Here is a 115,343-nt window from a genome sequence, read left to right as displayed (position 1 = left end):
TTTATTTATTAGTTGTCAGTTGAAATTTATTAACCCCACTGCTAATTAAGATTAATTAATTGAGCGGCAATCCACCCAGTTGTACCAGAGTTAGGATGATAGACTTGATACCATTGATAATTATCCTGATCATAACTACTGCCTAAAATTTTAACCGGATCACCAGTATCTGCAGTTCCTAGTACCTTGTAAGTGGTTCCCGGGCCTGATCGGATATTTTTATAGCCTGGCTGTCCTACAACTGTCGCATCTGTTTGTGATGTTTGAGAGGAATTTATTGAAAGTCTTCTTTCTGCGGCTAGTCTTCGGCGTTCTAATCTGGCTTGTCGCGACTCAGCCGCTAATCGCCTCCTTTCTTCTTGTGCTTGTCTTTTCTCGACTGCTAATCTTTCCTGTTCTGCTGTTTGTCTGAGATTCTCTGCTTCTAGTGCTTTTTGTTGAGCTCGTAGTCTTTCTTTTTCTGCTATTTCTTTTTTCTCCTCTGCTTCCTTTTTTTCCCTTTCTAATTGCGCCGCCCTTTCCTGTGCTTCCAACATTTGTTGTGTTACAAAAAAACCTCCTGCTAAGCCTAAAATACTTAATACAATTACTGCGACTCTGGTGTAGTCAACGGGAACTTTTGTGTCCTTGTTTTGGGACTTTACTTTATTAAATACTACACTGGTTAAACTGGAAATCAGATTTTTACTTTCGCCACCTGGTGATACAACTAGTGTATCTTCCTGACTTTTGGGTGTTAGTACGGTAGACAGTGGTATGCCGGAGGAAGTATGTAAATCAGAATACATTGCTTCCGCTGTCAAATATCTGCTCCCTAAATCTATCTTAATAGACTTATTCAATACTTGTACTAGCTTTGAATCTAAATTAGGCACATAACTTGTCCAATCTATTTCTCCTGTTAGTTGACTAACGCTAAATTCGATGGGTAGCTTTTGAGTTAAAGCATAAATAATTGTTAACCCCAAGGCATATAAATCCGTACTAAAAACAGGTCTTCCTGCGGTTTGTTCGGGAGCCATAAATCCTCTGGTTCCCACTACCACTGAACTAACTGTGGAACCGGACCCCAAGGTAACAACGCCCATAGTTTCCTTGACAGCACCAAAATCAATTAATACAGGTAGTCTATCACTATCTCGAAGAATAATATTTTCTGGTTTAATATCCCTGTGGATAATATTTTTGCTGTGGACATATTTCAGGGTATTCAACAAAGAAGACAAAATGACTGTAGCCTGTTCTGGTTTAATTTGTCCTACCTGGGACAAGTTTTTGCCCTCTATATATTCTTGAACTAGATAAAACTCTCCCTCTTCTGAAAAATAGCTGTAAAGTTGAGGAATTTGAGAACAATGGTTTCCTAACTCTTCTAATACTGCTGCCTCTTTTTGAAAAAGGTTTTCAATTAATTCAGTAGAACTATGACTATTTTGAAGAGCGGGCTTGAGATGTTTAATGACAACTAGACGTTGTGAGGGCATTTGAGTATCGCGAGCTAAGAAGGTTTCTCCAAATCCTCCAGATCCTAGGGGATTTATAATTTCATAGCGGTTAATGAGTAAACTAATCATCTGCAACTCCTGACTTTTTTAAATGTTTTACTTGATAGTTTCACTAAGAGTAGCGAATTCAAATCCCCTACTCTTTAGTTTGACAATTATTTGTTCTAGAGCATCAACTGTGTTTTGACGACTAGAGCTTTCTTGGGGATGAATTCGGTTAGGATTAGTCATAAAACCATCATGCATTAAAACCACACCCGGTTTTTTGACCTTAATTACTGAATCGCTAATGGAGGCGACTGTACTAGTTTTTCGCCAATCATTAGTGTCAACAACCCACTGGGCATTATTTAACCCTAATTGCGCAATAGTTTCTACTACCTGTGCATTTTGATGTCCATAGGGAGCACGGAACCATTGAGTAGGATATTCTAAACCCAAACACTTGTTTATACTTTCTTGAGTATCAATAATTTCTTTACGTTGTTGTGGTTGGGAAATTTGGGTAAATACTGGATGAGTATAGCTATGATTCGCAATTTCATGACCATTTTGATAAATCATTTTCAGAATTTCACAGTTTTTTGCTACTCTTTTACCGACCACAAAAAAAGTTGCTTTTACTTGATGTTTTTGCAATATAGCAACAATTTTTGGCGTGTACTCCAGGGTTGGCCCATCATCAAATGTCAAAGAAATAAATTTTGTTTTTACAGCTCCAAGAAAATTGGTTTTATTTTGAAGAGAAAGGTTAATAAATGATCTTTTTTTATTCGGTTTAAATGGTTGATTGGATTGAATGACCTGATTTGATAATTGCCGTTTGCTCAGAAAATAGTACTGCCATTTAATAACCATTTCCTGGTAAGTTTTGATAGTATCTAAATGTTGATTAATTGATGATTCAGGATAGTTCTTTTTGGCTGTTTCTATTAATCTTTCAGACTTTCTCAAATCATTTATTAGCTTGGTTGTGAGTTCTAATCCCTGTTCAGGATCTTGTATTTCCTTAATATTTTTTAACTTTTCTATTGTACCTTCTAACCCTTCTAGTCCATTGATAAGATTAACATCTTTAGGAGCTAATGTGTTGTCTGGCAATGGAGAACTACTAAATCCATTAGAAATGGGGGGTGTGGTTAATTGCGCTGGAGTAGGAGAATTAACCGGTGGTGAATTGATTGAGGATTTTAACAATGAATCCTCTTTCCTAATTTGACCAGTTGGTAGCGTAGTAGGGAATTTTTTGACTGGTTTAATAGTCATGAAAAACCAACCGGTAATTGCTCCCACCACTATACTATTTAGTAGGATAAGTATTAAATACTTGGCATCGGTTACGCTATTATTTTTTGCTCGCTTAACTCGGTAGTTAGTTGATTTTTGTGCAATTTTACCCAAGCTAGACTCTCCTTTTTAGTATCAACGAGTATTAATAGAAAAAAATTATTGCATAAACCCTCACCTCTTTTACGGACAATCTACCCTTACTTTATTTATAGTAAGATACTTTTGTCAAGTAAGCATACATTTCTAATAAGCACAAAACTCCACATTACTATAGGAATTCACTGACCTAAGATAGACACTATAGTCCCCGGAAACGGGAATGTAGTAACTAAGAGTATTCGTGGCTTCTCTCCTTGGCGTAATGCGTCCTTTTGGTCCAATTACGTATATATGATGAATAGACCCCTGTCCTGTATTCTTACTTGTAAATAGTTGTCCACCCGCCAGTTTAAGTACAAATTCTTTACCTTGACTGATATTTCCAGAATAAAAACCACAAAGACTACCCTTAGCAAATCTGATTCTGGTTTTTTTATTTTGAGCTATCAATTGACTGATAATCTGTCCGGAGCTGATTTTACCTTGCATCTCCTGGTTTTTTACGTACTCACTAGGAGAACAGTATTCCGCAACATTTGAAATCATCAAGTTCGTCGGAAGAAGAAAAGCGTTGATGAGAAATTGACACATACTTTTGGCTCACTAATATGAGAAGGAAGATCTACTTTTCAAAGTTCAGTGTCTTTTTTAGTAATTTTTGGTCAATAATGAATAAATACTCATTTGAACCATATTTAAATTCGATTTGCCTAATGTTAGTTAACTCATCTAAAATTTGACCAAGATGAACCATGACCACCTCGGCAAAAATGCTATACTGAGTTATCTCTTGTCCTAGGGTGGAAGCCTTCAATTTCAATCTGGATGTTGTGTTATCATTATAGGTAATTATGGTATTTATATCATCTAAAAATGTTGGTTTTCCGTTGTCGGTGATATCCCAATCATCCGAGCTTGTACCTACAGCTATCACTGGGTAAACTCCTCCTTCGTTTGGATCCTCGTAGGAAAAACTACAATATCTCAGTTCTCCCTTTTTAGAAACAAGTAATTTACACTCGCTGCCAATATTTGCCTGGAAAGTAGCTTTCTTAGAATCACTAAATCTATCATACTCAAACTCATAATTATAACCACCAAGTGCTGGATTAAATATCCCTATGGAAAGAAGGAAGGTAGAAATTAACAAGACTCTCACAATAACATTTCCTTTTTTAATGGTAATACATGTTGTTTCTTGGTACTTTTTAGGTAAAAGAGTCAAGGTATTCTCAGCTAGTGGAAGGAATTATAGCCTTAGACAAAACCCTTACATAAAATGTAAACAAAAGCACTATAATACATCAAAATTTATCTCCGCATCTATCCTAGGGTAGATCTTCAGTTTTAAATATTGAAACAAAGGCGATCATCTTTTCAGTCGTTCCATCTATAATTGTTTTACTAATACTCATGTGAGTAATTATGACTACAGTGACCTATACCTGGACTAATAGCATCCTGCACGCGAGTGCAAGTGCTTCACAATCGCCTGTTTACAATCCAATCGATAAACTGCGTTACATTTCATTAATTCACCTTATGGTGTATATCTTATACATCCTATGCCACACTTGTCAATACTCCATGAATCCTTTCAAATTTATTAAATTTGGTGTTCACTCTCTACAACCCTGTATTGTTATTGTATTTTTTGATAATTTCTGTTATAGTTGGTGCGAGTGGCCACACAGCTTGGGATTTCTCTAGCCAAGGTGGGACAATAGCTCACGCGGGAAAACCATAAAGAGAGGATTTGAAAAAATGGCATTTACACAGCTTCCTTTACCATACGACTTTAACGCTTTAGAAAGTTACGGCATGAAAGCTGAAACCTTTGAATACCATTATGGTAAGCATCACAAAGCATACGTGGATAACCTAAACAAGCTCACTGAAGGTACAGATTTGGCGGATAAGTCTCTTGAAGAAGTAATTCAAATTTCCTTCAAAGATGCATCTAAAGCTGGGGTTTTCAACAATGCAGCACAGGTTTGGAACCATACTTTCTTTTGGAATTCGCTTAAGCCTGCAGGTGGCGGTGTCCCTACCGGAGTATTAGCAGACAGAATTAGTCAAGACTTTGGTAGCTTTGACAAATTCAAAGAAGAATTTTCCACAGCAGCAGCAACTCAATTCGGCAGTGGTTGGGCTTGGTTAGTTGATGATGGTGGTACACTCAAGGTAATCAAAACACCTAATGCCGAAAACCCTTTAGTACACGGTAAAAAGCCACTCTTAACCATTGATGTATGGGAACACGCTTACTATATAGATTTTAGAAATGCGCGTCCAGCATTCATCAAGAACTTCTTGGACAATTTAGCCAACTGGGAATTTGCTGCTGCAAATTTAGGCTAAGTCTGATAAGACATTAATAATAAAAAGTTCGAGCTTTTAAGCGTTCATCTTATAGCTACAGCTATAAGATGAATATGAATGTAGGTTGAAGTATGAAACCCAACGCCCGCATGGGTTTAACCCATCCTACAAATAATTGAGAGGAGAATTTAACCCTGAAGCAGATTAGCTATGCCATCTTCTGTTGAACGTCCTTCAATCAACTCCTGAAAATAGTGATTTAATGGTCTTTCAGAACTAATTGTTTTCAAAATAATCCTATCATTTTGAAATTTGTCAATAACTCTCAAGGCTAGGTGAAATTCTGCTGAATTTGGGCGGCAGAAATTTGCATCATAAGCGCAAAAAGTTAGCAAGTAAATAAGAGATAAAAAAGCATTCTGTTTGTATTGGAACTCAAAATCTTTATAATGTCTAGTTAGTAAATAGTTGATAATTTTTGTAAAATGTTCCAGGTATAGACGAGAAGTTAATAAGGTGTTAGAAGGATTATTAAAATCATAATACCAAAGTAAAATTCTGCCATACCCCCACAAGTATTGACTTGTTTCAGATGTATATTGTAAGTCAAATAATTGAAAATATCTTTGTTGTAGTTGTTCAGTTACAGCAATTCTTGATAAACACTGTAAATACTCATTTGACACTTTTTTGTCCCTTCCACTATTGTCAATAATTAATTTCACCTGGGAGTCAGAAAATAAACTATCTGACATATCTCGTGAACATATAAATTGTGAGAATTGATATAATTTACCAGTAAGAATTATTGCATTAATCAGCAAATTTTTCTGGTGATAAATTACAGGTCTATTCTGTCTTAGATATTGATTAGTCGTGGTAATCATAAAATCAATTACTGTGTCAAATTGAGAATTTGTTAATTTTCGTTTCAACCCTGTAACAATCTCCTCATCCTCAATGGATGAAACCTCGATAAATTGTAGCAAATCAGGATTCGGTTTCTGTCCTAAGTGTTGATAAGCTTGTCTGAAACTTGTACTTAGTTGTTCGTAAGTTCGACTATTAATGACATTTACTTGAGAGATTTGATTTAAAGAATTCATAAAATTTCCAAGAGCTACACTTGCGCTCAAACGTCTAATTTGAGACAGAGATCTTTGTTGACGATTTTCACTGATTCTGGAGGGGGGGATGTAGCTATAAGAGACATTAACCCTGTTGACCAAACTAGTTTTAATAGTATATTGGTTTTGCAAGTCTTTAACTTCCAGTCTAGGAAAAGATCCTGGTTGTAGATAAAACAGAATTTGTACTAAGACTTCTTGATCATTTTGGTTGCTGTGATGATTGTGATAGTTTTCAATATCAATTCTGTAATCTTGGGGAACACCATTGATAGAGTAATCAGAACCATTGACTCTAATTGGTAAATTAGCACTATTTCTACCACGGGGAATTCTCACAAAGTCTTGATCTCTACTAGCTATTCTTCCTGTTAAGACTGTAAGCTTACCTTCATAAGAAATAGCATCTTTTTCATCAGATAACTCAATCCATACTTCCTGGTTATCAATAGCTATAGCGAACTCAATTCGATCTAAATAAATTCCAAACAAGGGAAACCCTAGCTGATTTTTTTGGATCCATATCTCTGAAAACCTTTGGATTTGAGGTGTGAAACAAATAAAGTTAGATAAATGTAGGTAGGAAATTTTCTCAAAAATGTTATATTGACTGATTAAGACAAACTGGTATTGGGGATACTGGATAGCAAGTTGATTGACAAGGTTAATATCCGGTTGAATTTGCTGATAAACAATATTAGCAATATCGAGTGTAAGTACAGTGATTCGTTTATAAAAAATTTGGTGGTCATGGTCTACTTCGATAATCAAACTTATAGACTCTTGAGCAATTTGAGATTGAACAAATCTGAAAAAATTAATCTTGCGTAAATAATCACCCAGGTGGTTAATGCTTTCCTGATTTGTAGATAATTGAGGGAATTGCTGCTGTAATAAAAACTCAGCTATGGAATAACATACCCGTAAATATGTTGCTTGAGAATTGCATACACTAGGTAAAGATATCTGATGTCTAGTATCAAGAATAGGAATTTGGTAGGGACTATTTTCTGGTTGTATAAAGGTAACTGGAAGTAAACTAGAAATATCAAAACTATCGAAATCAATAAATACTAGTGGTTTAAATGGTTTGGGGGAGGGGTTATATAGGTGTCTTTCAACTATTGCTTCCCGGTGACTCCAATAATGATAAGCACTGCTATATAAATAACCGTCCGTAGATCCCAGACCATACCTCATACTCAGGGTCATTAAATCTAAAGTATCACTAATGATAAATAAACGCTCCCTATCTCCTCCCCTTAGTTCAGTTCCCATAGATAGGAAATTTAACTCCTGGGAATTAATAGTTAACTCAGAAGCAAGAAAATTATTACCTATTGGTGCAGTTAAATAAGGATAATTAGAATATTTATCCAGAAACGATTTGTAGTCTCTACTCGATTGAGGAACTATATCAGATTCCTCCTTCACTAAAAAAGTATACTCACAAGCATCAAAATAAGATTGTAAATTAAATAATCTAGGCATATTTTCCTGTTCCTTACTGATTTTAAATTTTTGTGTTTTTTTGAACCTGGTCTAAATTATGTGGGGAGGCATAATTATTTGTAGGATGGGTTAAACCCATGCGGGCGTTGGGTTTCATACTTCAACCCAACCTACGTTCCTCTCATATTTAATTCCATCCACCCACTTACTCTCTAAATTACTTTAATAAATTTAGATTTTTAAATTTAGATTTTCTAGTCTATCAATGATTTCGTTAATTTCCATTTTATTGGTAGTTTTATACATCAAATCATGTAAATTTGAATGATTCAAGTTAGGATTATTATGGAAAATAAAATCAATATTGAAATTAAAATTAATTCCCCCAATGTAAGCTATTTTATCCCCTAAGATAGTAATCTTAGCATGGAGATTATCAATCTTGCGAATATTCTGAACATTAAAGCTCTTCCTATAGAAGTTTTCATATCTCATAGACGCACTCGAATCAATAAAAACCCTCGTATTTAATGCACCGAGATAACCTGCTATTTCCCTAGATGGTTGAAAACTACGAGTATAAATTCTGATCTGTTCATTTTGGGGAAAATTGCGCAGGTTTTCTATCAAATCTTGCTGATATTGTGCTGATGTCAAAAAGTTGTCATGATTTTTTCTATATTTTCTTTGATGAGGATAAATAACGGAGCGCAACCTAAACCCATCACTATTAGCATCAGGTATAACCTCATTTTTACTGTGATTATACCAAAAGTTTTGGAAATAACTAATTAGGTGTTCATGCTGAGAATTATTACTAACCACTATTCCAGCTTCTGTATTAAAGTCCAAACTGCGACGAGTCAGATTACAGGATCCCAGATAAGCAGCTTTTTCCGAAATATAGGTTTTTAAATGAAAAGCACCACTGCGAATAGGTATATTCTCACTCAGCACCATTCTCAAACAAGATTTTTTACGTTCATCGGTTATTTGATATTGTTCGGGTATGACCATAGAATCTGATATTTGTTCATCAATGCGGTCTAAAAGTTCATTGTTTAAATCTGTTAATATATAAACAGGTAATTTTGCGGACTTGTGACAAATTAATTCCGTTAAGTTCTCATCCTCAATAATATAACTAGAAACTAGTAAAAACTCACTTGCTTGGTCAATAATTTGGTGGATAGTTCTCCGATTTTTACCACTATCGATTACAAAACTAATTTGAGACCCATGTGAGGGATTTGGTTGTATTTCATCAGGTAACCCTATGGGTTGATGTTGGTATGTTGACACATATTGATCAACTAGTAACTGAACATCTGTAGTTAAGTTTGATATATAATCTTCCTGTATTTTACTACTAAATCCTAGGAATGTAATAGCAGATCTTAATCTCAGGGGTAATTCCTCTATGGAAATCCAAATTTTTACTTGTTGAAAATTATTATTAGATAGGTGACAGTCAAAATTAAGAAAGAAATTATTTAAATCATGAGATTTCAAAGCATAATTAATTTTTTCCAAATCAGGTAAATTGTGCCAATAATCTTCAGATGTATTCCATAGTAGTTGGATAAAATCTGAGTTTAACCCTGGGTAATCAGATTCTTGTAAGGTCAGGAGGTAATTTCCCATTTGTTCACAAACAGCACCAGAAAAAATAGGAATTTGTGTATCTTCTGCTGTTAAACTAATGCTTCCTTCCTCGCAGACAAAATTATAAGCATATTCCTGAATATCTCGATCATTTAATTGAGAGTCTATATGTTTGAGCAATTTCAGAGCTGGTACTTGGTAAATATCACTTGCTCTCATAGCACCACGACTTTGTTTGCACAAATTAATTAAAACCGATTCTGGGATAAAATCTAATCCGAAAGAGTGACGTAACAATTCAGGTGTTCTTCTCTGATATTTGGTAGATATCGCTTGTACTTCTTGAATTAAATAATTCAAGGATACGGATGTAGTTTGTGTTGCATTTAATAGCAATCTTTCAAATTTTCCCGATAATCTAACTTGTATTTTCATAATTCACGGTTGATTTAGATGACAACTTGACGTTCTTGAGAGACAGCAGGATGATACAATAATGCTTTAAGGGGAGAATTATATCTTAGCCATACATCACAGTCACCAAATAAAAATAGATAATCTTTTGCTCTTGTTAGGGCTATATTAATATCCTCTACTGAAATATCCTTAGGATTACCTGAACAATTAACCATAATGATTTTCCTTTCCTTTCCACTCCATTCTCCTGCTGTACCAACAAATAGTTGATTCTGATATATGGATGAGATTGTAGGTAAAATTTCCTTAATAGCATCTGTCTGGGTTGGAGAAAATGTAATCATCCCTATTTCGGACATAACTTGTCCATCGTGATTTCTGATTAATTTCTCTAAAAATCTAATCATATTTTCTGCTATGGGTTTATCCCCTACCATTGTGTCAGATACATCTTGCCAAACAACTCTTCTATTAATTTGCGATAGGTTGACTCCAGATAGGCTATTATCAATATAATGTGATTGACTATATACCCAATGATTACAAATAGAAGGGTAGACAATTTTAGCCATAGCTGAATGTAGCCTAAACTGTTCCTTTAATGTATAAACATAAGCCGGTGATAAATGACTTTGCAGCCATTGAAAGCAATTAAATTGCAAACAGTTATAAGGATATGGGATGGATTTTTTAGGTTGTCCATATCTTGGAGGGATATCTTCACCAAATAAAACCAGTTTTTTGCATAATCCTGCCAAAAATAATAGCTGTATCCAATGAAGACGATTTGCTTCTTCTACGATGATTATATCAAAACTAGTTTCCCATAAAAGCCTATTTTCCACCTGCATGAACTCAGCAACAGTACCAGTAATAGTGATTTGTGGATTGGCTAAAAGTTGACGGGCAATTTCTTCAATTCCTGCTTGTGAGAGGTGATTATAAATTTGGTTTAATCTTAATTGCTCTTGTAAAAAAGGCAATAGTTGTTTCAACCGATAAGCTAATAAGTGTAGTCTTGCTTGAGTTAAGTTTTGAAATTCTGACTCTAACTTTAGTATATCTGCTAATTGTTGATAGCTGTTATTTTCAATAATTGGCAACCATCTTTCTAATTTTGCTGGTGTTCTTAATTTTGATAACTCTACATCTGGTAGCAAATGTAATGGCAAATAATCCATTTTAGCTTGAGCTAAATTATCATAACGTAAGCGATTGATCACCTTTTGATAATAATCTCCCTGTTGGGAAAGTACCAGCGGATAATTTGTTAGATTATAATAGGGTGACAAAGATGCCAAATTATGAGCTAAAATCAACACCTTATGAGAAGAATCAATAGCCACTTGAGCAAGATTCTTAGCAATGGAGGTTTTTCCTGTTGCTCCTGTTCCAGAAATCACAGTAATAGGACTATTTGAAAGTGCCATTTCCAATGCTATTTGTTGATTTGCACTCAGGGGAATCCTAGGACTAATGGAAGGAAAATTTAAGGATAATCGCTCCTGAGAGTAAAATGCGTTGTTCCTACAGATCGTTTGTATGATTAATTCTATGGATAATGAGGCAAAATTGTAAATCTCTAATAGTTTTTCCCATTGTGCTTGGCTAACAGGTGAAATTTCAGCTGCTGTATATATTAATTTTTTTAATTGTCTTTTAAATCCGCCTCTATCAAGTTCCTCAGTTTTATTTTCTTCCGTTTCATTAGGTTCATTAAAGTTCATACTAAAGTCCATGTTGTAATTCTCATTATAAGTCATATTATGTTAATTGCCTTTAAGCAAATTGGTAATCATTCTGTTAATTATTTCAACGGTTGGATCAAATCCCTGCTCCGTCAAATTTTCTGGTAACTTCATTAACCTGATATTTGGAGATAAAATTTGTAGATTATGATTTTCTCCATAACTCGAATTATAAGTTGATGGATTTTCTTGTAAATATAATACAATTGCCTGTGAAAATGAATCAAAACTTCTACTCCTTTTTTGCATTTCACTAATTATATCCTGACTGGGAACATACCAAAATACCCAAATGGGAAATTCTAACTTTGTGGAATTTAGTTCCCTAGAATCTAACTGATGAATTTGTAAGGTTAACACCCAATCACCTCTAGAAATTTCAGCTGGTTTCTGCAAGCCAAATACATAAACTTGGTTCTGTAAAAATACTCTAACTGTAACATTTTGATTTCTAGTTAAATAACATCCTTGATCAGCAATTAAGTTAGATTTAACCAGCGAACCAGCATTTATATTTACATGATTAAATTTGAGTAACGCCGCTGTGAAGTAAATATAAACCACATCCGCCAATAAGGAATTTCTAAAACTCCATAACTTCTCTTTTTCATACCTCTTGCGTACATATTCTAAATATGCCTGATAAAAACTCTTATATGTAGCATTTTGCTGTAGCACATAATTTGGTTTTGTGAACTGATAGTTTTTATTTTGAATGGTATTAACTATTGGCTGACTTTGAAACAAATCAATTACTAATCTAATTTTTCTAACTTCTCCCCTAAACTGAACTGCTCCACTTCTTTCATATTGAAAACAACTCAAGTGTAAATATCGAGTAAAATAAACCAGAAATTTATTTTCAGGAGTGTTAAAATCTTGATATCTTTGAATCCCCATTAGTTCTTGTTTTGAACCAGCTTTTTCTACAGCAGTTAATCCAGGTCTACGAATATAATCTCGTAAACAATAACTATCCATTTCTTGAATTTTTCCTACTGGCATTGATTCTGCTTGTCTTCTGAGTTGATGACGTAGCTTGTCACCAATTAATTCTAACTTTCGGCGCAATTGATATTTTTTATCTAAGCTGATTACAATTGGTAAATTGGCATCTTTAAGGTTCACAGACTGTAACTTTTGTGGTACTCGACTGAGCAAAATATGAGATTCCATATTAAATCTTACGGTATTCTCTCCACTAAATATGTCTGTAAACATGCCAATAAATAATCGGATTAATTCGGATACTGTTTTATCCAAACGATTTCCTAATCTATTTTCCCATTCTTCGATTTCTGCTTCCTCTTTGATAGTTTCTAGATCCATAACTTGACCCATGATAGGTAACTTATAAGATTTTTTAGAAACTTCTAAATTCAATACAGACCTTAAATCCTGCCAATTATGTTCATCAGAATAGGATAAATTAGCTGGTTGTAAATAGGGAAAACCGATTTGATAAACTCCCGGAACGATAGTGATAAACCAAGACGATAAAGATAAATCTTCATGTGGTTCCAAAACAATAATTGGACGATCGCTGGCACTCAATTCAGTCGAATTTGAAATCGGTTCAGACTGATTCAGATAGGCAAATAAATTGGAATATATTTTCATTATACCTCTTCATCTTCATATACTAAACCCTGCCAAGTAAACTGTCCGTAACGCCCCTTTCTTGCTTTATCAAAGGCTGTAATTAATGGTTGATCATTGATATCATCAATAATTCTGCCCATTTCTTCTAGTTGCTCATGAGCTTCGTCAACCATGACTCCTCGTAATTTGGGCAACAGTTTCTGTCCAAATTGATCAGCGAGGGCAAATTTAAAAGCTGGGGATTCAATACTCTCCACTTGTGGATAGTTAACCACATATTGAGTAATAGCTTGGTAAACACGATGGGCAAAAGGGTGTCCCATTTTTTCCATTACCTCATTAGCTTGGTTCAGGAAATATTTGACGCTCCTAACTATTTCAGAATTGGGATTGGGCAATTTCACCCACGATTGAAAATGAGAATAGGGTAGATAACTGGAATCGTGATGTTGAACTGCTGCTCCTTGATTCTCCTGACGCAATTTTAAATTTTGGGGTCTACCAAAGGTTAAGACATTAGCTCTATCTAGCACTTTGTCAGATAGGGTCTGCGTAGTTTCATCTTCATTCATCGTTCCCACAAATAAAAAGGAGTTGGGAATTTGTAAACGACGTTCATTTTCACGAATTCGTAAACTACCCACATCAAGTTCCAAGTAAGTCGCATGATTACGGCGACTTTCCAATTTAGATAAAAACTCACTAAAGTAATATTCTACTCTGGCTAAATTCATTTCATCCAGTAACACAATGACTATTCTATCCTGCATGTCTGGCTGTCCATATTGATATAGTCCTCTCATTAAGTCAGTTGGTTTAAATTTCTTTTCTACATAGTTATAAAAACCCTGCAAATCCTGGGGAGAATCCCATCGTGGTTGTACAGCTAATGTTAGTAATTGGGCACCAAGATAATTGGCATATCTTTGCGGTAGTTCACTTTTACCCGTCCCACTAATCCCTGCTAAAATTACTAAGGCAGAAATGTCTTGTACTTTTAAAGATGTGTGGAAAGCATTAACTGTTCTAGTTGAAAAAGTTAATCCTTGGGACCTAATTCTAGTAATAAAATCAGCTATAAATTCTGATTCTTGCTTTCTTGGTTTAATTATTTGTGGTAGATTATTCCAAAGCTTTTCTTTCAAAGGCTGTAAGGCTAATTCCGCACTATTTTCTATTTCTACAATTTCATGTTTGTATCTACTAATTGTTCTTTCAAGTTCCTGTTTTTGTTCTTGTAAATGACCATTGCTCTCTTCTAAAGCTGCTTTCTTACCCTGCCAAGTCTGTGTTTCTGTTTCTACCTCTCTTAACCTTGAGCTTTCGTCTGCAATACTCAGTCTTAAACTATGTAATTTTTCTCTTAATTCTTGGACTTTTTGGTATTCGTTTTGATTTTCTTGGATTGAATGTAAAATTTGTTGTTTTTCTAATTCTAATCTTTGTATTTCTGGTCTTAACTGATTAACTTTTACCTCATAATCTTGGTTTTGTTTAATAATATTATCATAGGTAAAACGCAACAATTCTAAATCAGCTGCACGTTGTTCTAGTTCCTGAGACTGATTTTTCAGATTTTCAACTTGTGTGGTCAACTTCTCTAAATCAATTTCTTTAGCCCGTAATTCCAATTCAATAGAAACAGTTTCTTGTCTGCGGGAATCTAAGGATTCCAGTTGAGAGGTGAGCCCACTGATTTTTCCTTCTAAAGCACTTTTCTCAATTCTAGATTGTTCAATTGCTCGTCTGAGTTCTTCCAATTCCAATAAACGAGGATTCTCTTGATTAATCACACTGATGCGATTTTCCAATTCCTGTTTTTGTGCTGTCAGATTGGCAACTGTTTGGGTAATATCTTCCAATCTAGACTGATTTTGCTCCCATTCTCTTCTAATGAATTCTAACTCAGCTTGCTGATTACCTAATTTCCCTCTCAGGACTACTAGATTTTCTTCTTCCCTTTCTCGGTCTTGTTGTAACTGCTTTACAGTTGGCCTAAGAGTTTCTATTTGTTGGATTAGGTTTGTTGATTCTTGTCTTGTCAGTTCCCGATTTTTTAGTTCCTCAAGCTTAACTAATGTGACCCGATTTCTATCATCTTCCAACTTGCGAACTACAGAAGCTCCCATAATAGCACCAGCAGTGCTACTTAATACTCCTATACTAGCTTGTCCGTTAGCTATACCCGTCAAGATAACACCAATACCCACACCCGCACTAAGCCCACTAACTATAATCAGATCCTTCATGCTAACCCAATACCCCCTTTTATACAACACAGACACTGTAAACAAGCGGAAAGCCACTTAGCATCTATCAAAAGATAGATATTTTTCCACTTAGCTTCTCACAAGAAAATCGCCGAAAGGCACGGAAGCCACTTGGCTTTAGACAGGAAGTGCCAACGGCGAATTTATTCGCCTTGATATTTAACCGTGATGCGGATCTTCAATATTCGGCGTTGCATAATAGAGGTATGAATTGAGGTAATCTACTGTGCATTGTCCAAACTGCGGGTCTTCCAAAATCAGAAAGAATGGCAAACGTCGAGGTAAACAAAATCACATTTGTGTTGATTGTGGTCGTCAATTTATCGATGTCTATAGTCCACCTAAAGGCTATTCAGAAGAAGTTAAACAAAGTTGCCTGCGCTCTTATGTTAACGGTATGGGATTTAGAGCAATTGAACGCGATAAAGGCGTTCATCATACAACTATTATTTACTGGCTAAAACAAATTGGTTCCATACTTCCAGATGCTCCACCAGTTGAGGAAACACCCTTGGTAGGTGAGCTTGATGAGTTGGAGACCTTTGTGGGATCAAAAAAAAACAAAATATGGTTGTGGACAGCAGTAAATCACTTCCGTAAAAATATCCTGGCTTGGGTTGTGGGAGACCACAGCTCACAAGCATTTCAACCTTTGTGGGACATCGTTAAACTCTGGCAATGCTTTTTTTATGTTACTGATGGGTGGAGGGTTTATCCGAGTTTTATTCAGCCAGAGGATCATATTGTGAGCAAAACATATATGACTAGGGTAGAGGGTGAAAATACACGTTTACGTCACTACTTAGCGCGACTACATAGAAAAACGCTATGCTATTCAAAATCTGTAGATATGCTTAGGTATTCAATTAAATTATTACTTCACTATTTAAAGTATGAAGTAATACCCGCGTTTAGTTGATTCATCCCGCAAATATGCAACGCCTTCCAGTGTTGTCTTTATGTTATTTTGTGGCTGCTATTGACAAGTAAGTCTTATCTGAGCTATACTTTCGAAATCAACTTAAAGTAGCGGTGATGCTAAGAATTAATTTTAGCAGAATCAGTAGAGGCTGTTTAAGCCAGCCTCAGAAAGTTCGTTTATGGACTCTTCAGAAATCTCCGTGTCTTTAGACCGGAGAAGCTTAAATGGATTACCATGGTGGGCATGATACGTGAGGGCTATTTAGCACAATGAAAGCATTTGAATATATACCACCACTACAGCCTGAAAAACCATCTTCAACTGTACGCCGTCAGTTGAAAAGACACCTTCGCCAGCGATCGCATTTAATTATGGGACTGGAAGTTTTTGGCAAAATTATAGTAAATTTACTTATTATTTCAGTATCAATATCCGCACTGACACGGTTGTTCCCCCATTACTTGTTACAGCAAGACAAGTTAGAAAATATAGAGACACAAGTTAAGATTATGAAAAACCGCGTTGGCACCTTAAGAGAAGAATTTACCCGTAATTTTGATCCTAGTCAAGCTCAAAGCATTATGAGAGAACACTCCTACCGCTTACAACCTAACCAGCGGCAAATTATACTGGTTAATCCGGACAGAAAAACTGTCGAACCCCCAGATTCCACGCAGTAAGTGGGGAGGCACAATTTACATTTAATTCCGCCCACCCACTTATATATTTAGTTCATTTATATGTGGAAAAACCTAATTCTCCTAACCAATTTTCCACTTGTAGCCTTAGCCTATAGGTGATTATATCCTCTATCTTATCTAAAGACATTGTATGGGATAAGACCCTACGGTAATCTGCGATCGCACAGTTCCAATCACCCCACAGGTGGTAACTCCTACCCCGTTCTGACCAAATGTGAATCTCGAGTTGACCAAACAGCAGGGCAACTTCAAGATCATCAATGGCATCTTTGTACTCTCCTAATTCTCGTAAGGTAATACCTCGATTAATCCAGGCGCGTACGTAGCGGGGATTTAAATCCAAGGCTTGGTCATAGTCAGACAGTGCCTTAACTAAATCACCACGAGCAGCATAGTAGTTAGCTCGGTTATTATAAACGCTGGCCAACCTGGGGTTCAGCTGCATGGCAGTATTGTAGTCCAGAAGTGCTTTTTGAGCATGACCGCTTTGAAAGTAGATTAATCCCCTGTTATTATAGTCAATAGCATTTTCAGGATGACTATCAATTATTCGGTCCAGCAAGGCGATCGCCTTTGTGTACTCTCCTTGATGAGCTAACTTTAAAGCGTAGGATCGCATATACTTTTCATCCTTTAAAGTGCCTATATCTGAATCTGCTAATTCTTTTTGGTTATAAGAGTTGTAAGAACTTTGCCAATTGTTTCTTTTATATAAAGGGTTATTGTGAGTGTGAGAATTTAAAAAAGAGTAACTATCCATATATTTCTGCTCAAGCTAATTGCCCTATGAAATCAAACGATAAAATTTTTCTTGCTGGTAGTTCAATTATACTACTGTATTACTGCCATCTGTGTGCCATTTAGAAATTAAGGAGTAAACAGGTGAGAATCAATTCAAACTACCTATACAATTAGGCCATAGACCCAGAAACATATACATCACTCCCAAGACTAATTCCAGACAGAATTTGGATGTGTGTCAAAATTGAGGAAGTAAGGAGTTATAATCAAGCAAAAAGCTGATTAATACTCTGTGTGGTCAGCTCCTAGTGTCACCCCCTACTATTGCATAAACCAAAAAATTCACGAAAAATTCACATTCCGAGTAAACTCCATGACAACGGCAATTTCCCATCCCAATGGTTTAGACCTGAGAACCGATGATTATATAGTTATTGGTTTAGCGACTTGTTTTTATAAGGAAGATGGAGAGGTGCATGAACTTGAAATTATTGAACCAATTCCTTCAGCAGCATTAGAAGCGATAATAAAAGGGATACCTACATCATACAAACTAGCTTATGCAACCACTTTAGGATCCATACTAGATGGAGAAAACCTGTTATTACCCTCTGGATTTCCTGAAACTGCCCAATTTAGCGAAGAGTTTTTGCCAAGAACATTTTCTGCGACGCGCACTTATAAACGACGGGAATCAGCTCAAAGCTTAATTCCCCTTGGCACAACTAAAAGTGATTTTAATTATTCTACGGAGCGTAAACGAGTATTAAACGCTGCTAGAATTGTTACCAAAGAAGACAATATTAAACAACATTCCCACACCCACAAGGTGCTTTAAAGATAAATTACCACTTGAAAAACTTGGAGTAATGATTAGTCAAATATGTTGAAACTATACGGTAGCCTTTTTAGTCGAGCATCAATTATTAAGTGGTATTTAGAGGAGCTAAATGTTCCATACGAGTTTGTGAATCTGGATATGAAAGCAGGAGAGCATCTAAAACCAGATTTCTTAGCAATTAATCCTATTGGAAAAGTGCCAGCAATTGTAGATGGTGAGTTAAAACTTTGGGAATCGGGAGCAATTTTGTTATACTTGGCCCAAAAGTACAGTCAGGTATCCTCATCTTTAGAGACCCAAGCAACCTTTTACCAGTGGGTACTATTTGCTAATTCGACCTTAGCCACAGGTATATTCATAGAAACCAACCGAGAAAAAGAAATGCCGCGTTTATTAGGTCCCTTAAATGATATTTTTTCTCAACAACCATTTCTACTAGGGGATCAGTTTACCGTTGCTGATGTAGCTGTAGGATCTATACTCAGCTATATCCCCATTATGCTGAAGCTGGACTTAAGTAACTACCCAGCAGTCTTAAACTACATGCATAACATCTCCCTTCGTCCAGCATTTCAAAACACCATAGGTGCAAGAAGTAACTAGTTGAAAGAGGAATTCCTCGTTTTAACGGTAGTTAGTGAATTGTAAAGCTACAGGAAAATCCTCTTCTTTTAAGCTTTGGATTACAGCTTGTAAGTCATCCTTGGCTTTGGCTGTAACCCTTACTGCATCCCCTTGAATAGAAGCCTGTACCTTCTTAAAATTGTCACGAATTAGTTTAGATATTTGTTTAGCAATATCCTGATTAATGCCCTTTTTCAGGGTAATTTCTTGACGGACACGATTACCGCTAGCAGACTCAACCTGACCAAAATCAAAGATCTTTTGTGATAGATTACGTTTAGCAGCCTTTTCCCGCAGTATACCATGCACTGACTCCAAAGTCATATTGCTGTCAGTATTAATAGTAACAGTTTTTTCCCCCAACTCCACGGTGGTTTGGGTATCTTTGAGATCATAACGGCTTTTGATGTCTCGTATCACCTGATCAACCGCATTGACCAATTCTTGACGGTCAAAATCGCTGACAATATCGAAAGAAAAACTAGATGCCATAGGAAAAATATAATACCTTTAGTGTTATCTTAAATGAATAATGATGAATACTGAGTAATCATAGTTATTACCCAGTACTCACTGGTAATTAGTCATTCGTATCAGTAGGCGTTTTGGCCCTACTCCACCCCTTGTAAGTGGTTGGGGCCATGATCTCATTTTAATCGAAATAGAACAAGGTTACCACTTTTCTTTGTTCTTCCGCTTCTTTACAAGTTTCCAAGAGAGTACGACTATCATGGAAGGCAAAGCACACCAATTGCTGACAGCGAGAAACAATTTCTCTATTGCACAACTGGCTAGCCTCACTCAGGGAAAGATTATCATTACTAGGATTTTCTACTAGATGCATCACCTGCTCTAGTTGTTGGCGGGATTCAGAGGGTTGGCGTTCCAAACTTTGGGGTAGAATTACCGTCAGTAAATTCGGATCCGCACGGGTCGCACCTCTGATAGCAGCGGAGTTAGTACCTGTAGCACCGGAAGTAATAATGCGATTGCCCGACAAAACCAGGGCATAAGTCATCATTTCAATAAGATTTTGATGAGTAATTGGTACGTGACGGGAACCTAACAGAGCGATTCTTTTGGAACCAGTTTGTTGGATTGTCGCCAGTTCCTGTGCTAAAGTATCTAGGTTAATCAGTTCTGTTGACTGGCTCAAAGATAGAGATTATCGGATTAAACAACCCAACTATTGTACCAAATGGCCTGCAGGTAATCGGCCAAATGAAGTTACAGATTTCTATCTTTTTTCTTAATCTCCTAGTTGTGACAAGAGACGGTTGGTATCGAAGTGTTCGGACATTAGTTTATTTATGCACTCCACTTTAAGAGGTTCATGGAACCGAACATGACCAAAGGCTCGATCAACAATCTCTACTGTGGTCAAGGTGTCAAGATCCACTGATAAAATAGGAATTTCCAGTTCTTCGGCCCGGTGCAGGATGAAAGGTGGAGGAGGTAATTGTCCCGTGAGGATTAGACATTGAGTAGATGTTTCTAAAGCTGCTTGTTGAATTTCTACCCGATCCCCTCCTGTAACCACTGCCTTGTTACGACGTTTGCGGAAATATTTAACTGCGGCATTGACATTCATGGCCCCAATAGCCAGACTTTCGACTAATAAGTCTAAGCGATCTTCACGACATAAAATATCAGCTTTCAACTGTTTGACTAGCTCCCGTACACTAACGCTACGGAGTAAGGCGTTCTTTGGCAGTATGGCTAATACAGGAATTCCCCGTTCTTCCAAAAATGGGCGCAGGAGATCATTGGCAGTGTTCAACTGTTCTGGGGGGACTTCATTGATTATTACACCAAGCAAGCGTGAGCTGATTCCTTCTAATCTAGAACCTATAATTGTTTGGGCTGATAAAATTGTCTCTACTGAGAGGAGAGACTGATAACGGTGGACTAAAATTACACCACCATCTAAGATATTAGCAACTTCTGGTAAGGATAAACCAAATAAATTTCCCTCGTTCAAATTACCTGGCCCTTCCAAGAGCATCAAATCTCCCCGTGGGACTTGTAAATAATGCTCTACCAGTAGTTCCTGGTAATTAGTTTTATCCTCACCCGTTAATCGTTTTTGCACACTAACCTCATTTAAGCCCAACAGAGTCGGTGCAACCAGATTTTCACCCAGTTTCAAGCTTTCGATCATAAATTGCACATCTTCTTCCATCGGATTGATCTTGGGATTGAATGCACTATTACCCAGCGGTTTGCCATAGGCTATACCTAATCCCTTTTGTCTTAGTTGGTAAGATAACCCCAGCAGGGTTGCAGATTTGCCGCTGTAAGCCTCTATTGAGCCAATTAGCAAATACTTAAAATTTTTAACAGATGTTGCCACGCCCTGCGCTCCTAATTTGAACTGTCCGATATTTTTATCGGGTTTGCCTACTCCACAAGTAATCTCGGTAGAGCTTACCGTTTGCTCTGAAATTAAAGCTATAATTTCCAAAAACCATTATTCCGGACACAGGAGTTTACGGTAAAAGGCTTTGGAAAAATCAACAATTCTATTTCTCTTATAATTTTCTATGACTTGAATTAGAAAGTCTACAAATTCAAAGCCAGTCATAGTTACTTCATAGGCAAACTCCCCAGGAGCATGAAAGTGTACACTACAACAAGTTAAATCCGTAGGTAGGGTACTAATATTCCATTTGGCCGTGAAGGGAATATTGTCACTACCTTCTATTTTCCGCTCCCCATCAATACAACCCTTTTGATAGAGGGTGATAGCCCAGGGTAATAAATTACGCTTATTACCCTGAATATATGGCAAGTAAGCATTGATTTCGTGTGTAGCAGCGGGCGATATTTGATCCATAGACAATTGAATAGATTAAGAAATAAACTAAAAAATTATTGTGGTTGATGGCTAACCACTAAAACTTAATGCCTGACCGCGAATCTGTGGGTTTACTTTCCCTTCGGCATAGACAATTTGACCACCTACTATGGTTTGTACGGGCCAACCTGTTAAGTTCCAACCCTCAAATGGACTCCAACCACATTTGCTTAATAAATCTTCCCTTTTTACAGGTTTATAATTATTTAAGTCCACTAAGACCAAATCCGCATCGTAACCAGGAGTAATTTCTCCCTTATTGGGAATTCCATACCCCACAGCTACTGCTTTAGACATCCAATTTGCTACTTGGGAGACAGTACATTTACCATCCATTGCTGCCGTTAACATTAATGGAAGAGAAGTCTCTACACCTGGCATACCAGAAGGTGTGTTAGGGTAAATCTGGGCTTTCTCTTCTAGGGTGTGGGGAGCATGATCTGTAGCAATGAAATCAATTACACCATCTCGCAAAGCCTGCCATAGCACTTGATTATCCTCGGGCGATCGCAAGGGAGGATTCATTTGTGCTAGGGTGCCTATGGTGCTATAAGCCTCAGTATTTAACAACAGGTGTTGTGGCGTGACCTCTGCCGTTACCCAGCTAGGTTTGTACTGACGCAGTAATTCTGCTTCCACTCCTGTAGATAAGTGTAAAATATGTAGACGTCTATGATACTTTTGAGAAAGTTTTAGTGCTAACTGGGTTGCATTTAAAGCGGCCTGGGAGTCTTGAATTTGAGAGTGAATGGCTGGGTCGTGAATATCGGCAAATTGTTGACGACGTTGACGAATTCTGGACTGGTCTTCAGCGTGAACAGCTATTAAGCGACTACCCTGGGAAAATATTCTGTCTAGAATGGCTTCTTCATCAATTAATAGGTCGCCATGCATAGAACCCATAAAAATTTTAATTCCCGGTGTGGGATTAACCGTCAGTAACTCTGTTAAGTTATCTGCTGTTGCTCCAATAAAAAAGCCATAATTAACCAAAGACTTTTGAGATGCCCTATGAAGTTTGTCGTCTAAAGCTGACTGATTAGTAGTTAAAGGTTTTGTATTTGGCATTTCCAAAAAGGAAGTGACACCACCTTTAGCACAAGCACAACTGGCAGTAAATAGGTCTTCCTTGTATTCTAAACCGGGTTCACGGAAATGCACTTGGGGATCAATTACCCCGGGAAGTAAAGTTAATCCTTGAGCATCTATTTCCACAACAGAAGTGTCAGCACATATATTTGAACTTACCTGTACTATTTTGTTGTTTTGGGTTAGCACATCCCCAGTTATAAAATCACCATTGGGTAGCAGCACACGGGCTTGACGAATCAATAAACTAGGATAATTGGACATGTTAGTATTAATATATAAAACTAAAACAAATTTGATTACGGTAATTTAACTTAGTTCATTCTAGCAGAAAATGGGCAGGCAAGTTGAGATTTGTATATACAGCCTCTTATATAGCCTTTTAGCTAGGGCTATACTTAGATTTTATTGTATACAGGGTAAATTTTCTGACTAATGTCTACTTATTAACAACTGGGAATATTATGTCAGAATAGGTTTAGGGCCTGTTCCAGTCAGTTGGTCAACAACCTTTTCCGATTTCTGGTCAATGGTTCCCAATGCCAAACCTAGTAATTTCATGCAAAATCAAGTGTCCGAGCAAAACTCCGGTGAAAAAAAGAATAATTCCTGGATTAAGGAAGTTGTTAGAACGTTAGCGCTGAGCGGTATATTAGCTTTAGGCGTTCGTACCCTAGTGGCTGAAGCGCGGTGGATACCCACAGGATCAATGGAACCCACGCTCCATGGTGTACAAGATCAATGGCAAGCGGATAAGATTATTGTGGATAAGGTGAAATATAAATTTTCTCCTCCTGAACGGGGGGATATTGTTGTATTTTCCCCCACAGATGAACTACAAAAGGAACAATTCCATGATGCCTTCATCAAGCGCATTATTGGTCTACCGGGTGAAAGGGTAGAATTAAAGAATGGCAAAGTCTATATTAACAATAAATCTCTGGCCGAAGAAAAATATTTATTTCCCACCGTGCGCACAGGTATTGATGTGTGTACAACCACTTCGCAGCGTCCCTTCTTATCCCAACCACAAACCATACCACCCAACTCCTATTTAGTTTTAGGTGATAATCGTCCCAGCAGTTATGATGGACGTTGTTGGGGACTTGTGCCAAGAGAAAAAATTATTGGACGTGCCGTAATTCGTTTCTGGCCTTTGAACAAGATTGGTGGCATTGACTCACCTCCCCTATACCCGACCCAAGAATGACCAGTTTCTCACCCTGGCTCGAATGAACGAACTATTAGCCCCCTTACGATCCCTTAGACAAAGTAACTGGTTCAAACTGATTTGTGGTGCCAGTTTCCAACATTTACCATCAGTTAGGAGTTTAACCTTGGCTTACACCCTAGCAGGTGCAGACTGTATAGATGTTGCTGCTGATCCGGCTGTAATTGATGTGGTTAAACAGGCCTTTTCAGTTGCTAAAACCCTTGTAAAAGAAACACAAGCAAAAGGATTTAACTGGCAAGGGAACTTACCCTTATTAATGGTTAGTCTCAACGACGGTGAAGATCCACACTTTAGAAAAGCTAAATTCAATCCCAGAGACTGTCCAGACAATTGTTCCAAACCTTGTGAGAAAATATGTCCTGCTCAGGCTATAGTATTTAATAGTCAAATTAACAATCAAAAAGATAGTTCTTCAGGAATTATTGCAGAAAAATGTTACGGGTGTGGACGTTGTGTCCCCATTTGTCCTTATGGGATAATTGACACAGTCTCTCATTTATCACCTCTAGGAGCAATTCTACCCTTGATCATGTCCACGGGAATAGATGCCATTGAAATTCATACAAAAGTGGGACGTTTGCCAGAGTTTGAGGACTTGTGGTCGAAAATAGCCCCCTGGGCAAATAAATTAAAGTTATTAGCCATCAGTTGCAATGATGGAGAGGGTTTAATTGACTACTTAAAATCAGTTTATAATCTGATAGTACCTCTTCCACAAGTTTTAATTTGGCAGACAGATGGCAGATCTATGAGTGGGGATATAGGGGATGGTACTACCATAGCTGCGATAAAATTAGGACAAAAAGTTTTAGCAGCAAACTTACCGGGACATGTGCAGTTGGCAGGCGGTACTAATAACTATACCGCTTCCAAATTAAAGACCCTGGGGATATTAGGGAATGGAAAATTAGAGAATTCCCCGGGTCAACTTGCGGGTGTTGCTTATGGAAGCTATGCCCGGGTATTGCTGTCACCAGTGATTGACCAGTTAGAAAGTTGGGAGGTAAACACCAGTCTAAGAAAAAGTCAACGGCTAGAGGATGAACCAGAACTGCTCTGGCAAGCAGTAAAACTTGCCAGCTCTCTGGTATCTCAAATCAAGTCACAGTCAGATCTCTAATAGCTCATTTGTTATCTCTAAAAACGTCACCACCATAGAAAGCATGACGATTACAGACCTGCAAAAGTTACTGGAAATTTTACCCCAAGACCTGGAAAAACAGCTGCAAGATCATCCCCAAAGGGATAATTTAGTAGAAGTGGTGTTGGATTTAGGGCGTCTCCCAGAAGCTCGGTTTCCGGGTACTGCTGAGTATTTAAGTCAGTCCCCCGTTACCCAGTCCCAAATAGATGATTGTATTCAACGAGTAGGAAATTTTGGCGGAGATAATCGAGCTGGTATCGAGCAAACTTTACATCGTATCAGTGCCATACGCAACCGCAATGGTAAAATTATTGGCTTAACTTGCCGTGTAGGTCGAGCCATATTTGGTACTATTGGGATGATCCGAGATTTAGTAGAAACGGGTAAATCAATCCTCATGCTAGGTCGTCCAGGGGTTGGTAAAACAACAGCTTTGCGGGAAATTGCCCGTGTATTAGCCGATGATCTGCATAAGAGAGTAATTATTATTGACACTTCCAATGAAATTGCTGGAGATGGTGACATAGCCCATCCAGCCATTGGTCGCGCTCGAAGAATGCAGGTAGCTAGACCGGAATTACAACATCAGGTAATGATTGAGGCTGTGGAAAACCACATGCCAGAGGTGATAATTATAGATGAGATTGGTACGGAGTTGGAGGCTCTAGCATCACGGACAATTGCGGAGAGAGGGGTACAATTAGTGGGTACTGCTCACGGAAATCAAATTGAGAACCTAATTAAAAACCCGACTCTTTCGGATTTGGTGGGTGGTATTCAAGCAGTAACTCTAGGAGATGACGAAGCTAGAAGACGTAGATCCCAAAAAACCGTACTGGAAAGGAAAGCGCCCCCTACCTTTGAAATTGCTGTGGAAATGTTAGAGCGGGAGCGTTGGGTGGTACACGAAAGCGTGGCTGATACGGTTGATGCTTTATTAAGAGGACGCCAACCCAATCCTCAAACGCGAACGGTGGACGAACAGGGGAAAGTTTCCATTGCTCGACCATTAACACTGGTGAATGGTTATGGAAGTGGTTTAGCAAGTGAAGAAGAGTCTTTACCCATCAAACAGGTAAATGGTTGGCGTGCTTCTGGTCATATGGTAGCTTTACCCCCTTTGTCTCCGGAGAGAGAACGGGGAACATCCAGTGAGTTTGACCGGTTGTTGGATGAGTCTTTTCACCAGGGTGACAGTTTTAACCTAGGCAAAATTAGATCAGCAGGTCCAAATGGGGAAGATTTACCTTTGCATGTTTATCCTTATGGAGTGAGTCGTCATCAGTTGGAACATGTAATTGAGGTGTTGAAGTTACCTGTTGCTTTAACAAAGGATATTGATGGAGCGGATGCAATTTTAGCTTTGCGCTCCCATGTTAAAAATCAGGTAAAACTCAGGCAATTAGCTAAGTCTCGTCATTTACCCATACATGTGATTAAATCCAGTGCTATTCCCCAAATTAGTCGTGGGTTGAGAAGATTATTGAATATGGATGATCTGGATTTGGGAGAGGATTGTGAATTACAACTACTATTGCATGAGGGTAGTGATGATGAAATTGACGCTTTAGAGGAGGCGAGATTAGCAGTTGAACAAATTGTCATTCCTAAAGGTCAACCAGTAGAGTTGTTACCTCGTTCTGCCCATGTGCGTAAGATGCAGCATGAGTTAGTGGAGCATTATCGATTGAAGTCCCATAGTTTTGGGGAAGAACCAAATAGGAGGTTGAGGATTTATCCAGCTTAGGGGGGACCAGGGGAGAGGGGACACTAACCCTCTAACATCAGATAATTTGAAAGAGTTCAAGATTGGGAGTAGCACCCAAAGCCTTTTTTATACTTAGTTACTTAGCGATCGCCCTAACTACGAATTACGATAATCACCCATGGGTGGTAACCCGGGACGGCGATCGAAAATCACTTGTCAGTGTTTAACCAAGTGGGTTGAATTTGGGTTAGACTGTCCTGACTACCCTGGGACAAAACACGAGGAATCACTTCCTGGTAAATAGGATTAGGTCATTCTGCCCAGGGGAATGCGCTTTACCAAGCCTAAATCTAGCGAGAAACGGCGATCATCCTCTGGGGTATCTGGTAAGTCCAATCCAGCTAACATGGGTTGAATAATGGCTTTAACTCGCTCTTCCCGTAAGCGCTCTGCCAAACTATCTAGTTAATGACTTCAGTAGTAATCGGTTGGGTAATTCTAATGATATTGAGTTAAATCATTTTGAAAAAATAACTCCATGCGATCGCCCCGGAATCGAGTTACCCCATATTCAATTACATTACCACCTTGATCCACATTCACAGACTCAGCCAACAGAATAGGTTGATTATCGGAGAGTTGCAACAAAATGGCATCTTGCGGTTGCACTAACCGAGCAGAAACAGCTGTACTGCGTCGAATATGGTCACATCCATACACCTGATACAAAAACCTTGATATGGATTTCTCTGTCTCTAAAATCTGAAGATGGCTGGGTTCAAAAAAGTCTGGGAACCTTTTTAATGGAAAATATCCACTACATACACTAATGGGTTGGTCATTAGCAAAACCTAAACGTTCAACGAGGGCTACTCTCTCCCCAAAACCAATTTCTAACCCTTTGGATATTGCTATATCTGCTGATATCTCTAAAATACGTAATAACTCAAACTGAGCTTGCCAACCCTGGGCTTTAAGAGTTTGAGTGTAACGCACTCTCTTACCAATAGGATAACGAATTGTCCTAGCAGCTACAAAGGTTCCTCTCCCCCTCTCTACTCTTATCCATCCTTCATTTTTTAATAAACCAATGGCTTGTCTAATAGTATGCCGATTTACTCTAAACTGTTGTGCTAAGTTTGTTTCGGTAGGTAGTTGTTCCCCTGCACTAAAAACCCCTTGTAAAATCTTTTCCCGCAGTTGATGGGCAATCTGATTGTAAATGGGAATAATTTCTCTCATATTTTATATCTATCCTATTGCTATTTACTCAAAAATCTGTTAATTTATCTTTTGTCTAGATGTCTAGATAGGTTAAAAATAGTTTAAAACACAATCTTGTCATGAATGTCAAACATACTTACTCAAATACCGGGGTTTTCTGATCCTGTCCATGATGCCCAGCAAACATTTCGCGCTTTGCTATGTGCTGATGCACAACCAGGAAAACCTGAAAAAATCCATGTCCAGATTAAAGTCCCTCAGGGGTTAACGCCAGCTTGCGGTGCAGCTTGTCTGACTCTGTTGGATTTAGATGTCAAACTGTGGATACAACCCACATTCTCTTCCTCAGTGAGAAATTGGTTGTTGTTTCACACTGGGTGTCAACTAACACCAGACCCACAGCAAGCGGACTTTGCCTTAATTCAAGACTTGGCATCTATGGCGGAATTATCTGTTTTTAACCCAGGAACAGCGGAAAAACCGGAAGATTCCACAACCTTGCTGATACAGATAGCAAGTTTTAATGGCGGAAAATCTATCACCTTAACAGGTCCAGGAAATTTATCACCTAAAACCATAGCACCTAGCATTACTAGCACTTTTTGGGAATTCTGGGAACAGAATTATCCGCTTTATCCTCTGGGAATAGATGTTTTTCTATTTACAGAAGATTCCGTAATGGGACTACCCAGAACTGCAAAACACTCATGAAACTGAAAATTCGCCTAACTGATTCTCAGGATTGGTCAATATTAAATCAGTTATATGCTGATATGGATCAAAAAGCTCCCCTAGCTGACCATCGAGTGCAAGAGATTTTCACAGAAATTAGTCAGATCCCCAATTACCATATCTACCTTGCGGAATTAGACTATGAACCAGTGGGGACATTTAGTCTTCTGTATGTACCGACAATGATGCATCCTGGTTATCATAGATTTGCCATATTGGATGCAGTCACAGTTATCTCCTCTCTTAGAGGTCAGGGGATTGGCACAGAAATGGTTAGATTTGCCCTGGAGCAGAGTGCAGCAGCAGGTTGTTATAAGGTTACTTTATCTTCCAACTTAAAGCGTGATAATGCTCATAGGTTTTATCAGTCATTAGGATTTGAACAACATGGTTGGAGCTTTAACTGTGTAGTTCAACCAGATATTAAACAACATAGATAGCTCTACTCTCTGCTATTGTATCTGTTTACGTATTGGGAAAACAAGTTGTCCACTATCCTCTCAAAAAACCATGAAATTTACCATTGACGAAATTTGTCATTTATTCGACCACAAAGGGTCAAAAATGTACGGAGCAGAAGCAGTTACCCAGTTAGAACATGCACTCCAAACTGCTAATTTAGCTCTGCAAGCTGGTGAGACTAGGGAGTTAATTACCGCCTGTTTGCTTCACGATTTAGGACATTTAATTCATAATTTAGGAGATGATCCTGCTGCACAAGGTGTAGATGATAAACACGAATATCGGGCTATTCCCTTTCTTGGTCAAATTTTTAGTCTAGAGGTAACAGAACCCATTAGATTACATGTTGTGGCTAAACGTTATCTTTGTGCGGTTGATTCCCAATATTGGCAAGGTCTTTCCCCTGCTTCCCAACGCAGTTTACAACTGCAAGGAGGCATTTTTTCTCCTCAAGAAGCAGAAGAGTTTATTCGCCAACCTTTGGCTCAAGATGCAGTAAAACTAAGAATTTATGATGATCAGGCTAAGGTTCCTCACCTTTCTACACCAGAGTTGAGCTATTTTGTGGAATTAATATCCCGGTGATAATTGTTGGCAAAATAAGAGGGAATATCTAAGTATGTTTACTATTCCGGAAAGACAAGGTTGGATGTCAACCCTAGCTAGGGCTGAATTACAACAATTAGAAGATTTAATAGAATCTCTGGTCAGCAACTTCCATGAACTACCTAATTATACTTTCTTGCGCAATCCAGAAATTGGTTTGGTGATGGTTCAAGCACGTGCTGGGGCCACAGGTGAAGCTTTTAACCTGGGAGATATGACCATGACTCGTTGCGTGGTTCAGTTAGAAGATATGGTGGATGGTTTGCCCATCAGTGGATTTGGTTATATTGGGGGGCGTTCCCAACGTCATGCGGAATTGGCAGCTTTGTGTGATGCTTTGCTGCAAACCACTCTATGGCATGATCAGGTTCAAACCACTGTGATTTTACCCATCCAACAATCATTAGCTAAACAACAAGACAGGAAACAACGACAAACTGCTGCTACTAAAGTCAACTTTTTTACTATGGTTAGGGGAGAGGGATAAGCAAAACTAAAGTAAGAGTAATCCAATTAAACCAATCGAAACTGGAGGAAAAATATGCCATACGTTGCGGTTAAAGGTGGCGAGCAGGCGATTGAAAATGCGGAAAAATTACTGCACAGCAGACGGCGGGGTGACATAAATGTTACTGAAATTAGGAGTGAGCAAATTGAACAACAGTTGACTTTGGCTGTGGAGCGGGTAATGTGTGAAGGTAGTTTATATGACCGGGAATTGGCTGCACTGGCTATCAAACAATCTTGGGGCGACCTAGTGGAGGCAATTTTTTTAGTTAGGGCCTATCGGACTACCCTACCTCGTTTCTACTACACCCAACCCTTAAACACTGGCGTAATGCAAATTGAAAGACGAATTTCTTCTATCTTTAAGGATATTCCCGGAGGACAAAATTTAGGACCCACTTTTGATTACATCCATCGGCTATTAGATTTTAAACTTTTGGCAGAAAATCAAGTTCCTCCACCATCAGAAACTAGTGTTAGTCAAGAGTCTTTTCCCCTAGTTATGGAGACTTTGGACAAAGAGGGATTAATTCAGTCCGAACCAAGAGCAACCCAACCACAAGTACCTTTTGATTTAACTCGTCAACCTTTGAATTTTCCAGCGAACAGGGATGCAAGACTACAAAATCTAGCACGAGCGGATGAGGGGTTTTTACTTTCCCTAGCATACTCTACTCAGCGCGGTTACGGTAAGAATCATCCCTTCGCAGGGGAAATTCGGATGGGAGAGGTGGAGGTAATTATATTTCCGGAGGAATTGGGTTTTGAAATTTCTGTTACTGACATTACTATTACGGAAGTGCAGATGGTGAATCAATTTAAGGGAAGTAAACACGTACCTCCCCAATTTACCCGTGGTTATGGACTTACCTTTGGATACAATGAACGTAAAGCTATGTCTATGGCTTTGGTAGACAGAGCAATGCGGGCCAGTGAATTGGGGGAGTCCGTAGATAGTCCAGCTCAAAACATTGAGTTTGTTCTTTCCCATTCTGATAATGTGGAAGCCCAAGGGTTTGTCCAGCATCTAAAATTACCCCACTACATCGATTTTCAGGCGGAATTGAATCTAATTCGTCAAATGCGACAAAAATCACAGGATTTATCCCCATAATGTCAGTATCAACTAAACACCCACATTTTAATTCAGGTTTTAACTTTGCCTACCTTGATGAACAAACTAAACGTTCCATTCGTCGGGCTCTGCTCAAAGCAGTAGCTATTCCAGGACATCAAATCCCTTTCTCTTCTAGAGAAATGCCTATGTCTTACGGATGGGGAACTGGGGGAATTCAAGTTACAGCGGCGATTATTGGTCAAAATGATGTTCTAAAGGTGATTGACCAGGGAGCAGATGACACCACTAATGCTGTAAATATTCGCCGCTTTTTCCGCAAGGTTTGTGCTGTGGAAACTACGGAGGAAACTGGACGAGCTACTTTAATTCAAACTCGTCATCGTATCCCGGAAACCCCCCTACGCGAAGGACAGATTCTGGTTTATCAAGTTCCTATTCCTGAACCTTTACGCTGGTTGGAACCTTCTACTGTGGAAAGTCGTAAGATGCACGCTTTGCAAGAGTATGGACCAATCTATATAAAGCTTTATGAGGATATTACTAGATATGGTTATATTGCTACTGGATATGATTATCCTGTAATCGTGGAAGACCGCTATCTAATGAGTCCTAGCCCCATACCACGCTTTGATAATCCTAAAATGCATCTTAATCCCGCACTTCAATTATTTGGAGCAGGTCGAGAGAAGCGCATTTATGCTGTGCCTCCTTACTCTAGGGTAAAAAGTCTTGATTTTGAGGATTACCCTTTCGGGGTGGAGCGTTGGAACCATGCTTGTGAGTTATGTGGTTCTACGGAAAGTTTTCTGGATGAGGTACTTGTTGATGATCGTGGAGGCAGAATGTGGATCTGTTCGGATACGGATTACTGTCAGCAGCAACGGAGGAAAAAATAATCGGGTATGCAATCCATACAACCTATATTACAGGTAGACCATCTTAGTAAATCCTTCGGGGTGATTCCTGCTTGTGATGGTGTTTCTTTTGATCTTTATCCGGGACAGGTTCTGGGCATTGTGGGAGAGTCGGGCTCTGGTAAATCTACTTTGCTCAGGGCGATCGCTCGTTATATTACGGTGGATGAGGGTAGTATAATTTATAAAAATCGTCAGGAGCGGTATTTAAAAATTCGGGAACTGGGGGAATATGAGCGCCGATGGTTAATGCGTACTGAGTGGGGTTTTGTTCAGCAAAATCCTAGGGATGGTTTGCGTATGCAGGTAAGTGCTGGAGCTAATATTGGTGAAAGACTGTTGGATATTGGCATGCGTAATTATGGTCAAATTCGTCAGGAAGCGATTCGCTGGTTACAAGAAGTGGAGATTGATCCAGATCGTTTGGATGATCTACCCACCACTTTTTCAGGTGGTATGCAGCAAAGATTACAATTGGCTAGGGTGTTAGTAACTAGACCACGGTTGATTCTTATGGATGAGCCAACTGGTGGACTGGATGTTTCGGTCCAAGCTCGATTGCTAGATCTGCTGCGATCGCTCGTTAGGAATTTTAATCTGAGTGTAATTTTAGTGACTCATGACATTGGGGTAGTCAGACTACTAGCTCATCGGTTGCTAGTAATGCAACAAGGAAAAGTAGTGGAGTCAGGATTAACAGATCAAGTGTTAGATGACCCTCAACATCCCTACACCCAACTATTAGTGAGTGCTGCTCTTACACCATGAGTATTTACACCCCATCAATGAATTATCGATCTCCGGAAACCATTTTACAAGTTGCCAATTTGAGCAAAAGCTTTATCCTTCACCAACAGGGAGGGGTTAGTTTACCAGTAATCAAGGGAGTTTCCTTTCAATTAAATCAGGGTGAATCCCTAGTCCTATCTGGTGCATCTGGTTCTGGTAAATCCACTTTAATCAGATGTATATATGGTAATTACAGACCTAACAATGGAGAGGTTTGGGTTAAACACGAAGGGAGTTGGATTGATCTATGTCAACTTGCTCCCCATGAACTTTTAGCAGTGAGGCAAAAAACCATTGGATATGTCAGTCAGTTTTTGCGGGTTATTCCCCGAGTCCCCGCCATAGAAGTAGCTGCGGAACTGTTATTAGATTTAGGGGAGGAACGAAGGGTAGCTTTAGCAAAGGTAAAAGAATTATTTCATCGTCTTCATTTACCTGAACGCTTATGGCAATTATCCCCCACCACATTTTCTGGAGGAGAAAAGCAGAGAGTAAATATAGCTAGAGCACTGGTAGTGAACTTTCCTATTTTGCTTTTAGATGAACCAACTTCAGCCTTAGATACTCACAATTGCCAAATAGTTATGGAACTGTTAGAAGAGCGCAAGATTAAAGGATGCGCCCTAATTGGCATTTTCCATAACATGGATCAAGGTCAAAACCTCAACACAAACACAGCCAAAAAACTTTTTGATAGGGAGTTATTTGTCCATGAATGAGCAGATTTATACCAACTATCGGTTATTACTTCCTGATGAAGAGATTTTAGGTACTCTTATAGTACGCAATGGCAAGATTGCTGATATTCAACCGGGGATAACAAATAAAGGAGAGAACGGAGAAGGAAAATATCTCATACCGGGGTTGATTGAACTACATACAGACAATTTAGAAAGATGTATGTCTCCTCGTCCAGGAATTCGCTGGCCTTTAGAAGCAGCAGCTATCTATCATGACCGGGACTTAGCCAGTGCAGGAGTAACCACAGTTTGTGATGCCATTGCCATTGGTGATGTTAATCCTAAATCACCGCGTTTAAAGAATTATGATCAGATGATCAATGTCCTTTGCCAAGGGAAAGCAGATAAGAGATTTTTAGTAGACCATTATATTCACTTACGCTGTGAATTAGCCTATCCAGAAGTTTATCAAATTACCGAGGAATATGTTCACAACTCCTTGCTGTTGATGATATCCCTTATGGATCATACACCGGGACAGCGACAGTTTATCAAACTAGAAAAATTCAAAGAATACTACATGGGTAAACATGGAGTAACAGCACAAGAAATGGAAGAGTTTATCACAACAAGACAAGAAAGACACAAGTTATATAGCAAGAAGAACCGTGATTTTCTAGTTGAGTTAGCCAGGGGAAGGAAAATTGCCCTAGCTAGTCATGACGATGCTACAGTAGAACATGTGCAAGAAGCGGTAGAAGATGGAGTAGTTTTAGCGGAGTTTCCTACTACTGTAGAAGCTGCAAGTAAAGCTCACAGTTTAGGATTAAAGGTTTTAATGGGTGCCCCTAACCTGGTTTTGGGTGGTTCTCATTCTGGAAATGTGTCGGCCATGGATTTGGTCTTATTAGACCTGGTGGATGTAATTTCTTCAGATTATGTACCTCAAAGTTTATTACAAGCCATGTTTATCATTGCCAAAAAGACTGGTAAACCACTATATCAGTCTATGGAACTATTTACCAGTAATCCTGCACAAGCAATTGATTTATTTCATGATCGAGGTAGTTTAGAAGTTGGCAAACGAGCTGATTTTATTACTGTTTGTGATGATGGCATTGTTCCACGATTAATATCAACTATTTGTGCAGGTTGTCGTATTAGTTAATCATAATTAAGTAGGGACAGACAATTACTTGTAGGATGGGTTACCCATCTGGGCGTTGAGTTTCATACTTCAACCCAACCTACTCTCATCTTATATTTAACTCCACCCACCCACTTAGCGCTCAATTAAGAAAGTTATCAATATCGATAATAGTACCCCAGCTTTCTAAATCTGGTGCAATCCTAATAATTCTCCTAAGTACTTGATCATCTATCCAAATAAATAGTGGAAAGGCAAATTTTTTGCTGAATTCCTCTCTAATTTGGTTTGATACTTGTAAAATCGAGTCCAGATTTTTAACAGCATCTAAACCAAAAACCATCACAGCATAGGGTTGTATATTCACCATTGTAGCTGATATGTTGTCATAAAGACTCATAGCTGATGGGGATAGATTGATCTCCTCAATTTTTGTACAATAACTACTACGCAATTTTACTGCTATTTTTTGGTGCAATCTAACACAATTACAGTGCAAAAAGATGAGAGAAAACTGACCTTGGGAAAAGTTAATAGCCCTCAATATACTCCTAATTGCATCATGGTTATCATTAGCAACATTCTCCAAATTATTCATGATACTAATCCTTATAATCATAATCCCTAGGAAATTCGGTGGATTCTAATAAGATTGGATTGATATCAAACCAAGAACCTTGGTCATCTCGATATTCAAAAACAAACAAACTGCGCAGCAAAATATTATACTGTTCTTCCCCTCTGTATGTTTTTGTTTTCCATACTTTTCGCAATAGTTCCCATTCATCAGATGTAATAGCTAAACTTAATAGATTACACTGTTCTTTAATGGTGTTTTCTAAACATAGACGAGAAATTGGTACATCCTGTGATTGTAAACAACGAAACAACAACTTCAAAAGACTACGTAAGTGACCACCACTAACCTGACAAAGACGATCAAAGGTTCTAGGACTATCAAAAATCTTAGTGGTCAAGGCCAATTTCTCTGGACTTTGTTGCCAATTCACACTGGGAAAAGCTCTGACCATAATCATTTGTTGTAGAAGAGTCATAGCTGCTGAGTAGTATTCACCATTTCTTTGTTTAACAGATATCATTGGCAACACTTTAGGATCTACTCCAAAGCGATTAATTAATCTACCCAAAGCATTGGAAAATATCAGCACTAAAGGAATAGTGTACACAATGTGACAGCTTAAAGCTTTTAACTGTTCACCTCTTTCAACAAACAGATATTCTGGTTGATATTGACCATTAGCTTTAGGACTATTATCTATCCTGTCTAAATTATCAATAATTACTACTAAACCTGACTTACCCTGCTTTTTTAACTCCTCTTGAGCAGGGACTAGTAATTCTCTGTTGATGGATTGTAAAATACTAGCGGTGCGAGGTTCTAAATACTGTCTGAGCTGATCACGTAGTTTGGGACTTTCCTTGGTTTTAGCAGTGATTTTCGCTATACCAACAGATAATTCCGCCTCAAAATCAATATCCAAGGGTGTTTGTAAGAACTCAATCACATCCTTAAATAGATTCTGAAAAAATCCAGATTTGACGTTAATTTGTGTAACTTCTAAACTGTGACTTACTTCTTTAGCTATTGCTAATAAAATGTCAGTAACGTCAACATCTCCTAAATCCAAACTCTGACTAGATTCAAAATATACTACATGAAAAAATTCAGTTTCCAGTTCTGATTTTAGACGCATTAACTCAGTAGACTTACCCACCCCGATATGTCCGGTAAACAGTTGACAGGTTGGTGAATCTGGGGAAAGTCGTGTAATAGTCCGTTTTAGTTCGTTAATTATTTCCAGTCCACGAACTGGAGAGAAGTCAATATACCGTTGTTTATCTTCAGGATTATTACTATTTAGCGTTTTATTGGGGTTGCAAGCTTGGTAAAGTGATTTTGTTATATCCAATGGTAGCTAATAATTTACTTACTGATATTCGTACATTGTTCGACCCACAATGTTTGTTGACTTAAACAGTATAGTTAAGGTAAGATTTGCTTGTCAACAGCAATTGCCAAAAAGGCGGACAAAGTTTGGGAGGTAAAGATTGTGAGAGTAAAACGGGGTTTATTCAATCCCACCCTAATAGCAATTATCAGTTTTTGTATATTAGTTAGTGTGCCAAAGCCCGCCTACGCCATGCACATTATGGAAGGTTTCCTACCAGTAGGGTGGGCAGTTTTTTGGTGGGTGGTAGCATTACCCTTTTTTATTCTTGGGTTACGCAGTCTAACTCGCACTACTCAGGCCAACCCCCAGCTGAAACTACTACTGGGTTTAGCTGGTGCTTTCGCTTTTGTGCTGTCAGCATTAAAAATCCCCTCAGTTACGGGTAGCTCCTCCCATCCTACTGGTACTGGATTGGGTGCAGTACTATTTGGTCCTTTAACAATGTCAGTCCTGGGTAGCTTGGTACTATTATTTCAATCCTTGCTGCTAGCACATGGTGGATTAACTACTTTGGGGGCCAATGCTTTTTCCATGGCCATAGCTGGACCTTTTGCTGCATATTGGATATACAATTTGACAATTAAAATTAGTGGTAAAGAGAAAATTGCCATCTTCTTGTCAGCTGCGATCGCAGATTTATTGACCTATGTAATTACCTCTATACAACTTGCGCTGGCTTTTCCCGCACCAGTTGGTGGCTTTATGGCCTCATTTATCAAGTTTACTGGAATTTTTGCCATTACTCAAGTTCCTTTAGCAATTAGCGAAGGATTGCTAACCCTACTAGTGTGGAATTGGCTACAATCTTATAATCCTCAAGAGTTGGAACTTTTACAATTAATCAAGGGAGGAAACGGTAATGAATCAGTCTCAGAAAAGGTTAATTAACTGGCTTTTGGTAGTAGGGGTAGTAATTTTAGCTGTGACACCATTAATGTTGATTCGTGATAGTGAATTTGGAGGGGCTGATAAGCAAGCAGAAAAGCTAATTACTGAAATACAACCCAAATATAAACCTTGGTTTAAATCATTGTTTGAACCCCCTAGTGGAGAAATAGAAAGTTTATTATTTGCTTTACAAGCAGCTTTGGGCGCTGGAGTAGTTGGTTATGCAATTGGGTTATATAAGGGACGTTCCCAACCGCAAAAACCCGAAGAATAAGCCAGCAAAACAATTTCCGATGATCCACCAAATAGATACTTTATCTTATACTAATAGACTACGAAAATTATCACCATGGCATAAACTTATTTTTGCGTTTACCACCCTTGCTATTTCTCTAGCTAGTGATCCACGAGTACAAATTTTAACTGTGATCTGGATGAGTATTTGGACAGTGATTTATGCCAAAATTCCAGCCAAAGTTTATTTACAGTTATTGATGTTCACCATAGTTTTTGGCTTGATGAGTTTACCAGCACTCATAGTTAATGGTGTGAGCATTTTCGATATAGAAAGCGTCAAATTAGACTCATGGTATGGAATAACCCTAGGGAATTTTTATGTTTATATCAGTCATAATGGAACAATACAGGCATAGAATATTTTAACTCGATCCTTATCTTCTGCTTCTTGTGTGTACTTTATGATACTGACTATTCCTTTTACAGAAATACTAGGAATTTTGCGCTATTTAGGGGTTCCCATACTGATAACGGACTTATTATTGCTGATGTATAGATTTATTTTCATTTTATTGAGCACAGCCAATGAATTATGGACAGCACAAACTTCTCGTGGTGGTTATCGCACTGCTGGTGTGGGAATGAAAAGTTTAGCAATACTCATAGGACAACTGCTACAGCGTAGCTTACAACAATATAATCAGTTTTCTCTGGGACTGGAAGCAAGAGGTTTTGTGAGTGAATTTCGGGTTTGGCGTCAATATCGGTATAGTTTGGAACTGCGATATATAATTGAGTCAATAGTTGGTTGTGTAGTGTTAATAGGATTAAATTTTTGGTAAAATGCGGGAATATCTACTAGAGTTTAAGGAAGTATATTACAGTTATATGGAATCTCAACAATTGGCTTTAAATAGTCTAACATTGAGAATTCCATCAGGTAAGAAGTGTGCCTTAATTGGTCAGAATGGTTGTGGAAAAACAACACTCTTATTACTAGCTAATGGGTTATATAAACCCAATCGTGGGGTTGTCAGTTGGTGTGGTGAACCATTAACTTACAACCGAAATTATCTGGGTAGATTAAGACAGAAAGTTGGATTGGTTTTTCAAAATCCAGAACAACAACTAGTAGCTGCTACTGTTGAAGAAGATATATCTTATGGTTTATGTAATTTGGGTTTACCAGTGGTAGAAATTCAACAGCGGGTAGAGGAAGTATTGATAGAATTTGAGCTAACTACTTTGGCACAAACACCCACTCATCATCTGAGTTTAGGGCAAAAAAAGCGGGTTTCCATAGCAGATGTCATGGTACTAAGACCCGAATTATTATTGTTGGATGAACCTACCGCATATCTGGATATTAAACAGACTCGTAATTTGATAGCAATGCTGAATAAAATCCATCAACATGGAACTACATTAGTGATGGCAACTCATGATTTAGATTTAGTTTACAGGTGGGCGGATTGGGTTTTTGTGATGGATAGAGGAAAATTAATGCTGGAAGGAAGTCCTCATGATGTATTTGGTCAGCGGAGATTATTAGAAGAGTTGGAGTTGGGTTTGCCATTAGTATGTGAAATGTTATTTTCTAATAAATCAGGTTCTCAAGAAACACATAACCCCTTGTTGTAGTGCGATCGCCAATCTGATAGGTTAGGTTTAGGAACGAACAAAATCTGTTCATAAAAAAACCATTTTCCCTGCGGATAGGTATGTTTATCGGTTGGGTTTAATAACCCAACAACCCTACGGGATATAAATGCGATTGGGAAGCATTCCCTAGGGGCGATTGCGCAGCACTCCCTTTGGGAGATCGCATTTAATAATTCCCCACAACTTCATTAATATCACCTGTCTGCTTGATTATTATCCCTTATTTTTCAACAACTCTCTTGTATCTGTTCCTAATGAATGGGATGACAAAATGTTAGATAAGTTCCGCCTACATTTACATAGCCAATTTACTTGGCATGATTAGGTAAACTATTAGGGTCAACTCCTTGCGATCGCAAGTAAGCTATTAACCTTTCTTTTTCCTGACGTTCCTGTTCTGCTCGTTGGCGTTCCTGCTCTGCTCGTTGGCGTTCCTGTTCAATCAGTTCTAAAGCCCAAGGTAACAAATTACCTGTTTTATCCCACCATCGCAACCAATAGCCAGTACGTCCTTCTTTTGTACCTTGCCAAGTTCCTAAAAATAGTCCCATTGACTTAATCCAATGACGACCATTTTCGTCTGGTTGCTTTAATTCATAACGTTCATCTTCCAGTTGATAATATTCTAATAATCCTCCATCTGGATCAAAAATGATATAAATAGGAACTTGCAAAATCTGTTCATAAAAAAACCATTTTCCTGGCGGATAGGTACGTTTAAATGAGTATTCTCCGCCTTCTTTATCTGACAAAAATTCCATAACCAAAGCCGGTATATCCCCTTCTAAATGGGGTGTATAGCTTTTGCGTCCTGGCAATATTTCTTTAACTGAAGGTATATATAGCCAATCTGGTGCTTTAGCGATAAATTGAGCATTTAATGTGGCACATAAAGCAAAATTAGCAGCAATTAACATCTGTGGTTGAATAAAACCACTGATTTCTAAACTTTCACATAAAGCACCTGCTAAAAGTGGTTGTCCTATATTGTCCACTGGTTCATCCTCTAGTTGAAAATCATCGGGTAACGCTTCCCATGAGATAACCAGTCCCGTCTGTGATTTACTTTCACTGAGTAGGGTTGCCATAAAAGTTACCTTTGCTCGATTTATTTTTATTCTATCAAAGCTTGTGGGAATGGAAAATTTATCTGTATTTTGTTCCCAGTGTAGGAAACCCTATTAAGTCAAAAAGGCGCAACACTTGAGGATGAACCCATCCCTGATGTTACTCTATGAAAAAAGCCCCCCACCAGGTGAGGAGCTTTTCATTTACCAGTATTGGTTATTAACCGTTGATTGCGGGAGCAGTCAATGCTATAGGTGCTACTTCACCAGCAGCTAGGTCTAAGGGGAAGTTGTGCGCATTGCGCTCATGCATTACTTCCATACCTAGGTTAGCGCGGTTGATTACATCCGCCCATGTACCAATTACGCGTCCTTGAGAATCAATGATGGATTGGTTGAAGTTGAATCCATTCAGGTTGAATGCCATGGTGCTTACACCCAGTGCTGTAAACCAGATTCCTACTACTGGCCATGCTGCCAAGAAGAAGTGTAGTGAACGGCTGTTGTTGAATGAAGCATATTGGAATATCAAGCGTCCGAAGTAACCGTGTGCTGCTACGATGTTGTAGGTTTCTTCCTCTTGTCCGAACTTGTAACCATAGTTCTGAGACTCGGTTTCAGTTGTTTCTCTTACTAGGGAAGATGTTACCAAGGAACCGTGCATAGCGCTGAACAAGCTACCACCGAATACACCTGCTACTCCTAGCATGTGGAAGGGGTGCATGAGGATGTTATGCTCTGCTTGGAACACAATCATGAAGTTGAAGGTTCCAGAGATACCCAAGGGCATACCATCAGAAAAAGAACCTTGTCCGATGGGGTAGATTAAGAATACTGAGGTGATTGTGGATGGTAAGGAGCGTCCAGTTCAGCGTCCTCAAAACCGAGAACGCCAAAATGAAGTCTCCCACTGATATAAAAAATAACATATTTTGTACTATTGATAATCTAATGCTTCTGAAAGTAATATAATTTTGGATATTTGATCTCAAAGTAAGTGAGTGGAATTAAGTATAGGATGAACGTAGGTTAGGTTGAAGCATGAAACCCAACGCCCGCATAGGTTACGCTTATTCAGGATTTTATTAATGTTTTTGATAATGATAAATAGATATAAATGTTAATTAAACCCCAAATTCAAACTCCAGAAAAATTACCGTTTTTAAAAAAATTATCTTGGCAAAGAGAAGATATAAAAAATCTTACTCCTTTAGAAATGCTAAGAATATATGAGCGAGGGTGGCATTACCGGGGAGTTTTAGCAAACTTGAGCCATACAGAAGCCTTATTTGTGGAACAATTAGCTCAATATTATCATTCATGGTTAGGAGCGAAAATGTTTGAGAGGGAATTTCATCAAAAAATTTTAAATGTTCTTCAACAATTAAACACTAATTTTTTATTAGAGTGTGGTGCATATTTTGGCGGTGGAACTCTGGTTAGTTTAAATCATGGACAATATAGATTAAGCAAGGATATAGATTTTCTCTGTTCCACTGGTGCTGGCTACCGATTACTACGACAAAAAATAGCTAAAAATCAATATAATGCCCTTTTTAAAAATCAAAATAATCTCAACTTACCCGGGGAAATTAAAGCCGATCAGTATGGAATAAGATTTGCCATTATTGTTGATGAAACCCTGATTAAATTTGAAATAATTATGGAAGGACATATTGAACTAGGAGAAGCAGACTATCCTAGTTGGTCACCTGTACCATGCCTAAATCAAATTGACAGTTTTGCAGAAAAACTTTTGGCTAATTCTGACAGATGGAATGATTCTTCAGTAGAGTCGAGAGATTTAATTGATTTGGCTATTCAAAGGCTCAGTTTCCCTATTCCTCAAGCAGCTATTGAGAAGGCTCAATCAGCTTATCCTGTAATTGAACCTTTAAAAAAAGCGATACTCTTTTTCCAAAATCACCCCAATTATCGAGACAAATGTTTTACAGCTTTGGGAATTTCTGAACCCAGTAAAATTATTGATGGTATTGATTTAATGGCGGTTGATTTCAATTTAAAAAACACACCTAGAACGTTTAGCGAGTCTAAAGAAGACTAGAAATGACAATTAATCCCCCTTACCTTTCGGTTTCTTGTAATGTCTAACCTTAGACATGGCAGGTTCCCTAGTTTTAACCATTTTCGTAATTTCTGTACTACTCATCATTAGATCAGCTATAATGGTATGACAAAGTGTAAAACAAGCAAGAGGTTTAATAAATATGACGACTTTAAATTTGAAAGTGGGGGAGAGGGATCATGGCAGATGGTGATATGGAGGGAAAAACCATACCCACTATTTTATCACTAAAATGTCTCACTAAAAATCAAAATAAATATAAGGCAAACTTCCTTGAGGTGCCAATAACCAAACTGCATAAAAACATAGAGGTACAAAAACCAGTTTTAACTGCCATCTGAGTTCTAAGTGAAGTTTCCGTTTAAATACATAAGCCACAATCATGACGACAAATATTAAAATTAACCCCCATAATACCTGATTAGGACTAGTATTTAGAGCTTCCATATAAACCTTCTTAATAAATTGTACATCAGCTGTGTGTCCCCAGAGATTTCCCATGACTAATGCTGAATCTTCAATTCTAGGTAACCGAAACCAAATCCAAGAAATAAATACGGTCAATTGAGTTAATAACCATGCCAAAATTATCCCTAGAGGATGATGCCAAAATAGACGTAAAATCTTGAAATTATTGCTGACCACATCTGTAACTCTATGAATACATAAAGCTATACCGTGTGACCCCCCCCACACTAAAAAACCCCACGCGGAACCATGCCAAATACCGGCAATTAACATGACTATTAATAGGTTAACACAGGTACGTAATAATCCTCGACGAGAACCCCCTAAGGGAAAATATAAGTAATTACGTAACCAATCACCTAGGGTGATATGCCAACGACGCCAAAAATCGGCAATACTGCTACTCAAGTAGGGAAAATCAAAGTTTTCTGGTAATACTAAACCAAGTAGTAAAGCACTACCACGGGCAATATCTACATAACCGTTGAAATCCAAATATAGTTGAAAACCATAAGCGAAAGTAGCTAACCATAGATCTGTGCTACCTGCTCTTTGTATATTGTTAAAACATAATTCTACGAAAATTCCTAAATTGTCGGCTAAAACTCCTTTTTTCACCGCACCTCTGGCAATTAACCATAAACCTTCTGTCCGTATGTGAATATGGTTAATTTTTGTCTGATCAAATTGCCAAGATATTTGATGATAGCGGGTAATTGGTCCGGAAATTAGTTTGGGAAAAAATAATTTGTAGGATGCAAATTTTAATAGGTTATCAGCTGGGGGTACTCCTCGATAAACATCTATAAGGTAAGCTATATTCTCAAATGTAAAAAATGAAATTCCTAGGGGAATACCTAACTTGAAACTGGCATTTTCTAGGGTGATATCCCACCTCAATATCCATTGGGATAGAATGGTCGAGTATTTAAAAACTAATAATAAGCCTACATTTAAACAAATACCTAAAGCTAAAATTTTCAGCCTGTTAGGATTCCAGTCAGCTTCTATATTTTTTATATCTTGGTCTGAATTTTGGTTGTTGTTGTTTTTCTTTGAGTAATTATTTGAGGCAGAGTTTTCGGCAATTTCTAACCCTAGGCGAAAGTTAATAAATGTTAGAACTACCATTAGTGGTATATACTGCACATCCCAGGAGGCGTAAAAAACTATGCTGGAAATAATTATTGTCCACAGACGAAATTTTGATTGCTTAATATTCCAGTAAGTGATCAGAACAATTACTAGAAATAGACCGTAGAGAACAGATGTAAATTTCATTTATTTCTTCAACCAAGGGATGATCATATCAGTAGCTAATTTCTGGGAGAGTTCATGGGCTCCATAGCGGTTCAGATGGCTGGGATCAGAAAAGTATTCATCAATTTCTTTCCAGGTGCGACTGAAATCACCGTAGGTGAAATTGGGATTCTCTCTAGCATTACCTAACATATATCTTTTGAATTTTCGCTCATATTTAGACCTGAAGGAGTCTAGATAGTCTGTTGTTAATGGCATATTAATGAAAATTAGATGTATCTGTTGTTTTTGTGTGAATTGCAAAATAGAATTTAATGCGTTGTGTTGCATGCCATCTAGCTGAAAATCTTTGTAGTCACTATCGTAAGCACCAAACACTTTAGGATACTTTTGATAGTAAGTTTTAGCATCAAATTTTATGGATATGGGTAAAAATCCATTAAATTGATTAATATTGCTTTCTGCACCTGGGGAGTTATTATTCTTTTGATAGTTATTAATTAGGTCTAAATTATTCAGGTTATCGAAAAATAATTTCTTGATTTCTTCACGCTTTTGATAACCTAAAGATAAATTGGCTAAGTACTCATTTAATATCTCATTTGCTACCTGTTGGCTATTAATTTCAGTAATATTGGTAATGTTATTTTCTGTAGAGCTTTTATTTGCTACAGATGAGTTTTCATTCATTTTTCGTTCATTGGCTCTTTTTAATACCTCCTTATATCCCTGGGAAGCAGCAATAGCATTAAAAGTTATATCTAGACGACCATTGTTAAATGCTCTGGAACCGTCTCCCCAAATAATTATTTTTGGCAATTCCGCAGGTGTCAAGACTTGGCAAATCACAAATTCTACCACTTGAGCAGTGGATCCATTAATCCCTAGATTAAAAATGCTAACTTCTGGATAGCCACGACTAGCTAGGGTCTGACCAATAGCTGATGGGTCAATACCCCGTAATGCACGAGAAGAACCAAGGATCAATATATCTGGTGGTTTGCCATCTGTTTTTAATCGTTTTCTATATAGTGCTAATTGTGCATCTAATTGCTTGGCATTAAAACTTGGCAGGTTCATAGAAGAGTCTTCTAATGAAACTTGATTATGTTGACTCAATACCCAAGTGTTGGAACTGGGGGAAGAATCGGAACTGTTAGATAATTTTAAATCTTTGGGTTGGTTATGTTTTGTCCCTTGGGATTGTTGTCTAATCATGGTTAAATTCCCTAAAAGCCAATCGCTTTGGATAATTAAGATTATTCCTAAAACTAACCACAAAAACCCGGCTGAAATTCCCTTTGCTTTTGGATCTATATCTCTTTGATTTTGGATTGGTATGAATACTTGAGTTGTTAAAAGTAACTTTTTTATTAAGTCTTTTATTTGTTGATGAAGACCTATGGATCGATATTCACTTTCCTCTTCTACCTCGATCCCACTATCACTATAAATATATGTAGTTAAGTTACTACTGGGCTGATAATTGACTAAACTACTATTATATTCTCTATATTCTTTATACTCCACTATTGAGGCAAACTTTGGTGTGTCTACTAAAACTAATTCTTCCGTTAGTGCTTGATTAGTCCCAGGAAAGTTGACACCATAACGCCAAAGGGGATCCCTGTCACCTGCGCGACGACCATAGATTCTCACACCAGCGATCGCTCTAATTTGTTGTGCAAATTCAGTTACTTTGTCAGCTACCTGTTCTTGGGGTGGACAGGTAGTGGCGTCACACATAATATGTAATATGTTACCTTTTTGCAAGGTAAGAATACGAATTCCCCCCGTTCTTAACCGCCAATCTATATCATGATTAAGTAGACGTTCTAAAAGGAAAATTATTGCCCCTTGGTCTCCTGATGCTGCTAGTTCTTTGGTTGGGGTAGACAACTTTGTATTTTCCGCAGCAGGTAAAGACAACCAGTCTATCCATTCTGGTTGTGCTTCTTTGGCTGATTGCCCATATACGGTAGCTGATAGTACGCCCTGGGGACCAATGTTCCCCAATTGATTGGCAATTATGGGCAAACATTCCTCCTTTTCAGGTGGATTTTTCAGCAGACCAGTGGGATAACAAAATATATGTAGGGTAAATTTTTGCAAAGAAATGGTAACGGAAACCCCCAAATTTGATAGGGACTGGTTCAGCAGGCGATCAATTGCTTCTAGATCTCCCCAGCGGGCCCACTCTTGAACCATGGTTTCTGCCAAAGTTAGATCTACCCTTAACAACCAGTCTGGATTCGTTTCCCCTAGAACTTGAGATACAATTAGTGCATCCCCGTAATTTTCTAGGTTCAAATGGCGTAACTTCTGGGCGATTGGTTCCGCTAGTAATTCAGGATCATGACTGTAGGTAGATTGACAAAATACCCATAGGCGATCGCCCTCTTGGTTCATCTTGGTTTGTGAACCCACATTAAATTTTAGAGGTTTGCTTTTTACCTCTACTGAAACACCTAATGAACTTAGACTTTCGCTTAAGTATCGCGATATAGCCTGGATGTCACCTTGTCTTGCTAGATTTTCATTAGAAACGCTTAAATTGCTATGGTAAGATTTGGGTTCATTAGCTTGTAATAATAGGGATGCGCCGCTGCTGTGTAGATTTTTGTCTAATTGGTTACGGCTTTGCGGTTGCTCAGGAAAAATCATGGATTTATCACATTTGGCAGTTTTTTTTAACATTTTTGTTACCTTTGTAGCTGTAGAAATGAGCAAAGATATTATTAGAGGTTAAATCACCATAGAATTAACCTACTTAACCTATAATTTGGGCGTGCTCGATCTACACCTTATATATATAATTGCCAGTATCATTGTAACTAGTGATTCTAAAACCACCAATCTACAGAATAAATCATGTCTTCTACTATTTCCCATTCCCCGTTACTACAAATAGGCACAATGTCCATGTTACTACTACTCATAGCAAATAAAGTAACTAGTGAGGTGATTACAACCCTGGGAACTGCTAGTGAGGAGATATTTAGGGGCGATCGCCTCCCTCCACTAAAATTCCCCGAAACTTCCTGTGCTGAGGATAGAATTACAGGTTAAGCGGACCGGAGCAAAAAATATGAGTTCGATTTTATACTCTTCATTGCCAGCGGCAAATATGCACCCTATGTCTGAATTATTTTTACGTCATCGTCTGCACGTAGTAGAAGAATTATGGGAGTCGGTTCTCAGACAAGAATGTGGACAAAAAATGGTTGACCTGCTGCGTCAACTACGGGATTTGTGTTCACCGGAAGGACAAACCACCCATGATCAAGCATCCTCAGCAGTAGCACTGATTGAACAGCTCAATATTAATGAAGCTATTCGTGCTGCTCGTGCTTTCGCTTTATACTTCCAGTTAATTAACATTATTGAGCAAGAATATGAACAAAAGCAACAGTTAACCCGCTATTCGGTGCCCGATCCTATGGACCAAGAAAGCTGGCCTAACATTATTTATTCAACTAATCAAAGGGAAAATGATCTACCTATCAATAAAGAGACTGGGAATGATAAAATTACCCCTTACCAGAAGGGAACCTTTGCGGTGTTATTCCCCCTACTATTTAGATTAAATGTTCCACCTCAGCAGATTCAAAGACTGATTTCTCAACTGGATGTGCGCTTAGTCTTCACAGCACATCCCACGGAAATTGTCCGCCACACCATCCGGGACAAACAAAGACAGGTAGTACACCTTTTACAGCAGTTGGATACTCTACAAACCCATACTGGTGCTCATCCCTGGGAACTGGCAGAAATTAAGGAGCGTTTATTAGAAGAGATTCGCCTCTGGTGGCGCACAGATGAACTGCATCAGTTTAAACCAACCGTATTAGATGAAGTAGACTATGCATTACATTACTTTCAAGAGGTTCTATTTGATGGTATTCCTCAATTGTATAAACGATTTGCTTATGCTTTAAAACAAACATTTCCTTGGTTGGAACCACCTGGTAAGAACTTTTGTTCTTTTGGCTCTTGGGTAGGTTCCGATCGGGATGGTAACCCATCAGTGACACCCGAGGTGACTTGGAAAACTGCCTGTTACCAGCGAAAAATGGTTTTAGAGAGATATATTCAATCTGTGAAAAAGCTGATTGAGTTACTGAGCATTTCCATGCACTGGAGTGATGTCCTACCAGATTTGTTGGAATCTTTAGAATTGGACCAATCTGTATTAGGTGATGTTTACGATGCTTTAGCTCTCCGCTATCGTCAAGAGCCTTATCGCTTAAAACTTTCCTATGTGTTAAGAAGATTGGAAAATACCAGAGATCGGAATTTGTCTTTATATCGTGGGGAGACTCCCACCAATGAGGATTCTGATAAATATGCTTCGGGGGAAGAATTTTTGGCGGAGCTAAGACTGATTCAACGTAACTTAACAGAAACTGGATTGAGTTGTGGAGAGTTGGATAATTTGATTTGTCAGGTGGAGATTTTTGACTTTCATCTAGCCCAGTTAGATATTCGTCAAGAATCTTCTAGACACTCTGATGCAATCAATGAAATTCTTGAATACCTGCAAATCCTTCCCGGAACCTATAATGAACTCTCAGAAAGCGAAAGAGTGAGTTGGTTGACAGCAGAATTACAGACTAGAAGACCTTTAATTCCAGCAGAATTGCCATTTTCGGAAAAAACTAATGATGTCATTGAAACTTTCCGAGTGGTGCGATCGCTACAACAGGAATTTAGGATTAGGATCTGCCAAACATATATTATTAGCATGTGTCGGCAAGTTAGTGACGTATTAGAGGTACTACTACTAGCCAAGGAGGCCCAATTATTTGACCCTGCTACTGCGGTTGGCTCTATTCGTGTAGTTCCCCTATTTGAAACTGTAGAAGATTTACAAAGATCCAGAAGTGTGATGCGGGAATTATTTGAACTTCCCCTATATCGTGCTTTCCTAGCGGGAGGTTATAAACCCGATCACACAGAAAATAACCTATCCCATAGCGATCTTAAACCTAACCTCCAAGAAGTGATGTTAGGATATTCCGACAGTAATAAAGACTCTGGTTTTTTAAGTAGTAATTGGGAAATCCACAAAGCCCAAAAATCCCTGCAAGAAATTGCTGAAGAATACGGTTTAAACCTGAGAATTTTCCATGGGCGGGGGGGATCGGTAGGTCGTGGTGGTGGACCAGCCTACGAGGCGATTTTAGCCCAACCTGGACATAGTATTAATGGTAGGATCAAGATTACCGAACAGGGAGAAGTTTTAGCTTCTAAATATTCTCTGTTAGATTTAGCTTTGTATCATATAGAAACAATTACTAGCGCAGTAGTGCAGGCTAGTTTATTGAGAACAGGGTTTGATGACATTGAAGCGTGGAATGAGATCATGGAAGAATTGTCGGTGAGATCTCGTCAACATTATCGAGCTTTGATTTATGAAGATCCTGATTTTATTGACTTCTTTCATCAGGTAACGCCTATTGAAGAAATTAGTCAGTTACAAATTAGTTCTCGCCCAGCCCGGCGATCATCTGGCAAAAAAGATTTGGGCAGTTTAAGAGCTATACCTTGGGTATTTAGTTGGACACAAACCAGATTTTTATTGCCTTCTTGGTATGGTGTAGGTACGGCATTAGATGAGTTTCTACAAGAAAAACCGGAAGAACATTTGAAACTAATGCGTTATTTCTATATTAAGTGGCCTTTCTTTAAAATGGTAATTTCCAAAGTAGAAATGACCCTAGCAAAAGTGGATATAGAGATGGCACGTCATTATGTACAGGAACTTTCCAGTCCAGAAGACAGATCAAGATTTGAGAAAGTATTTTTCCAAATTGCCAGGGAATACTATTTGACTAGGGACCTGGTGTTGAAAATCACGGGAAATCAAAGACTACTAGACGAAGATCCCACCTTGCAGCGGTCAGTACAATTACGAAATAGCACCATATTGCCATTGGGGTTCATTCAGGTTTCCTTACTCAAGCGATTGAGACAGTACAAGACTAGTAGTACACCGGGAGTAATACATTCTCGTTACAGTAAAGGGGAATTACTACGCGGCGCATTGTTGACTATTAATGGGATTGCAGCAGGAATGAGAAATACTGGTTGATGATTTTTAAGGAGTGGTGGAATGATCAAAAAACGCACTTTAATTTGTACTGTTATTGCGCTATTATCAGGCATAATTGGTGGATTAACAGCTGCACAAATCTCCTCTATGTTACATAATCAAAAATGCCTGACTCAACTATGGGGTTGGCAACAGATTTGTCATGTAGTGGTAACACCAGGAGCAATATGGCAAGGTAGCATAGCGGGAATTTGGACTGGTACAATATTAGGAGCGTTTTTTGGTGGTTTGGTGGTGCGTAAAATTGATTATTTAGGTTAAATTCTCTCCTCTTCCTGATAGAATACCTGTTAAGTTTAACCAGATTATAGCCATGACCACCGAAACAACTGCACAAAATCCAACCACTGGCGCTGATGCTGTAGATATAGCGATCGCACAGGGAATTGACTTTGATGGATCCCCCATTCCTACCGTCAAGCTGGAGTTATATAATTACGTTATGGGATTGGAAGCAGGTAGACAACGGAGTGGGGTATCTAACACCATGCGTTCTCGAATTGTTCGCATTGGTGCTAAACACATACCCCAAGCGGAGTTAGATGAGAAATTAGTAGCAGCTGGTTTTGCACCCTTAAAGGAAAAAGAGATTGCTTTTTTCTATGGTAGCAAGTAAGTTTAAAAATGTAGTTTTTCCTCTTGTATAACATCCGTCCCCATCACCTTATCCCAAAAGCGAAAATAAAGACCATAATTACAATTGAATTTGTGATGATGTAGGGTGTGATGGGAGGGTGTAATCCAATGTTCACCCCAAAAACCCTTAATCCAGGAACGGGGATAAACTTCATAACCTAGGTGATTAATCACGCCAAATAGCGTCATTAATATTAATAATAGTATTAACATGCTGGTATGAATGGGAATGATCAGCAGCATGACAGGAATAATCACTGCCTGCATTATACTTTCTAAAGGGTCAAAGCAGAAGGATGTCCAGGGTGTGGGTTTGATAGATTGATGATGTATTCGATGAAAGCGGCGATATATTTTAGGATTGTGTAACCATAAATGGGTCCAGTAAAAATATGTATCGTGTAAGAATAAATATATGAGTATGCTTATAGGCAAGTATAAATAGCCATATTCCAGAGGATTAGTGTACACCTTGGTATATCCATTACTAATGATAGTCATGGACAGAGCGACTCCTGGGGAGAAAATTAGACTGGATAGAATAGACCATTTGATTTCAGTTTTGATATTCTGACTGTTTTCTTTAATTTCCTGAAGACGGCGTTTTTCCCAGGAACGAGGACGACGAGTCCACAGCAACCAATAAAGGGGCCAGGATACAAGAAAATATCTGACAGAAAGTGCGCAAAATATAATTATTGTCAGCGCGGTGAATTCTATGATATTAGATAACATCTGTTTTATTAATAATTGTTACAAATATATTATATATAACCAAGGTTATACTGTTGAGATTGGGAAAACTTTTTGAAGACTATGAACAAATACAGTGAAATACCGCCCCACACGTGGAAACGTGCTATTGGTCTGGGGTGGGAAAGACCATATAGAGTCCGCTATCCCAGCAATTTGGATGATGGGCCATTTCATGGTATGCCATTAGGTGGTTTTGGAGCAGGTTGTATTGGTCGTTCCTCTCGGGGAGATTTTAATTTATGGCATATTGATGGGGGTGAACATGTTTTTAAAAATGTTCCTGGGTGTCAGTTCAGTATTTTTACATCTGGTCAAGCTTACGCGTTATCCACCCAACCACCAGAAGATAACACCTTACAAACCTGGCAATGGTATCCCAATACTGATGGGGGGACATATCACGCACTCTACCCCCGCAGTTGGTTTGTATATGAAAACGTATTTCCCCTACAATTCACTTGCGAACAATTTTCCCCGGTTTGGGCCCATAACTACCGAGAAACTAGTTATCCGGTAGCTGTTTTCTTATGGAATATCCATAACCCAACTAATCAACCCCTTACTGCGAGTATTATGTTGAGTTGGGAGAATATGACTGGGTGGTTTACTAATGCTCTTAAATCTCCTCAAGTTAAAATCAGGGATGATGGCTCTCCTGTATATGAATATCAACCGCGATGGGGTGAAAGTCAGGGGAACTATAACTGGTTAGCAGAAAATGACCAATATTTGGGTTGTGTTTTAGGTCGAGCTACAGATCATCCAATTCAAGAAGGTGATGGTACTTGGTGTATTGCTACTGTGAAAAATCCCCAGGTTGAATTATTCTATCATTGCCAATTTAATCCCCTGGGTAATGGTGAAGAAATTTGGCGTGACTTTAGTCAGAATGGCTCTCTATCTAATTACCAGGACGAAACCCCCGCAGATGTAAATTCCCGTTTGGGCGCTGCTGTTGCAGTTCGCTTTACTCTCCCACCTGGGGAAACTTTAACAGTTCCTTTCGTCTTGAGTTGGGACTTTCCAGTGACAGAATTTGCAGCAGGTGTCAACTATTATCGTAGATATACTGATTTTTTCGGCACTACCGGCGATAATGCTTGGCAGATTGCTACTTGTGCTCTGAAAGAATGCTACAACTGGCGATCGCATATTGAGAGTTGGCAAAAACCAATTCTGGAAAGGGAGGATTTACCAAGCTGGTTCAAGATGGCTTTATTTAACGAACTGTATGATTTAACTAGTGGGGGAACCCTGTGGAGTGCAGGGACGGAAAAAGACCCCATGGGTCAATTCGCGGTTTTAGAATGTTTAGACTATCGTTGGTATGAGAGTTTAGATGTTAGATTATATGGTTCCTTTGGACTGTTAATTTTATTCCCAGAATTGGAAAAGGCGGTCATTCGTGCTTTTGTGCGGGCCATCCCCCAAAGTGATGATAGATCTAGAATTATTGGATACTATTTAACCATTAACTCCCCCAGTCCGATGGCATTACGCAAGGTAGCAGGGGCTACACCTCACGATTTAGGCGCACCTAATGAGTGGGTTTGGGAGCAAACCAACTATACCAGTTATCAGGACTGTAACCTATGGAAAGATTTGGGTTGTGATTTTGTCCTCCAGGTGTACCGTGATTTCCTGTTTACCGGTGCTAATGATATAGAGTTTCTAGTTGACTGTTGGCATGGTATGGTGCTGACTTTAGATTATCTCAAACAATTTGACATGGATGGGGATGGAATACCGGAAAATTCTGGCGCTCCCGACCAGACCTTTGATGATTGGCGACTAAGTGGTGTTAGCGCCTATTGTGGTGCTTTGTGGTTGGCAGCTTTGGAAGCTGCGATCGCCATTTGTGATGTTTTGATAAACCGCCCGGAATTACCAAATGTAGGGGAGCAAAAATCTATTTATGAGCATTGGTTAAACCAATCATTGCCAGTATATCAACAAAAACTATGGAATGGCAAATTTTACCGTTTAGATAGTGAAAGTGGTTCCAATGTGGTGATGGCTGATCAACTATCAGGACAGTTTTATGCCAGGTTGCTTAATCTACCGGATATTGTGCCAAAAGATCGGGCCCTTTCCGCTTTGACTACTATCTACGATGCTTGTTTCCTCAAGTTCCAAGATGGTAAGTTTGGTGCTGCTAATGGTGTTCTTCTGGATGGTTCACCGGAAAACCCTCAAGCTACCCACCCTCTGGAGGTTTGGACGGGTATCAATTTTGGCTTGGCTGCTTTTTTACTGCAAATGGGCATGAAAGATCAAGGTTTGCGTTTAACCGAAGCAGTGGTGAGACAGGTCTATGACCATGGTCTACAGTTCCGCACACCAGAGGCGATCACCGCTGCTGGTACTTTTCGGGCTAGTACCTACCTTCGGCCTATGGCTATTTGGGCTGTGTATATATGCTTTAAATAGTTATTGGTAATTAAATCTTAAGAGATAACCATAGCCACCAGCGGGCCAGAATGTCTATCCAGCTTTTTATAGCGTTCTGGTTCCATATATTAATTGACATTAAATATGACATCTATGTCGTGAATCACTTGATAATACACTTGGTTATGGGTATTTGTTAGGGAGCATCATTTATTTCCCCTTAAATGTTTAATTTAATAAATTATTAAATGGTATCATAAGCAACTAAATTATAAAAATATTCTATCTTCATGCCCCACAGTTATTGCTATTTATTTAACTTGAGTGATTTGCTATTTCTGTGTTAATAATTATTTTATTAAAGGAGATTGCCAAAAAACATATAACAATCTATAATCAAGGAACTACCGAAGGCAATTTTACGGAAAATCAGGGATTTCTGCTGAGTGATAATTTATGAAGTTCTTATTCTATAAGGCTTTACACTCCTACATCAAATTGAGATTGCCTCAAATATTCAACAATTGATAACTTTAAAGTTGTCTAAAATGAGGGGTCTGACCCCCCATTTATCTAACAAAAATCAGACGAAAGTTAAACTTGCACAATGACCAAATGAACGTTTTGAGATCTTCACTAAATTTGACTTATCAACTTGCCATCTTGGCAGATGATATGGGAAAAAAAGATAGTATAAATTACAAATGTAGCTTGAGAGAAGTCAGATTCCATGGGTTTACTGACTCAAAAATGGTGATACTTTATAAAAAAGTTTCACCATTTATCAGCGGCTATTTGTACAACAATACTCAATGACCATAGTCTTGTTCTGGTTACTCTTTGGGGTTGATGACTAGAGGATAATTAAACACGGATCCGAAACTGGTCAATCACATCTGAGCATTCATCAAATAAATCACGCCTAAAAAATAAAAGTAAGACTAACTATGAATCACAATTTTTCTAACAACACTGGACTTGCTGATACGAAAATCAATCCTGAGCAGTTTGACCAGGTAATAGAGGCCATTCTAGCTGGCAAGTATTCTTGGGCCTGCGTGCTAATGTTGCGGTTTGTGGGTTATAATCCTTTGCATTATATTCCTTACCGTACTTACAACCGACTAATCAAGGAAAACTCCCATCAAAATCGGTCCGAGACCGAGAAAAAGGAAAATCTCAAACTTGCTTCATCATCCAGCGACAAACGAACTGATAATAATCATGTAACCCAAACCAACTGTTTGACCAAAATTAAAGACTTGGCCTATCTGGAGGTAAGAGGTAAAAAGTCCCAGTCAGAAGTTCACCATACCCGCAGAGAGAAAAAGTTGGCATAGCTACTTGATATCTGGGGGAGGTGTCAATACCAAGCAGTGGCAAATTAATGTTTTTAAAAATTAATGTTTTTATTGTCGGTAAAGATCGCTAATTCGGTTTCTGGATCGAAAAAGTGCAGTTTTTCCACAATGGGTGATAGCCAAATTTGATCCCCCATGTTAATTAGTCTATCCGAAGGTACTCTTACCTGTAGTATCTGACCATCTAATTTCGGTAAATCAGGGTTAATTACTCTTACACTCAGGAAACTATCATTTCCCAGATTTTCTACTAGATCTACTTTAACGGGTATATTTTTTGTCGCCGGTACACTTAACATCAGGTGTTCTGGACGAATACCTAAAATTACGGTTTGTCCACTGTATTTTTGTAGTGCTTTTCCCCACTCACTTGGTAGAGTAAAGCGAAAATTGCTGTGGGTAATTAATAGTGGTGCATAAAATTCTACGGGAATGAAATTCATCGGTGGTGAACCAATAAATTCTGCCACAAAGCGATTTTTGGGATAGTTATATATTTCTAAGGGGCGGGCAACTTGTTGAATTTGTCCCATATTCATAATGGCAATGCGATCGCCCATAGTCATTGCTTCTGTTTGGTCATGGGTAACATAAATAGTGGTTGTTCCCAATTGTCGCTGTAATTTGACAATTTGTACGCGAGTTTCTGCTCGTAGTTTAGCATCTAAATTAGATAGGGGCTCATCCATTAAAAACACTTGTGGATCCCGAGCGATCGCTCGACCCAGTGCTACCCGTTGTCTTTGTCCTCCGGAGAGTTGTTTAGGCAGTCTATGTAACATTGTGTTGATTTGTAGCAAATGAGCAACTTTTAAAACCTGTTGTTCTATAATTTTTTCCGTTTGAGTCTGATAACGTAATTGTTTGGGTAGTTTTTGAGTCAAACCCATGAGCAGATTTTCTCCCCACTGACCCATAGTTCCCTTAGAGCTAGTGTGGTTAACTGGTAAACGACGACGTAAACCAAATGCAATATTTTCATAAACTGTCAAATGGGGGTAAAGAGCATAATTTTGAAATACCATGGCAATATCTCTGGCCTTGGGAGGTAAATCATTAATCAGATCATTCCCTATCCAAATGTTACCCCCCGTCATCACCTCCAATCCTGCTATTAAACGTAGCAAGGTACTTTTTCCACAACCTGAGGGGCCCACTAACACCATAAACTCGCCCTCGGTAATAGTTAAATTAATCCGACGTAGGACATGAATACTATCTCCAGGTTGGTTAGGAGAAGATGACTCTTGGTTCTTAACTTCTCCTATGCGGGGAGGGAAAGTTTTGTAAACGTTTTCTAATACAACTTTTGCCACAGTAAGTGATTAAGTAAATTAATAAGTGATTTAAGACCCCAAAGCAGTTGTGCTACCATGACCATATTATGAGAATATTGGGTCAAGAGGGAGTCTTTTTGATACAGTAGTTTCTTTCAAACTAATCGATAATATAGAGAAGAGAAAACATAGAATCTTTAAATTCTAGCTGGTCATTATATATTATATATTAGGGGTGTCTTGTGTACCTTTAGATTAATTAGCCATTAACAAACCGTATGGTAATGCTCAAGTTTCCTGAACTGGAGAATTAAATGGGAAATAATTGGGAGACAAAATCCTGTTTATCTACCACCAGATGCAATAATTGCAGTCCTAACAGTCTAGACACTATATAATTTGAGAAGAGGAAATCAGAACCTTGGACGACATCACACAAGAAATTATGCTGAATACCTTTACCCTAGATGAAGTGGTTGAGTTCGCAGAAAATCCAGAACCTCGGTGTCCCTGTGTACTCCTGCTAGATACTTCCGGATCCATGCAGGGTGATAGAATTGAGGCACTAAATCAGGGTCTACTGAGTTTTAAGGATGAACTGGTTAAGAACACCCTAGCTGCTAGAAGAGTAGAAGTGGCAATTGTTACTTTTGATAGTCATGTAAACGTGGTACAAGATTTTGTGACCGTAGATCAATTTACTCCTCCTATTCTAACAGCTCAGGGATTAACAACTATGGGAGCGGGAATTAATAAATCCCTAGAAATAATTCAGGAGCGCAAATCCCAGTATCGTGCCAATGGCATTGCTTACTATCGTCCATGGGTATTTATGATTACAGATGGTGAACCCCAGGGTGAGATAGACGAGGTTATAGAACAAGCAACCCAGCGTCTACGAGGAGATGAGTCCAATAAAAAAGTAGCTTTTTTCACTGTAGGAGTAGAAAATGCCAATATGGATCGTCTCCATCAAATAGCTGTGCGGACTCCCCTAAAACTCAAAGGTCTCAACTTTGTAGAAATGTTTGTGTGGCTTTCGGCCAGTATGTCCGCTGTATCCCATTCTCAGTTAGAAGAGCAAGTAGCACTACCGCCCATCGGTTGGGGTTCTATCTAAATATATATTGACAATAGCCAGCCATCAGCTACCATTTATGCGATTATGAACTCATCGAAACAGGTTGCCCAATGGCGAGTAGCAGCCGCATCCGTATGTGGAACCAGCCATATCAAAAATGACCAGTTGTGTCAAGATGCTCACTATTGGCATATACTGCCCAATAATGTATTATTAATAGCAGTTGCAGATGGAGCAGGTTGTGCCAATCTAGGGAAAGTAGGAGCGGTGATAGCCACCCAAACAGCTATAGAGTATATATCCCAGCGGAAAGATATTGCCACCGTCATCACTGATGATATCCTATTGAGAGAGTTGCTGCATGAGGCCATGATCAATGCCAAAACCGCTTTGGAAAACGAAGCTCAGGTGGGCAAATATGAGCTATCTGACCTAGCAACTACCTTAATTATTGTAGTTGCTACCCCAAAACTTGCAGCGGTAGCACAAATAGGAGATGGTTTAGCTGTGACTAGGGATAGCACGGGTAAATTGCAAGCTCTGACCATTCCCCACAGGGGCGAATATGTCAACGAAACCATATTTTTGACTTCATCTGAAGCGGTGACTACAACTCAGCTACAAATCTTGCGTCATAACATAGTTAATATTGGAGTGCTTACCGATGGTCTACAAATGTTAGCTCTAAATATGCTAGTTCAAGAACCACATCAACCCTTCTTTTTACCCTTATTTGATTTTGTTGCCAAGGTTGAAGACCATAGACTAGCAAAAGAACAGTTAACAAGTTTTTTATCTTCTAGAAAAATTATTGAACGTACGGATGATGATTTAACTTTGGTACTAGCAGCATTTAGTAACTGATAAAAGGTTTGTTTTATAAAGTCCATTAATCACCATTGAATTATGCAGGTACTACGTTCTTTTTCCAATCAAGAGGTTCTGGATTTACAGGAAAATTTGGGACGCGGGGGTGAAGCTTGTGTCTATACGGTTCCAAGCGATGAAAATTTAGTCGCCAAAATTTATCATCACCCAACTTCTAGTCATATTCAGAAACTGCGGGCCATGATCGCCAACCCCCCAGCAAATCCTGCGGCCAGTTTTGGTCATATTTCTATAGCATGGCCACAGGAGTTATTAACTGCTGCGGAGGGTAGTGATACTATTATTGGCTTTTTAATGCCACGGATTCGGAACATGCGTCCTATTATGGACTTTTATAATCCTGGCAATCGTCGTCAAAACTGTCCCCTATTTAATTATCAATATTTACTGCGCACTGCTCGCAATTTGGCCGCAGCTTTTGCCGCGTTACATGCAAGTAATTACTGTATTGGCGATGTCAATGAATCAAATATTCTAGTCAGTAACACAGCTTTAGTTAGTTTAGTGGATACGGACTCCTTTCAAGTCCCAGATTTGTCTCAAAATACGGTTTATCGATGTTTGGTGGGTAAACCAGAATATACTCCCCCAGAACTTCAGAATAAAACCTTTGCTGACTATAATCGGGAAACCTATCATGATTTGTTCGGGTTAGGGGTGTTGATATTCCAGCTTTTGATGGAAGGGACTCACCCTTTTTCTGGGGTTTTTCAAGGTTTAGGGGATCCCCCCACTTATGAGTCCCGCATTCTAGCTGGCCATTTTACCTATAGCCAAAAACAAAAAGTCCCCTATTTACCTACTCCCATTACTCCCAGTTGGCAAACTCTTCATCCTGATTTACGAGATCTGTTTATCAGCTGTTTTGAAGATGGTCACCATTCTCCCTATTTGCGCCCCAGTGCCCAAACTTGGCTATCGGTTTTATCTACTGCAGAAGCAAGTTTGATTTCTTGTGCTGTTAATCCTCAGCATGCTTATCATCCTCATCTAGATAAATGTCCCTGGTGTGAACGCACTATGAAGTTGGGGGGGAGAGACCCCTTTCCATCTTTGCAGGCAATCTCCGCTCGGGAACATCTCCAACCCCGACGCAAATCTCGTAAGCGCCCTAGATATCAGCCCCGTGTTCGTAAACCAGCTGTTCCCGTTTTGGCTACCTATACCCAATTCTCTTTGAGATCAACTTCGCCTGGTTATCAACCTGTACAAACATCAAGTAGGTCTAAGTTTTATACTCTTATGTTTGGACTTTTAGGTTTGGGTGTATTGGGTTATTTGGATATTATGGTTAAATTTACCCGTCCTTTTCTCTCTCCTAATCCTTACACTCAACAAAGTTTATTGTCTAGTAGAAGCGAAAATGTTCATTCCCCATTAAGTTTAAGTTTTAATGATTACTATCAACGTGGTAATCAGGCTTATCAACAACAGGACTATCAACAAGCAATTGAGGACTTTAGCCAAGGTATCAAACAAAATACTAATTTTTCTAAACTATACATGCATAGGGGCAATGCCCGCTATAATTTAAATGATTATGAAGGAGCATTGACAGATTATAATCTGGCTTTGAAAATTAATCCCCAGGAAGTTAAGGCATTTATCAATCGTGGTAATGCTTATCTTAAACTGGCTGACTATAGCAATGATCCGGATTATGAATATAAAAAAGCTATAGACAGTTTCAATAATGCTATTAACATTAACCAACAAGATGATGAAGCCTATGTTAGAAGAGGTATTGTTCGGTCACAAATAGCCAGATATAGTAATAACTCACAAGAGGAATACGAAAGATCTATTGGGGACTTTACACAGGCAATTAAACTCAATCGTTTTAAAGCAGAAGCCTACTTTCAGCGCGGTCTAGCTCGTTACCAATTTGCCCAATATAGCAGTAATTATGCTCAAATATATAAACAGGCGATCGCAGATTTTGACCAGGCATTAAATATTAATCCGGAAATGGCAGAGGTGTTCCTCAAAAGAGGAATGATTTACTATGAATTAGCCCAATATGGAGAAAGGACAGCCAGGAATAATCAGCAACAAGCTCTGGAAGATTTAGAAAAATCTGCTCAATTATATCTGAATAAGAAGGATGTGAACAACTACCAGCAAGCTATCAGTAATATTTGTGTTATTGCTGAAGAAAAGTGCGACTATTTTTTACAGAACTCATCAATTATTTATAATGTAAATCCCTGAAATGTAGTAAGAAAAATAATATTTTCCTCACCAAGGAGATAGATATCTAGTAGCTGTCTCCTTGTTTTTTTGTTGACAATTATCTTATTTCAAGGCTTACCCTAAATTTACTGACTCTTTATAAACAGTCCCGTTTTTTTTCGCTAGATTACTATTATGTTCCATCAGAAAGGGAAACCAAGCAAAATCCCATCTATTTAATTCCCATAACTTGTCGTGCTGGCAAATAGTTAAATCAAATAAATCAGAGGTATTTGCATGAAAGCAGTAATTCTAGCTGGTGGTTTAGGAACGCGTCTGAGTGAAGAAACTAGTATTAGACCTAAGCCAATGGTAGAAGTGGGTGGCAAGCCAATTCTTTGGCATATTATGAAAATATATTCAGCTCATGGTATTAATGATTTTATCATTTGTTGTGGATACAAGGGTTACATTATTAAGGAGTATTTTGCCAACTACTTCCTCCACATGTCAGACGTAACTTTTGATATGAGATTTAATCAAATGAGTATCCATTCCGGATATGCAGAACCATGGCGGGTTACTTTGGTAAATACGGGCGATAATACCATGACAGGTGGTAGACTAAAGAAAGTGAGAGAACATATTGGTAACGAAACTTTCTGTTTTACCTATGGAGATGGTGTCAGCAATATTAATATTACGGAACTAATTAATTTTCACCAAAGCCAAAAAACCTTAGCCACCCTTAGTGCTGTCCAACCAGCAGGAAGATTTGGGGCAATTTCCCTAGGACAAGAACAAACTAAAATTACCAGTTTTAAAGAAAAGCCAGAGGGTGATGGTGCTTGGATTAATGGTGGTTATTTTGTCCTAGAACCAGAGGTAATTAATTTTATTGCTGATGAAAGTACGGTTTGGGAAAAGGAACCACTAGAAAAATTAGCGGATATGGAACAACTGTCAGCTTTTAAACATCAGGGATTTTGGCAGCCAATGGATACTTTAAGAGATAAAAACTACCTGGAAGATTTGTGGAAAAATAATCAAGCTCCTTGGAAGGTGTGGGCATAATTGATGGTGATTTAAGGGAAAAATAATCATGTATGACTTTGCCATTATTGGTGGTGGAATAGTAGGACTAGCTACGGCCATGGCTTTAGGTAAACGCTATGGTCAGACCAAGATTTTAGTCCTAGAAAAAGAAGCGGAATGGGCATTTCATCAAACTGGCAACAATAGTGGTGTCATTCATTCTGGTATTTACTACAAACCCGGTAGTTTCAAAGCAAAATTCTGCCGTGATGGCAGTCGATCAATGGTGGAATTTTGTCGAGAACATAATATAGATCATGATATTTGTGGTAAGGTTATTGTCGCCACAGAACCCGAGGAAATACCAAGATTAGAAAACCTCTATCAGCGAGGTTTAGATAATGGTATTCCCGTGAAGAGAATTAGTCCTCAAGAAGCAAGGGAAATTGAACCTCATCTTAGTTGCTTGGCAGCAATTCGAGTCTCTTCTACTGGGATTGTCAACTACAAACAAGTTTGCCTCAAGTACGCGGAGATTATTCAAAATCAAGGAGGCGATTTACGCCTTAACACCCGGGTTTTAAAACTACACCCAAGCGGCGAAAATCAGATAATAGAAACTACCAAAGGCAGTTTTGAAACTAGATTTGTAATTAACTGTGGTGGACTACATAGCGATCGCCTGGCGGAATTGGGTCAGGTAAATCCCCAAGCTAAAATCGTTCCCTTTCGGGGAGAATACTATGAACTAACACCGGAAAAACGTTCTTTAGTCAAAACGCTTATTTATCCAGTTCCTAACCCAGATTTCCCATTTTTGGGTGTACATTTTACCAGGATGATTGATGGCACAGTTCACGCTGGTCCAAATGCGGTTTTGAGTTTTAAAAGAGAAGGTTACAAAAAAACCGATTTTGATCTAAGAGATCTAACTGAAGTCATTACCTATCCTGGTTTTTGGAAACTAGCAGCCAAACATGCTGATGAAGGAATCAAAGAAATGATACGTTCCTGGAGTAAAGCAGCTTTTGTCAGAAGTTTGCAAAAACTGATTCCAGAAGTGGAGGCGAAAGATTTAGTACCCACCCATGCGGGGGTTAGAGCTCAAGCATTAATGAATAATGGTTCTCTGGTAGAGGACTTTTTAATCGTTCCTGGTAAAAACTCTATTCACGTTTGCAATGCACCATCACCTGCAGCTACATCTTCTTTAGAGATTGGTAAGGCCATTGTGAATCAATTACCAGAACCAGCAAATTTAATCAGGTGTTTTTAAAAACAAGCCTGGAGTAAAGTCCCAAATCAAAATCAAGAGGAAAACTATGAAAATATTAGTCACTGGTACAGAAGGATATTTAGGCTCATTGCTCCCTCCCTTATTAATTGCTAAAGGTCATAAGGTAATTGGAGTAGACACGGGTTTTTATAAAGTTGGCTGGTTATATAACGGTACAGAAATAACAGTCAAAACTCTCAACAAAGACATTCGTAATATTAATCCAGAAGACCTAGAGGGAGTAGATGCTATAGTTCACAAAGCAGAACTTTCTAATGATCCCACAGGACAATTGGCACCCCATATTACCTATGATATCAATCATTTAGGTTCCGTGCGATTGGCCAATTTGGCTAAAACCATGGGAGTGCGTCGGTTTGTTTATATGTCTTCTTGCAGTGTTTATGGAATTGCCACTGATGGGGATGTAACAGAAGAATCACCAGTGAATCCTCAAACAGCTTATGCTGAGTGCAAAACCTTGGTGGAAAGGGATATTAAGTTATTAGCTGATGATGATTTTTCCCCTACCTTCATGCGCAATGCAACAGCATTTGGAGCTTCCCCCCGCATGAGATTTGATATTGTTTTAAACAATTTAGCTGGGTTAGCTTGGACTACCAAGGAAATTAAAATGACTAGTGATGGTACTCCTTGGCGACCTTTAGTTCATGCTTTGGACATTTGTAAAGCCATTGTCTGTGTCTTGGAAGCACCCAGGGATATTATTCACAATCAGGTTTTTAATGTAGGAGATACACAAAATAATTATCGCGTGCGAGAAATTGCCCAAATCATTGCAGCAACCTTCCCAGATTGTAAATTAACCTTTGGTAATAATGGTGCGGATAATCGTAGTTATCGAGTATCCTTCGAGAAGATCAACACAATATTACCAGGATTCAAATGTGAGTGGAATGCGGAGCGTGGTGCCCAACAGTTATTGAATTTATTCCAGCAAATTGACATGACTGAGGATACATTCCTTTTTAGAGGATTTACCAGATTAAAGCAGCTGGAGTATTTGATCCGTACTCAACAACTCGATCAGAATTTTTTTTGGCATAGCTAGGAATTAGTTTTTTGAATTAATTTTTTAATATTTCAAAAAGTCCCAAGCAGTAATCTTATGGAAATCTTCATCAAAATCACTGCTGGGATCTAATAATTCTGGTTTAATTAACATACTTGGGAAATTATTTTACATGAGTAAATTACTGACTATTGCCATTCCCACCTATAATCGAGCAAATTTGCTGGATCAACAATTGGAGTGGTTATCTCATGCTATTAAAGGTTATGAACAAGATTGTGAAATCTTAGTATCTGACAATTGTTCCAGTGATTATACACCGCAAGTTATCAAAAAATGGCAGAAAATTCTCAGCTCTGTAACTTTTATATCTAACAGAAACAGTAGCAATTTGGGTGTGATGAGGAATATAATTTACTGTCTAAATTCCGCCACTACCAAATATGTATGGACAATTGGTGATGATGATCCCATTCAAGATAGAACTGTTGGTTACGTAATAGATAAATTGCAAAAACACCAGGACTTATCTTTAATGTTTCTGAATTTTTCAGGAAGAAATAAAATTACTGGGGAAGCAGTTCATCCACCCACTATTTCTGGCAATCGTTGGTTTGATATTGATGTGGAAGATGGTGCGGGAAATGGTAAGGCAATCTTTGAACATTGTCTTGCTAAAAGTGTGGGCGCAGTAATATTTCTGACAGCTTCAATTTATAGGGCTGATCTGGTTAAACAGGCTCTACAAATTTGGCCGGATGCCATTAATAACTGGATTTCTTTAGCCTATTTTGCGGGTTATTGTGCAGCTCATGGAAAGGTAATTGTCACCAAAGAAAACTTTTTAGAATGTATTGTAGGTGTCAGTTATTGGCAAAAGGAACCTAAATCCGCACTATTAATGCAATATAAACACATACCAGAGGTGATTTCTAAGCTCCATGAAAATGGATATTCTAAACAGTTTTATGCCAGAATGATGATTCAGAACTGGCGAGGAGTTAATCCAAAAGTTTTCCTAGGTGCTTTAAGAAGATGGCCAATTTCTGCTATTCAAACCATACTTCCCTTTTTTGCTGTAGTTACGGTTTCCGCAGTAGAAGTTATGGCCGCTCCTGAACTGAAAATTGCTGATTGTAATCAGCAAATATCTACTTCTTCTCTTCGTCGCAATAAAGATTCGTGAGTTAATTACTGGGTTGAATTATTAGTTTAAATGATGATGATTAATACTTGGCAAGATCAACTCAACGCCTTTACTGAGGATTTTAATTATCGGGTATCTGTGGCTAAATATAAAAAGCATTTACCTGTATTATCCCCAAAAGATAAATTAATTGCTGAAACCTTAAAGCAGCAAGGTGTTTATATTACTTCTCTCACAGATTTAGGAATGCCATCAACCACACAAATGTGGGTAAGTGCTACGGGTTATGCAGGGATGATATCAGCTCCCAGAAATGTGGAGTCGGGATATAGCTTACCACAAATTTACACGGTTACAGATCTACCGGAATTTTTTACCTGGGGAATTGAATCTAGGTTAAGGAATATCATTGAAAGTTATATAGAGTTACCTATAGCTTTTCATGGTGTTCATGTGCGGAAGGATTTTCCAAATGAGCAGCAACTACAAACTCTGCTGTGGCACAAGGATGCGGAAGATCGACGGATGATTAAAATCATCGTCTATTTACACGATGTGGGGGAAGAACATGGACCTTTTGAATATATACCTTTACCCAGTAATATTGGAGAATGGTGTAATTATTATCGGGTCGATTATAGATTGTGGAAGTCGGGTTTTTTGGGAATTGATGACCGAGAAATGATGAATGTTATTCCTAAAAAATTCTGGAAATCTTGTCCAGGAAAAGCAGGAACTGTAATTTTTGTTGATCCTAGAAATGTTTTACATCACGGAACAGTTAGAAGTGAAGAGCGTTCTACAGCATTTTTTGTTTACACTTCTCACACTCCTAAACGCCCGGAACTTTGCACTCAATACCATGATCATACCTTCACCAAACCCCCTGGGCAATTTAAGACTGAAATTGCAAATAAAGCCCGGTAAATTTTTCTAGGGTGTGTTGTTAGAGCATCCCTATCAAGTTTTCATTTTCGCTTATCCAAATTCACCGAGAGTTTTCAAAAATATGATTTTTACCCAAACAAGTCTAGCTGGTGCTTTCATTATCGAATTAGAAGACAAACCAGATCATCGTGGTTTTTTTGCCAGAACTTTCTGCGCCCAAGAATTTGCTGAACATGGTTTAAAGCCAACAGTTGCCCAATGTAATTTATCTTTTAATCATCAAAAAGGCACCCTGCGAGGAATGCACTACCAAATTACACCAGCAACAGAAACCAAATTAATTCGCTGTACTCAAGGTGCAATTTATGATGTGATTGTGGATATGCGTCCGGAATCTCCTACCTACCTATCATATATTGGCGTCGAACTAACAGCAACAAATCGTCGTGCTTTATATGTACCGGAAATGTTTGCCCATGGGTATCAAGCTCTAACTGATGGCGCGGAAGTTGTTTACCAAGTTGGTGAATTTTACACCCCTGGTTATGAACGAGGTCTGCGTTATGATGATCCCATTTTAGACATTGTTTGGCCTTTGAATGTGACTGAAATTTCTCAGAAAGATCTTAGTTGGCCTTTATTGGAATCTGTGTTAATAGGTGTCTAGTACCCATACCTTTTTTGAGAGTTTGTATAAAAATTATTCGGAGTTTCCCGGGAGTTGAAAATGATAATAGTTGATCAAGCATTACAAGCACGTGCTGAATTAGGTAAACCAGTAAAAGTTGCCATGATTGGTGCTGGTTTTATGGGGAGAGGTATAGCTAATCAAATTATTAATTCTGTTCCAGGAATGGAATTGGTAGCTATTGCTAACCGTCATATTCAAACAGCAGAACGAGCATATTTGGAAGCAGGAATCGAAAATTTCCGCACTGTGGATAATTTAGGAGATTTGGAAGATTCCATCGCCCAAAATGGATATGCAATCACCGAAGATGCCATGTTGCTATGTGAAGCAGACGGTATAGATGCAATTATTGAAGTCACTGGAACCATAGAATATGCAGCTCATTTGGTAACCAGAGCGATCGCCCATCAAAAGCATGTGATATTAATGAATGCGGAACTAGATGGAACAGTGGGACCGATTTTAAAAATTCATGCTGATAGAGCTGGAGTAGTTTTCACAGCTTGCGATGGGGATCAACCAGGGGTAGAAATGAATTTATATCGCTTTGTTAAAAGCATTGGTTTAACCCCCCTATTATGTGGAAATATTAAGGGATTACAAGATCCCTACCGCAATCCAACCACTCAAGCTGGTTTTGCTCAACGTTGGGGACAAAATCCAGCTATGGTGACAAGTTTTGCTGACGGTACAAAAATTTCCTTTGAGCAAGCAATTGTAGCCAATGGTACGGGGATGAAGGTAGCAAAGCGGGGTATGTTGGGATATGAATATACAGGTCATGTAGATGAAATGACCAAAATGTATGATCTAGATCAGCTTAGGGAACTGGGTGGAATTGTAGACTATGTGGTAGGTGCAAAACCCAGTCCAGGAGTATTTGTTTTTGCTACTCACGAAGATCCCAAACAACGCCATTATTTGAACCTCTATAAATTGGGCGAGGGTCCTCTTTATAGTTTCTATACACCCTATCACTTATGTCATTTTGAAGTTCCTATTTCTGTAGCTCGTGCAGTGTTATTACATGATGCAGTTTTAACCCCCATAGCAGGTCCTATAGTTGATGTGGTGGCCACAGCCAAGATTGATTTAAAAGCAGGGGAAATAATTGATGGTATTGGCTATTATATGACCTATGGACAATGTGAAAATTCCTCCATTGTGCAACAGGAAAATTTACTACCCATGGGACTAGCACAAGGATGTCGTTTAATACGAGATATTCCTCGAGATCAAGTCCTCACTTATAACGATGTCGAATTGCCTACAGGTAGACTTTGTGATAGATTGCGTGCTGAACAAACAGCCTATTTTTCCCCAGTTAAAACCTTAGCGATCGCTAGATAGAGTTTCCAGCAGTCATAGGGAGACCCAATACTCCCTATTCCCCCTCCCCCCTATTCAAACAATGAAAATTGCTCTAGTCCATGACTATTTAACCCAGCGCGGTGGAGCAGAGCGAGTATTTGAATTGCTTTGCAAATACTACCCCGAAGCGGATATTTTTACATCTGTATATGATGCCCAAAAAACTATTGACTTAGGCGATCGGATAGTTAAAACTACTTTTTTACAAAGCATTCCTGGGGCTAAGAAATATTTTCGACTTATAGCCCCGTTATACTTTCCAGCTTTCCGTTCCCTGGATTTACAAGACTATGATTTAATTATTAGTAGCAGTACGAGCTTTGCCAAAGCGGTTCGTAAAAAAAAGGAAGCTCAACACATTTGCTTCTGTCACAATGTAACTAGATTTTTATGGGATACACAAACTTATTTACGGGAGTATGGAGATTATCGTTACTTTGCTCCAGTAATAGAAAAAATATTTGCTATGATGAGAAATGTGGATCTGAAATACTCCCAGGAACCAGATTTATACATTGCCAATTCCAGCGTTGTTGCCAAACGTATACAACAAATATATGGCAAGGAAGCAATGGTAGTCAATTATCCAATTGATACCAATAATTTTGTTTTTTCTGAAATAAAAGATGACTACTACTTGGCATCTGCTAGGATGATAAGTTATAAACGTTTTGATATCATAGTCGAGGCTTTTAACTGGTTAGGTTGGCCTTTATTAATATCAGGTGACGGACCAGAACTACAAAGGTTAAAATCCAAAGCACTAGATAATATTCAATTTTTAGGTCATGTGAGCGACGTTAAGCGTAAGGACCTATTTTCTAGAGCTAAGTCCATTATTGTTGCAGCATTGGAAGACTATGGATTAGTGCCAGTAGAAGCGAATGCCAGTGGAACTCCAGTGATTGCTTATGGTGCAGGGGGTGTTTTAGACACTCAAATACCTGGAAAAACTGGAGTGTTTTTTAACAGACAATCAGCTGACTCTCTACAGACAGGATTATTTCGGGCCAAGGAAATAGCTTGGAATTATCAAAGCATTCGCAATCACGCTGTTAACAACTTCTCAGAATCAGTGTTTTTTCAAAAGATAGAGGAGATTGTCATGAAAAACTCCGGTATACATCACTGATGGAATGAAGGGGTATAGCACCCCCAAATTTTAATACTTTCGTCAATGATTCGAATTTTTAGTCTATAGTCTCTTGTATAGAAGGATAATTACAGTGCTTCAAACTAGTTTAAACTCACCTCTAAATACTTCAGCAGATTCAGAAGCAAGCTATGGACAAATGTTGTCTGTATTTATTAGAAGATTTCCTTGGGTTCTATTAGTACTTTTAACTTCCACAGCAGTAGCTGGAATTATCACTGCAAAAACTCAACCAACTTTCCAAAGTACCCTCCAGTTATTGATAGAACCTAACTACCAAGGAAGGGAAAAGGAAGATAAATTGGGAACGGATTTCACTGAATCTAACATTGTTATTGACACAGCGACCCAGTTAAATTTAATGAGGAGTTCTGCACTTTTACAAAAAGCAGTGACTCGGCTTAAGTCCGAATATCCGGATATCACTACAGAGGAACTTAAAAAATCCTTAGTTGCGACTCAGATTAAGACCTCTGAAGATAATATTGCCACGAAAATTTTTCAAATTGATTATATCAGTGATGATCCATATAAAACCCAAAAGGTTCTGACTGCTATTCAGCAAGTGTATCTTGAGTACAATAAAAATCAACAGGATATTCGGTTACAAAAAGGTCTACAAATTATTAGAGAACAGCTAAATAAAGCAACTGACGAAGTGAACGCGTCAGAGGCTAATTTACAACGATTTCGCCGCAATCAGAATTTGATTGATCCGGAGTTAGAAGCAAAAGCAATTGAAGAAACTTTAAATAGTATTCGCAAGGAAAGACAAACCACTCATTCTCTATACCAAGAAGCCATAGCTAAGCAAAAATCCTTGCAACAACAACTGAATCGCTCACCACAAAATGCTTTAGTTTCTTCTCGTTTGAGTCAGTCTACGCGCTACCAAGGTTTGCTCAATGAAATTCAGAAAACAGAGTTGGCTTTAGCTCAAGAGCGATTGCGTTTTACCGATGATACTCCTAACGTACAGAAACTAAATCAACAACTGCAAGATCAAAAAGGACTTTTACAAAAAGAGGTAAGCAGAACTCTAGGTGAGAATAATAATTCCTTAAATTTCGGAGAAAATTTGTTAGAACAAGGACAACTAGGACAAATTGATCTGAACTTAACCAGTGAATTGGTAACCACTCAAACTAATATTGTGGCACTGAGCGCTAGAGATCAGACCTTAGCTCAGAAAGAAAGTCAACTCCAATTGCAGTTAAAACGGTTTCCTTCTCTATTATCCTACTACAATCGGATCATTCCCCAACTAAAATTTAGTCGAGAAAGAATGGAACAATTGCTAAGAGCAGAACAGCAATTGCGTCAAGAATTGTCTAAAGGTGGATTTAATTGGCAAGTAGTAGAAGAACCAAAAATGGGCGTTAAATTAGGACCCAATCTTTCACAAAATTTATTACTGGGTGCAATTGTAGGATTTATCTTAGGTGGAGTTGCTGCTTTTATCCGTGAGTCATCAGATGATGCGGTGCATACTACCGCCCAATTGCAAAAACAATTAGCATTACCTTTATTGGGAACAACACCAAAATTACCATCAGCAAAAGGTAAGGAATCCGTCATTAAATTGCCTTTTGGTAAACCGGATGTTTTAGCTCCCTGGACAATTCAGGTTTTACAATCTTCTCCTGGGTGGGAGTCCCTAGATTTGATTTATAAAAATATCGAATTGCTCCACAGCAAGTCCGATTTAAAATCCTTAATGGTAACTTCAGCATTACCAGATATCAGTAAGTCATCTTTAACCTTAGGTTTAGCTATGAGTGCAGCACGTCTACATAAAAGAGTGCTCCTAATTGATGCCAATTTACGAGACCCAAATTTACATAAGCAGTTAAATCTACCGAATGAACAGGGTCTATCAACTCTGTTAGCTAATGATGCAAACATACCCGATCAAATAGGAATTTCCTACTCAGGTTCAGCTTACATTGATATTTTAACTGCTGGTCCTATACCTGCAGACCCAGCACATCTTTTAAGCTCTCCACGTATGAGGGAAATAATTACCATGTTTGAAGAAAATTATGATTTAGTGCTCATAGATGCACCTTCAGTGTTGGGTATGGTAGATGCAATAATTACAGGTTCTTCCTGTCGAAGTGTAGTTATGGTTGCTAGCATTGGTAAAGTGACACATAATCATCTAGCCCAGGCTACATCTATGTTGAGCAAGTTAAATCTTATTGGCGTTGTAGCTAACGGGGTATCTGACTCTGAAAGCACTTATGTTCCATATATCAAACCACAAGCATTAGCTCTAAAAGAATTTGTGGAAAAATAATTATTCTGAGGAAACGGGGAACTTTCTGTTGTTCTATAAGTGGATGAGTGGAATTAAATATAAGATCAACGCACCCATGGGTTACCCTACCGCTAACCCATCCTACAAATAATTGTGCCTCCTTATATTTAAGGAATTAATCAAGAGTTAGTCAAGAATAAATAAAGAATTCATGAGTTCAAAAATCAACTGACCATCTTATTCTATTATAGAAAATATAGAGAGAGGAAAAACACGACAATGACAACTTCTATTTTTCCTAGTTTACAGCAATCTGGTGTTCTATCTGACCTATCTGAAAATTTTGCTTTTCCATCTTACTCTCTTAAATGGCGTAGGGATCAGTTATTAGTTACATCCTCCCGAAATTCCTCACCAATACATTTACCTTCCCTAAACAATGAACAACAGTTGATTAACTGTCTAAAACATTCCACAGTTAATTTAGTAACTATAGATTCCAAACTGGGAAACTCCACATTAAAATTTTGGGCAAATGCTTGTGAGAAGGCTAATAAACCAATATTTATACGTCCTGTTAATAAAAATCAACCTCTTACCATAGGTGATGATATATTGGGGATATTAGAGAGAACAATAAACATATTTTTGGCATTGTTCTTCTTATCTTTATTTAGTCCTTTAATAGCAGTTATAGTCTTATTAATGTTATTGAAATCGCCAGGATCAATATTTAAGTATGAATGGTGTATTGGCAAAAAGGGCAAATTATTTCGTTTGGTAAATTTTGATCATAATCTTCAACAAAATCTTCCGATTTCGAGCCTAGGAATGACGAAGTTAAGATTACATAGATTGCCAGAGCTATTCAATATCTTGCGGGGTGAAACTAGTTTATTTAACTCCAGACACTCCAAGCTTTAGACAAACCTAGCCCAGGGTTGCTAATAACCCATGAAAGTTCACATAATTAACAACAGCTAACAAGGGCAACAAAAAATGAAAACCGCTATTTGTACCGTATTTGAAAAAGACTACCACTATGGTGTAGGCGCGTTGGTCAACTCATTACACCATCATGGTTTTAAAGGAATATGCTGGGCTGGCTATCGTGGTAAATTACCAAGTTGGGCGAAGTATTTAAAAACAGGAGCAGGTTACGAAGAGTTTACTGTGTCTCCAGATTGTGCCATCAGATTTATAGAGGTAAAAACCAATAAACATCTAGGTTTTTACAAACCTGATTTTATGTCTCTACTATGGCAAAAATACTGTTGTGATATGGAGGCATTATTTTACTTTGATCCTGATATAGTCAATAAGTGTAAATGGAACTTTTATGAAAACTGGGTTAGTCGGGGGATTGCCATTTGTGGTGACTCCTGGTATTTGGTTCCTGCTAATCATCCCCGAAGACTAGCATGGAAAGAATTCGCCGAAAGTAATGGTTTTATTTGTGAACGTCAATTAGATTATCACTATAATAGTGGGTTTATTGGCATACCCAAGCAATATCAATCAGTTCTGACTACTTGGCAAAATTTGCAAGAAATAGGTGAGAAATTGGGTTATAGCGACCTAACGGATCTATACGGGAGTCGTACTTTTAATTTTCCTCCCTATTTATATGGAGATCAAACCTACTTGAATTTAGCTTTAATGTTAAATAATTATCCTTTAAGTACGGTTGGACCTGACGGTATGGATTTTATTCCTGGTGGTACTATTATGTCTCATGCGACGGTACCAAATATCAAGCCTTGGCGTAAGAAGTTGATGCTGAGTGCTTTGTTGGGTAGTGCTCCTAGCATCACAGATAAATTGTATTGGAAACACAGTTATACACCTATTAAACTTTATTCCAATGCCAAATTAATGCAGCAAAATTTGGAGATTTTACTTGGTTCAGCTATTGGTCGTTTTATCCGTCGTGCTCCTATGTAATTTTTCTCTTGATTGTGATTAATTCTATTACTATTGATAATTCCTATGCACCTTAAACTTGCTAGTCTCCCTCTCGAAATCTTGCAAAGTGCAAGTTTTTGGCAAAACCATAAATTAATTCTCAAAGAGTTCCAGCATTTTCGCTTGATGGCCATTGGTGCCATATTTTTTTCAGCTCTTGCTGCTAGTTTCGAGGGGTTTGGTTTAGGTTTTTTGTTGGTATTTCTACAGAGTTTAACCACTCCTTCTGCTGCACCTGTAAAAACGGGAATTGATTGGGTTGATATTTTTATTTTAGGAGTTAATACCCCAGTAATAGAACGATTATATCGCATATCCTCTCTCATTGTAATTACTACCTGTGTACGGGCATTATTTAACTATGTAGGACAATTATGTATTCAGTTTAGTGAGATTAATTTAGTAGATAACTTGCGCAAACGCATCTTTGAGCAATTGAGTACACAAACTCTGGGTTACTTTTCTAAAAAAAGCTCTGGAGAATTGATTAATACTCTCACCAATGAAATGGAGAGAATTAGACAGATTTTTGGAGGATTGGCTTTTTTAGTCACTAAAAGTCTTACTTTAGCAGTTTACTCAATTTCCCTATTTGTTTTATCCTGGCATCTTTCCATCTTGTCTATTTTCTTATTTAGCTTTTTAGCCTTAGGACTATCGACACTAAATAAACATATTAGGGAACGCAGTTTCGAGATTACTAAAGCCAATGATATTTTTACCACTAGAGTGCTGGAGTTTTTGGATGGTATTCGTGTAGTTCATGCTTTTTGTACACAACAGTTTGAACGGCAAAGATACTTTGAAGCCAGCGCCAACATTGTTAAATCTTGGCGTAGAGTTTATTGGATTTCCCTGATAGTTAAACCCCTGGCGGATAGTATATCAACTCTGATTTTAGTTGGTATCATTTGCGTGGCTGTAGTTGTAGATTTAATGCCAATTTCTAACCTCCTGACTTTCTTTTTCGTACTGTTTCGTTTGGTACCAATGATTCAAGATGTTAACGGAGTTTTAGCATTCTTAAATACTCAAGCTGGTGCGGTAGAAAATATCAAAGATTTATTGAAATCTGAAAATAAGGCCTATTTTAAAAATGGCTATCTTGAATTTGGTGGAATTCAAAAAGCTATAGACATACAGGCTGTAAATTTTGGTTATGAACCCAATCATTTAGTTCTCAAAGATATCACCTTGACAATAGAAAAAGGTAAAATGACTGCCCTAGTTGGTGCATCAGGTGGTGGCAAAACCACATTAGCTGACTTACTTGCTAGATTCCATGAACCAACTAACGGGAGAATTTTGTTAGATGGGTTAGATTTCCAAAAATTTGAAATCAACTCTCTGCGTTGGAAAATGGCTATAGTTGGTCAAAAAAGTTTTATTTTTAACACTTCAATTCGTCATAATATTGCCTATGGTACACCCCTGGCCACCGAGGAAGAAATTATTGAAGCTGCACGGTTAGCCAATGCTCTTGAATTTATTCAAAAATTACCTCAAGGTTTTGATACCATAATTGGTGCTGATGGCATGCAATTATCTGGAGGACAACAACAGAGAATTGCCATTGCTCGAGCTTTAGTGAGAAATCCTGAAATCCTTATTTTAGACGAGCCAACTAGTGCATTGGATGCAATTACAGAGCAGGTAATTCAAGAGTTGTTAGATAAATTCACTATTGGGCGAACAGTAATTGTTATTGCCCATCGTCTTTCTACAGTGGCTAAAGCTGATAAAGTTGTGGTCATTGAACAGGGAAAAATTATGGAACAGGGTTCATACCAAGATCTGATTCAACAACAAGGTAAATTTTGGCAATATTATCAGACCCAAAATGATATCAGATAGTTTCTGGTTCTTTATCAAATATACAAAACACATGACAATAATTGCACAGTTGAAACATAAGTTTAATGGTAAAGTATATTTTTTATGTGATCCTCGAGAGTTGGATGATGTTGGTGATCAGTTTCAACATTTACTGGTTTGTTTAGCTGAAGGTTTTCAGGAACTAGGAATCTCATTTTTTGCTAATGTAAATTATTGGTTAGAATCATCTCAAGAGGAAAAATATCTTTTTAATTATAACCCAAATATTACCTTTGATGATTGTGACTTGGTTATATTGACTAATATTTGGTTGTCTGTTAATTATGCCTGGGTAGATAATCTATTTAAACCGAATCGTGGATATCTTACGGTTTACTTAGATGGAGAAGACAGTGATAAAACTTATAGGTTTAGACCTGAATTCAACCAGTTTGATTTTATTTTTCGAACCCATTATAATCGTAAGTTACAATATGGAAATAGTAAATCTAGGAATAATTTTTACCCTTGGGCTTTTGGTTTAAGCAGTCGAATTTTGCGAGAACTGAACACAGTGCCAGATTTTGATGATCGTCAAAAACAAATTTTGGTTAATTTTCGCCACTGGAAAAAAGGCCATCCTGTGAGAAATATTAGTTCTCGGATGTTTATACCCCAAATCAGTAAAATTTTCTCCATAGACCACACTATTGATAGTCCCCACAATCTAACATCAGACCCATATCATCAATTGCAGTGGTTACAAACCGGTAAGAGACATTATCCCAGCTTTTACCAGCGTCTAAAAAACTCCATTGCTTGTGCTTGTTTTGGAGGTTTTTTTGTGCCTAGCTGGCCTGATGACCCAGCCAGTTTACTGAATCGTATAGGTAAGCAAATGCTCAATCATTTACAGTTAAAATCCCATCAGATAGTACAGTGGGACAGTTGGCGATTGTGGGAATCTTTAGCAGCTGGATGTGTTACTTTTCATGTGGATTTTGAAAAATATGGTGTTTGTTTACCTGTTATGCCAGAAAATTGGGCACATTATATTGGTGTGGATTTAGATAATGTTAAAGCCACAATTGAAAGAATAGCGGATCAACCGGAAATTTTACCAGCAATTGCTACAGAGGGTAGAAAATGGGCTATGAAAAATTATAGTCCTGCTCCCACAGCTTTACGTTTCCTAGAAACCATTTATCAAAAGGTGAGTTAACAACATGTCCATAACTTCTGACTTACTACCACCCTTAGTTAGTGTGATTATCCCTACTTATAATCGTCCTCAATATCTCAAACAAGCAATTTTCAGTGCTGCTCTTCAAACATATCAGAATATTGAAATTATTGTTTCGGATAATTGTAGTCCAGAAAGTCCAGCAAATTTAGTAGCTGATTTTTGTGATCCACGGATCAGATTTTGGCAACACCCACAAAATGTAGGGATGCTCAAAAATCAGATTCATGCTCTCAAAATGGCACGGGGTAAATATATCGCTACTCTCCATGATGATGACCTATGGCATCCTGATTTTCTTGCCACACTCATACCACATTTGGAGAACAATTCGGATTTGATTCTTGCTTTTTGTGACCAATATATTATAGATGCTAATGGTCAAATCAATCTTGATGCCACCCAGAAAAGTTCTCGTGCTTATAAACGAGATCAAATATCCCTTGGAATACATAGGAATTTTTTAAAAATGGGATTAGTCGATAAAAGTATCCCCACCGCTGCTGCTTGTGTAATTCGTAATGGTTTGATTAATTGGGATGCTATTCCCTTGCAGGTAGGAGGAATGTGGGACTTATATTTGACATATTTATCCTCTGTATCTGGCTATGGTGCTTACTATGTCCCAGAAAAACTAACTTACTATCGCGAACATGAACAAACGGAAACTATGCTCAGTGGTAGACGCAATGTAAAAGCAAAAATCAGCAAGGCTGAAAGTGAAATTTTCTGTTATAAGATATTTATGAATGACCCCCATTTACAGTCTTTCTATAATCACTTTAAAAAATTATGGTTAGAAGCACATACAACACTAGGTATTGGACTGATAAGAGAAAATCAACCATCTGCGGCACGTTCTTATTTTTGGGAAGTTTTACGGCAAGGAAGATTGAATTTCCGGACTATTATTGCCTTATTAATTAGTTTCTTTCATCCAAAATTAATTAATAAATTTTTGAGCAGTAATTCATGAAGATTAGACATTAATCTTGATCTTAGCCAGATTTTTTATATAATCGTAGCATAGACCAAATAAACAAATTTTGGGAGATGATTTTTCAGTTCCGTTAATTTGTAGGTTTATTCCTGTATTAGTTTTATAACAGATAATGGTAAAAAAATTAGCAGAAGTTTTTAGGACTAGAACAACTAGAAGTTTGAGGTGAGAAGTGAAAATCTGTATTGTCACCCACAAGATTAGAAAAGGTGATGGCCAGGGTAGAGTTAATTATGAAATAGCGATGGAATTGCTACGTCGTGGTCATCAATTAACATTATTGGCCAGTGAAGTCGCTCCTGAACTAGCAGACAGTATTTCCGTTGATTGGGTTCCAATTATTGTCCATAAATATCCCACCGAATTCATTCGTAATTTGGTCTTTGCCCAAAAAAGTGGCAGCTGGTTACGAGATCATCGGGGAGAGTTTGACATCGTAAAAGTTAATGGTGCAATTACTGGAGTTAATAGTGATGTCAATGCTGTGCATTTTGTACATAACTCTTGGTGGCGATCGCCTGTACATATTTCTCAAGAGCATCGAGACCTATATGGTTTATATCAGTGGCTATATACCGGGATCAATTCCTATTGGGAAAAACAGGCATTTCGCAAAAGTAAAGTTGTGGTAGCGGTTTCCACAAAAGTGGCGGAGGAACTAATAAATATTGGTGTAGATCCCAGAAAAATTCGCGTGATTGCCAATGGAGTAGACCTAGAAGAATTCACACCGGGAAGCATAGAAAGGGAGGAATTAGGTTTACCAAAAAATGTCACTTTAGCAATGTTTGCAGGAGATATTCGTATCTCCCGCAAAAATTTAGATACGGTACTTCAGGCCTTAGTAAAAGTTCCCGATTTACATTTAGCCGTGGTGGGAGAAACTAAAAATAGTCCCTATCCCAAAATGGTAGAAAAATTACAATTAGGTCAACGAGTACATTTTTTAGGTTATCGTCGAGATATGCCACTTCTGCAAAAAGCAGCAGATTTTTTTGTATTTCCTTCCCGTTATGAACCTTTTGGACTAGTAGTAATTGAAGCAATGGCTTCTGGTTTACCAGTAATTACGTCCAAAAGCACAGGTGCAGCAGATCTAGTTACCCCTGCTTGTGGAATTGTATTAGCTGACTGCAATGATATAAATAGCCTAGCTCAGTCTTTAGAATTGCTAAAAAGCGATTATCAGTTACGTCAAAAAATGGGCAAGGCTGCTCGTGCTATTGCTGAGCAATATAGCTGGAAGATAATGGCACAAAACTATTTAGATTTATTTAATGAAGTAATCCAAAATGCGCAATACGGTTCTTATCCCTACTTATCGTCGTCCCCACGATCTATGGCGTTGCCTTGTCGCACTGCAAGCCCAAACTAGACCAGCTAATCAAATAATTATAGTGGTTAGGGATGTGGATACACAGACCTGGGAATTTTTAAATCAATTACCAAGTGAACTATCTTCTGATAACCTACCATTGCAAATAGTTACAGTTACCAAACCAGGAGTAGTACAAGCTCTGAACACTGGATTAAAAGTTGTCAATGGTGATGTCCTATCCATCACCGATGATGATGCTGCACCCCATCCTGACTGGTTGGAAAAAATCACTGCCCATTTCACCAAAGATGCTGATATTGGTGCAGTAGGTGGAAGAGACTGGGTACATAGGGGAGATAAGGTGGAGGGAGATTCCCGTGCGGTTGTGGGACGTGTACAGTGGTTTGGAAGGGTTATTGGTAATCATCATCTAGGAACAGGAAAAGCTCGCGAAGTAGATGTTCTCAAAGGTGTAAACATGAGTTTTCGCACCCAGTCCATAGGGAAACTAACTTTTGATGAAAGGATGCGCGGTACAGGAGCTCAAGTACATTTTGAAATGGCATTTACCCTAGCTCTTAAACGTGTGGGATGGAAAATAATTTATGATCCCCATATAGCAGTAGATCACTACCCAGCCACACGTTTTGATGAAGATCAGAGGGAAAATTTCAATGAAATTGCCCTAACCAACCTAGTTCATAATGAAACCCTAGTTTTACTAGAATACTTGCCACCTTTAAGACAAATCGTTTTTTTATTATGGGCAATATTCATAGGAACAAGAGATGCTTTAGGCATAGTACAATGGTTAAGATTTTTACCTAGTCAAGGGAGAATTGTTAACAAAAAATTGCACGCTTCTTTGCTTGGGCGTTGGCAAGCATGGCAAACCAATAAAACCAATCAATTGATAATTTCCAACTCCTAAAAAAAGTGACTTCCAAACAACTGCTTTTCAATAGCTTTTTACAATCCTCCTATTCCCCGGAAGATAGATCAGCCCAAAGTTGGGTAATCATTTTTTCCTTTATTCTATTTATAAGTACCTGTTATTTTGTCGGTGCTGCCAACTTACTAAGAATTATTTTTCCTGTTAGCGCCCTTCTAGTAGGAATATTTTTATATTTGCGTCATTCCATTCTCTATCTTGGTTTTACCTGGTGGATATGGTTTATTACCCCATTATTAGCAAGATTAATAGATTATCGAGTGGGTTGGGATCCCACCCGTCAAATTTTAGTAGCACCTTATTTAGTAGTACTGATAACTACTGCTTCGATAATTAAAAACTTACCTCGCGCTCTCAAAGAAGGGGGATTACCGTTTATCTTAGCCTTAATCGCTGTTATTTATGGATTGTTAGTTGGACTGCTTTACAATCAACCAATATCAGTTATCCGAGGCTTTTTAGACTGGTTTACTCCAATTATTTTTGGCTTTCATTTATTTATCAATTGGCGAGATTATCCCAGCTATCGCCAAAATATACAACGGGTGTTTATTTGGGCTGTTTTACTAATAGGAGCCTATGGGATATATCAATTTATATTTGCTCCTGAGTGGGACAGATTTTGGTTAGTAGAGTCAAAAATGTTTACCAGTGCTGGATCTCCCAAACCATTTGGCATGAGAGTTTGGAGTATCCTGCACTCACCAGGTACTTTCGGTGCGGTTATGCAAACAGGATTACTATTGCTATTTACCAGTTATGGACCTTTAATTTTTCCTGCTTCAGTGGTAGGGTATTTGTCATTTTTACTGTCACAAGTTCGCACTAGTTGGGGATGTTGGTTATTGGGAATTCTCATCATGCTAGGTTCTGTAAAAGCAAAAGTTCAAATGCGCCTAGCAGTAATCATTTTAATAATGGTTCTTAGTATTATACCCTTAGTCACCATAAAACCTATTTCTGAAGTTGTGACCACACGGCTTGAAAGTTTTTCCAAGTTAGAAGAGGATAGTAGTTTTCAGGACAGATCTAAAACTTATGATAGGAATCTAAACTTAGCACTTTCTACCCCTCTGGGTAATGGAGTAGGAAATATTTGGAAGGTAAATGAAAAGACAGGACAGATTGAAGTTGTTGTCATTGACAGTGGCATTTTAGATATGTTTTTTACCCTGGGTTGGTTTGGTGCCATACCCTATACTAGCGGATTAGTCCTGATCCTGGTTGCTGTGATTAACTGTACTGAAGCTAAACGGGATGTTTTTATCAGTGCAGCTCGTGCTATTGGCATAAGTTCATGTGCCCAGTTAATTATTTACAGCGGGATGTTAGGTGTTGCGGGTATGATTATGTGGGGGTTCTTAGCTGTATCTATGGCTGCCCATAAATATTATAAACACCATTATTAATAAAACAAACTACCAAAGATGCTAGACTGATAAAAACATCAGAGTAGGGCATCAAAATGTTAGCATACCAGCCAATTAATCGTGAAATCAGTCGAGTAATAATTGCAGGAGGAATTCACGGTAATGAACTGATTGGAGTTTATTTGGTCAAAACCTTTGAAAAGTATGGAAATTTAATTGAGAGAGAAACTTTTGAAACCATCTGTTTACTTGGTAACACCCCAGCTATTAATGCTGGGAGAAGATATGTTGATAAAGATTTGAATCGTTGTTTTACCAAAGACATATTATTCAATGCCAATACTTCTATATATGAGGAATCAAGAGCTAAGGAAATTTGGCAACTTCTGCAACCACACCATCCCCAAAAATTAGATGCTATAATTGACATACATACAACCACTGCCAATATGGGATTATGTATGATCATTAATAGTATGCACCCCATATTGCTCACTTTAATAGCTCACTTAACCAGTATAAGTCCCTTAATTAAAGTATGTTTTCACCCAGAAACACCCAGTGGTGGTTTTTTGCGTTCTTTAAGTGAACTAGGTTTCACTTTAGAAGTAGGTCCTGTCCCTCAAGGAGTTTTAAATGCCCAACTATTTCAACAAACAGCAAAAATCGTTTATGCAATATTAGATTTTTTTGAAAACTATAATCAAGGTAAAATTTCCATTAATCAGAAGTCCAATGGGAAGAAACTAAAAGTTTATGAATTTATGAGTACAGTTGACTACCCCAGAAATGAATTGGGGGATCTCCAAGGGATGATTCATCCCCAACTTGAATATAAAGATTATCAACCACTAAATTTCGGTGATGCAATTTTTCTAACCTTTGATAATCAAGAGATTTTTTACCAAGGAGAGTCTACAGTTTATCCAGTTTTTATTAATGAAGCTGCCTATTATGAAAAAGGAATTGCCATGCATTTGACTCATAAAAAACTAGTTGATATATAGTTATATATAGGAGATTAAGAAATGACAATGTGGCTTAGTCTAGACTTTGAAATTATCCCCCAAGCTACTTACCCGTTACCAATTGCCTGGTGTCAATAGGGGAGAAGACATTATATTTGTTGCTTAATTCCCGGTATATGCTCAAAGTTTCCTCACTCACACGTGTGGTGCTAAATCTTTGAAGATTTTGTTGACCACGTAATTTCCAAGCTTGTAGCTTATGGCGATCCCTCAAAAGTTGGATTAAAGCATAAGCCAAACTTTGACTATCTTGAGGAGGAACTAAAATACCTGCTTGACCATAATCTAAAGTTTCTGGAATGCCATCTACATCAGTAGCAACAATAGCACAACCAGCTTCTCTAGCTTCCGTGAGAACCAAGCCAAATGACTCACAATGGGAAGCCAAAACAAAGATATCTGTTGATAACATATATCTTTGTGGTTCCGGTTGAAATCCTTCAAAATGAATACGATGTTTAAGTTCCCCACACTTTTGTACCATGGCTTCAAACATAGTCCGATCGGGACCTTCACCCACAATATAGAGATGAGCTTGAGTAAAATCCTGGGCAATGATTTGAAAGGCTTGAATTAATTCACTAATGCCTTTGCGCGTGTACATTCCTGCTACTGTAGTAATAGCTGGATGATGTAATTTCATAGGTTGATATTCTTGAATTTTTTTATGTCTGGGACTCCCCAAAGTGCCATTAGCAACTACCCGCAATTTTCGGGATGGGATTCCACGACGGATCATCGAATTAGCCACCGCATGACTGACTGCAATTACCCGATCTGCTAATCCCATTAATATTGCACTGCGTTGGAATTCATTATGCACTGTAGCAACTAAACCATATTCATGATTATTTCTAAAAATTCCTGCTAGTAAAACTCCTGTCATCATGTGGCAATGAACTATATCAGGTTGAAATTTTTTAATTATGTCCCGGTAGGAATAAACTGCCTTAATTAACTTGGTTACTCTCCGGGACTGGTCTAATTCAAAGTGAGAAATACCATACTTTTCTAAGAGTATTTCGTATTCTCCTCCCAGGGAAGCAATTGCCACTTCTAAACCGTCTGTGGCTTGTAAACAAGCCAAATCTACTGCCACATTGACAATACCGTTACCAACATTTTGAATATGGTTAGTTAAGTGTAAAATTCGCATTTATTTTTACTCCTCAGTATTTTTTTAAACTGATTTTCTCTAGAATTAATATTCCGTTTTAAAGAAGATTTCTTCCGCTTGTAAAAATCTCTTAATAAAGCCCCGAGGAAGAGTGGATATTTGAGAAGAATAGGCGGCGATCGCCTGTTGTTTTTGAGATTGAACTTGTGCAACTGATAATCTATAAGCTGGGGCAATATCCCGTAATTTTAACAGAATAAATAATGGTGCTCTCCAAAAAATCCAAATAGGGTACTGCAAAAGTTCTACGCTTATTCCACTTTCGGCGATCGCCTCTTTTACCAGAGAATATGTAGCCTCGTGATCTCTGTGACAATCCTTAAAATGAGGCACATAAACCTCACCTGGTTGATAATCTCTTAACAAAGTAACTATTTCTGAGATCAGTTGTCTTTTTTGAGAAATATTCAAATCTAATAAACTGCCATCCTCCCTATTTAAAAACTTAATTTCTGTTTGGGGAACTCCCAAAATTTCTAATGCTTGTAGGGACTCCTGCTGACGAATTTGCATAACCTGATTTTGGATATTAGGTTCTAGTCCATGGGAACCTCTTCCATCGGTAAGAAACACCACTCCCACCCTAATTGCCTGTTGTCGTTTGCGAGCAATCATTCCCCCGCAGCCAAAAGTCTCATCATCCTGATGGGGGGAGAAAACCATAACTGGTGCTGTGGTCAATGCTATTGGTTGACTCCCCCATCGTAAAATCCAGTGCGAAAGTAAACAGGCATGGATATACTGAATGGTACTTAAAAAATGAATGGGAATTAATCTTTGTAATTTACTCAAAGTTGTTTTTTGCATATTCCTCATAAAACTACTCATAAAACCGTCATTTATTAATTACGGATCAACTTGTTAATGAACATCAATCCCATGGTCATAGGCGTTATAGCTAAAGCCAGAATTTAGCTAAGTAGGGAGGCACAATTATTTGTAGGATGGGTTAGTGGTAGGGTAACCCATGGGGGCGTTGGGTTTCGTTCCTCAACCCAACCTACGTTCATCTTATGTTTAATTCCACTCACCTACTTAACAACCTATTCACTATGATAATGAATGTAGACACCTGATATTTGTTGATTGTGTAAATTCAGAATGTGAATATGAAGATGGTCATTGTTTTTAAAAACGGAACCGATAAATAATCACCTTGCCATTTCTATTCTCCTCTACAAACAATAAGTATTCACCATTGCGACGACGAAAAGCTCGAATACCATGGGGAATATCCACCCAACCACTTTCCTTACCGACTTCTGGACCTGGACCAAATTTGCGCACAAATTTTCCCGTATCGTTTCTATAAACATAGACCTCCGCAGTTTTAACTGTAACAGCAAATACATAATCTCCTGCTACGCTCATAGCAGCAGTAGATACTTCTCGTTGACCTGTATTGTCATAGGGAATTACTGCTCGCCATTTGGGAGTGCGATTTCCTTGACTCCAGCGATCAAAGCGGATAATTTCTGATCCCACAACCCCGGTATCATCACCAACGGAAGGATGATCAACTGTAAAACCAGACAAATACATAGTATCTGTGTCTGGGAAATATTCAATCCTGCGCAAATCTCGAAACATACGAGGAGTTCTTTCTCTTTTCATAGAACCATAGCTATAAATTGGATTTCCCCGACTATCCAATCCCTGTAGAGGATAGTGACGAATACCATCCTCAGTCCGTAGGGTTTTCCATACGTCCCCTTTAGTATCTACCCACCAACCACCTATATATAAATAATCTTCGCTGCTTTCATACTCATTTTGTTCGAATGCACCATTACCATTCTTATCACGCCAAATCCATTCTCCCTTACTTGGTTGAAGGGGAGGCCAATTACCATTAATGGCTTTACCTTTATCATTAGTTCCCACAAACATCCCTGCAGGAACTGCAATTTCCCCATCAGTTTGTGGTTGAAAGCGATAAATTTGTAATAAACGCCCAAACATGTCCGTCAGAAATAAAAATGGTTTGCCTTGAATACGGCGAAAAATCGGACCATCAGGGGCGGTGTGTAACCGAGGGTCTTGAGGATATTTAAAAGGGTTTAAAGTATAGGCCTGATAAGTCCATTGTTTACCAATGGGTTTACTATAATCTACTAGGTATTTTTCATGTTTGGTGAAGATGACTGTCCCGTCACTTTGCGGATCCGTATCCCCATTATCCACAAATATTAAACCCAGTAATTGCCATTGTAATTTTCCTGAAGGAGAAAATTTCCTCAGATCTGTTCCCGATCTATTAAATCCATTACTATTAATATATAGATTGCCTACTCGATCCGTACCAATGGCAGTAATACCATAGAGTTTTAAATCTCTAACTGCTCCCGGTACACCACCATAAATACCTTTTTTATCTCCAAAAGTTCCCACCTGTAAAGGTTGATTCTTTATTTCATAAATTACTATCTGCTGGCGTTCACTATTTTCTGCAACCAATAATCTATTTTTCGGATCCATGGCGATCGCTGTTGGATCTTGCACATCCATAATTTCTTGTGGCAATTTTTTCCCAGAGGGACTGTAGTGCAATACTTTTCCAGATTTGTTCCCTTTTTTATTTTGGATAATCCACAAATTATTCTGCTGATCAATAACTATTCCTCCAGGATTTTCTACAGGGAATCTGCCAATTTCTTCCATAGTTTCCCTATGAAAAATTCTCACCATATTACTACCCCCATGACTGACAAACAATTTATCACCAAGGGTGGCCAACCCGGTTACTTCCGCTTGGTCACTAATAACCAACATACTTTTGTCCCAACCCTTACCTTGGGTAAAAGCAATAGGTTTTCCTTGTAAATTATAACGTCTAACACAATACCAAGTTTTATCTTGGGGTGGATAACTATCTTTGTCACCTCCTTTTTCACCTTGGAGTGATCCTTGACTCATGGCTACATAAATATATTTATTATTTGCAGTTACTGCTCGACCACCAAGACGATACCAACCATGTAAATCTTCTAAAAATGCAATGGGTTTACCATTTTCATATATTCCTGCTTCTCCTCCATTTTCATCCCAAATACTATTTGTGTAAATCAGCCCATTGGCTGTCACATACATAGCTTCTATATTATTTTGTACCCTCAGTTTTCCCTTACCTATAGTATTACCTACCCAGGATGTTGTGTATTCAAATCCAGATGCTGTAGTGCTAGAAATTATTATCAATCCACAAATTGTGACCAGTAACATCTGAAAACCTATGTTTCCAGATTTGAGTAAAGAGGACTTTTGAGAAAATAAACTACTAAGAATCTTATGAATTTGATGAACAATTTGATGAACAATTCTCATATATTTCTGATAAACAATAGAGCTGTTGGGAAATAAATTCATTTTCGCTAATTAGGGAGGCACAATAGCAAGATCATCAACCACTAATAACCTAACAGCTGAAATTTCCTGTTTCTATGAAATTTGTCAAATCTTCATCAAAAAAATAATCTCCTTTAATTCTATCTTACTAGGAACAATTTCAACTTAGATGGGCCGTATTTACCAGTTTTTTATAACGTGATCTCATAGAAAAAGCAGGACAAGCCTGCTTATAAAAAATACTTAACCTGATCAAATTGGAACCGATAATTAGTAACCACGCTTGAGCGCCAATTCAACACGATTAAACTCAAATTCCAAGCGATCTTTTAGCTTTTGGGGTACGGGACGATTGGGGTAGGAACTGTAATGACCTGCCAAAGCATTGAGCGCAGTTCGCATAGTCGTAAAGGAGCTTAAACTAGAAACTGAACTAGAACGCTGATAACGGGCAGAAAAGTCATTGATTTTTTGACGTGCTTCCGCTTGAATTGCTGCTTTATTAGGGTCATTAGGTGATACTTCCACGGCTTGTCTCATCACTTTAACAACTGCTAGAGTGTCTTGACGATAATCTCCAGTCAAACTATCGGGAGTACCGGAACAACCCATCAAACCAATGGTAATCACTAAAATCAGTGCCAGCAAACGCGACCAATAACTCTTCATATCCAATTAAAACAAAAAGGTAAATCAAGTTTCATCCTATCTTGGATTGGTATCCGGGGATTGACTTCTCTCTGTTGTTGAAATCCGGAGACAAGCGAACATACAGGGTATTACGCTGTTGATACGGTCTATTTAAAGATAGGATGGCATTTTGTAGGGTTTCTACTTCCACACATGTGCCACCAATTGCACCAGCCATAGTAGTAATATGTTCTTCCATTAAAGTCCCTCCAATATCGTTACAACCCCAATTTAAAGCTTCCATAGCACCGGTCAGTCCTAATTTAACCCAGCTTGGTTGATGATTAGGTATGTACTTACCCAAAAATATTCTTGCTACTGCTGTTAATAAGAGTGCATCAGCTAAAATGGGTTGGTCTCTACCAACTCGACGACGTAGGGGTTTTGGTACATCTTGACCCACAAACGGAAGTAAAATAAATTCGGTAATTTGACCTGGGTATTCTTTTTCGTGTGCTGCTTGCTGGAGTTGGCGCAGTTTTTCTAGATGTGTAATTTGCTGTTCTGGAGTTTCAATATGTCCAGACAACATAGTGCTGGTGGTGCATAAACCCAATTGGTGGGCCGTAGTGACAATTTCCAGCCATGTTGCTGTGTTGATCTTTTCGGGACATAATACTTTTCTCACCTCATCATCCAACACTTCTGCTGCTGTTCCTGGTATGGAACCCAAACCTACATCTCTTAAATCTGTAATTACTTGCTCATAAGAAATACTGTCTAGTTTTGCAATAAATTGTATCTCTTGAGGAGAAAAAGCATGTATATGTAGTTGAGGAAAGTTTTGTTTAATAGTTTCTATTAGTTTAATGTAATATAGTAGAGACTTACCATGGATTTGGGCTTTTGGGTTGAGTCCTCCCTGCATACAAATTTCCGTTGCGCCTCGACTTACCGCATCCGCAGACTTTTCCAAAATTTGTGACCAATCTAGCCAATAGGCATCCTCATCACTATCATCTCTCCGAAATGCACAAAAACTACAATGTTGTTCACAGATGTTGGTAAAGTTAATATTCCTATTGATAACGTAGGTCACCTCCTCTCCTGCTTGTTTTTGGCGGAGCTTGTCAGCTGTTTCCCGAATGGTATTTATAGTTTCTGGATCAGTTTGCTTTAGTAAAATTACTGCCTCTGATGGTGATATATCTGATCCTAGTAGCGATCGCTCTAAAATAGGGTTGATAGGAGTTAATGTTATATTATTCACTGGTTTTGATTTTTTTGGTAGGACAAGTAGTATGTCAATAAGTAAATAAGCGGAAAAACAAAAATTAACGATAGTTAACCTAATTTAACATTAAAAGCCGATTTTACATCTTATGTATTTGCGGTATGATGTTCCAGCGTCAAAGTCATGGAAATAGCACAACTTGTGGAAAAATCAAAATTAATTACCCCCACGGGTCCCTTAAAAATTGCCGAATATCCAGCTTTCGAGTTGGGGTGGAATGATGATGTTGTTCTCTTATCCTTGGTAATTCCCACCTATCAAGAGCGAGAAAACATTCATAAAATGATTAACATCATCAACAGCATACTAGAGGAGAGTATTCCCAATAACTACGAACTAATAGTAGTTGATGATAATAGTCCCGACTTGACATGGCAAGTAGCAGAATCATTAATTCCAGAATATCCCCAATTGCGAGTGATGCGTCGTCAACAGGAAAGAGGTTTGTCCTCAGCGGTAATTAGAGGTTGGCAAGCTGCCAAAGGGCAAGTTTTGGGGGTAATAGATGGGGATTTACAGCATCCTCCAGAGATACTATTACAACTGTTATCCCAAATCAAAAGGGGAGCTGATTTAGCCGTGGCCAGTCGTCATGTGGATGGTGGTGGTGTTAGTAGCTGGAACCTAGTCAGACGATTTCTATCCCGTGGAGCCCAAATTTTAGGGTTGGTTATTTTACCACATATCCTAGGTAAAGTTAGTGACCCCATGAGTGGTTATTTTATGGTACGTCGAAATGCGATCGCTGGAGTAGAGATGAACCCCATAGGCTATAAAATTATTTTAGAAGTAATTGCAAGGGGAAAAGTCAAAGAAATTGGGGAAGTTGGTTATGTATTCTGTGAACGCGAGGAGGGGGAAAGTAAAGTAACTTGGAAGCAGTATCTAGAATACATTCAACACCTAATACGTCTACGTTTATCTACGGGAAGATTAGGAAAAATCAGTCAGAAATTCAACTTACAAATTACCCTTCCTCTAGGTAGATTTATGCGATTTGGTTTAGTGGGACTAAGTGGGGTGTTTGTAGATACGGTCGTGCTGTACTTATTGAGTGATACTTTAGCTTTACCCCTAATTGGTAGCAAAATCCTAGCTGGGGAGCTGGCAATTTTCAATAATTTCCTGTGGAATGATGCATGGACATTTGGGGATATTTCTATCCAACAACGGAGTTGGAAACAGCGAATAAAGAGATTTTATAAATTCAACTTGATTTGTTTAGCGGGTTTAATGATAAATGTATTGATATTAAAATTTCTGGTTCAATTTTTAATTTCCAATCGTTATATTGCAAACCTCATAGCAATTGGCGTGACCACAATTTGGAATTTTTGGCTTAATTTAAAATTAAGTTGGCGGGTAACAGACATCAAGTGACATTAGAATAAATTGTGAAATTCTCTCCAGATAAAGATTGCAAAACTCCACATCTGATCTGACAATCAAATGTTGGACGACCCCCTTATGTCGAATGGAAACATTTTGTTTTTGTCTGGTAATAACTATAGAACCATCTATCGCATCTCTTAACAAGACCATCTCAGCTGCAGTGGGATGATCTAAAACAACAATATTACTACCTTTATAAACCATTCCCATACTTTCTAAAATATCCCCAGAATATTCAGCAATAAATAAATCCAGTTGGGGATGACGTAACAAACTTTGAACATTGCGATTATAATCTTCTATGAAAAAATCTCTGAGCAAGATTTAAAAACGAACCTTCACGAGAAACACCGCCGATTTTTAATTTTGGATATTCTGACAACAAGTAAGCAATAGTATGCAGTAAAGCCATCTTAGTAATTCGATTAAAAGTTATAATTGGGATTCTAGCATCCTCAGCAGAGGGGAAAAACTGTGATAGAATATAGTGCGGAACATCAACACTTTTACCAATAACAGGATTAACATGCATAAAAATACCCGGTGCTGCATTAATTTCCAAAACAGCAAAATTACCATATCGCCAAGAATGGGCAATATTTTTAGCGATTACATCAATCCCCAAACAAGTGAGGCGAAAATTTTGAGCAATTTCCTCTGCAAGAATAATATTGTCTGGATGAATTTTATCAGTAGCATTAATGCTAACACCACCGGAAGAGATATTAGCAACATCAGAAAGATAAATAATGCGATTTTTCTCAATTACACTATCTAAATCTAGTCTTTGACCATATAAATATCGTTCCATAGCCCGATCAATCACAATCTTACTCATAGAAGAAGTGGGGGTATCTCTTCTTTGTGGTTGATTATTTTCTCTGGCAATTAGTTCCTCAATTGTCGAATAACCATCCCCAACTATCGACGGTGGACGGCGTTCTGTTGCAGCAACAAATTTACCATTCACACACAACAAACGAAAATCTTTTCCCCAGATACTTTCTTCAACAATCACTCTAACTGACAGGTCTTTAGGAATTGCTGAAACTGCTAACTCATAAGCAGATTTTAATTTTCTCGAGTCTCTTATATTAGGGGTAACACCAATTCCTTTATGACCAGACACAGGTTTAATGACAACGGGGTAACCAATTTCTTGAGCTACAGCTAGAGCTTGTCTTTCTGAAGTTACAATATCACCTTTGGGGACAGGAAAACCCAATCGGTTCAAAAATTCCTTACAGTCATCTTTACGAGTGGTAAATTCGGAATCCAGATGACTATCAACATCAAAGGTGGTCCCAATTCCCCTCAGCTGTTTTTTTCCATAACCATATTGCATTAACCCCTCTTCCCATAGATAAAAAGTAGGAATACCCTGTTGGTAAGCAGTTTGCCATAAAGCATAGACAGTCGGTCCACCATAAACAGATTTACGAAATTGATCTTGTAATTTTATCAGTCTCTCTTCAAGGGGGAAATACCGTTCTTTGCTAATATTTTCAAACCAGTCCCAAACTAAGTAAACTACTGACTTGGCTGTATGTTCATGCAATGCTTGAATGGCAATCTTTACATAGGAATGATATGAATTTATACTGTAAAGATTGAAATATAGGGATATATCTAATTTATTAACTTCTGATACAACTCGAGCAAATAAATCAGCATATAATTCATAGGTTTGTTCAGCTAACTGGGGATAAAAATCACTAATAGTGTGAACATAGTCTTCCATCGGTAGGGGATCTTGATGTTCAGTCAAGGCGAAGTCAAATACTATGGCTGCTGTATCTAAATAGGGATTTGGTCCAATATAATACTTGAAGTTAAAAATATCAAATACATCTGTTTTTCTAGTATTTACATGAAGATCTGTTGTTTGTTCTCGAACCATTGATTTTCAGTTATCCTTAGATCGGGACAGAATTGTGGAGGAATAACAAAAATTAATTAGATGCAACAAAGGTTTTCACCCTGACATTATTTCACATTGATATACCTAACTAATGACACCCTGCTCCCATAACAACTCCTAGTCTTTGTTTTATCAAATCATCTCTAGTCATTCTGTAGGATAATTTCAATTTACCTCAAGTTTATTAGTTATTCATGAGTTAATCAAGTTTTTCAATCTCATGGCAGCAATTATAAATTTGGAATGTAGTTTAAGCTACAGAATATAGGGACGGTCTACCACTTCTCTCAATATACAAGGTTGAGTTTAATAACCCAACAAACCCACGGAACATATATAGGGGTTGCGAAACACTCCCTACGCGATCGCATTTACCCCCTTCAAGGTTCCCAAAACCTAAACCTGTCTAAATGATTATGATTAGCTATAACAACTGCTGCTGCAAAATTCTCTGCTGGTACTAGTTCTTTTAATTGCCAATTTCCTACTATGCACAATTTAGCAGATTTATTTGGCGATAATTCTATTTCTACTTGAGCTAGTTCAGATATACCTTTCCCAGTAGCTTTTAAATAAGCCTCCTTACAAGTCCAATAACGGAAGAATATCTCCTGTTGTTCTTCCGGAGCTACTGATTTAATTACCTCATATTCCCTAACTGAAAAAAAGCGCTTGGCTAAGTTTTCTATATCTGATGTGTGACGAATACCTTCTAAATCTACTCCTATTAGTCTATTATGACTCACACCACATAAACCTAGGTCTTGAGAATGGGATAAATTAAAGCATATTCCACAATGCTTAAACTTCAAGCCTAATAATGGCTTTCCTCTCTCTTCATACTCAAATTCTATTTCTTTTGCTTCTACGTTTATATACTTCGACAGGATTTTTCTAAGAAAGGCACGACCAACAATAAACCGCTCTTGGTGTTGTGGAAAATAAAATCTTTCTGCACGAGCTATTTCATCACCAGATAAAACCCTGCGGTAAAATTCCATTTCCCATGGTGATACCTTCAGGTTAATCTTCCAGATATGTACTTCCTGATCACACAACTGGAAATTTTCAGGTGCCCGTTGCCAAACAATAGACTGATTCACAACTAATTCCAGCTCTTAGGGTGTTATATCCTAAATTTTATAACCTAGATTTTACAAATTGTAAATAATTATTGTTTTTATGTTATTTTTGTGCATTAAGAACAAATAAGTAAAAAGATATACTTTATTTATTCCGTATGTAATGATCAACTTGACTCCTGACTCAATGTGACCTCGAAAAAATATGGGTTAGAAACTGTAATTTGTGAGTTACATCTGGTGGTGTAAACTGATATTATTTTCATGTCTTTAATTGTGAACCTAAGTCCTTTACCACATTAGTCCTTATGTTCAATTTTAAATGTTCTTGTCCGTCGGAAAAGTAATCTTTGTATATATCAAAGATTCTTAATTTATCGTTAAATATAAGGTAGTCATAATTTTTTAATAATGCCCAGGATTCTTGTCATAGACGATGACCCAGCGATTTCAGAACTTGTTGCCGTCAACTTAGAAATGGCTGGCTACGATGTTAGTCAAGCTGAAGACGGTATTAAAGGTCAGGCGCTGGCTCTCCAACTACAACCCGACTTGATTTTACTTGACCTGATGTTGCCAAGAGTAGATGGATTTACCATTTGCCAAAGACTGCGTCGGGATGAGCGTACTGCTGAAATTCCCGTCTTAATGTTGACCGCTTTAAACCAAACCCAGTACAAAGTAGAGGGATTTAACGCCGGTGCGGATGACTACCTAACAAAACCTTTTGAAGTAGAGGAAATGTTGGCCCGAGTCAGAGCTTTGTTGCGGCGAGCCGATCGCATACCCCAAGCTGCCAAGCACAGTGAAATTCTCAATTATGGGTCCTTAACTCTAGTCCCAGAAAGGTTTGAAGCTATCTGGTTCCATGAAACCGTGAAACTAACTCATCTGGAATTTGAGTTACTTCACTGTTTACTTCAACGTCATGGTCAGACCGTCTCTCCCAGTGAAATCCTGCGAGAAGTTTGGGGTTATGACCCTGATGATGATATTGAAACCATTCGTGTTCACATTCGCCATCTCAGAACCAAACTTGAACCTGATCCTCGTCGTCCTCGTTATATTAAGACGGTTTATGGCGCAGGTTATTGTTTGGAGTTACCTGCTGTACCTCCATCTGGTGAAGCAAGTAACATGACACTGGTAGAATGATTTGACCAGGGATTGAGCTTTCTTGATTCCCCGATTGAAACACGGGGTTTCTCAATATATTTTTGATATTATTTTGATATTATTAGTATTAACTCCTACCAGATTGACTCAAGATTTAAAACAAATCCCGGTAAAACATCTTCTCCTGATAAGGTGGATGGGTTTTCCAAAACTTGTTTTTCTTCTCCTGGGCGATAAATTTCGGCTTGGCGGTTTTTTGGGTTAATTAACCAACCTAAGCGGGTTCCATTATTTATATACTCCTGCATTTTAGCTTGCAGAGGTTTCAAAGAATCACTGGGAGAACATAGTTCAATCACAAAATCAGGAGACATGGGCAAAAATCTGGTTTTTTGTTCTGCAGTTAGAGCTTGCCATCTTTCCAAAGGTATCCAAGCTGCATCGGGAGAAAAATCTGCTCCATTAGGAAGGCTAAAACCGCCAGATGAATCAAAAGTTATCCCTAATTTTGTTTGTCTATTCCATAGGCCCAACTCCAGGTTAATATCTGAATTACGCCTACTGGTTTCCGCTCCTGTAGGTGGCATAATAATTAGGTTCCCTTGAGCAGTTCGCTCCAGTTGCAGGTCACGGTTGGCGACACAAAGTTCATAGAATTGTTCATGGGTAATGGGTATTGTTTCCGAGTTATTTAGAATTAAGGGTGTCATGTTTTTATCTCCTTTTTAACTGGAAGCACTAGTATAAAATCTTAGGGCAAATCGCCAAAACCAAGTGGAAAGGAAAAATAAAAACAGGGCTAAAAAAACAGCACTTATTAGCCAAACGACATGGATTTGACCTAAGATGGCTTGAGCAGGAACGGTAGTCAGAAAAGATACTGGAACTACAAAAGTAAAAAAAACTCGATAGCCCATGGGATATGCGGACATGGGATACCTACCCGCCTCCAACAGTCCCCGTAACACCTCGGTGGTATTATAAACCTTCGTAAACCAAATACTGGTTGATCCTAACATGAACCATAAACTATAGAGAATGACCAGACTACAACCGAGAGGTAATATACCCCAAAAATAGTCATCTAGTCCCAAACCCAAATTTTTACCCGCATAACCAATGATGATCAAACCAAATAGTAGATCCGGTAGTCCCCAGAGGGAAAGAATATGGGTTGACAACCAAAACTGACTACGAATGGGTTTTAATAAAACAAAATCTAATGTACCTTCTCGCACATGACGCACAATCCGGTTTAAGTTAGGAGCTAAAAAGGTAGCCCAGAAACCCTGTAAGAGAGTAAAAACCCCCAACACAACCAAGGCTGAATCCCACGACCATCCGCTAAAGGTGTAACCCGTACGATAAAATAAAAACAACCCAAAAATCCCCCCCAAAAGATTCCCCAAGCTACTGAGGGCGGCTATGATGAAATTTAAACGATATTCCATTTCAGCAGCAATAGCTGCACTCCAAAATAATCTGATGACTTTTAAATATCTTTGCATTTTGATGATTAACTGGGTGGGTGGAATTAAATATAAGATGAACGTAGGTTGAACGCCCGCTAACCCATCCTACAAATAATTGTGCCTCCCTGCTTAATGGTTGACCTTTGATTTACCAAACATGACCCAAGAACCTTCCCAAGAACTTTCTAATTATCGTTTACTTCTACCCTATCTGCAGCAACAGTGGCCAACTATCTCCAGAGGATTTATTGGCATTATAGGGTACGTTTTCGCTACTTTAACCTTGATTCACTTAGCTGGTAAGTTGGCTTTACCTTTTGGAGAGGGTAATGTGGTGGCGATCGCCCAATTAACGGGTGTATGTGCTTTGGTATTTCTTGTCCGGGGCTTTTTTCAGTCCGTTCAAGACTTGTATATGTCCAAAGCTGCTTTGAGAGTAGCTTTTCATCTCAGGCAAAATGTCTACACACACTTACAAAAACTGAACTTGAGTTATTTTGAAACAGCAAAAGCGGGGGATTTGTCTTATCGCTTAACAGAAGATGTAGACAGGGTAGGTGAGGTTGTCAATAAGTTGTTTCATGATTTTATCCCCTGTGTTTTACAACTGATTGCCATTCCCATCTACATGATTTATTTAAATTGGCAGTTGACTTTAGCCACGGTGATAGTAGCACCAATTATGGGGGTTTTAATTGGTTGGTTTGGGGAGCGTTTACGTAAGTATGCTCTCAAAAGTCAAAATCGCATTTCTGATTTATCTGCTATTTTAACCGAGGTTTTTAGTGGTATTCGCTTAATTCAAGCCTTTGCAGCGGAAAAGTATGAAATTGCTAGATTCACTCACGAAGCTCAAAGAACCCTCAAGGCTAAATATTCCGCTGAAAAACTAAAGGCGATTCAAATTCCTATTGTAGGGTTTTTAGAAGCCTTGAGTGCTTTATCCCTCATTATGGTGGGAGTATGGCAGATTTCCCAGAAGAATCTTACTGTGGGTGAGTTTTTTAGTTATTTAGCCGCAGCAGCTTTACTAATTGATCCTATTGGTCATACTACCCATAACTATAATGAGTTCAAACAGGGTGAGGCTTCTTTGGAACGAGTATTTGAACTGTTGGCTATTAAACCAACAGTCCTAGAAAATCCTATTGCTATGACTCTTCCCAGTATTAATGGCAAGATTGAATACCGTGGTGTTAGTTTTGCTTATAAACCGGGTGAGCTAGTTTTAAATCACGTCAGTCTGTTTATCAGTCCTGGGGAGGCCATTGCCCTAGTCGGTGCTTCCGGTGCTGGTAAAACCACTTTCGTCAATTTACTCCCCAGATTTTACGATCCTAAACCAGGTAATATCTTTATAGATGATGTCAACATTCGTGATGTGACATTAAATAGTTTAAGAAAGCAAATTGGTATTGTTCCGCAAGAAACAATTATGTTTTCAGGAACTATAGCTCAAAACATTGCTTTTGGACAAGACAACTTTGACCAAAAAGCAGTAGAAGCAGCTGCCCGGGTGGCTAATGCCCATGACTTTATCATCCAATTACCAGCAGGTTATCAAACTTGGGTGGGTGAACGGGGTGTCAACCTATCCGGGGGACAACGACAAAGAATTGCCATCGCCCGTGCAGTGCTATTAGACCCGAAAATTTTGATACTTGATGAGGCAACCTCAGCTTTAGATTCCGAGTCCGAAGCTCTTGTGCAGCAAGCTTTAGAAAGATTAATGCAAAATCGTACTGTATTAATTATTGCTCATAGATTGTCAACAGTAAGAAAATGCGATCGCATTTTAGTCCTAGAAAAAGGGCAAATTGTGGAATCGGGGAATCATGAACAATTATTGTCCCTAGAAGGTAAATATGCACATTTTTATGCGCAACAATTTAGTCAGAGTTAGTTTTAGCACAGCTGCAAAAAGAGCGATTTACATCCTAAAAACCAGATTTTTGTATTGTTAGATACTGAAATAACTGCCATTGACAGTATTAGGGGTAACAACAGTGAATATAAAACACAAGATACACTGAAAAATGATAGGGAGTGGGGGAGCAAAGTTTTTCAACATAAACACCCCATACTATATATAATTTCCTAATAAGTTGAAAAAACTAATTCTTATTTAGCGTAAACCTTACGCCTGTCTGAAACTACCCAGCTGAAAAACACATTAGGAGGATTATCTATGGCGCTTGTACCTATGCGGTTGCTTTTAGATCACGCTGCTGAAAATGGTTATGGCATTCCCGCTTTTAACGTTAATAACTTAGAACAGATTCAATCAATCATGAAGGCGGCTGCTGAAACAGATAGCCCCGTGATTTTGCAAGCCTCTCGTGGTGCTCGTAACTATGCTGGCGAAAACTTCTTACGCCACTTAATTTTGGCTGCGGTAGAAACATACCCACAAATTCCCATTGTGATGCACCAAGATCACGGTAATGCTCCTTCTACTTGCTATTCTGCCATTAAGAACAATTTCACCAGTGTAATGATGGATGGTTCCTTAGAAGCTGATGCAAAAACTCCTGCCAGCTTTGAATATAACGTCGCAGTTACCCGTGAAGTTGTTAATGTTGCCCACTCTTTAGGTGTGAGCGTTGAAGGTGAACTAGGTTGTTTAGGATCTTTAGAAACTGGTGCTGGTGAAGCAGAAGATGGTCACGGTTTTGAAGGTACCCTTGACCACTCCCAATTATTAACTGACCCGGATCAAGCTGTGGACTTCGTAGAAGCTACCCAAGTAGATGCTTTAGCTGTTGCTATTGGTACTAGCCATGGTGCTTACAAATTCACCCGTAAGCCCACTGGTGAAATTTTAGCCATTAGTCGCATTGAAGAAATTCACCGTCGCCTACCTAACACCCACTTGGTAATGCACGGATCTTCTTCCGTACCCGAAGATTTAATTGCACTGATTAACGAATTTGGTGGTGCTATCCCCGAAACCTATGGTGTACCCGTAGAAGAAATTCAAAAAGGCATCAAGAGCGGCGTACGTAAAGTTAATATCGATACCGACAACCGTCTGGCTATCACTGCTGCTGTTCGTGAAGCTCTGGCTAAAAATCCCAAAGAATTTGACCCCCGTCATTTCTTAAAGCCCTCTATTAAGTACATGCAGAAGGTTTGTGCTGATCGTTATGAACAGTTTGGCACTGCTGGTAATGCGAGCAAAATCAAACAAGTTAGCCTAGAAGATTTTGCTGCTAAGTACGCTAAAGGCGAATTGGCTGTAAAAGCTGCTGCTGCAGTTTAATTCAACAAACTTATTGGGGCTGGGTTACACCTAGACCCCAACCTGACTAAACCGGGGTATTAATCCCGGTTTCTTGATGGTGGGTTTCCAAAGTCTTACTTAAAAAACGCGGTGTTGTAAAGATGGCATTTGACGACGCACCTGTTCTAGTCTAGTAGGTTTAATTTCAGCAATAGCGACCCCCGGTTTATCTCCTGCATCAGCTAAAATTGTTCCCCATGGGTCAACAATCATTGCATGTCCATGGGTTTGACGACGGGCATAATTAGTACCTGTTTGAGCTGGGGCGATTATGTAATAAGTGTTTTCAATCGCTCTGGCTTGTAATAACACTTGCCAGTGGTCTTTTCCCGTAAAAGCCGTGAAAGCAGCAGGAATAAAAACTACATCAGCCTCCCTCGCTGCCAGATCTCGATATAATTCTGGAAAGCGCACATCATAACAAATAGAGAGACCTATCTTACCCAAAGTTGGGGAAACATACACTGGTGGTAATTCTCGACCAGCCATGACAGTACTAGATTCTTGATAAGTATTGCCATCGGGAACATTCACATCAAATAGGTGTACCTTATGGTAACGACTGATTTCCTGTCCATTGGGGTCAACCAGCAAAGCTGTGTTGTAAACTTTACTTGTACTATCTACGGGAACGGGGAAGCCGCCGCCCAGAATGGTAATTTGATACCGTTGTGCCATTTGCTTGAGAAACGTTTCTGTTTTTTGGGCAATAATACTGGCTTGAGCAAGTTTATCTTTTTCCTCCCCCATAAAGGAGAAATTTTCTGGTAACCCCAATAATTCTACACCCTGGCGTACGGCCAGATCAATAAACTCTTCTGCTTGTGCCAAGTTTTTTTGTAAATCAGGCACACTGGTCATTTGAATGGCGGCGGCTAAATAAGACTTCATAGGTTCAACAACAAACAGTAGATAATGATTGACATGGGATAATTGCAGGAGTCAATAGTCCTTTTTAGACTTTGATCTATTACCACCAATATCATAGGAAAATTTAGGTCAAAGGTGACTCATTCAGCGGTGCATATTGACCTACCATGGCTAAATATATGCCAATAAGAACAATCAAACAAGCTATACCTTTGACAAAACCAACTTGTTCACCCAACACTAGCCAGGCAAAAACCGTGCTAATTACTGGATCAAGCAGCATTGTTACTGCTACAAGAGAAGAGGGTAAGGAATTGAGAGAATAGGCAATTAGTCCCTGTCCTATGACCTGACAAATTAAAGCTAAGGAAATTACAGAAAACCATCCTTGCCAAGAAAGCGGAAATAGGGTGTTTCCTGTTACCAGTAAAATGGGTAAGGTGGTTAATGCGCCAATAGTGCAATACCAGAACACCAAGGTTTTGGTTTCAAACTGGGTCAGGAGCTTTTCCATTAGCAGTAAATAAAATGGCAACAAAATTGCTGATATTAGGGAGAAGAAATCTCCTTGCAACTCATTACTAGAGACGGAAAAATCTTGGAAACTGATGGCGATCGCACCGGTAATAGAAATAATTGTGCCAACCACAAATTGTTGCTTGACGCGATGACGAAAGAAAATCCATCCCCCTATAGCAGTTAATGGTGGTAATAGTGCGTAAATAATTGCTACCGAACTAGCCACACTAGTATGGGTTAGTGACTTAGCCCAAAATAGCTGTCTTGCTGCAAATATAATACCAACTAGAAAAAACAAGCCCCAAGTTGGGAATGTATATAAATTATTAATTAGAGAAGGAGCTGAAGTTAATTTGTCCCGACGAATCAAAGAAATTAGGTTCCAAGTGCCAAAAAAAACACTGGAGATCCACAAGCGATTAAAAGTAGTTGCTTCAGGACTAATTTCATTGTTACTCCATGTGATAAAAATAGGAGCAAAGCCAATCGCCACAATCCCTAGCACCAGCAAACCAAGGGATATATAGCCTTGTCCAGCTGCGAAGGTTTGAGCTATAGCATCTGTCCAGCTGTCACTTTTACCCATGAAGTCTTTAGTAAACGTTTTGAACAAAGCTATAAATTTCAATTGTCCCTCCGATAACGAAACTGATAGCTGATTTAACTTTTCTAGTAGGTTTCTCATTGGTATGTAAATTTATATAATACGTATATACTAGTGTCTATTAATCCAAATACCTCTTAATCCAGCCCTTCTTGCACCATGATAATCATCAACAATACTATCACCAATATGCCAAGCTGATTCCGGGGAGCAGTTATGATTTTTCAAAGCCAGATGAAAAATTTCAGGATCTGGCTTAGCTGTGCGAGCCTGGGTAGAAACAGTAATAGACTTAAAATAGTCCCTAAGACCTAGACTTTGTAGAACCGAGTATATGCGAGAGTCAAAATTAGAAACCACTCCCAATTCTACCCCCAATCTCAACCAATTGACCAAAGCCAGGGAAACATCGGGGTAAACAAACCAAGGGTCAGCAGTACCAAAATGAACATAGAGTTCACCAAAAAAATCAGAAAAATCCCTAAATTCCCTCCATACTCCTGCACCCTGAAATGTGTTCAAAACAACATCGTACCACCAGTTAAATTCCTTGTCAGGTATAACTTCTACATCACAATTGAGGAATATGGGAGCTGGTGCAGCTGCAAAACTTTTGTGAAACTCCCGATTTAAAATTTCCGGGGTCACCGTGACACCAAATTCTGCAGCAATTTGGCTATAAACCTCACCCACACTACCCTTGACACCAAAGATTGTACCTACCGCATCTAAAAAAATCACTTTTGGTTTTTCCATGAGGTTGAAGCTGGATGAAATCAGTCAATTTCATAATTATAATCACCTCATCACAGTAGGTTGAGTTTAATACGAAACTTAACATCAACATTTAATCATAATATGCATCCGTTGACACACTCCCCCTTAAAGGGCGAGGATCTTTGTTACTGATTCACTGACATCACTTAGCATTTCAGGTTACCCATCTATGACAGAGACAGAGGCGATCATCTCCTGAGTTGTTCCATCTTTAAAAGAAAAGATTTGTAAAGGTTTTACCAGAAACATTTGTTTTATGAATGGAACTCCACCTCTGAGCGATCGCACGCAAAATAAATCAACAGAAAATGTGATCAGTAAAAAAAAGCCAGATTCCCACACAAATCTCTATCTTTAGATAGATGTAAATACTTCCATAGATAGAGGACAAGGTTCTTATTACTATACTAATATTTTTATAACCTACCATTCAACTAAACGAAGTATGTATCTAAAACAATTGCTACCTATACAAATCCGACCAATTCCTGGCACTACGGCAGCAACTATACCCAGACCCTAACTTACCTAATTTTTACTTTTGGTAGGAGGCACTGTAATAGTGTTATGATGTTAAAAGTGGGCTGTGCGTGGTCTTTGAGTTTTCGTTGTGCCAGACTGTAGTTCTACTACATCGGATCTCCCTTTTAATACTCTTTTTTGGACAAGGTACTGTCAGGACAAATAATCAATTTGTCAAAAAAGCAAAATCTATGGCTATTAACTTGATTTAAACATTTAGGTTGTTTATCTACTCAATAATGACTACCTTTAACTTCCATGTACCATTTAACTTCTCTGTGCCAGAAGACACACAACGACTTTGGCAGCAGATTTCTTCATGTTGGTCTCATCAGAATCTTCCAGATGGGCAACGTTTTTTAGGTAGTGTTCGGATTAATCAAGAAGACACGGATAAAGTATTAAGTGTTGTAGGTTACAATTTACGAAGAATAGGTTCAGGTTCAATTTCCTACGAAAGAATCCATGAGAGGTTTCCTGAACCGGAGCGGAACTGGCTAAAAATTCTGACTTTTGCTTTATCGGAATATGCCTACTATTATTCTGGCTTTGAAACTGATTCTGGTATTGAAAGAGGGTTTTGGCATGGTTTTTGCGAAAAACTCAAACTACGCCATACGGATAAAATAGAAAATTCACTTCGTGAAATTGTTGGTGAAGGGTTTGAGTTGCTTGGTCTTGTCCAAGCCAAAGGAGGATATCGCTATGTATCAACCTTATGGTTGCAAAGTGGTATTCCTCAACGAAATATCAGCCATTTTTCCTGTCTTGTTCAGGAATTTTCAAACGAATATGGATGGTGGGAAATTGCTCATACTTGCTATGAAGATATTTCCGAGGAATTGCTGAATTTTTGTGAACTTAAGCATCGTGAATGGCGTACTCTGATTAATTTCCTTAAAGTTAGTTGTTCAGATCAAGAACAAAAAGAAGCTGAACCAATCTCTGGGCAACTACTTCAAGGTATTGCTATTATTGCTGTTGAACTAGAACGTCAAGGAACATTACCTAAAGAAATCAAAAATGATAACGAACGTGAAAAATTGTTAGGCAATTATTACTTACCAAACAATTTCTTTTTAAGAAATTGGGATAGTTTAATTCAAGTTTTAACTCCCCGTCACAGTCGTCAGGGAAGTAGTCGTAGAATTTTTAATTGTCGTCCAAAAGCTTTATCTCTAGTTTTAGATATTAATGACTCATTAAATATACAGTTAGTGCTACCAGAACAAAATATTTGGAAGAAGGAATGGGACAAATTAGGTGGAACTTTTTGCCAAATTCCAGAAGCAACATGGGAAGGTAGTATTCCCTCAAAGGGGAAACTAATGATTCCCGAAAAGGTTGTAGATATCAAAAAAGTAGCCGAATGTTGGATATGGCAACTCTTAGACCATAACCATAAATGTTTGAATGAGTGGAAGCTTGAGGGTATAGCTAATAAGTTACCTTACGTTGTATTTAACGCATTCACAGGTGATCGCCTAAATCTGGAATCTGATGACTTTACCATCAGAGGAATCCAAGAAATTATTTTCTTTACTCCTAAATGTATGCACATAGAGCTTGATGAAGGTATTGAAATTTTAGACTCTTGTGTGCCCTCTAGTATAACGGAATGGCGAGGTCAACATCTAAAACTCATAACTAAGCAATCATCAATTGATTTCCATGCTAAAAATACTCACAACATTCTAATTACCTGGGTGGAGTCCCTTGAAGAGCAACCGAGATTAATAGGATTAAAACTAAAAGGTAAAAAATCAGTTTATATAGAGATTCCTAGTATCTTTTATCCACCCGTAGAGAGAGAAATATCTTTAAATATTTCTATAGAAAATATCGCTGAACAGCAAACTATTATGCAACGCCAAAATATCCTTCCAAATAATAGTTGGGAACCAATTATTCTGAATAAATTGATTAATAAACCAGGAAAATATGAAGTCAGATTATGGGAGCAATTAAACCGATTAAATCGCTGGTCATACAAGTTTGAAATTCAAGAACAATATCAAATCAATGATGAGGTAAATAATATTGATCTATTAATCAGCAGTAGTTCACAATATAGGTTACAAAAGTTACCTATTATAACAGATTCCAGTACCAAATTCTGGGCAGAGGAAGTTAAAATAGAGGGACTTTTTCCTCTAGAAATCATCAGTTTATCCCTAGGAGACAAACTAGAAACCGTATTTTCTCAATTTCAAGCAGATCTGTCAGGCAATTTATTGTTAAGCTTAGCACATTTATATGATTCATTATCATCTGACTCAGATTTTTATGCTTTAGGTTACCAGCGGTTAGGTGGTAAAATAGAACCTTTAATTGAAATGCAAACTACTCCTTTATCAATTAGCTGGGTTGGGGATAATCAGGAAGTTAAGGTATCTGGTTTATTTTCTCATGAAAATTATTTTCTTTCATGTTGGAATTTACTTTTGCCTGAAAATCGGCCATTAAAAATTCAAGTTCCACTTATTTCGTCAAATGAAAAGACAATTACTATTCCATTAAAACTACCACCGGGGATTTATCACATTCAGCTATTTGATTCACTAAAAAAACGTCATAATCTAGGTTGGTGGTGTGGTAGCAATCAATATGATTTACCAGATGAAGCTTTGGAAAATGACGATTTAGAAAATTACGATTTAGAAAATTACTGCTATACCATTCTGGATAATGAATCTGATGATGATTTTATAAAAGCTGCGGAAAAATTTGATTATGACTATCAATTTTTAGAAAACATAATTAATGATTTTCATAACAGTTACTTTCCTGAATGGTTAAATAATCATTCCCTGATTCAAAAGCTACAAGCTCTTCTTGACACCTTAAAAACCGATATGAAAATTAAGAGTACACAACAACAAAAGGCGGTTAACAATAATTTATTACAAGCCCAAAATTCTCCTTCAATTAATACATCGAGAAAATGGTTATTAATAACATTGACTAGTAGCCAAAAACGTGAGTTTGTTAAGAAATTAATAGAAAAAAGAATTGATAAATACGAATTAAGAGATAAAATATCAAGTATTAAACTTCCAGAAGAACCGTATGAAAATTTCATATTGTTGGAATGCAAGAACGCAGGACAGATGCAGATTGAGACTTGTATTCAATCATTGGAATACGTGAAAAATATTAAACCTTTGTCCCAAAAAGCTGCTGAACAAATGAACAAATATTAAAACTATGTTAACTGAAAAAATCACTAGATTGCTAAGTAATCATCGTAATCCAAAAAATTTGAAGATGCCATTGCCTTTAACCAAACATCAAATCATTTCATTATTAGGCACGAGTATTTCTCCCAATGAATCTCAAGATAATCTGATAACTCAAATCCAAAATGCTCTCAAACAGTTGGAATCTGAAGGAGAAGTGGTCGCAGGAAAACGAAACTTTTACTGCATGGCTTTACCCACTGTTTTAGCCAAAAATCGAGAAGATTTAACAACTTTGTTATTTAGAGGCGATCGCGCTTATTTGACTCTGGCGCACAAAGTACTAGACAGTCAACAAAATCCTCAAAAGCCTCTGATATTGCGGCCGAAAAACAAGCATTTTAATAGAATTAAATATCGCTTGTCTCAAGTCGGTATTTCTTTGCTAATCATTTCAGATAGCCTAGATTATTTACAAAAACCTCGAAAACCATTGAAATCCGAATTGCGTTCCACTTGGACAGAAGATCCGTTTTTCCTCAAAAACTGGCAAATCCAGCTGTATGCACCCTGTGATGCACCACAAAAAGACCGCTGGCGGAATCTTAGTTATGAAGGTATTAAAAATGAAGATATATTACGCTTACCAACGGGAGAATATATTTGGTTTCAAGACCAAACTTTTTATGAATTAGAACCAGATTTAGCTATTTTAGCCATGTTTTACCAGGACCAACAAATGGGGTATCCTTTGAAAATAAGTTGGGATGAACCAGCTGGAAGACTGAAGTTGAAGAGTATTTATCTCCCCAGTAACTATGAACGATGGTTATGGGATATTTCTCAACCTGCTGGCGAAGAATACAGAACCCGAAATTTTGAATCAAAAAACTGGTTGCTTGTTAAAGAAGTATTTCAACGTTTAGGAGCTAAATTAGTATGACTCAGAAATGTCAAACATTGTTACGAAACTTCACATATTTACATATTGAGTTATAGTAGTCCTATCAAAGGTGAAAATCTCAACATTATACCTTGACAATTTTCGGAAATGAGTGTATAATACGTATAATGAGTGATTGATATAGATTGCTCAAGTCAAGTCGTAACATATTTTAGGCAAATTTTATTCCAGATTTTTTAATATTCAACAGTTATCAGTATGACTAAATATCTAGATCTAGATCCAAAAGCAGCAGTTGAAAAAACCCGTGAGGACTTCATCCGCTACCTACTCACAAACTATCCCCTCCGTGACCCGCACTTACGCCATGGCTTCAAACAGCTACTAGAGCAACCAGGAAATCTATGGCAACACCCTTACCTTGAAGGTTCTCAGCCTTATTGTTCAAGTCGCAGTGTTGAACAGTTAGTTACCGAAGGTGTTTTACATCCTGAGATGGCAACACTATTTACACCCAGTAATCGTCGATTGTACGAACATCAAGAAAAAGCTATCCTTGCCGTTCTCGAACACCAGCAAAATATAGTCGTTGCTACTGGTACAGGTTCAGGGAAAACAGAGTGTTTCATTATACCTATGCTTAATACTTTGTTGAAGGAAGAAGATAACTTATCCTTAGCTGGGGTTCGCATATTAATTTTATACCCAATGAACGCTTTGGTCAATGACCAAGTTAAACGGTTACGACAGCTATTATGTCGTCAAAAGATAGCCAAAATTAAATTTGGATTTTATACCAGCCGTACTAAGAAAGATAAACAAAAAGCAATAGAATCTATCAGGGAAGAATTTGAGGCTTATGATCCCAAAGAACTATGGCAATTATTTGACCAGAATGAAAAAGAATCCGTAAAAGAAGATGAATTAATTGACAAAGCTATTGAGAAAACTACCCAGGTACAACTAATATCACGGCAAGAAATATGGGATTCACCGCCTCATATTTTGATTACTAACTATTCAATGCTGGAACATATGTTAATTCGCCCGAAGGAGCGAAAAGATATTTTTAATGCTTCGGAAAATATTTTCAAAATGTTAGTAGTAGACGAAGCTCACACCTATAATGGTGCAACCGGTAGTGAAGTTTCCATGCTTATAGAACGTTTTAAAGCTTCCGTAGGAGTCAATGAAAAAGGTAAAATTCGTTGCATTGCCACTAGTGCTAGCCTAGGGGATGAGTCAGTTGATAAGCAAGTTTTGGAATTTGCAAAAGAACTTTTTGGTGAATCTTTTGGTCAAGTAATTCGGGGTCAGCGTCTCACTGCTGAAGCCCGATTAGGTAATCCTTATAATCTACCTCATGAAGTAATTAGTGAAGATATTTTACAGTATTTAAGCATTCTGGAAATACCAGAAATTAATGCTCCAATAAATCAATGGTATGACCAACTTAGTGCTATTGTACCTGAGCAAGAATTACAAGCAGCACATTTACAACTTGCAGCAGGATTGCCATTAAAAGAACATAGCTGGAAAATCCACAAATTTCTATGGTTAGTTCTTAAGCAACATCCTGTAATACAACGACTGATTAAGATACTGATCACTGACCCTCAACCTTGGGAGCAAATTGTCTGCTCTCAAGAATTATGGGGTATAGATTTACCAATTAAATTAGATGGAAATGTTGATGATATCGATGCCAAAGTAGCTTTAGCTAACCTACTTCGATTAGGTACTTTGGCTCGTGAGAATCCAGACGATTTACCTTTGTTACCAGTAAGATTGCATCTTTTATTTCGTAGCTTGGAAGGACTTTATGCCTGTATTAATCCTGAATGTTTGGGAGTAGTGCGCCATCCAGATTATCCAGAGCGTCAAGTCCGATATGGGCAACTTTATTTGAATGATAAGAAGATTTGTGAATGCTGTGCTTCCCCCGTATTAGAATTGGGCAGTTGTTCTCAATGCGGTCAAGCTTATGTATTTACACAGCGTCAAGATTCTGGAGAATTGCAATCTTTACCTAGAGCGATTCAAGCATTGAAGGAAAATACCAAAATTTATACATTAACATCAGGCAATTTAGACAGTATAACAGAGGAAGATGAAATTGATGAGGATGAAGAATATCAACAACCAACCATAAAAACTTTTAAATTTGAACTACAAAAGAATGGCTGGATTGGTAAAGTATCAAATGAAGAATTTGCACCAAAAGAACGATCTGAAAATGAATTATATCTAGCATGGCATCGTAAAAATGATGATAAAAATCAGGATGGGTGTTATTTAAATAGATGTGCGGCTTGTGGTGCTGGCATTGGACGAACTAATTTAGCAATTAACCGCTTTGTAACTTATACTGATGGAGCATTAGAAGCAATGCTTGATAGTCTCTTTGAGTTACTACCTGAACCAGAAAAGATTGGAAACAACTCCTCAAAGCGGAAATTGTTAACTTTTTCTGATGGTCGTCAGGATGCAGCATTTTTTGCTTCAGATTATCAACGTACCCATACTGAAATAGTGTATCGTCAGATGCTTTGGCGAGCATTTCGAAGAATCAAGAATGATGAGGGTGTCACATCTGTTACTCAAGTAATTAATGAACTGAAAGGAAAATTTCTAGAAGTTTCTATCCCTCATCCTGACAGAAAATCAGATTTGAATTACACAAGCTATCGTCCTATGGATCCAGAGGACGAACAGAAAGATAGAAAAAACAAAATAGATGCAGAAACTTTAGCTGAGAAACGTGCCAAAGAAATATTAGTTAGAGAATTTGCTCTCCCTTTTAATCGTCGTTTAACTCTAGAAGCGTTTGCACTGTTAACTTGTCATATAGACTTAGACAATAACCTGATTGAATTGGTTGCAAGTAAATTTGCAATAACTAACAATGAAGCTATTATTATATTGACCGCTTTGACAGATATTATTCGCCGCACTGGAATTGTCAGTATCGAAGGTTCATCTAATTACTTTCCAGAAACAGGGGGTTTTGAGGGTGGTCGTCCTGAAATGATAGATGTTCAAGGTAGATCAAAAAATTATTTGTTTCTAGAGAAACCACCGGAGAATAAAAATTCTAAAAAGAATTATCCAGTCTTTTTACCACGGTGGAATCAAGATGGTAAAACTAGTTCAAAACAGAATCGTATAGGTTGGTATTTTTATAAGATATTTGAGCCAGAAAAATTTCCTACAAGAGAACATTTTATCTGGCTTTTCGAACAACTTAAAAAGTTTGACTTACTTGTTAAAGCTAGGAACGGATTTCAACTTAACTGGAACCTAATAAATATTATTGAAACGCAGCAAGACTGGTACAAATGCAATTGCTGTCAGCAGGTTTTTCATATTCCAGGTTTAGTAAAAATTACTGACCCTAAACTGCGGGTACGAATATGTCCAGCTTATAAATGTCCTGGAACTCTTGAGCCTCATACTCCTGAAAAAATTGAACAGTCCATAACTGAACATTACCAAAAGTACTTAATCACAAAGCACTCACCCTTGGCACTACGAGCGCAAGAACATACAGCACAACTTAGCCCTGCGGAACTAGAAAAACGTGAAAATCGTTTTCGCCAAGGTCGTATCAATATGCTAAGTTGTTCAACAACATTAGAAATGGGTGTGGATATTGGTGAACTGCAAGCAGTAGTCCTCCGTAACTTTCCTCCCCATGTTAACAATTACCAACAGCGTGCTGGACGTGCTGGTCGTCGCACAGATGGTGTAGCTATTACATTGATGTATGGCCAACGTCGTCCCCATGACCGCTTTTATTTTGAGCAACCCAAACAGTTAATTGCTGGTAACAATCAAATTCCCAAGCTCGATTCTGACAACTTCCAAATACAGCAGCGTCATATTCGAGCTGAATTATTAGCTGACTTCTTGCGAAACAATTGGAATTTGAGTGCTGAAGAAGTGACGATAGCAAAATTTTTGGATTTACCAGATTTACCAAGAGAAAATCCAGCTGCTTCTGAAAAATTGATTCCTTCTGTTGAAGCCATGATTTGTAAATTACAAGCTTGGCTGAGAACTGATGTAGTAGCAAGTCTCACTGCACTTTGGTTAAATCGGTTAGGTGCTTCAGAAAACCAAACTAACACAATAATAGATGAATTTGCCCAGGAGCTTGATAAGTTTCAGGAGCAACAACTAAAAGATTGGGATAGTTTAGCTGAAGTCATATACAAGCTGGAACAGCGTTTCAACGATCCTTCTGAAAGGAAAGATAGGAAGAAGACTTTGGATCATATTAAAGCCCTGGAGATTGAAATCGAAAAAATTGCTCATCGTCTCCTACATAATGAACTAGCACAAGCCAGTATTTTACCCATTTATGGTTTTCCAATTGATGTGGTTCGTCTTTTAACTGGAGAGAGTAATGTCTATAATTCCCCAAAAGAAGGAAGACATAGATTAGAACGAGATCGTCGTCTTGCACTTGGTGAATACGCTCCAGATCAGGAAATAGTTGTTGATGACCGAGTTTATAAAAGTGTTGGTATTCTCAAACCCAGAGAACTAGAAAATAAATATTATTGGGTTTGTCAGAACTGTAATTATTTTATTCGTTCTGATAAACAAGATGATCCAGTAGAGAACTGTCCGGTTTGCAGACGTGAACCATCTTCATCTGCTGCCAAAAAAAAGAAGCTTTACAAAATTCCTAAAACATTTTTAACTGATTGGGAAAATGTTCCCAAAGTTACACCGTACATTAAACCACAGCGTCAACCCATATCGCAAATTTTCTTAATCAATGACGGGGACACTTCAGAAACCCTTCACCCTTCAGAACTTTACAGTCTTACTGTTAGCAAAGGAGGAAATTTTTTCCTAGCAAATCAGGGTTCTTTGGGAAATGGTAAAGGTTTTGATAAGCAGGGGTTTGCAATTTGTGATTTCTGTGGACGTGACCTCAGTGATTTAGTTCGGAAAGAACGGGATAATAATAAAAAAAGCAAAAAAGGATCTGGTAAAAATTCCTCAAGGAATTCTCAATCATCACTAATTACTTATACTCATACTCATCCCATTACAGGTAAATTTTGTGAAGGTAGAGGTAGATACTCTTTTATACATCTGGGACATGAATTTTGCAGTGATTTGCTGAAGGTAGCTTTTAATGCCAGAACAAACCCTATACCTTTATTTGGTGGGGATGGAGAATACGAAGATGACGGGGAAATTATGACTAATCTCAAAAATCACACTCGAGGTTTGGAGTTTTGGCGTTCTCTTACTTATGCATTGTTAGCAGCATCATCTCAAGTCATTGATGTGCCTCGCTCCGAATTAAATGGTTTATTTGAACCACGAAAAGATAGATGTGCCAACATTATTATTTATGACGATGTTCCGGGGGGAGCAGGATATAGTCGCCGAATTGCTGAATGTTTTGATGAAGTTTTGAAAATGGCACTGAAAATTGTTGTATCCTGTACTTGTGAAACCAGTTGTTATGACTGTCTGCAAACTTATTCCAACCAGCCATTTCATACCCAATTAAACCGCCACTTAGTAGCAGATTTTCTCATGCCTATAGTGGAGCAAGTAAGTCCAGATACCGATTTGCAAAACTTTGCTCCTAATGCCAATCGAGTTACTTTATCTTTAATGGCCGATAACCTACCTACGCTTTGCCGAACGGTTGCACCAGATACCCTAATTTATTTGCCACAACTAACGGATGAATATGGTTTGAATAACGGTTCAACATTATCTTGGTTAAATCTAATTACAACTGTAGTTTATTCACTTAAACTTCATAACAAACCCCTGGAACTAATTGTTAATAAGTTACCACTATATGATGAGAACGTAAAGTTAAACAAGCAGAGTCACCTAAAAGTATGGCAAAAACGCTTACAGGAGTGGATAGACCAAGGTTTAGTAAAACTTTATCAGTCCCCTGTTGAGTCGGGTCCAACTCTATGTTTAAATTATAACAAAAACAACGGCACTGCATTCTCATTACATCTGTCTGCAAAAGGTAAACCGTCTGTATGGTTTCAAACGCGAAGTAGAGAAGGGGTCGCAACAGTTTTTACTCGCTTAGAAAATTTACGTTCTCAAGCAAGAATAGTTGAAACTTCTGAGTTTGAAGACCCAAATACTACTGTGATTTCTATAAATCCTTCTGAAAGAGAGTGGCGCAATGATTTCAGCATATCAGAATTAAGAAAAAAACTCGGAATAGAGGCGGTTTTATTGGGAAGTATGGTGTCAAAGGTTGTTTATTCTGATCGCTACTTGAAGGTGCCTGGTTCTGAAATTCTTGTTGACCTCTTGCAAGTAAGCAATTTCGATGACCAATCTATTGTAAATATTGTAACTGCTAATGATGATGAAACTAACAATCTCCAGCACGATTTGACAAAAGTTTTTTCTCGACTTCAAGGTAACAAGGATAATTTAAAAGTGGATGTAAAACCATCTTGTAAACGTTATGAAGTTCCTCACGGACGTACTCTAAAAATCCACCTTAAAGATGACAAGGAATATAAGGTCATCTTTGACATGGGTATGAATTTTTTGGTCAAAAAAGGCGGCAAGTATTGTGTCAAATTTTCTACCTATGTTGTAATAGAAAGAATAGTTTGAATTTGATACATGGGTAAAGACTTGGACTTTAGACTAATTGGTTCTTGCGCCTGTTTTATGGAGAATTAATAGAAAAGTGCCAGTGTAATAAACTGCGTAAACGAAAATTGTTGAAGTTACGAAATCCATATCCCAGTCGTTTAATCAACTTGAGTTTATTATTAATACCTTCCACAGTACCACTCGTAGTTCTGCCATCAAAATAACCGACTATTTCTCCAAACCATCTAATCATAGTCCCAATAGTTTTTGGGAAAAAAGACTTGGCATCGTGCATCCAATCTAATAAATCAATGATGCTGTCTCCCCAATTTGTGGAGAGTTCAAAGATTTCTCTGAATTTTTCTTTTAAGGAGTGCATCTTGGCTAGAGTGGGAGAAACTGACTGGACTGATTTTAAACGTTCTTTTAGCTCTTCGTTGAGTGAGTCTTCATTTTTAATTAGGCTATATTTACTTTTATTTAATCCAGCTAATATTCTCTTTTTTCCTGATTCATTTGGTAAAGATGTTGCTGCTTTCTTCTCTGTTTTACGCATATTATCTAATAGACATCTCCGAAAAAGAATCAAAGTGTGATAAAATAATATGAAATGGTATTTTTGGCAACTTATTATGAGCAACATATCTGAATATATCCAGAATAATCCTCACGAATCACACCGTTTATTGGGTCTGAAGTATGAGCAGTTACAGCAACTTTTGGAAAAAGCCATAAAACTGCATCATCAGAAACAACAATTGGTTGAATCAAAAAAAACCCGAATTATTCAAGGCGGTGGAGGGCGCAAACCCAAATTATCACCGTCGGAGCAAATAATCTTAACATTAACATATTTACGGCAGTTAACAACATTTCAGCTACTAGGTATTCAATTTGGAGTAAGTGAAACAACTGCAAATGATATCTTTAACTATTGGTTGCCAATAATAGGAGAATTATTGCCACCAAGTTTGCTAGAACAGGTAAAAAAAAACTCCAGTGATTACGAAGTCGTTAAAGAAATATTAACAGAATTTGAGTTAATAGTGGATAGCTATGAACAGCCTATAGACAGACCTGGAGAGTACCAAGAACAAAAAAAATATTATTCAGGTAAAAAAGCCTGTCATACTAGAAAAAGTCAACTAATCGTTTTACCAAATGGTAAAGATATTGTTGATGTAGTAGCGGGTAAACCTGGTCCAAAAAGTGATGTAAATTTATTCCGTGAAACCAGAAATATATTTGATAAAAAACAAAAATTTAGTGGTGATAAAGCTTATCAAGGAGAGGAGTTAATGAAAACTCCGACAAAAAAACCTAAAAACCAAGAATTAACGTCTG

Annotated in this window: 90 protein-coding genes and 5 pseudogenes (1 of these 95 cut by a window edge); 57 read left to right on the top strand and 38 right to left on the bottom strand. The window is 38.1% G+C overall.

Features of this window, described 5'->3' with window-relative positions:
* Positions 1–41 precede the first annotated feature (41 nt).
* The 4 genes from C6N34_RS03685 to C6N34_RS03670 form a co-directional block, all read right to left on the bottom strand.
* A complete protein-coding gene (locus tag C6N34_RS03685) occupies positions 42–1,574 on the bottom strand; it encodes a protein kinase domain-containing protein (protein ID WP_236107381.1) in 1,533 nt (510 codons plus the stop codon).
* 27 nt (positions 1,575–1,601) lie between these two features.
* A complete protein-coding gene (locus tag C6N34_RS03680; RefSeq protein WP_115539119.1) occupies positions 1,602–2,906 on the bottom strand; it encodes a polysaccharide deacetylase family protein in 1,305 nt (434 codons plus the stop codon).
* A 132-nt stretch (positions 2,907–3,038) separates the two neighbouring features.
* On the bottom strand, positions 3,039–3,440 hold the full coding sequence (locus C6N34_RS03675) for a hypothetical protein (protein ID WP_147290757.1): 402 nt from the start codon (positions 3,438–3,440) through the stop codon (positions 3,039–3,041).
* Between the two features lie 76 nt (positions 3,441–3,516).
* Complete coding sequence (locus C6N34_RS03670; protein WP_115539162.1) at positions 3,517–4,053, bottom strand: hypothetical protein; 537 nt, start codon at positions 4,051–4,053, stop codon at positions 3,517–3,519.
* Between the two features lie 605 nt (positions 4,054–4,658).
* Between C6N34_RS03670 and sodB the strand changes: the two genes are divergently transcribed.
* Positions 4,659–5,255 carry a superoxide dismutase [Fe] gene (gene sodB / locus C6N34_RS03665; RefSeq protein WP_006277967.1) on the top strand — a complete coding sequence of 199 codons (597 nt, stop codon included), beginning with the start codon at positions 4,659–4,661 and terminating at the stop codon, positions 5,253–5,255.
* A 149-nt stretch (positions 5,256–5,404) separates the two neighbouring features.
* Here sodB and C6N34_RS03660 read toward each other — a convergent pair whose 3' ends face one another.
* The 5 genes from C6N34_RS03660 to C6N34_RS03640 all read right to left on the bottom strand — a co-directional run bounded on the left by C6N34_RS03660 (position 5,405) and on the right by C6N34_RS03640 (position 15,416).
* The gene (locus C6N34_RS03660; protein ID WP_057178329.1) at positions 5,405–7,834 is read right to left on the bottom strand and encodes a hypothetical protein; all 2,430 of its coding nucleotides are present in this window, start codon (positions 7,832–7,834) and stop codon (positions 5,405–5,407) included.
* A gap of 192 nt (positions 7,835–8,026) precedes the next feature.
* Complete coding sequence (locus tag C6N34_RS03655) at positions 8,027–9,835, bottom strand: phospholipase D-like domain-containing protein (protein ID WP_057178330.1); 1,809 nt, start codon at positions 9,833–9,835, stop codon at positions 8,027–8,029.
* Between the two features lie 14 nt (positions 9,836–9,849).
* Positions 9,850–11,544, bottom strand: coding sequence for an AAA domain-containing protein (locus C6N34_RS03650; protein ID WP_161808597.1), 1,695 nt, complete (start codon positions 11,542–11,544; stop codon positions 9,850–9,852).
* A gap of 42 nt (positions 11,545–11,586) precedes the next feature.
* Positions 11,587–13,185, bottom strand: a complete 1,599-nt coding sequence (locus C6N34_RS03645; protein WP_057178332.1) for a DUF2357 domain-containing protein — start codon at positions 13,183–13,185, stop codon at positions 11,587–11,589.
* Positions 13,185–15,416: an AAA family ATPase gene (locus C6N34_RS03640; protein WP_115539117.1), complete on the bottom strand. Its 2,232-nt coding sequence runs from the start codon at positions 15,414–15,416 to the stop codon at positions 13,185–13,187. Before C6N34_RS03640 ends, C6N34_RS03645 begins: the two co-directional genes overlap by 1 nt.
* A 247-nt stretch (positions 15,417–15,663) precedes the next feature.
* On the opposite strand from C6N34_RS03640, the gene C6N34_RS03635 reads away from it, so the two are divergent.
* Positions 15,664–16,356, top strand: a complete 693-nt coding sequence (locus C6N34_RS03635; protein ID WP_141302948.1) for an IS1 family transposase — start codon at positions 15,664–15,666, stop codon at positions 16,354–16,356.
* Positions 16,357–16,628: 272 nt separating this feature from the next.
* A complete protein-coding gene (locus C6N34_RS03630; RefSeq protein WP_115538136.1) occupies positions 16,629–17,039 on the top strand; it encodes a slr1601 family putative cell division protein in 411 nt (136 codons plus the stop codon).
* 52 nt (positions 17,040–17,091) lie between these two features.
* Here C6N34_RS03630 and C6N34_RS03625 read toward each other — a convergent pair whose 3' ends face one another.
* Positions 17,092–17,820: a tetratricopeptide repeat protein gene (locus C6N34_RS03625; protein WP_057178335.1), complete on the bottom strand. Its 729-nt coding sequence runs from the start codon at positions 17,818–17,820 to the stop codon at positions 17,092–17,094.
* Positions 17,821–18,174: 354 nt separating this feature from the next.
* On the opposite strand from C6N34_RS03625, the gene C6N34_RS03620 reads away from it, so the two are divergent.
* The gene (locus C6N34_RS03620) at positions 18,175–18,639 is read left to right on the top strand and encodes a hypothetical protein (RefSeq protein ID WP_006277234.1); all 465 of its coding nucleotides are present in this window, start codon (positions 18,175–18,177) and stop codon (positions 18,637–18,639) included.
* 45 nt (positions 18,640–18,684) lie between these two features.
* Positions 18,685–19,245 (top strand): glutathione S-transferase family protein, encoded by a 561-nt coding sequence (locus C6N34_RS03615; protein ID WP_006277233.1) that lies wholly within the window; start codon positions 18,685–18,687, stop codon positions 19,243–19,245.
* Between the two features lie 21 nt (positions 19,246–19,266).
* Here C6N34_RS03615 and C6N34_RS03610 read toward each other — a convergent pair whose 3' ends face one another.
* The 5 genes from C6N34_RS03610 to C6N34_RS03590 all read right to left on the bottom strand — a co-directional run bounded on the left by C6N34_RS03610 (position 19,267) and on the right by C6N34_RS03590 (position 23,476).
* A complete protein-coding gene (locus tag C6N34_RS03610) occupies positions 19,267–19,758 on the bottom strand; it encodes a YajQ family cyclic di-GMP-binding protein (RefSeq protein WP_006277231.1) in 492 nt (163 codons plus the stop codon).
* 160 nt (positions 19,759–19,918) lie between these two features.
* Entirely contained in the window at positions 19,919–20,422 is a 504-nt protein-coding gene (locus tag C6N34_RS03605; protein WP_006277230.1) for a hypothetical protein, read from the bottom strand.
* Between the two features lie 93 nt (positions 20,423–20,515).
* Positions 20,516–21,619 (bottom strand): phosphotransacetylase family protein, encoded by a 1,104-nt coding sequence (locus C6N34_RS03600; protein ID WP_115538140.1) that lies wholly within the window; start codon positions 21,617–21,619, stop codon positions 20,516–20,518.
* 117 nt (positions 21,620–21,736) lie between these two features.
* Positions 21,737–22,102: a type IV pilus biogenesis protein EbsA gene (ebsA, locus tag C6N34_RS03595; protein WP_082604685.1), complete on the bottom strand. Its 366-nt coding sequence runs from the start codon at positions 22,100–22,102 to the stop codon at positions 21,737–21,739.
* Positions 22,103–22,153: 51 nt separating this feature from the next.
* Positions 22,154–23,476, bottom strand: coding sequence for a dihydroorotase (locus C6N34_RS03590; protein ID WP_115538138.1), 1,323 nt, complete (start codon positions 23,474–23,476; stop codon positions 22,154–22,156).
* A gap of 295 nt (positions 23,477–23,771) precedes the next feature.
* Here C6N34_RS03590 and lepB point away from each other — a divergent pair, with 295 nt between their 5' ends.
* Genes lepB through C6N34_RS03575 form a run of 3 tightly spaced genes read left to right on the top strand, consistent with a single transcriptional unit; the run spans position 23,772 to position 27,337 of the window.
* A complete protein-coding gene (gene lepB, locus C6N34_RS03585) occupies positions 23,772–24,422 on the top strand; it encodes a signal peptidase I (RefSeq protein ID WP_040008994.1) in 651 nt (216 codons plus the stop codon).
* 22 nt (positions 24,423–24,444) lie between these two features.
* Complete coding sequence (gene ldpA / locus C6N34_RS03580) at positions 24,445–25,566, top strand: circadian clock protein LdpA (protein ID WP_115538139.1); 1,122 nt, start codon at positions 24,445–24,447, stop codon at positions 25,564–25,566.
* Between the two features lie 43 nt (positions 25,567–25,609).
* Positions 25,610–27,337, top strand: coding sequence for a R3H domain-containing nucleic acid-binding protein (locus C6N34_RS03575; protein ID WP_006277224.1), 1,728 nt, complete (start codon positions 25,610–25,612; stop codon positions 27,335–27,337).
* A 176-nt stretch (positions 27,338–27,513) separates the two neighbouring features.
* Here C6N34_RS03575 and C6N34_RS03570 read toward each other — a convergent pair.
* Together C6N34_RS03570 and phnF are read right to left on the bottom strand one after the other, a co-directional pair.
* Positions 27,514–27,763 (bottom strand): annotated as a pseudogene (locus C6N34_RS03570) (ATP-binding protein); the annotation flags it as partial.
* A 33-nt stretch (positions 27,764–27,796) separates the two neighbouring features.
* Positions 27,797–28,540, bottom strand: coding sequence for a phosphonate metabolism transcriptional regulator PhnF (phnF, locus tag C6N34_RS03565; protein ID WP_115538631.1), 744 nt, complete (start codon positions 28,538–28,540; stop codon positions 27,797–27,799).
* A 105-nt stretch (positions 28,541–28,645) separates the two neighbouring features.
* Between phnF and phnH the strand changes: the two genes are divergently transcribed.
* The 9 genes from phnH to phnM all read left to right on the top strand — a co-directional run bounded on the left by phnH (position 28,646) and on the right by phnM (position 35,458).
* Positions 28,646–29,233, top strand: coding sequence for a phosphonate C-P lyase system protein PhnH (gene phnH / locus C6N34_RS03560; protein ID WP_115538632.1), 588 nt, complete (start codon positions 28,646–28,648; stop codon positions 29,231–29,233).
* On the top strand, positions 29,230–29,694 hold the full coding sequence (locus C6N34_RS03555) for a GNAT family N-acetyltransferase (protein WP_211941910.1): 465 nt from the start codon (positions 29,230–29,232) through the stop codon (positions 29,692–29,694). The genes phnH and C6N34_RS03555 overlap by 4 nt, the downstream gene beginning before the upstream one ends.
* Positions 29,695–29,764: 70 nt before the next feature.
* Positions 29,765–30,301 carry a phosphonate degradation HD-domain oxygenase gene (locus C6N34_RS03550; protein WP_181883998.1) on the top strand — a complete coding sequence of 179 codons (537 nt, stop codon included), beginning with the start codon at positions 29,765–29,767 and terminating at the stop codon, positions 30,299–30,301.
* Positions 30,302–30,335: 34 nt separating this feature from the next.
* A complete protein-coding gene (gene phnG, locus C6N34_RS03545; protein ID WP_115538217.1) occupies positions 30,336–30,809 on the top strand; it encodes a phosphonate C-P lyase system protein PhnG in 474 nt (157 codons plus the stop codon).
* 54 nt (positions 30,810–30,863) lie between these two features.
* Positions 30,864–31,943 carry a carbon-phosphorus lyase complex subunit PhnI gene (locus C6N34_RS03540; RefSeq protein WP_115538218.1) on the top strand — a complete coding sequence of 360 codons (1,080 nt, stop codon included), beginning with the start codon at positions 30,864–30,866 and terminating at the stop codon, positions 31,941–31,943.
* On the top strand, positions 31,943–32,803 hold the full coding sequence (locus C6N34_RS03535) for an alpha-D-ribose 1-methylphosphonate 5-phosphate C-P-lyase PhnJ (RefSeq protein ID WP_115538219.1): 861 nt from the start codon (positions 31,943–31,945) through the stop codon (positions 32,801–32,803). The genes C6N34_RS03540 and C6N34_RS03535 overlap by 1 nt, the downstream gene beginning before the upstream one ends.
* A 6-nt stretch (positions 32,804–32,809) precedes the next feature.
* Complete coding sequence (gene phnK / locus C6N34_RS03530) at positions 32,810–33,589, top strand: phosphonate C-P lyase system protein PhnK (RefSeq protein ID WP_057178726.1); 780 nt, start codon at positions 32,810–32,812, stop codon at positions 33,587–33,589.
* Positions 33,586–34,329 (top strand): phosphonate C-P lyase system protein PhnL, encoded by a 744-nt coding sequence (gene phnL, locus C6N34_RS03525; RefSeq protein ID WP_115538220.1) that lies wholly within the window; start codon positions 33,586–33,588, stop codon positions 34,327–34,329. The genes phnK and phnL overlap by 4 nt, the downstream gene beginning before the upstream one ends.
* Entirely contained in the window at positions 34,322–35,458 is a 1,137-nt protein-coding gene (phnM, locus tag C6N34_RS03520; RefSeq protein ID WP_006277720.1) for a phosphonate metabolism protein PhnM, read from the top strand. The genes phnL and phnM overlap by 8 nt, the downstream gene beginning before the upstream one ends.
* Positions 35,459–35,579: 121 nt before the next feature.
* On the opposite strand, the gene C6N34_RS03515 is transcribed toward phnM, so the two are convergent.
* Together C6N34_RS03515 and C6N34_RS03510 are read right to left on the bottom strand one after the other, a co-directional pair.
* Positions 35,580–36,035: a hypothetical protein gene (locus C6N34_RS03515; RefSeq protein WP_057178728.1), complete on the bottom strand. Its 456-nt coding sequence runs from the start codon at positions 36,033–36,035 to the stop codon at positions 35,580–35,582.
* Between the two features lie 4 nt (positions 36,036–36,039).
* Positions 36,040–37,368 carry an ATP-binding protein gene (locus C6N34_RS03510; protein WP_115538221.1) on the bottom strand — a complete coding sequence of 443 codons (1,329 nt, stop codon included), beginning with the start codon at positions 37,366–37,368 and terminating at the stop codon, positions 36,040–36,042.
* A 90-nt stretch (positions 37,369–37,458) separates the two neighbouring features.
* Here C6N34_RS03510 and C6N34_RS03505 point away from each other — a divergent pair, with 90 nt between their 5' ends.
* The 4 genes and pseudogenes from C6N34_RS03505 to C6N34_RS03490 all read left to right on the top strand — a co-directional run bounded on the left by C6N34_RS03505 (position 37,459) and on the right by C6N34_RS03490 (position 40,176).
* The gene (locus C6N34_RS03505) at positions 37,459–38,298 is read left to right on the top strand and encodes an energy-coupling factor ABC transporter permease (RefSeq protein ID WP_236107379.1); all 840 of its coding nucleotides are present in this window, start codon (positions 37,459–37,461) and stop codon (positions 38,296–38,298) included.
* Positions 38,270–38,572, top strand: coding sequence for an energy-coupling factor ABC transporter substrate-binding protein (locus C6N34_RS03500; protein ID WP_006277725.1), 303 nt, complete (start codon positions 38,270–38,272; stop codon positions 38,570–38,572). The genes C6N34_RS03505 and C6N34_RS03500 overlap by 29 nt, the downstream gene beginning before the upstream one ends.
* A gap of 19 nt (positions 38,573–38,591) precedes the next feature.
* Positions 38,592–39,377 (top strand): annotated as a pseudogene (gene cbiQ, locus C6N34_RS03495) (cobalt ECF transporter T component CbiQ).
* Position 39,378: 1 nt separating this feature from the next.
* Positions 39,379–40,176: an energy-coupling factor ABC transporter ATP-binding protein gene (locus tag C6N34_RS03490; RefSeq protein WP_115538222.1), complete on the top strand. Its 798-nt coding sequence runs from the start codon at positions 39,379–39,381 to the stop codon at positions 40,174–40,176.
* Between the two features lie 329 nt (positions 40,177–40,505).
* Here C6N34_RS03490 and C6N34_RS03485 read toward each other — a convergent pair whose 3' ends face one another.
* Positions 40,506–41,285, bottom strand: coding sequence for a Uma2 family endonuclease (locus C6N34_RS03485; RefSeq protein WP_236107377.1), 780 nt, complete (start codon positions 41,283–41,285; stop codon positions 40,506–40,508).
* 199 nt (positions 41,286–41,484) lie between these two features.
* Positions 41,485–42,114, bottom strand: a pseudogene (locus C6N34_RS03480) (photosystem II q(b) protein); the annotation flags it as partial.
* 267 nt (positions 42,115–42,381) lie between these two features.
* Between C6N34_RS03480 and C6N34_RS03475 the strand changes: the two are divergent.
* Positions 42,382–43,329 carry a nucleotidyl transferase AbiEii/AbiGii toxin family protein gene (locus tag C6N34_RS03475; RefSeq protein WP_115538803.1) on the top strand — a complete coding sequence of 316 codons (948 nt, stop codon included), beginning with the start codon at positions 42,382–42,384 and terminating at the stop codon, positions 43,327–43,329.
* 261 nt (positions 43,330–43,590) lie between these two features.
* On the opposite strand, the gene C6N34_RS03470 is transcribed toward C6N34_RS03475, so the two are convergent.
* Positions 43,591–45,099, bottom strand: a complete 1,509-nt coding sequence (locus C6N34_RS03470; protein WP_115538804.1) for an MBOAT family O-acyltransferase — start codon at positions 45,097–45,099, stop codon at positions 43,591–43,593.
* Positions 45,100–47,775: a hypothetical protein gene (locus tag C6N34_RS03465; RefSeq protein WP_115538805.1), complete on the bottom strand. Its 2,676-nt coding sequence runs from the start codon at positions 47,773–47,775 to the stop codon at positions 45,100–45,102.
* Positions 47,776–47,949: 174 nt separating this feature from the next.
* Between C6N34_RS03465 and C6N34_RS03460 the strand changes: the two genes are divergently transcribed.
* Genes C6N34_RS03460 through C6N34_RS03445 form a run of 4 tightly spaced genes read left to right on the top strand, consistent with a single transcriptional unit; the run spans position 47,950 to position 51,809 of the window.
* A complete protein-coding gene (locus C6N34_RS03460) occupies positions 47,950–48,147 on the top strand; it encodes a hypothetical protein (protein ID WP_040008957.1) in 198 nt (65 codons plus the stop codon).
* Positions 48,148–48,166: 19 nt separating this feature from the next.
* Complete coding sequence (ppc, locus tag C6N34_RS03455) at positions 48,167–51,172, top strand: phosphoenolpyruvate carboxylase (RefSeq protein WP_040008954.1); 3,006 nt, start codon at positions 48,167–48,169, stop codon at positions 51,170–51,172.
* Positions 51,173–51,193: 21 nt separating this feature from the next.
* The gene (locus C6N34_RS03450) at positions 51,194–51,454 is read left to right on the top strand and encodes a hypothetical protein (RefSeq protein ID WP_057178807.1); all 261 of its coding nucleotides are present in this window, start codon (positions 51,194–51,196) and stop codon (positions 51,452–51,454) included.
* A 52-nt stretch (positions 51,455–51,506) separates the two neighbouring features.
* Entirely contained in the window at positions 51,507–51,809 is a 303-nt protein-coding gene (locus C6N34_RS03445; RefSeq protein WP_057178808.1) for a small RNA NsiR4-regulated ssr1528 family protein, read from the top strand.
* Positions 51,810–51,811: 2 nt separating this feature from the next.
* Here the strand turns inward: C6N34_RS03445 and C6N34_RS03440 are convergent, their stop codons facing one another.
* Entirely contained in the window at positions 51,812–52,564 is a 753-nt protein-coding gene (locus C6N34_RS03440; protein WP_057178809.1) for a sterol desaturase family protein, read from the bottom strand.
* An 81-nt stretch (positions 52,565–52,645) separates the two neighbouring features.
* Between C6N34_RS03440 and C6N34_RS03435 the strand changes: the two genes are divergently transcribed.
* Both C6N34_RS03435 and C6N34_RS03430 read left to right on the top strand, forming a co-directional pair.
* Entirely contained in the window at positions 52,646–55,015 is a 2,370-nt protein-coding gene (locus C6N34_RS03435; RefSeq protein WP_057178810.1) for a GH116 family glycosyl hydrolase, read from the top strand.
* A 908-nt stretch (positions 55,016–55,923) separates the two neighbouring features.
* Entirely contained in the window at positions 55,924–56,316 is a 393-nt protein-coding gene (locus C6N34_RS03430) for a HetP family heterocyst commitment protein (RefSeq protein ID WP_057178811.1), read from the top strand.
* 53 nt (positions 56,317–56,369) lie between these two features.
* Here the strand turns inward: C6N34_RS03430 and C6N34_RS03425 are convergent, their stop codons facing one another.
* A complete protein-coding gene (locus C6N34_RS03425) occupies positions 56,370–57,653 on the bottom strand; it encodes an ABC transporter ATP-binding protein (protein ID WP_115538806.1) in 1,284 nt (427 codons plus the stop codon).
* 406 nt (positions 57,654–58,059) lie between these two features.
* Between C6N34_RS03425 and C6N34_RS03420 the strand changes: the two genes are divergently transcribed.
* The 21 genes from C6N34_RS03420 (at position 58,060) to C6N34_RS03320 (ending at position 83,279) form a co-directional block, all read left to right on the top strand.
* Entirely contained in the window at positions 58,060–58,734 is a 675-nt protein-coding gene (locus tag C6N34_RS03420) for a vWA domain-containing protein (RefSeq protein WP_040008949.1), read from the top strand.
* 45 nt (positions 58,735–58,779) lie between these two features.
* Positions 58,780–59,559, top strand: a complete 780-nt coding sequence (locus tag C6N34_RS03415; protein ID WP_115538807.1) for a PP2C family serine/threonine-protein phosphatase — start codon at positions 58,780–58,782, stop codon at positions 59,557–59,559.
* Positions 59,560–59,601: 42 nt separating this feature from the next.
* Positions 59,602–61,794, top strand: a complete 2,193-nt coding sequence (locus tag C6N34_RS03410) for a tetratricopeptide repeat protein (RefSeq protein WP_115538808.1) — start codon at positions 59,602–59,604, stop codon at positions 61,792–61,794.
* Between the two features lie 258 nt (positions 61,795–62,052).
* A complete protein-coding gene (gene rfbF, locus C6N34_RS03405) occupies positions 62,053–62,829 on the top strand; it encodes a glucose-1-phosphate cytidylyltransferase (protein WP_057178815.1) in 777 nt (258 codons plus the stop codon).
* Positions 62,830–62,857: 28 nt separating this feature from the next.
* Entirely contained in the window at positions 62,858–64,066 is a 1,209-nt protein-coding gene (lhgO, locus tag C6N34_RS03400; RefSeq protein ID WP_057178816.1) for an L-2-hydroxyglutarate oxidase, read from the top strand.
* Positions 64,067–64,112: 46 nt separating this feature from the next.
* Positions 64,113–65,138 carry an NAD-dependent epimerase/dehydratase family protein gene (locus C6N34_RS03395; protein WP_006277198.1) on the top strand — a complete coding sequence of 342 codons (1,026 nt, stop codon included), beginning with the start codon at positions 64,113–64,115 and terminating at the stop codon, positions 65,136–65,138.
* Between the two features lie 133 nt (positions 65,139–65,271).
* Positions 65,272–66,285 carry a glycosyltransferase family 2 protein gene (locus tag C6N34_RS03390; RefSeq protein WP_115538809.1) on the top strand — a complete coding sequence of 338 codons (1,014 nt, stop codon included), beginning with the start codon at positions 65,272–65,274 and terminating at the stop codon, positions 66,283–66,285.
* 33 nt (positions 66,286–66,318) lie between these two features.
* Positions 66,319–67,173, top strand: coding sequence for a phytanoyl-CoA dioxygenase family protein (locus C6N34_RS03385; protein ID WP_115538810.1), 855 nt, complete (start codon positions 66,319–66,321; stop codon positions 67,171–67,173).
* Positions 67,174–67,255: 82 nt separating this feature from the next.
* Positions 67,256–67,801, top strand: a complete 546-nt coding sequence (rfbC, locus tag C6N34_RS03380; RefSeq protein WP_057178819.1) for a dTDP-4-dehydrorhamnose 3,5-epimerase — start codon at positions 67,256–67,258, stop codon at positions 67,799–67,801.
* 60 nt (positions 67,802–67,861) lie between these two features.
* The gene (locus C6N34_RS03375; protein ID WP_057178820.1) at positions 67,862–69,175 is read left to right on the top strand and encodes an NAD(P)H-dependent oxidoreductase; all 1,314 of its coding nucleotides are present in this window, start codon (positions 67,862–67,864) and stop codon (positions 69,173–69,175) included.
* A 61-nt stretch (positions 69,176–69,236) separates the two neighbouring features.
* Positions 69,237–70,328: a glycosyltransferase gene (locus C6N34_RS03370; protein WP_057178821.1), complete on the top strand. Its 1,092-nt coding sequence runs from the start codon at positions 69,237–69,239 to the stop codon at positions 70,326–70,328.
* Between the two features lie 94 nt (positions 70,329–70,422).
* A complete protein-coding gene (locus tag C6N34_RS03365; protein WP_057178822.1) occupies positions 70,423–72,648 on the top strand; it encodes a GumC family protein in 2,226 nt (741 codons plus the stop codon).
* Positions 72,649–72,888: 240 nt separating this feature from the next.
* Positions 72,889–73,533, top strand: coding sequence for a heterocyst development glycosyltransferase HepC (gene hepC, locus C6N34_RS03360; RefSeq protein ID WP_115538811.1), 645 nt, complete (start codon positions 72,889–72,891; stop codon positions 73,531–73,533).
* A 75-nt stretch (positions 73,534–73,608) separates the two neighbouring features.
* Positions 73,609–74,553, top strand: a complete 945-nt coding sequence (locus C6N34_RS03355; protein ID WP_006277187.1) for a hypothetical protein — start codon at positions 73,609–73,611, stop codon at positions 74,551–74,553.
* 45 nt (positions 74,554–74,598) lie between these two features.
* Complete coding sequence (gene hepA, locus C6N34_RS03350; RefSeq protein ID WP_115538812.1) at positions 74,599–76,428, top strand: heterocyst formation ABC transporter subunit HepA; 1,830 nt, start codon at positions 74,599–74,601, stop codon at positions 76,426–76,428.
* Positions 76,429–76,459: 31 nt separating this feature from the next.
* Positions 76,460–77,611, top strand: a complete 1,152-nt coding sequence (locus C6N34_RS03345; RefSeq protein WP_057178826.1) for a glycosyltransferase — start codon at positions 76,460–76,462, stop codon at positions 77,609–77,611.
* A 4-nt stretch (positions 77,612–77,615) separates the two neighbouring features.
* Entirely contained in the window at positions 77,616–78,608 is a 993-nt protein-coding gene (locus tag C6N34_RS03340) for a glycosyltransferase family 2 protein (protein WP_115538813.1), read from the top strand.
* Between the two features lie 196 nt (positions 78,609–78,804).
* Entirely contained in the window at positions 78,805–80,007 is a 1,203-nt protein-coding gene (locus C6N34_RS03335) for a glycosyltransferase family 4 protein (protein ID WP_115538814.1), read from the top strand.
* Complete coding sequence (locus C6N34_RS03330; RefSeq protein ID WP_115538815.1) at positions 79,925–80,881, top strand: glycosyltransferase; 957 nt, start codon at positions 79,925–79,927, stop codon at positions 80,879–80,881. The genes C6N34_RS03335 and C6N34_RS03330 overlap by 83 nt, the downstream gene beginning before the upstream one ends.
* A 5-nt stretch (positions 80,882–80,886) precedes the next feature.
* The gene (locus C6N34_RS03325; protein ID WP_057178484.1) at positions 80,887–82,311 is read left to right on the top strand and encodes an O-antigen ligase family protein; all 1,425 of its coding nucleotides are present in this window, start codon (positions 80,887–80,889) and stop codon (positions 82,309–82,311) included.
* 56 nt (positions 82,312–82,367) lie between these two features.
* Positions 82,368–83,279 (top strand): aspartoacylase, encoded by a 912-nt coding sequence (locus C6N34_RS03320; RefSeq protein WP_115538816.1) that lies wholly within the window; start codon positions 82,368–82,370, stop codon positions 83,277–83,279.
* A gap of 64 nt (positions 83,280–83,343) precedes the next feature.
* Here the strand turns inward: C6N34_RS03320 and C6N34_RS03315 are convergent, their stop codons facing one another.
* The 5 genes from C6N34_RS03315 to cofH all read right to left on the bottom strand — a co-directional run bounded on the left by C6N34_RS03315 (position 83,344) and on the right by cofH (position 89,722).
* Positions 83,344–84,456, bottom strand: coding sequence for a glycosyltransferase family 4 protein (locus tag C6N34_RS03315; RefSeq protein ID WP_057178482.1), 1,113 nt, complete (start codon positions 84,454–84,456; stop codon positions 83,344–83,346).
* Between the two features lie 45 nt (positions 84,457–84,501).
* Complete coding sequence (locus tag C6N34_RS03310) at positions 84,502–85,284, bottom strand: PIG-L deacetylase family protein (protein ID WP_115538817.1); 783 nt, start codon at positions 85,282–85,284, stop codon at positions 84,502–84,504.
* A gap of 321 nt (positions 85,285–85,605) precedes the next feature.
* Positions 85,606–87,843, bottom strand: coding sequence for an NHL repeat-containing protein (locus C6N34_RS03305; RefSeq protein ID WP_115538818.1), 2,238 nt, complete (start codon positions 87,841–87,843; stop codon positions 85,606–85,608).
* Between the two features lie 249 nt (positions 87,844–88,092).
* Positions 88,093–88,491, bottom strand: a complete 399-nt coding sequence (gene psb27 / locus C6N34_RS03300) for a photosystem II protein Psb27 (RefSeq protein WP_115538819.1) — start codon at positions 88,489–88,491, stop codon at positions 88,093–88,095.
* A gap of 31 nt (positions 88,492–88,522) precedes the next feature.
* Entirely contained in the window at positions 88,523–89,722 is a 1,200-nt protein-coding gene (cofH, locus tag C6N34_RS03295; RefSeq protein WP_115538820.1) for a 7,8-didemethyl-8-hydroxy-5-deazariboflavin synthase subunit CofH, read from the bottom strand.
* A 147-nt stretch (positions 89,723–89,869) separates the two neighbouring features.
* Between cofH and C6N34_RS03290 the strand changes: the two genes are divergently transcribed.
* Positions 89,870–91,126: a glycosyltransferase gene (locus C6N34_RS03290; RefSeq protein WP_057178477.1), complete on the top strand. Its 1,257-nt coding sequence runs from the start codon at positions 89,870–89,872 to the stop codon at positions 91,124–91,126.
* Here the strand turns inward: C6N34_RS03290 and C6N34_RS03285 are convergent.
* A pseudogene (locus C6N34_RS03285) lies at positions 91,097–93,038 on the bottom strand (ATP-binding protein). The gene C6N34_RS03290 and the pseudogene C6N34_RS03285 sit on opposite strands and share 30 nt — an antisense overlap.
* Positions 93,039–93,439: 401 nt before the next feature.
* Complete coding sequence (locus C6N34_RS03280) at positions 93,440–94,162, bottom strand: 4'-phosphopantetheinyl transferase family protein (protein ID WP_057178475.1); 723 nt, start codon at positions 94,160–94,162, stop codon at positions 93,440–93,442.
* Positions 94,163–94,552: 390 nt separating this feature from the next.
* Here C6N34_RS03280 and C6N34_RS03275 point away from each other — a divergent pair, with 390 nt between their 5' ends.
* Complete coding sequence (locus tag C6N34_RS03275) at positions 94,553–95,296, top strand: response regulator transcription factor (protein ID WP_006277170.1); 744 nt, start codon at positions 94,553–94,555, stop codon at positions 95,294–95,296.
* 95 nt (positions 95,297–95,391) lie between these two features.
* Here the strand turns inward: C6N34_RS03275 and C6N34_RS03270 are convergent, their stop codons facing one another.
* Both C6N34_RS03270 and C6N34_RS03265 read right to left on the bottom strand, forming a co-directional pair.
* Positions 95,392–95,967: a Uma2 family endonuclease gene (locus C6N34_RS03270; protein ID WP_006277169.1), complete on the bottom strand. Its 576-nt coding sequence runs from the start codon at positions 95,965–95,967 to the stop codon at positions 95,392–95,394.
* Between the two features lie 15 nt (positions 95,968–95,982).
* Entirely contained in the window at positions 95,983–96,765 is a 783-nt protein-coding gene (locus C6N34_RS03265; RefSeq protein WP_115538821.1) for an ABC transporter permease, read from the bottom strand.
* A 121-nt stretch (positions 96,766–96,886) separates the two neighbouring features.
* Here C6N34_RS03265 and C6N34_RS03260 point away from each other — a divergent pair, with 121 nt between their 5' ends.
* Positions 96,887–98,632 (top strand): ABC transporter ATP-binding protein, encoded by a 1,746-nt coding sequence (locus C6N34_RS03260; RefSeq protein WP_115538822.1) that lies wholly within the window; start codon positions 96,887–96,889, stop codon positions 98,630–98,632.
* Between the two features lie 285 nt (positions 98,633–98,917).
* A complete protein-coding gene (gene fba / locus C6N34_RS03255) occupies positions 98,918–99,991 on the top strand; it encodes a class II fructose-bisphosphate aldolase (protein WP_006277166.1) in 1,074 nt (357 codons plus the stop codon).
* A 99-nt stretch (positions 99,992–100,090) separates the two neighbouring features.
* On the opposite strand, the gene C6N34_RS03250 is transcribed toward fba, so the two are convergent.
* The 3 genes from C6N34_RS03250 to C6N34_RS03240 form a co-directional block, all read right to left on the bottom strand.
* Positions 100,091–100,903 (bottom strand): carbon-nitrogen hydrolase family protein, encoded by an 813-nt coding sequence (locus tag C6N34_RS03250; protein ID WP_006277239.1) that lies wholly within the window; start codon positions 100,901–100,903, stop codon positions 100,091–100,093.
* A gap of 103 nt (positions 100,904–101,006) precedes the next feature.
* Positions 101,007–102,086: a DMT family transporter gene (locus tag C6N34_RS03245; RefSeq protein WP_115538823.1), complete on the bottom strand. Its 1,080-nt coding sequence runs from the start codon at positions 102,084–102,086 to the stop codon at positions 101,007–101,009.
* 30 nt (positions 102,087–102,116) lie between these two features.
* Complete coding sequence (locus tag C6N34_RS03240) at positions 102,117–102,761, bottom strand: HAD-IA family hydrolase (RefSeq protein WP_006277242.1); 645 nt, start codon at positions 102,759–102,761, stop codon at positions 102,117–102,119.
* An 821-nt stretch (positions 102,762–103,582) separates the two neighbouring features.
* Here C6N34_RS03240 and C6N34_RS03235 point away from each other — a divergent pair.
* The 3 genes from C6N34_RS03235 (at position 103,583) to C6N34_RS03225 (ending at position 114,017) form a co-directional block, all read left to right on the top strand.
* The gene (locus C6N34_RS03235; protein ID WP_147290750.1) at positions 103,583–106,507 is read left to right on the top strand and encodes a chromosome partitioning protein ParA; all 2,925 of its coding nucleotides are present in this window, start codon (positions 103,583–103,585) and stop codon (positions 106,505–106,507) included.
* A 4-nt stretch (positions 106,508–106,511) separates the two neighbouring features.
* Positions 106,512–107,426: a hypothetical protein gene (locus C6N34_RS03230; protein WP_115538825.1), complete on the top strand. Its 915-nt coding sequence runs from the start codon at positions 106,512–106,514 to the stop codon at positions 107,424–107,426.
* A gap of 219 nt (positions 107,427–107,645) precedes the next feature.
* The gene (locus C6N34_RS03225; protein ID WP_115538826.1) at positions 107,646–114,017 is read left to right on the top strand and encodes a DEAD/DEAH box helicase; all 6,372 of its coding nucleotides are present in this window, start codon (positions 107,646–107,648) and stop codon (positions 114,015–114,017) included.
* A gap of 55 nt (positions 114,018–114,072) precedes the next feature.
* Here C6N34_RS03225 and C6N34_RS03220 read toward each other — a convergent pair.
* Positions 114,073–114,564, bottom strand: a pseudogene (locus C6N34_RS03220) (ISL3 family transposase); the annotation flags it as partial.
* 67 nt (positions 114,565–114,631) lie between these two features.
* Here C6N34_RS03220 and C6N34_RS03215 point away from each other — a divergent pair.
* Positions 114,632–115,343, top strand: the 5' portion of a protein-coding gene (locus tag C6N34_RS03215; RefSeq protein WP_057178093.1) for a transposase family protein. Its footprint extends 182 nt past the window's final position; the window shows 712 of its 894 coding nt (coding positions 1–712); it begins with the start codon at positions 114,632–114,634; the stop codon falls past the right edge of the window.

The sequence above is a fragment of the Cylindrospermopsis raciborskii Cr2010 genome (assembly GCF_003367075.2).
Taxonomy (GTDB): Bacteria; Cyanobacteriota; Cyanobacteriia; order Cyanobacteriales; family Nostocaceae; genus Raphidiopsis; species Raphidiopsis raciborskii.
The sequence above is the reverse complement of the archived record's forward strand: the minus strand, read 5'-3'. Positions and strand labels throughout refer to the sequence as shown.

Coding starts and splice junctions, on each gene's coding strand:
- C6N34_RS03685 (WP_236107381.1), bottom strand. CDS start 1,574: ATGATTAGTTTACTCATTAACCGCTATGAAATTATAAATCCCCTAGGA.
- C6N34_RS03675 (WP_147290757.1), bottom strand. CDS start 3,440: ATGATTTCAAATGTTGCGGAATACTGTTCTCCTAGTGAGTACGTAAAA.
- sodB (WP_006277967.1), top strand. CDS start 4,659: ATGGCATTTACACAGCTTCCTTTACCATACGACTTTAACGCTTTAGAA.
- C6N34_RS03660 (WP_057178329.1), bottom strand. CDS start 7,834: ATGCCTAGATTATTTAATTTACAATCTTATTTTGATGCTTGTGAGTAT.
- C6N34_RS03655 (WP_057178330.1), bottom strand. CDS start 9,835: ATGAAAATACAAGTTAGATTATCGGGAAAATTTGAAAGATTGCTATTA.
- C6N34_RS03650 (WP_161808597.1), bottom strand. CDS start 11,544: ATGAACTTTAATGAACCTAATGAAACGGAAGAAAATAAAACTGAGGAA.
- C6N34_RS03645 (WP_057178332.1), bottom strand. CDS start 13,185: ATGAAAATATATTCCAATTTATTTGCCTATCTGAATCAGTCTGAACCG.
- C6N34_RS03640 (WP_115539117.1), bottom strand. CDS start 15,416: ATGAAGGATCTGATTATAGTTAGTGGGCTTAGTGCGGGTGTGGGTATT.
- C6N34_RS03630 (WP_115538136.1), top strand. CDS start 16,629: ATGAAAGCATTTGAATATATACCACCACTACAGCCTGAAAAACCATCT.
- C6N34_RS03625 (WP_057178335.1), bottom strand. CDS start 17,820: ATGGATAGTTACTCTTTTTTAAATTCTCACACTCACAATAACCCTTTA.
- C6N34_RS03620 (WP_006277234.1), top strand. CDS start 18,175: ATGACAACGGCAATTTCCCATCCCAATGGTTTAGACCTGAGAACCGAT.
- C6N34_RS03615 (WP_006277233.1), top strand. CDS start 18,685: ATGTTGAAACTATACGGTAGCCTTTTTAGTCGAGCATCAATTATTAAG.
- C6N34_RS03610 (WP_006277231.1), bottom strand. CDS start 19,758: ATGGCATCTAGTTTTTCTTTCGATATTGTCAGCGATTTTGACCGTCAA.
- ebsA (WP_082604685.1), bottom strand. CDS start 22,102: ATGGATCAAATATCGCCCGCTGCTACACACGAAATCAATGCTTACTTG.
- C6N34_RS03590 (WP_115538138.1), bottom strand. CDS start 23,476: ATGTCCAATTATCCTAGTTTATTGATTCGTCAAGCCCGTGTGCTGCTA.
- lepB (WP_040008994.1), top strand. CDS start 23,772: ATGCAAAATCAAGTGTCCGAGCAAAACTCCGGTGAAAAAAAGAATAAT.
- ldpA (WP_115538139.1), top strand. CDS start 24,445: ATGAACGAACTATTAGCCCCCTTACGATCCCTTAGACAAAGTAACTGG.
- C6N34_RS03575 (WP_006277224.1), top strand. CDS start 25,610: ATGACGATTACAGACCTGCAAAAGTTACTGGAAATTTTACCCCAAGAC.
- phnF (WP_115538631.1), bottom strand. CDS start 28,540: ATGAGAGAAATTATTCCCATTTACAATCAGATTGCCCATCAACTGCGG.
- phnH (WP_115538632.1), top strand. CDS start 28,646: ATGTCAAACATACTTACTCAAATACCGGGGTTTTCTGATCCTGTCCAT.
- C6N34_RS03555 (WP_211941910.1), top strand. CDS start 29,230: ATGAAACTGAAAATTCGCCTAACTGATTCTCAGGATTGGTCAATATTA.
- C6N34_RS03550 (WP_181883998.1), top strand. CDS start 29,765: ATGAAATTTACCATTGACGAAATTTGTCATTTATTCGACCACAAAGGG.
- phnG (WP_115538217.1), top strand. CDS start 30,336: ATGTTTACTATTCCGGAAAGACAAGGTTGGATGTCAACCCTAGCTAGG.
- C6N34_RS03540 (WP_115538218.1), top strand. CDS start 30,864: ATGCCATACGTTGCGGTTAAAGGTGGCGAGCAGGCGATTGAAAATGCG.
- C6N34_RS03535 (WP_115538219.1), top strand. CDS start 31,943: ATGTCAGTATCAACTAAACACCCACATTTTAATTCAGGTTTTAACTTT.
- phnK (WP_057178726.1), top strand. CDS start 32,810: ATGCAATCCATACAACCTATATTACAGGTAGACCATCTTAGTAAATCC.
- phnL (WP_115538220.1), top strand. CDS start 33,586: ATGAGTATTTACACCCCATCAATGAATTATCGATCTCCGGAAACCATT.
- phnM (WP_006277720.1), top strand. CDS start 34,322: ATGAATGAGCAGATTTATACCAACTATCGGTTATTACTTCCTGATGAA.
- C6N34_RS03515 (WP_057178728.1), bottom strand. CDS start 36,035: ATGAATAATTTGGAGAATGTTGCTAATGATAACCATGATGCAATTAGG.
- C6N34_RS03500 (WP_006277725.1), top strand. CDS start 38,270: ATGAATCAGTCTCAGAAAAGGTTAATTAACTGGCTTTTGGTAGTAGGG.
- C6N34_RS03490 (WP_115538222.1), top strand. CDS start 39,379: ATGCGGGAATATCTACTAGAGTTTAAGGAAGTATATTACAGTTATATG.
- C6N34_RS03485 (WP_236107377.1), bottom strand. CDS start 41,285: ATGGCAACCCTACTCAGTGAAAGTAAATCACAGACGGGACTGGTTATC.
- C6N34_RS03475 (WP_115538803.1), top strand. CDS start 42,382: ATGTTAATTAAACCCCAAATTCAAACTCCAGAAAAATTACCGTTTTTA.
- C6N34_RS03470 (WP_115538804.1), bottom strand. CDS start 45,099: ATGAAATTTACATCTGTTCTCTACGGTCTATTTCTAGTAATTGTTCTG.
- C6N34_RS03465 (WP_115538805.1), bottom strand. CDS start 47,775: ATGTTAAAAAAAACTGCCAAATGTGATAAATCCATGATTTTTCCTGAG.
- C6N34_RS03460 (WP_040008957.1), top strand. CDS start 47,950: ATGTCTTCTACTATTTCCCATTCCCCGTTACTACAAATAGGCACAATG.
- ppc (WP_040008954.1), top strand. CDS start 48,167: ATGAGTTCGATTTTATACTCTTCATTGCCAGCGGCAAATATGCACCCT.
- C6N34_RS03450 (WP_057178807.1), top strand. CDS start 51,194: ATGATCAAAAAACGCACTTTAATTTGTACTGTTATTGCGCTATTATCA.
- C6N34_RS03445 (WP_057178808.1), top strand. CDS start 51,507: ATGACCACCGAAACAACTGCACAAAATCCAACCACTGGCGCTGATGCT.
- C6N34_RS03440 (WP_057178809.1), bottom strand. CDS start 52,564: ATGTTATCTAATATCATAGAATTCACCGCGCTGACAATAATTATATTT.
- C6N34_RS03435 (WP_057178810.1), top strand. CDS start 52,646: ATGAACAAATACAGTGAAATACCGCCCCACACGTGGAAACGTGCTATT.
- C6N34_RS03430 (WP_057178811.1), top strand. CDS start 55,924: ATGAATCACAATTTTTCTAACAACACTGGACTTGCTGATACGAAAATC.
- C6N34_RS03420 (WP_040008949.1), top strand. CDS start 58,060: ATGCTGAATACCTTTACCCTAGATGAAGTGGTTGAGTTCGCAGAAAAT.
- C6N34_RS03415 (WP_115538807.1), top strand. CDS start 58,780: ATGAACTCATCGAAACAGGTTGCCCAATGGCGAGTAGCAGCCGCATCC.
- C6N34_RS03410 (WP_115538808.1), top strand. CDS start 59,602: ATGCAGGTACTACGTTCTTTTTCCAATCAAGAGGTTCTGGATTTACAG.
- rfbF (WP_057178815.1), top strand. CDS start 62,053: ATGAAAGCAGTAATTCTAGCTGGTGGTTTAGGAACGCGTCTGAGTGAA.
- lhgO (WP_057178816.1), top strand. CDS start 62,858: ATGTATGACTTTGCCATTATTGGTGGTGGAATAGTAGGACTAGCTACG.
- C6N34_RS03395 (WP_006277198.1), top strand. CDS start 64,113: ATGAAAATATTAGTCACTGGTACAGAAGGATATTTAGGCTCATTGCTC.
- C6N34_RS03390 (WP_115538809.1), top strand. CDS start 65,272: ATGAGTAAATTACTGACTATTGCCATTCCCACCTATAATCGAGCAAAT.
- C6N34_RS03385 (WP_115538810.1), top strand. CDS start 66,319: ATGATGATTAATACTTGGCAAGATCAACTCAACGCCTTTACTGAGGAT.
- rfbC (WP_057178819.1), top strand. CDS start 67,256: ATGATTTTTACCCAAACAAGTCTAGCTGGTGCTTTCATTATCGAATTA.
- C6N34_RS03375 (WP_057178820.1), top strand. CDS start 67,862: ATGATAATAGTTGATCAAGCATTACAAGCACGTGCTGAATTAGGTAAA.
- C6N34_RS03370 (WP_057178821.1), top strand. CDS start 69,237: ATGAAAATTGCTCTAGTCCATGACTATTTAACCCAGCGCGGTGGAGCA.
- hepC (WP_115538811.1), top strand. CDS start 72,889: ATGACAACTTCTATTTTTCCTAGTTTACAGCAATCTGGTGTTCTATCT.
- C6N34_RS03355 (WP_006277187.1), top strand. CDS start 73,609: ATGAAAACCGCTATTTGTACCGTATTTGAAAAAGACTACCACTATGGT.
- hepA (WP_115538812.1), top strand. CDS start 74,599: ATGCACCTTAAACTTGCTAGTCTCCCTCTCGAAATCTTGCAAAGTGCA.
- C6N34_RS03345 (WP_057178826.1), top strand. CDS start 76,460: ATGACAATAATTGCACAGTTGAAACATAAGTTTAATGGTAAAGTATAT.
- C6N34_RS03340 (WP_115538813.1), top strand. CDS start 77,616: ATGTCCATAACTTCTGACTTACTACCACCCTTAGTTAGTGTGATTATC.
- C6N34_RS03330 (WP_115538815.1), top strand. CDS start 79,925: ATGCGCAATACGGTTCTTATCCCTACTTATCGTCGTCCCCACGATCTA.
- C6N34_RS03320 (WP_115538816.1), top strand. CDS start 82,368: ATGTTAGCATACCAGCCAATTAATCGTGAAATCAGTCGAGTAATAATT.
- C6N34_RS03315 (WP_057178482.1), bottom strand. CDS start 84,456: ATGCGAATTTTACACTTAACTAACCATATTCAAAATGTTGGTAACGGT.
- C6N34_RS03310 (WP_115538817.1), bottom strand. CDS start 85,284: ATGCAAAAAACAACTTTGAGTAAATTACAAAGATTAATTCCCATTCAT.
- C6N34_RS03305 (WP_115538818.1), bottom strand. CDS start 87,843: ATGAATTTATTTCCCAACAGCTCTATTGTTTATCAGAAATATATGAGA.
- psb27 (WP_115538819.1), bottom strand. CDS start 88,491: ATGAAGAGTTATTGGTCGCGTTTGCTGGCACTGATTTTAGTGATTACC.
- C6N34_RS03290 (WP_057178477.1), top strand. CDS start 89,870: ATGGAAATAGCACAACTTGTGGAAAAATCAAAATTAATTACCCCCACG.
- C6N34_RS03275 (WP_006277170.1), top strand. CDS start 94,553: ATGCCCAGGATTCTTGTCATAGACGATGACCCAGCGATTTCAGAACTT.
- C6N34_RS03270 (WP_006277169.1), bottom strand. CDS start 95,967: ATGACACCCTTAATTCTAAATAACTCGGAAACAATACCCATTACCCAT.
- C6N34_RS03265 (WP_115538821.1), bottom strand. CDS start 96,765: ATGCAAAGATATTTAAAAGTCATCAGATTATTTTGGAGTGCAGCTATT.
- C6N34_RS03260 (WP_115538822.1), top strand. CDS start 96,887: ATGACCCAAGAACCTTCCCAAGAACTTTCTAATTATCGTTTACTTCTA.
- fba (WP_006277166.1), top strand. CDS start 98,918: ATGGCGCTTGTACCTATGCGGTTGCTTTTAGATCACGCTGCTGAAAAT.
- C6N34_RS03250 (WP_006277239.1), bottom strand. CDS start 100,903: ATGAAGTCTTATTTAGCCGCCGCCATTCAAATGACCAGTGTGCCTGAT.
- C6N34_RS03245 (WP_115538823.1), bottom strand. CDS start 102,086: ATGAGAAACCTACTAGAAAAGTTAAATCAGCTATCAGTTTCGTTATCG.
- C6N34_RS03240 (WP_006277242.1), bottom strand. CDS start 102,761: ATGGAAAAACCAAAAGTGATTTTTTTAGATGCGGTAGGTACAATCTTT.
- C6N34_RS03230 (WP_115538825.1), top strand. CDS start 106,512: ATGTTAACTGAAAAAATCACTAGATTGCTAAGTAATCATCGTAATCCA.
- C6N34_RS03225 (WP_115538826.1), top strand. CDS start 107,646: ATGACTAAATATCTAGATCTAGATCCAAAAGCAGCAGTTGAAAAAACC.